98 protein-coding genes and 7 tRNA genes (1 of these 105 running past the window's edge) are annotated in these 115,343 nt (G+C 63.8%); 64 read left to right on the forward strand and 41 right to left on the reverse strand.

Translation table 11 applies throughout. The features are described 5' to 3' along the window. Nucleotides 1-232: 232 nt before the first annotated feature. From rpsJ to HMPREF1316_RS13475, 17 genes are all read right to left on the reverse strand, one after another. Nucleotides 233-541, reverse strand: coding sequence for a 30S ribosomal protein S10 (rpsJ, locus tag HMPREF1316_RS12215; RefSeq protein ID WP_021727426.1), 309 nt, complete (start codon nt 539-541; stop codon nt 233-235). Nucleotides 542-601: 60 nt separating this feature from the next. Next, nucleotides 602-2,698 (reverse strand): elongation factor G, encoded by a 2,097-nt coding sequence (fusA, locus tag HMPREF1316_RS12220; protein WP_021727459.1) that lies wholly within the window; start codon nt 2,696-2,698, stop codon nt 602-604. A 21-nt stretch (nt 2,699-2,719) separates the two neighbouring features. Then, nucleotides 2,720-3,190 carry a 30S ribosomal protein S7 gene (gene rpsG / locus HMPREF1316_RS12225; RefSeq protein ID WP_021727403.1) on the reverse strand — a complete coding sequence of 157 codons (471 nt, stop codon included), beginning with the start codon at nt 3,188-3,190 and terminating at the stop codon, nt 2,720-2,722. A 48-nt stretch (nt 3,191-3,238) separates the two neighbouring features. Next, nucleotides 3,239-3,613: a 30S ribosomal protein S12 gene (gene rpsL, locus HMPREF1316_RS12230; protein WP_021727427.1), complete on the reverse strand. Its 375-nt coding sequence runs from the start codon at nt 3,611-3,613 to the stop codon at nt 3,239-3,241. Between the two features lie 214 nt (nt 3,614-3,827). Further along, complete coding sequence (locus HMPREF1316_RS12235) at nt 3,828-4,181, reverse strand: ArsR/SmtB family transcription factor (RefSeq protein ID WP_021727354.1); 354 nt, start codon at nt 4,179-4,181, stop codon at nt 3,828-3,830. 134 nt (nt 4,182-4,315) lie between these two features. Further along, a complete protein-coding gene (locus HMPREF1316_RS12240) occupies nt 4,316-5,029 on the reverse strand; it encodes a hypothetical protein (protein WP_021727454.1) in 714 nt (237 codons plus the stop codon). Next, nucleotides 5,016-5,912: a phosphoribosylaminoimidazolesuccinocarboxamide synthase gene (locus HMPREF1316_RS12245; RefSeq protein ID WP_021727384.1), complete on the reverse strand. Its 897-nt coding sequence runs from the start codon at nt 5,910-5,912 to the stop codon at nt 5,016-5,018. Before HMPREF1316_RS12245 ends, HMPREF1316_RS12240 begins: the two co-directional genes overlap by 14 nt. 90 nt (nt 5,913-6,002) lie before the next feature. Then, nucleotides 6,003-7,499, reverse strand: coding sequence for a sensor histidine kinase (locus HMPREF1316_RS12250; RefSeq protein WP_040652576.1), 1,497 nt, complete (start codon nt 7,497-7,499; stop codon nt 6,003-6,005). A 16-nt stretch (nt 7,500-7,515) separates the two neighbouring features. Then, nucleotides 7,516-8,235, reverse strand: coding sequence for a response regulator transcription factor (locus tag HMPREF1316_RS12255; protein WP_021727376.1), 720 nt, complete (start codon nt 8,233-8,235; stop codon nt 7,516-7,518). A 92-nt stretch (nt 8,236-8,327) separates the two neighbouring features. Then, complete coding sequence (locus HMPREF1316_RS12260; protein WP_232204540.1) at nt 8,328-9,539, reverse strand: Tat pathway signal protein; 1,212 nt, start codon at nt 9,537-9,539, stop codon at nt 8,328-8,330. Nucleotides 9,540-9,622: 83 nt separating this feature from the next. Continuing rightward, nucleotides 9,623-10,972 carry an adenylosuccinate lyase gene (gene purB / locus HMPREF1316_RS12265; protein ID WP_021727439.1) on the reverse strand — a complete coding sequence of 450 codons (1,350 nt, stop codon included), beginning with the start codon at nt 10,970-10,972 and terminating at the stop codon, nt 9,623-9,625. Nucleotides 10,973-11,047: 75 nt separating this feature from the next. Then, the gene (gene argH, locus HMPREF1316_RS12270; protein WP_021727386.1) at nt 11,048-12,466 is read right to left on the reverse strand and encodes an argininosuccinate lyase; all 1,419 of its coding nucleotides are present in this window, start codon (nt 12,464-12,466) and stop codon (nt 11,048-11,050) included. 133 nt (nt 12,467-12,599) lie between these two features. Beyond that, on the reverse strand, nt 12,600-13,832 hold the full coding sequence (locus tag HMPREF1316_RS12275; RefSeq protein ID WP_021727464.1) for an argininosuccinate synthase: 1,233 nt from the start codon (nt 13,830-13,832) through the stop codon (nt 12,600-12,602). Between the two features lie 408 nt (nt 13,833-14,240). Next, nucleotides 14,241-14,316 (reverse strand) — tRNA-Lys (locus HMPREF1316_RS12280). 38 nt (nt 14,317-14,354) lie between these two features. After that, the gene (locus tag HMPREF1316_RS12285) at nt 14,355-15,635 is read right to left on the reverse strand and encodes an aminopeptidase (protein WP_021727378.1); all 1,281 of its coding nucleotides are present in this window, start codon (nt 15,633-15,635) and stop codon (nt 14,355-14,357) included. Nucleotides 15,636-15,686: 51 nt separating this feature from the next. Further along, nucleotides 15,687-15,761 (reverse strand) — tRNA-Gly (locus HMPREF1316_RS12290). Nucleotides 15,762-16,146: 385 nt separating this feature from the next. Then, nucleotides 16,147-19,134, reverse strand: coding sequence for a M28 family peptidase (locus HMPREF1316_RS13475; RefSeq protein ID WP_021727448.1), 2,988 nt, complete (start codon nt 19,132-19,134; stop codon nt 16,147-16,149). A 186-nt stretch (nt 19,135-19,320) separates the two neighbouring features. Between HMPREF1316_RS13475 and HMPREF1316_RS12300 the strand changes: the two genes are divergently transcribed. Continuing rightward, a complete protein-coding gene (locus HMPREF1316_RS12300) occupies nt 19,321-20,289 on the forward strand; it encodes a helix-turn-helix transcriptional regulator (protein WP_021727425.1) in 969 nt (322 codons plus the stop codon). Further along, nucleotides 20,276-21,214: a helix-turn-helix transcriptional regulator gene (locus HMPREF1316_RS12305; RefSeq protein WP_021727410.1), complete on the forward strand. Its 939-nt coding sequence runs from the start codon at nt 20,276-20,278 to the stop codon at nt 21,212-21,214. Before HMPREF1316_RS12300 ends, HMPREF1316_RS12305 begins: the two co-directional genes overlap by 14 nt. Before the next feature lie 13 nt (nt 21,215-21,227). On the opposite strand, the gene HMPREF1316_RS12310 is transcribed toward HMPREF1316_RS12305, so the two are convergent. Together HMPREF1316_RS12310 and HMPREF1316_RS12315 are read right to left on the reverse strand one after the other, a co-directional pair. After that, complete coding sequence (locus HMPREF1316_RS12310) at nt 21,228-24,152, reverse strand: helicase C-terminal domain-containing protein (RefSeq protein WP_021727469.1); 2,925 nt, start codon at nt 24,150-24,152, stop codon at nt 21,228-21,230. A gap of 19 nt (nt 24,153-24,171) precedes the next feature. Further along, a complete protein-coding gene (locus HMPREF1316_RS12315; RefSeq protein ID WP_021727393.1) occupies nt 24,172-25,146 on the reverse strand; it encodes a D-alanine--D-alanine ligase family protein in 975 nt (324 codons plus the stop codon). A 110-nt stretch (nt 25,147-25,256) separates the two neighbouring features. Between HMPREF1316_RS12315 and rlmN the strand changes: the two genes are divergently transcribed. Next, nucleotides 25,257-26,318 carry a dual-specificity RNA methyltransferase RlmN gene (gene rlmN, locus HMPREF1316_RS12320; protein WP_021727352.1) on the forward strand — a complete coding sequence of 354 codons (1,062 nt, stop codon included), beginning with the start codon at nt 25,257-25,259 and terminating at the stop codon, nt 26,316-26,318. 86 nt (nt 26,319-26,404) lie between these two features. Here the strand turns inward: rlmN and HMPREF1316_RS12325 are convergent, their stop codons facing one another. The 9 genes from HMPREF1316_RS12325 to rpmH form a co-directional block, all read right to left on the reverse strand. After that, entirely contained in the window at nt 26,405-26,647 is a 243-nt protein-coding gene (locus HMPREF1316_RS12325; RefSeq protein WP_021727405.1) for a hypothetical protein, read from the reverse strand. Next, a complete protein-coding gene (locus HMPREF1316_RS12330) occupies nt 26,637-27,512 on the reverse strand; it encodes a ParB/RepB/Spo0J family partition protein (RefSeq protein ID WP_021727440.1) in 876 nt (291 codons plus the stop codon). Before HMPREF1316_RS12330 ends, HMPREF1316_RS12325 begins: the two co-directional genes overlap by 11 nt. Continuing rightward, the gene (locus HMPREF1316_RS12335) at nt 27,505-28,305 is read right to left on the reverse strand and encodes a ParA family protein (protein ID WP_021727358.1); all 801 of its coding nucleotides are present in this window, start codon (nt 28,303-28,305) and stop codon (nt 27,505-27,507) included. The genes HMPREF1316_RS12330 and HMPREF1316_RS12335 overlap by 8 nt, the downstream gene beginning before the upstream one ends. A gap of 108 nt (nt 28,306-28,413) precedes the next feature. Further along, on the reverse strand, nt 28,414-29,136 hold the full coding sequence (rsmG, locus tag HMPREF1316_RS12340; protein ID WP_084620993.1) for a 16S rRNA (guanine(527)-N(7))-methyltransferase RsmG: 723 nt from the start codon (nt 29,134-29,136) through the stop codon (nt 28,414-28,416). A 97-nt stretch (nt 29,137-29,233) separates the two neighbouring features. Next, complete coding sequence (locus HMPREF1316_RS12345; RefSeq protein WP_021727417.1) at nt 29,234-29,836, reverse strand: Jag family protein; 603 nt, start codon at nt 29,834-29,836, stop codon at nt 29,234-29,236. 12 nt (nt 29,837-29,848) lie between these two features. Continuing rightward, a complete protein-coding gene (locus tag HMPREF1316_RS12350; RefSeq protein ID WP_021727475.1) occupies nt 29,849-30,610 on the reverse strand; it encodes a YidC/Oxa1 family membrane protein insertase in 762 nt (253 codons plus the stop codon). Between the two features lie 33 nt (nt 30,611-30,643). Continuing rightward, the gene (yidD, locus tag HMPREF1316_RS12355) at nt 30,644-30,871 is read right to left on the reverse strand and encodes a membrane protein insertion efficiency factor YidD (protein WP_021727362.1); all 228 of its coding nucleotides are present in this window, start codon (nt 30,869-30,871) and stop codon (nt 30,644-30,646) included. Then, on the reverse strand, nt 30,868-31,197 hold the full coding sequence (gene rnpA / locus HMPREF1316_RS12360; protein ID WP_040652580.1) for a ribonuclease P protein component: 330 nt from the start codon (nt 31,195-31,197) through the stop codon (nt 30,868-30,870). The genes yidD and rnpA overlap by 4 nt, the downstream gene beginning before the upstream one ends. A 4-nt stretch (nt 31,198-31,201) precedes the next feature. Further along, a complete protein-coding gene (gene rpmH / locus HMPREF1316_RS12365; protein WP_021727380.1) occupies nt 31,202-31,336 on the reverse strand; it encodes a 50S ribosomal protein L34 in 135 nt (44 codons plus the stop codon). A gap of 452 nt (nt 31,337-31,788) precedes the next feature. Here rpmH and HMPREF1316_RS12370 point away from each other — a divergent pair, with 452 nt between their 5' ends. The 7 genes from HMPREF1316_RS12370 (at nt 31,789) to gyrA (ending at nt 42,447) form a co-directional block, all read left to right on the forward strand. Further along, the gene (locus tag HMPREF1316_RS12370; RefSeq protein ID WP_232204541.1) at nt 31,789-32,604 is read left to right on the forward strand and encodes an ATP-binding protein; all 816 of its coding nucleotides are present in this window, start codon (nt 31,789-31,791) and stop codon (nt 32,602-32,604) included. Nucleotides 32,605-32,740: 136 nt separating this feature from the next. Beyond that, on the forward strand, nt 32,741-34,228 hold the full coding sequence (locus HMPREF1316_RS12375; RefSeq protein WP_021727363.1) for a DnaA ATPase domain-containing protein: 1,488 nt from the start codon (nt 32,741-32,743) through the stop codon (nt 34,226-34,228). Between the two features lie 247 nt (nt 34,229-34,475). Further along, nucleotides 34,476-35,579 (forward strand): DNA polymerase III subunit beta, encoded by a 1,104-nt coding sequence (gene dnaN, locus HMPREF1316_RS12380; protein WP_021727374.1) that lies wholly within the window; start codon nt 34,476-34,478, stop codon nt 35,577-35,579. 23 nt (nt 35,580-35,602) lie between these two features. Beyond that, nucleotides 35,603-36,682 (forward strand): DNA replication/repair protein RecF, encoded by a 1,080-nt coding sequence (gene recF, locus HMPREF1316_RS12385; protein WP_307392409.1) that lies wholly within the window; start codon nt 35,603-35,605, stop codon nt 36,680-36,682. Further along, entirely contained in the window at nt 36,663-37,223 is a 561-nt protein-coding gene (locus HMPREF1316_RS12390) for a hypothetical protein (RefSeq protein WP_021727373.1), read from the forward strand. The genes recF and HMPREF1316_RS12390 overlap by 20 nt, the downstream gene beginning before the upstream one ends. 424 nt (nt 37,224-37,647) lie before the next feature. Beyond that, on the forward strand, nt 37,648-39,642 hold the full coding sequence (gene gyrB, locus HMPREF1316_RS12395) for a DNA topoisomerase (ATP-hydrolyzing) subunit B (protein WP_021727463.1): 1,995 nt from the start codon (nt 37,648-37,650) through the stop codon (nt 39,640-39,642). A 45-nt stretch (nt 39,643-39,687) separates the two neighbouring features. Beyond that, on the forward strand, nt 39,688-42,447 hold the full coding sequence (gene gyrA / locus HMPREF1316_RS12400; protein ID WP_040652615.1) for a DNA gyrase subunit A: 2,760 nt from the start codon (nt 39,688-39,690) through the stop codon (nt 42,445-42,447). Nucleotides 42,448-42,845: 398 nt separating this feature from the next. On the opposite strand, the gene HMPREF1316_RS12405 is transcribed toward gyrA, so the two are convergent. Beyond that, nucleotides 42,846-43,394 (reverse strand): bifunctional nuclease family protein, encoded by a 549-nt coding sequence (locus HMPREF1316_RS12405; protein ID WP_021727449.1) that lies wholly within the window; start codon nt 43,392-43,394, stop codon nt 42,846-42,848. A gap of 133 nt (nt 43,395-43,527) precedes the next feature. Between HMPREF1316_RS12405 and HMPREF1316_RS12410 the strand changes: the two genes are divergently transcribed. From HMPREF1316_RS12410 to HMPREF1316_RS12495, 17 genes are all read left to right on the forward strand, one after another. Beyond that, nucleotides 43,528-43,604: transfer RNA gene (locus HMPREF1316_RS12410), tRNA-Ile, on the forward strand. An 83-nt stretch (nt 43,605-43,687) separates the two neighbouring features. Beyond that, nucleotides 43,688-43,763, forward strand: a tRNA-Ala gene (locus HMPREF1316_RS12415). 129 nt (nt 43,764-43,892) lie between these two features. After that, complete coding sequence (locus HMPREF1316_RS12420) at nt 43,893-44,321, forward strand: hypothetical protein (protein WP_232204542.1); 429 nt, start codon at nt 43,893-43,895, stop codon at nt 44,319-44,321. A gap of 420 nt (nt 44,322-44,741) precedes the next feature. Further along, the gene (gene typA, locus HMPREF1316_RS12425; protein WP_021727377.1) at nt 44,742-46,580 is read left to right on the forward strand and encodes a translational GTPase TypA; all 1,839 of its coding nucleotides are present in this window, start codon (nt 44,742-44,744) and stop codon (nt 46,578-46,580) included. Between the two features lie 83 nt (nt 46,581-46,663). Beyond that, nucleotides 46,664-46,867 carry a helix-turn-helix domain-containing protein gene (locus HMPREF1316_RS12430; protein ID WP_021727412.1) on the forward strand — a complete coding sequence of 68 codons (204 nt, stop codon included), beginning with the start codon at nt 46,664-46,666 and terminating at the stop codon, nt 46,865-46,867. 309 nt (nt 46,868-47,176) lie between these two features. After that, nucleotides 47,177-47,267: transfer RNA gene (locus HMPREF1316_RS12435), tRNA-Ser, on the forward strand. Nucleotides 47,268-47,307: 40 nt separating this feature from the next. Next, a tRNA-Ser gene (locus HMPREF1316_RS12440) sits at nt 47,308-47,398 on the forward strand. A gap of 174 nt (nt 47,399-47,572) precedes the next feature. Continuing rightward, nucleotides 47,573-48,958 (forward strand): DUF4013 domain-containing protein, encoded by a 1,386-nt coding sequence (locus tag HMPREF1316_RS13480; protein WP_051333023.1) that lies wholly within the window; start codon nt 47,573-47,575, stop codon nt 48,956-48,958. 343 nt (nt 48,959-49,301) lie between these two features. Then, nucleotides 49,302-49,595, forward strand: a complete 294-nt coding sequence (gene rpsF / locus HMPREF1316_RS12450; RefSeq protein WP_021727432.1) for a 30S ribosomal protein S6 — start codon at nt 49,302-49,304, stop codon at nt 49,593-49,595. A gap of 45 nt (nt 49,596-49,640) precedes the next feature. After that, nucleotides 49,641-50,123 carry a single-stranded DNA-binding protein gene (locus HMPREF1316_RS12455; protein WP_021727468.1) on the forward strand — a complete coding sequence of 161 codons (483 nt, stop codon included), beginning with the start codon at nt 49,641-49,643 and terminating at the stop codon, nt 50,121-50,123. A 42-nt stretch (nt 50,124-50,165) separates the two neighbouring features. Beyond that, nucleotides 50,166-50,438 carry a 30S ribosomal protein S18 gene (gene rpsR, locus HMPREF1316_RS12460; protein ID WP_021727381.1) on the forward strand — a complete coding sequence of 91 codons (273 nt, stop codon included), beginning with the start codon at nt 50,166-50,168 and terminating at the stop codon, nt 50,436-50,438. 57 nt (nt 50,439-50,495) lie between these two features. Then, entirely contained in the window at nt 50,496-51,059 is a 564-nt protein-coding gene (gene rplI, locus HMPREF1316_RS12465) for a 50S ribosomal protein L9 (protein ID WP_021727445.1), read from the forward strand. A 466-nt stretch (nt 51,060-51,525) separates the two neighbouring features. Continuing rightward, nucleotides 51,526-52,917, forward strand: a complete 1,392-nt coding sequence (dnaB, locus tag HMPREF1316_RS12470; RefSeq protein ID WP_021727370.1) for a replicative DNA helicase — start codon at nt 51,526-51,528, stop codon at nt 52,915-52,917. A 79-nt stretch (nt 52,918-52,996) separates the two neighbouring features. Continuing rightward, on the forward strand, nt 52,997-54,277 hold the full coding sequence (locus HMPREF1316_RS12475) for an adenylosuccinate synthase (protein WP_021727435.1): 1,281 nt from the start codon (nt 52,997-52,999) through the stop codon (nt 54,275-54,277). Nucleotides 54,278-54,570: 293 nt separating this feature from the next. Continuing rightward, nucleotides 54,571-55,875, forward strand: coding sequence for a phosphoribosylamine--glycine ligase (purD, locus tag HMPREF1316_RS12485; RefSeq protein WP_040652587.1), 1,305 nt, complete (start codon nt 54,571-54,573; stop codon nt 55,873-55,875). Nucleotides 55,876-55,888: 13 nt separating this feature from the next. Next, nucleotides 55,889-56,653: an NUDIX domain-containing protein gene (locus HMPREF1316_RS12490; protein ID WP_021727444.1), complete on the forward strand. Its 765-nt coding sequence runs from the start codon at nt 55,889-55,891 to the stop codon at nt 56,651-56,653. A 76-nt stretch (nt 56,654-56,729) separates the two neighbouring features. After that, complete coding sequence (locus HMPREF1316_RS12495; RefSeq protein ID WP_021727450.1) at nt 56,730-57,707, forward strand: hypothetical protein; 978 nt, start codon at nt 56,730-56,732, stop codon at nt 57,705-57,707. A gap of 265 nt (nt 57,708-57,972) precedes the next feature. Here HMPREF1316_RS12495 and HMPREF1316_RS12500 read toward each other — a convergent pair whose 3' ends face one another. After that, nucleotides 57,973-58,845 carry a bifunctional hydroxymethylpyrimidine kinase/phosphomethylpyrimidine kinase gene (locus tag HMPREF1316_RS12500; RefSeq protein WP_021727387.1) on the reverse strand — a complete coding sequence of 291 codons (873 nt, stop codon included), beginning with the start codon at nt 58,843-58,845 and terminating at the stop codon, nt 57,973-57,975. A gap of 433 nt (nt 58,846-59,278) precedes the next feature. On the opposite strand from HMPREF1316_RS12500, the gene purE reads away from it, so the two are divergent. The 14 genes from purE to HMPREF1316_RS12570 all read left to right on the forward strand — a co-directional run bounded on the left by purE (nt 59,279) and on the right by HMPREF1316_RS12570 (nt 76,366). Beyond that, the gene (purE, locus tag HMPREF1316_RS12505) at nt 59,279-59,740 is read left to right on the forward strand and encodes a 5-(carboxyamino)imidazole ribonucleotide mutase (RefSeq protein ID WP_040652589.1); all 462 of its coding nucleotides are present in this window, start codon (nt 59,279-59,281) and stop codon (nt 59,738-59,740) included. Nucleotides 59,741-59,855: 115 nt separating this feature from the next. After that, entirely contained in the window at nt 59,856-60,725 is an 870-nt protein-coding gene (locus HMPREF1316_RS12510) for a class B sortase (RefSeq protein WP_051333024.1), read from the forward strand. 45 nt (nt 60,726-60,770) lie between these two features. Continuing rightward, nucleotides 60,771-61,841 (forward strand): phosphoribosylformylglycinamidine cyclo-ligase, encoded by a 1,071-nt coding sequence (purM, locus tag HMPREF1316_RS12515; protein WP_040652591.1) that lies wholly within the window; start codon nt 60,771-60,773, stop codon nt 61,839-61,841. Then, on the forward strand, nt 61,838-62,500 hold the full coding sequence (purN, locus tag HMPREF1316_RS12520; protein WP_021727388.1) for a phosphoribosylglycinamide formyltransferase: 663 nt from the start codon (nt 61,838-61,840) through the stop codon (nt 62,498-62,500). The genes purM and purN overlap by 4 nt, the downstream gene beginning before the upstream one ends. 422 nt (nt 62,501-62,922) lie before the next feature. After that, nucleotides 62,923-63,876 (forward strand): lactate/malate family dehydrogenase, encoded by a 954-nt coding sequence (locus HMPREF1316_RS12525; RefSeq protein WP_021727434.1) that lies wholly within the window; start codon nt 62,923-62,925, stop codon nt 63,874-63,876. Nucleotides 63,877-64,153: 277 nt separating this feature from the next. Further along, entirely contained in the window at nt 64,154-65,626 is a 1,473-nt protein-coding gene (locus HMPREF1316_RS12530; RefSeq protein WP_021727351.1) for a radical SAM protein, read from the forward strand. Nucleotides 65,627-65,881: 255 nt separating this feature from the next. Beyond that, on the forward strand, nt 65,882-67,957 hold the full coding sequence (locus HMPREF1316_RS12535; RefSeq protein WP_021727353.1) for an elongation factor G: 2,076 nt from the start codon (nt 65,882-65,884) through the stop codon (nt 67,955-67,957). Nucleotides 67,958-68,245: 288 nt separating this feature from the next. Next, on the forward strand, nt 68,246-68,917 hold the full coding sequence (gene hypB, locus HMPREF1316_RS12540; protein WP_021727414.1) for a hydrogenase nickel incorporation protein HypB: 672 nt from the start codon (nt 68,246-68,248) through the stop codon (nt 68,915-68,917). Nucleotides 68,918-68,920: 3 nt separating this feature from the next. Further along, nucleotides 68,921-71,827: an FAD-dependent oxidoreductase gene (locus HMPREF1316_RS12545; protein ID WP_021727453.1), complete on the forward strand. Its 2,907-nt coding sequence runs from the start codon at nt 68,921-68,923 to the stop codon at nt 71,825-71,827. Then, nucleotides 71,828-72,172 carry a hydrogenase maturation nickel metallochaperone HypA gene (locus HMPREF1316_RS12550; protein ID WP_021727446.1) on the forward strand — a complete coding sequence of 115 codons (345 nt, stop codon included), beginning with the start codon at nt 71,828-71,830 and terminating at the stop codon, nt 72,170-72,172. 150 nt (nt 72,173-72,322) lie between these two features. Beyond that, entirely contained in the window at nt 72,323-73,672 is a 1,350-nt protein-coding gene (locus HMPREF1316_RS12555) for a hemolysin family protein (RefSeq protein WP_021727409.1), read from the forward strand. A gap of 75 nt (nt 73,673-73,747) precedes the next feature. Beyond that, a complete protein-coding gene (locus HMPREF1316_RS13485; protein ID WP_021727355.1) occupies nt 73,748-75,109 on the forward strand; it encodes a hypothetical protein in 1,362 nt (453 codons plus the stop codon). 70 nt (nt 75,110-75,179) lie between these two features. Continuing rightward, nucleotides 75,180-75,629, forward strand: a complete 450-nt coding sequence (locus tag HMPREF1316_RS12565) for a YtxH domain-containing protein (RefSeq protein ID WP_021727399.1) — start codon at nt 75,180-75,182, stop codon at nt 75,627-75,629. Nucleotides 75,630-75,649: 20 nt separating this feature from the next. After that, nucleotides 75,650-76,366 carry a PRC-barrel domain-containing protein gene (locus HMPREF1316_RS12570; protein WP_021727350.1) on the forward strand — a complete coding sequence of 239 codons (717 nt, stop codon included), beginning with the start codon at nt 75,650-75,652 and terminating at the stop codon, nt 76,364-76,366. On the opposite strand, the gene HMPREF1316_RS12575 is transcribed toward HMPREF1316_RS12570, so the two are convergent. The 6 genes from HMPREF1316_RS12575 to HMPREF1316_RS12600 form a co-directional block, all read right to left on the reverse strand. Next, nucleotides 76,335-77,987, reverse strand: a complete 1,653-nt coding sequence (locus HMPREF1316_RS12575; RefSeq protein ID WP_021727442.1) for an ATP-binding cassette domain-containing protein — start codon at nt 77,985-77,987, stop codon at nt 76,335-76,337. The genes HMPREF1316_RS12570 and HMPREF1316_RS12575 overlap by 32 nt on opposite strands. 292 nt (nt 77,988-78,279) lie before the next feature. Beyond that, nucleotides 78,280-79,197 (reverse strand): helix-turn-helix domain-containing protein, encoded by a 918-nt coding sequence (locus HMPREF1316_RS12580; protein WP_021727408.1) that lies wholly within the window; start codon nt 79,195-79,197, stop codon nt 78,280-78,282. A gap of 34 nt (nt 79,198-79,231) precedes the next feature. Next, a complete protein-coding gene (locus HMPREF1316_RS12585) occupies nt 79,232-80,467 on the reverse strand; it encodes an Nramp family divalent metal transporter (protein ID WP_021727436.1) in 1,236 nt (411 codons plus the stop codon). 1 nt (nt 80,468) lies between these two features. Beyond that, complete coding sequence (locus tag HMPREF1316_RS12590) at nt 80,469-82,307, reverse strand: magnesium transporter MgtE N-terminal domain-containing protein (RefSeq protein WP_021727366.1); 1,839 nt, start codon at nt 82,305-82,307, stop codon at nt 80,469-80,471. 424 nt (nt 82,308-82,731) lie between these two features. Continuing rightward, the gene (locus HMPREF1316_RS12595) at nt 82,732-83,283 is read right to left on the reverse strand and encodes a LemA family protein (RefSeq protein ID WP_021727429.1); all 552 of its coding nucleotides are present in this window, start codon (nt 83,281-83,283) and stop codon (nt 82,732-82,734) included. A 100-nt stretch (nt 83,284-83,383) separates the two neighbouring features. Further along, nucleotides 83,384-83,473 (reverse strand) — tRNA-Ser (locus HMPREF1316_RS12600). Between the two features lie 62 nt (nt 83,474-83,535). Between HMPREF1316_RS12600 and HMPREF1316_RS12605 the strand changes: the two genes are divergently transcribed. Beyond that, nucleotides 83,536-84,096, forward strand: a complete 561-nt coding sequence (locus tag HMPREF1316_RS12605; RefSeq protein ID WP_021727361.1) for a nucleoside deaminase — start codon at nt 83,536-83,538, stop codon at nt 84,094-84,096. 212 nt (nt 84,097-84,308) lie between these two features. Continuing rightward, complete coding sequence (locus HMPREF1316_RS12610) at nt 84,309-85,394, forward strand: IS110 family RNA-guided transposase (protein ID WP_021727452.1); 1,086 nt, start codon at nt 84,309-84,311, stop codon at nt 85,392-85,394. Between the two features lie 304 nt (nt 85,395-85,698). Here HMPREF1316_RS12610 and HMPREF1316_RS12615 read toward each other — a convergent pair whose 3' ends face one another. After that, on the reverse strand, nt 85,699-86,793 hold the full coding sequence (locus HMPREF1316_RS12615) for a glycerol dehydrogenase (RefSeq protein WP_021727471.1): 1,095 nt from the start codon (nt 86,791-86,793) through the stop codon (nt 85,699-85,701). Between the two features lie 514 nt (nt 86,794-87,307). Between HMPREF1316_RS12615 and HMPREF1316_RS12620 the strand changes: the two genes are divergently transcribed. The 8 genes from HMPREF1316_RS12620 to HMPREF1316_RS12655 all read left to right on the forward strand — a co-directional run bounded on the left by HMPREF1316_RS12620 (nt 87,308) and on the right by HMPREF1316_RS12655 (nt 98,048). Next, a complete protein-coding gene (locus tag HMPREF1316_RS12620; RefSeq protein ID WP_040652598.1) occupies nt 87,308-89,167 on the forward strand; it encodes a carbon starvation CstA family protein in 1,860 nt (619 codons plus the stop codon). Between the two features lie 472 nt (nt 89,168-89,639). Continuing rightward, nucleotides 89,640-91,643, forward strand: a complete 2,004-nt coding sequence (locus HMPREF1316_RS12625) for an oxidoreductase (RefSeq protein WP_021727474.1) — start codon at nt 89,640-89,642, stop codon at nt 91,641-91,643. A 192-nt stretch (nt 91,644-91,835) separates the two neighbouring features. Further along, nucleotides 91,836-92,822: a thiamine pyrophosphate-dependent dehydrogenase E1 component subunit alpha gene (locus HMPREF1316_RS12630; RefSeq protein WP_021727411.1), complete on the forward strand. Its 987-nt coding sequence runs from the start codon at nt 91,836-91,838 to the stop codon at nt 92,820-92,822. Beyond that, nucleotides 92,822-93,793 (forward strand): alpha-ketoacid dehydrogenase subunit beta, encoded by a 972-nt coding sequence (locus HMPREF1316_RS12635; RefSeq protein WP_021727347.1) that lies wholly within the window; start codon nt 92,822-92,824, stop codon nt 93,791-93,793. The genes HMPREF1316_RS12630 and HMPREF1316_RS12635 overlap by 1 nt, the downstream gene beginning before the upstream one ends. A gap of 90 nt (nt 93,794-93,883) precedes the next feature. Continuing rightward, complete coding sequence (locus HMPREF1316_RS12640; RefSeq protein ID WP_040652651.1) at nt 93,884-94,903, forward strand: ATP-NAD kinase family protein; 1,020 nt, start codon at nt 93,884-93,886, stop codon at nt 94,901-94,903. A 19-nt stretch (nt 94,904-94,922) separates the two neighbouring features. Continuing rightward, a complete protein-coding gene (locus tag HMPREF1316_RS12645; protein ID WP_021727356.1) occupies nt 94,923-96,263 on the forward strand; it encodes a 2-oxo acid dehydrogenase subunit E2 in 1,341 nt (446 codons plus the stop codon). A gap of 12 nt (nt 96,264-96,275) precedes the next feature. After that, on the forward strand, nt 96,276-97,718 hold the full coding sequence (lpdA, locus tag HMPREF1316_RS12650; protein ID WP_021727385.1) for a dihydrolipoyl dehydrogenase: 1,443 nt from the start codon (nt 96,276-96,278) through the stop codon (nt 97,716-97,718). A gap of 30 nt (nt 97,719-97,748) precedes the next feature. Then, a complete protein-coding gene (locus HMPREF1316_RS12655; RefSeq protein ID WP_021727466.1) occupies nt 97,749-98,048 on the forward strand; it encodes a DUF6506 family protein in 300 nt (99 codons plus the stop codon). 533 nt (nt 98,049-98,581) lie between these two features. Here HMPREF1316_RS12655 and HMPREF1316_RS12660 read toward each other — a convergent pair. After that, nucleotides 98,582-99,586: a lipoate--protein ligase gene (locus HMPREF1316_RS12660; protein ID WP_021727455.1), complete on the reverse strand. Its 1,005-nt coding sequence runs from the start codon at nt 99,584-99,586 to the stop codon at nt 98,582-98,584. A gap of 152 nt (nt 99,587-99,738) precedes the next feature. Further along, entirely contained in the window at nt 99,739-100,785 is a 1,047-nt protein-coding gene (locus HMPREF1316_RS12665; protein WP_021727413.1) for a substrate-binding domain-containing protein, read from the reverse strand. Nucleotides 100,786-100,953: 168 nt separating this feature from the next. Between HMPREF1316_RS12665 and HMPREF1316_RS12670 the strand changes: the two genes are divergently transcribed. The 9 genes from HMPREF1316_RS12670 (at nt 100,954) to HMPREF1316_RS12710 (ending at nt 110,189) form a co-directional block, all read left to right on the forward strand. Then, the gene (locus tag HMPREF1316_RS12670) at nt 100,954-102,369 is read left to right on the forward strand and encodes an L-fucose/L-arabinose isomerase family protein (RefSeq protein WP_021727400.1); all 1,416 of its coding nucleotides are present in this window, start codon (nt 100,954-100,956) and stop codon (nt 102,367-102,369) included. 1 nt (nt 102,370) lies between these two features. Next, on the forward strand, nt 102,371-103,210 hold the full coding sequence (locus HMPREF1316_RS12675) for a transketolase (protein WP_021727457.1): 840 nt from the start codon (nt 102,371-102,373) through the stop codon (nt 103,208-103,210). Further along, on the forward strand, nt 103,203-104,147 hold the full coding sequence (locus tag HMPREF1316_RS12680; protein ID WP_021727382.1) for a transketolase family protein: 945 nt from the start codon (nt 103,203-103,205) through the stop codon (nt 104,145-104,147). Before HMPREF1316_RS12675 ends, HMPREF1316_RS12680 begins: the two co-directional genes overlap by 8 nt. Before the next feature lie 78 nt (nt 104,148-104,225). Continuing rightward, entirely contained in the window at nt 104,226-105,254 is a 1,029-nt protein-coding gene (locus tag HMPREF1316_RS12685; protein WP_040652659.1) for a D-ribose ABC transporter substrate-binding protein, read from the forward strand. Nucleotides 105,255-105,388: 134 nt separating this feature from the next. Beyond that, nucleotides 105,389-106,069: a DUF2291 domain-containing protein gene (locus HMPREF1316_RS12690; protein ID WP_021727368.1), complete on the forward strand. Its 681-nt coding sequence runs from the start codon at nt 105,389-105,391 to the stop codon at nt 106,067-106,069. 35 nt (nt 106,070-106,104) lie between these two features. Beyond that, entirely contained in the window at nt 106,105-107,661 is a 1,557-nt protein-coding gene (locus HMPREF1316_RS12695; protein WP_021727443.1) for a sugar ABC transporter ATP-binding protein, read from the forward strand. Between the two features lie 2 nt (nt 107,662-107,663). After that, a complete protein-coding gene (locus tag HMPREF1316_RS12700; protein WP_021727364.1) occupies nt 107,664-108,761 on the forward strand; it encodes an ABC transporter permease in 1,098 nt (365 codons plus the stop codon). Nucleotides 108,762-108,863: 102 nt separating this feature from the next. After that, on the forward strand, nt 108,864-109,259 hold the full coding sequence (gene rbsD, locus HMPREF1316_RS12705; protein WP_021727433.1) for a D-ribose pyranase: 396 nt from the start codon (nt 108,864-108,866) through the stop codon (nt 109,257-109,259). Nucleotides 109,260-109,298: 39 nt separating this feature from the next. Continuing rightward, the gene (locus tag HMPREF1316_RS12710; protein ID WP_040652599.1) at nt 109,299-110,189 is read left to right on the forward strand and encodes a ribokinase; all 891 of its coding nucleotides are present in this window, start codon (nt 109,299-109,301) and stop codon (nt 110,187-110,189) included. Here the strand turns inward: HMPREF1316_RS12710 and HMPREF1316_RS12715 are convergent. Continuing rightward, nucleotides 110,186-110,875: a hypothetical protein gene (locus tag HMPREF1316_RS12715; protein ID WP_021727394.1), complete on the reverse strand. Its 690-nt coding sequence runs from the start codon at nt 110,873-110,875 to the stop codon at nt 110,186-110,188. The genes HMPREF1316_RS12710 and HMPREF1316_RS12715 overlap by 4 nt on opposite strands. Nucleotides 110,876-111,032: 157 nt before the next feature. Here HMPREF1316_RS12715 and HMPREF1316_RS12720 point away from each other — a divergent pair, with 157 nt between their 5' ends. Next, nucleotides 111,033-112,511 carry an FGGY-family carbohydrate kinase gene (locus tag HMPREF1316_RS12720; RefSeq protein ID WP_021727360.1) on the forward strand — a complete coding sequence of 493 codons (1,479 nt, stop codon included), beginning with the start codon at nt 111,033-111,035 and terminating at the stop codon, nt 112,509-112,511. A 206-nt stretch (nt 112,512-112,717) separates the two neighbouring features. Here HMPREF1316_RS12720 and HMPREF1316_RS12725 read toward each other — a convergent pair whose 3' ends face one another. Next, nucleotides 112,718-113,050: a PTS lactose/cellobiose transporter subunit IIA gene (locus HMPREF1316_RS12725; RefSeq protein WP_021727428.1), complete on the reverse strand. Its 333-nt coding sequence runs from the start codon at nt 113,048-113,050 to the stop codon at nt 112,718-112,720. A 369-nt stretch (nt 113,051-113,419) separates the two neighbouring features. Between HMPREF1316_RS12725 and HMPREF1316_RS12730 the strand changes: the two genes are divergently transcribed. The 3 genes in view from HMPREF1316_RS12730 to HMPREF1316_RS12740 are tightly spaced (at most 54 nt apart) and all read left to right on the forward strand, a layout consistent with a single transcriptional unit that may run on beyond the window. Continuing rightward, nucleotides 113,420-114,265 (forward strand): MurR/RpiR family transcriptional regulator, encoded by an 846-nt coding sequence (locus HMPREF1316_RS12730; RefSeq protein ID WP_021727437.1) that lies wholly within the window; start codon nt 113,420-113,422, stop codon nt 114,263-114,265. A gap of 45 nt (nt 114,266-114,310) precedes the next feature. Further along, on the forward strand, nt 114,311-114,613 hold the full coding sequence (locus tag HMPREF1316_RS12735) for a PTS sugar transporter subunit IIB (protein ID WP_021727379.1): 303 nt from the start codon (nt 114,311-114,313) through the stop codon (nt 114,611-114,613). 54 nt (nt 114,614-114,667) lie between these two features. Further along, on the forward strand, nt 114,668-115,343 hold the 5' portion of the coding sequence (locus HMPREF1316_RS12740; RefSeq protein ID WP_021727407.1) for a PTS sugar transporter subunit IIC. Its footprint extends 623 nt past the window's final position; the window shows 676 of its 1,299 coding nt (coding positions 1-676); it begins with the start codon at nt 114,668-114,670; its stop codon lies beyond the right edge, outside the window.

Genomic DNA, 115,343 nt, shown 5'->3' on the forward strand with positions numbered 1-115,343 from the left:
TCTAGCATCTCTGGCGCACGCCCACCGCCGACAACGCCCCGTATCGCAAAGACTCTGGCATGGCGCCACCCTAGGGAAATAGCCCCGCGGCGGCGAGGACTCTAGCAAAGTTCACGGCGCTGAGTCTATGTCAGGCTACGAGACTTCGTGCCAGCCCGAACGCACAGAGATAGGCACCCGGCGGCAGAAGCCAACCGGGTGCCTCCCCTCTCGCCCTGTACGTCGGGAGAGCCTAGAGCTTGATCTCGATGTCCACGCCCGCAGGCAAATCGAGACGCATCAGCGAGTCAACCGTGGTCGAGCTGGGATCGAGGATGTCGATGAGGCGCTTGTGGGTGCGCATCTCGAACTCCTCGCGCGAGTCCTTGTCCTTGTGGGGCGAGCGGATGACCGTGTAGAGGTTGCGCTCGGTGGGCAGGGGGATGGGGCCAGACACGCGGGCACCCGTCTTCTGCGCGGTGTCGACGATGAGCCTCGAGGACTGGTCGACGACCTCGTGATCGTAGCCCTTGAGGCGGATCCTGATCTTCTGGCTGGACACGATACTTACCTCCATCATGAGCGAGCTCGAACGGGAGCTGGGCGCTCGTTGCGTGGTTACTTACGAAGCGTTTCCGCCGTTCTTGGACACGATCTCCTCGCGGATGTTCTTGGGAACGGGCTCGTACGAGTCGAACTGCATGGTGTAGCTCGCGCGGCCCTGCGTCTGGGAGCGCAGGTCGGTGGCGTAGCCAAACATCTCGCCCAAAGGCACCTTGGCACGGATGACCTTGGTGTTGGTGCGATCCTCCATGCCCTCGATCTTGCCGCGCCGGCCGGAGAGGTTGCCCATGACATCGCCCATGTACTGCTCGGGCGTCTCGACCTCCACCTGCTCGATGGGCTCGAGGAGCACGGGGTTGGACTGCTGTAGGGCGTTCTTGATGGCCATGGAGCCGGCAACCTGGAAGGCCTGTTCGGAGGAGTCGACCTCGTGGTAGGAACCATCGACCAGGGTCACCTTGATGTCCTGGACGGGATAGCCGGCGATGACGCCTGACTCGAGCGCACCCTGGATGCCCTTGTCCACCGAGGGGATGTACTCCTTGGGGATGGAACCACCCACCGTGGCATTCACGAACTCGTAGCCAAAGCCGGGCTCCATGGGTTCCACGTCGATGATGGCATCACCGTACTGGCCGCGACCACCGGACTGACGGACGAACTTGCCCTGCACGTGCTGCACGGCATGACCGGCGGTCTCGCGGTAGGCGACCTGGGGCTTGCCCACGTTGCACTCGACCTTGAACTCGCGGCGCAGACGGTCGACGATGATCTCCAGGTGCAGCTCACCCATGCCGGCGATGATGGTCTGACCGGTCTCGTGGTCGGTGTGCACGCGGAAGGTGGGATCCTCCTCGGCGAGCTTGGCGAGGCCCACGGACATCTTGTCCTGTTCGGCCTTGCTCTTGGGCTCCACAGCCACGTCGATGACGGGGTCGGCAAAGTCGATGGACTCGAGTACGATGGGGTGCTTCTCGTCGCAGAGGGTGTCGCCGGTCGAGGTGTTCTTGAGGCCCACGCAGGCGACGATGTCGCCGGCGGAGCAGTTCTCGCGGTCGACGCGGTCGTTGGCGTTCATCTCGAGAATGCGACCCAGACGCTCGCGGTTGTCCTTGAGGGAGTTGTAGACGTAGCTGCCCGCATCCGCCTGACCGGAGTATACGCGGATGTAGGTGAGCTTGCCCACGAAGGGGTCAGTCATGATCTTGAAGGCCAGGGCACTGAAGGGCTCCTTGGGATCGGAATGACGCACCTCGGTCTCACCCTTGGGGTTGGTGCCGTCGATCTCCTTGACGTCCAGCGGGCTGGGAAGGTAGTCGATGACGGCATCGAGCAGCTCCTGGATGCCCTTGTTCTTGTAGGCGGAGCCCACGAAGACGGGATTGAGCTCGTTGGCAAGCACACCGGTGCGGATGGCGCCCTTGAGCAGATCCACGGGAACCTCCTCGTCCATGAGCACCTTCTCCATGAGTTCGTCGGAGTAGTTTGAGGCGGCGTCGAGCAGCTCCTCGCGCTTCTGCTGGGCAATCTCGGCGAACTCGTCGGGAATCCCTTCCATGGGCTCGGGGTAGATCATGCCCTTCTCATCTTCCTTGAAGTCCCACGCGGTCATGGTGACGAGGTCGATGAGGCCCCAGAAGTTGGACTCGGAACCCATGGGAACCTGGGTGGCCACGGCTACGGCACCGAGGCGGTCCTTCATGGTGTCGATGGCATGCCAGAAGTCCGCACCAACGCGATCGAACTTATTGATGAAGGCGATGCGCGGCACGTCATAGTTGGCAGCTTGACGCCAGACGGTCTCGGACTGGGGCTGGACGCCCGCAACGGCATCGAAGACGGCAACGGCGCCGTCGAGGACGCGCAGGGAACGCTCGACCTCGGCCGTGAAGTCCACGTGGCCCGGGGTGTCGATGATCTGGATGACGTGATCCTTCCAGAAGCAGGTGGTTGCGGCGGAGGTGATGGTCACGCCACGCTCCTGCTCCTGAACCATCCAGTCCATGGTGGCGGCACCGTCGTGGACCTCACCTATCTTGTGGGTCTTGCCGGTGTAGTAGAGGATGCGCTCCGTCGTGGTGGTCTTGCCGGCGTCGATGTGCGCCATGATGCCGATGTTTCGGAGGTCCTCGAGCTTGTACTTAGCCTTTGCCATGTGTTGTCTGCTCCCCCGTGCCTAGAACCGATAGTGCGAGAACGCGCGGTTGGCCTCGGCCATCTTGAAGAGGTCCTCGCGGCGCTTGACGGAGGCGCCCACACCGTTGGCGGCATCCATGATCTCGTTGGCGAGGCGCCCGGCCATGGTCTTCTCCTTGCGGTCACGCGAGAAGTTGACGATCCAGCGGATGGCGAGCGTGGTGGCACGACGGGAGTTGACCTCCATGGGCACCTGGTAGGTGGCGCCGCCCACGCGCTTGGGCTTGACCTCGAGGGTGGGGCGCACGTTGTCCATGGCCTTCTTGAAGACGGACAGGGGATCCTGCTCGGTCTTCTGCTGCACGAGGTCGAAGGCGCCATAGACGATGCGCTCTGCGGTGGCCTTCTTGCCATCGAGCAGGACCTTGTTGATGAGCTGGGTCACGAGACGGTTGTTGTAGATGGCGTCGGGAGTGACCTCACGACGGATTGCTGCTGCACGACGCGGCATGTTGCATCTCCTCAGAACTGGTTGCGAATTCAGACGGAACGCTTGTGGCTACTCCTTGGGGCGCTTTGCGCCATAGCGGGAGCGAGCCTTCCTGCGATCCTGAACCGCCGCGCAGTCGTAGGCACCGCGGACGATCTTGTAGCGGACGCCGGGGAGGTCGCGCACGCGGCCACCACGGATGAGCACGATGGAGTGCTCCTGAAGGTTGTGGCCCTCGCCGGGAATGTAGGCGGTGACCTCGATGCCGTTCACCAGGCGCACGCGGGCGACCTTGCGCAGTGCCGAGTTGGGCTTCTTGGGCGTGGTGGTGAAGACGCGGGTGCAGACGCCACGCTTCTGCGGATTGTGCTGCAGGGCAGCGTTCTTGGACTTGGCCTTGTGGGACACGCGGCCCTGGCGGACGAGCTGGTTGATGGTAGGCAAAGCTGTTCTCCTTCATGAGGGCTTACGGTGGGTGGTGCGCGAGCACCTATGCATCAGAGGGGGCGCAGCACCGTCTCCTCGGATCTTCAGCGCGACGAATGACTTTACTCGCGCTCTGTGCTGTTGTCAAAAGACCACGGCTCCGGGTGTATCCCTATTCCGGGCAGATTACATGCTTTGCACACAGCTGGCACCCCGGCTCGCGGCGGGTGGCCTACGGCAGCTCCGACGCATCCTCGGCACCGGCGTCCTCGGCGGCATGGGCGAGCCCGATGCACATGAGGTCGGTCACGTGCTCGTCGGAGAGCGAGTAGATCATGCGCTGGCCATCGCGGCGCGCAGACACCAGGCCACGGTCACGCAGGAGCCTGAGCTGATGCGATATGGCCGACTGCGAGACGCCGCACACCTCCTGGAGCTCCGAGACCCCTCGCTCCCCCTGCAGGAGCACGCCGATGATCTGGAAGCGCGTGGAGTCGGAGAGCGCGTCGAAGATCTGCGTGGCACTATAGACCACGTCGTCGTTGTCGAGCAGCTCGCCTATCCCGTCTGCATCGATCCCCCGCATGGGGCTCCCTGCCCTCTCCCGAAAGGGGCGCATGCCCCATGGCCAGCCTGCCTGCACCTACCTCAGTGTAGCGCCCCAGGCACAGGCGGGGCCCTCGTCAACGGGGTCGCGCCGCGGTGTGCGCACGAGGGCGGCTATCTGCTCTGCTCGTGCCGCGTGGATCGCCTGGCGCGGCGCGCCTCCTTGGCCTTGGCCCTCTCGGATGCCCGGGTGGCACGCTCGCGATCGTCGGACTCAATGATCTGCTGAAGCTTCTTGGGTGTCATGCTTGCCGCCAGCTCGCTCGCCGCGTTTCGGATGGGGCGTACCTTGCGCCAGTCATAGACGAAGCCGCCGATGATGGCACCGTAGGACAGCACCAGGCAGACGATGGCAAGGAAGCCCGCCACGGTGCTGTAGTCAAGGTTGCCGCCAGGGAATGCGCTGAGGGCGGTGGAGACAAGAATCAAGGCCATGCCCACGCCCATCGTGATCCACCACACCCGTTGGTCCCTGCGGTACTCCGGATTGCGCCGCATCAGCACCCGGGCGGCCTGCGCCACCCGATCATCCTGCTCACGCCGCGCACGGCGCGCGTTCTTGCGCTCCTCCCTGCTCATCTCGGCGTGACTCTTGCCGCTGGCCGCCTGCCTGCCCGAGCGCACCGAGCTCGCGCTGACCACACGCACACCCCGTGCCGCCTCGCGGGCGGGCTTGGCGCGGGCGACCGAGCGCCGGGCAAAGCCGCGGGGTTCCTCCGCCTCGTCCGCGTCGGACGTGTCCTTGGGGGCGCCCTTCTTGGGAAGGCCCAGGCCTCCTGCCCCGGCCGCCTCCCTGCGGGCGCCTTCGATGGTCTCACGCAGTGACATTGGACTCCTTCATGGGCTTGAATGCGGTACCGGTGATCCTCTGGAACGCCTCCTCGTAGCGGCCGGTCGTTCCCGTGATGACCTCGGCGGGCAGGTGGGGTGGCTCGCCCGTCATGCCCCAGTTGGCCCTGAGCCAGTCTCGCACATACTGCTTGTCGTAGCTGGGCTGCACCCTGCCGGGCTCGTAGCCCTCCGCCGGCCAGAAGCGGCTGGAGTCGGGCGTGAGGCACTCGTCGATGAGGGTGAGCTGGCCATCGATATAGCCAAACTCGAACTTGGTGTCGGCGATGATCATCCCGCGGCTCGCGGCATAGTCTGCCGCGGCGCGATAGAGCTTGAGCGACGCGGAGCGCAGCCGCTGGGCCACCTCGTCACCAACAAGCTCGGCACAGCGATCAAACGAGATGTTCTCGTCGTGGTCGCCCAGCTCTGCCTTGGTGGACGGTGTGAAGAGGGGCTCTGGCAGCCTGGAGGCCTCCATGAGGCCGGCAGGGAGCTTGATGCCGCAGACGGTGCCGTCCTGGTCATACGTCTTCTTGCCCGAGCCGGTAAGGTAGCCACGCACGATGCACTCGATGGGGATGGTCTGGGCCTTCCGCACCAGCATGGAGCGACCCATGAGGTAGCTGGCATAGCGCTGATACCCTGCGGGGTAGTCCGCCACGTCCATGGAGATGAGATGGTTGGGCATGAGGTTGGCGAACCTATCGAACCAGAAGCGCGAGATGCGCGTGAGCACCTCTCCCTTGTGGGGAATCTCGTCCGGCAGGACGAGGTCGAACGCGCTGATGCGGTCGCTTGCCACCATGAGCAGGTTCTCCCCGCAGTCGTAGAGGTCACGCACCTTACCATGGGAATCGGGACGAAGCTCCATAGCCGCCATGCTTTGGCCTCCTTTGGGTGTCGTCACAAGGATGGGCGTCCTTGATTGTAGCGCGTCGCCTCCCGCGCGTGACCACGCGTGGGCACATGGCTATCTAAGCGATTCCTTGTGGACAAGCGGTATGCGAATCGTAAACGTGGTTCCCTTGCCCAGCTCGGACTCCACGTCGATGGCGCCATTATGGCGGCCGACGATCTCCTTGGTGAGGGCCAACCCCACACCCAGCCCGCCAGAGACGCGCTCACGGCTGGCGTCAGAGCGCCAGAACCGAGAGAACACGCGGGAGACATCCTCCTTGGCGATGCCCATGCCCGTGTCCTGCACGGAGAGCAGGGCCATGCCACCGCGCCCACGCCCAACGCTCACAAGCACCTGCCCGCCCTCTGGCGTGTAGCGCAGGGCGTTTGACATGAGGTTGGTGAGCGCCTCACGGATGAGGTCGGGACTGACCTCCGCAACGAGCCGATGGTCGTGTGTGCGGTCGTCGAAGTTAAGCCGCAGACCCTGGTCGGCGAAGAGCTGCTGCTGCACGGAGACCAGACTCTTGACGAGCGTGACCAGGTCCGTCCGTTCGACCTTGAGCTCCGTGGAGCCATTCTCCAGGCGCGAGAGGTGCAGCATGGCATCAACCAGGCGAGAGAGGCGGCGGACCTCCTTGTCGACGGTCTCGAGGTGCTCGCTGTCGGTGGGCAGCACGCCATCCTGCATGGCCTCCACCGTGGCAATCATGGCCATGAGGGGCGTGCGCAGCTCGTGGGCCACATCGCTGGTGAGCCGGTGCTCGAACTTGATGTCCCGCTCCAGTTCGGATGCCATGCCGTCGAAGGTCTCACCCAGGCGGCCGACCTCATCGTCCCCCTTGAGGCCCGTACGCGCCGTGAGGTCGCCGTTCCTGATCTGCATGGCGGTGTAGGTGATCTTGCGTATGGGCCTCAGCAACCTGCGGGAGGCAAAGTAGCCAATGACGGTGGCGGCTATGACGCTGATGATGCCCGCCTCGATGATCGCCTGGTACGAGACCATCTTGAGGTCGTTGTCACTCTCAGCCAGCAGGAAGCCCGACCCCAGGGACCACATGCGCACCGTTCCCACGACGGTGCCACCCGCGTCAACGATGGGGGCATCGACCACCTTCGAGGCGTCTGTCTGGGAGAGGCTGGGAATCAGGCGGTCGGGGTGGCGGTCGGAGCCATCATAGATGACCTCCCCGGCAGAGGAGAGCACCTGAACGCTCGCATCGTCACTGCTGTCATCGAGGGCCGCCGCGCGGGCGGACACGTCATCAGACCAGCCGCCGGCATCCTCATAGCAGCGCGCAATCTCGATCGCACCCCGGTCTGCCATCTGCTGCAGCCTCTGGTGCGAGTAGCTCTCGAAGCGTCTCTCCCAGACCACGGCAAGAACCAGGGCGAACACAAGCGTGGTGGCAATCGCCGTAAGCACGAAGAACAGCACCGAGCGTCCGCTGAAGGTCTTCCCCGGTCCAGCGGGACGCGAGTGACGCTGCATGGTGCTATAGCGGGACTCCCCCGAAGGGGGCTCGCCGTTGTTCCCGGGGAAGCTCGTGTGTTCCCGTTCCGTTGCCATGGCTACCTATTGGCGTCTACGCATCCTGAGCATCAGGCTTCTGCGCCGCCTCGAAGCGATAGCCAACCCCATGCACGGTGTAGAGCCATTTGGGGTTGCGCGGGTCATCGCCAAGCTTGGCACGAAGGTTCTTCACGTGGGAGTCGATGGTGCGCTCGTAGCCCTCGAAGTCGTAGCCAAGCACCTTCTCCACCAGCTCCATGCGGGTATAGACGCGCCCTGGATAGCGGGCCAGGGTCGTGAGGAGCTTGAACTCGGAGGCCGTGAGGTCGATCTCGGAGCCATTCACCAGCACCTTGTGGCCAGAGATGTCTATGACCAGATCGCCAAAGTCCAGGACCTCCAGCTGGGGCTCCGCCTCGGCGTGGGCGCGGCGCAGCAGCGCGCGCACGCGGGCGACGAGCTCGCGCGGAGAGAACGGCTTGATGAGATAGTCATCGGCGCCCAGCTCAAGGCCAATGATGCGATCCTCCACCTCACCCTTTGCGGTGAGCATGATGATGGGCACGTTCGAGGTCTCGCGCACGGCGCGACAGACCCTCTCACCCGAGAGCTTGGGGAGCATGAGGTCGAGAATGATGAGGTCGAACGTGTGCTTCTCGAACTCCTCGATGGCGCTTTGCCCATCGCCAACCCCGCGGACGATATAGCCCTCCCGCTCGAGATATGCTGCAACGGCATCGCGAATGGTCTTCTCATCCTCGACAACGAGGATCTTCTTTTCTTCCGTAGCCATAGGGCCTCCTCTGTCTAGCTGAACGCCCACCTGTACACAAACTCTCTGCATTTCCTCCATATTAGCGCAGGGAGGATTGGAATGCACGGACTTTAGAGCGCGAACGCACGCACGCTGACCGATTCGGGATAGCCCGTGTCCTGCGTCTTGACGGTCGCATAGGTGACGAAGGTATCACACGTCCCGGCGCGCACGGGGTACTCGCCATAGTCAAGCGCCCTGTTCGCCGCAGGAAGCGTGGCATAGGTGCGCGCATCGGTATCGATCACAAAATAGGACGCGTTGGCACGGACGATATAGACGCTGCCCTTCCCCGCGACGGGCGCGGACGGCTCGCGGGAGAGCGCCACGAAGGGTCCCTCCCCATGACCGATGTAGGTTCCCATCTGCCCAAGCAGTCCGCCGGACGAGTAGTTGGCCTCGATGGAGAACGCAAAGTCGTCTCCCATGCGCACGGCACTGAAGGGCTTGACTTCCGAGGGAAGCACGAGCTGGTCGATCTGAGAGCCCATGCCATCGGAAAGGCCGTAGGCCGTGATGCCGTAGTATGTGCCGGCGTCCGCGTTCACGCGCGGGGTGAGGGTGACGATGCCATCGGACACGGTCGGAGCGGTGCCAAAGCGCCCGGGGGAATCGACAGCCGTCGTGGCGGAGGAGTCACCCACCGTCCAGAGGTAGCAGTAGGAGTGTTCGGAGCGCCTGCTCCCGGAGTTGGAGGGCATGACCTGCCAGATGACCATCTTGCCCGAGACCACGAAGGACGCGGGATCCCAGTCGGCGCCCGCAGACCAGAGCGACGTGGGGTCGCCCGCGAGCTTGCCACTCGAAAGCGCCGTCGCATAGAGAGCCCAGTCATGCGTGAGCAGGTTGAGCTCGACCCAGGCATAGACCGAGTCGGAGCAGCCCACGTCGTAGATGACCACGTTGCCCTTGTCGTCGGCGACCGGTTCGGTCACCAGCTCGGAGATTGCCCCCGACGAGATCGAGAACGTCGACGCCTTCACCATGGGGGCAGCGGACGATCCGGCCGTCGTCGCGGCAACGAGCGATCCCTCGCTGGGCTTAAGGACGTTACCCACGGCGATGGTCCAGGAGCCCGTCTCCTTGAGGGAGAGCTCGGCGGAGGAGTAGTTGCTTTCGTTGGTGCTGGGATCTATGACGTAGTCGGCAGAGCCCCCATCCACCACCGTAGGACGGGTGGAGCCATCATCTTTGTGCTTGCAGCCCGCAAGCACGCCGATGGAGGCCACGGCAATGCCCGTCGCCACGCCAGCGCGGAAGAGCCCGCGTCGTGTCGTGGTCAAGAACCCCTGTGTCCGTCTGCCCATCTGTCGCCCACCACCCCCGGGCTGTCCCTCGTGGAGGCGCCCAGTATACTCGCATGCCGCTACTCGTCGAAGCTCAGCCGTTCGAGGCGGTCGAACACCACGTCGACACGCGCCAGGAAGCTCCTGGGGTCAAAGATGCGGTCGAGCTGCTCTGCCGTGAGCGTGCAGAGGGGGTCTGCCGCAAGCTTTTCGCGAAACGAGGTACCCGAGACGCATTGCTGCACCTCTCGCCAGGTGTCCATGGCGTTCCTCTGCACGATCTGGTAGGCGTCCTCACGCGTGATGCCCGTGTCCACGAGCGCCAGCAGCACCTTGGAGGAGTAGATGAGGCCCCGCGTCCTGTCGAGGTTGGCCAGCATCCGTTCCCGATAGAGCACGAGGCCATCGACGACACGGATGAGGCACTGGAGCATGTGGTCGAGCGCGATGAGGCTGTCGGCCTGCGCGACGCGCTCGGCGGAGCTGTGGCTGATGTCGCGCTCGTGCCACAGGGCCACGTTGTCGAAGGCCACCTGCGCGTTGGCCTTCACCACGCGTGAGAGGCCACAGACCTTCTCCATGGTGATGGGGTTGCGCTTGTGGGGCATGGCGCTGGAGCCCTTCTGGCCCTTCCTGAACGGCTCCTCCACCTCGAGGGTGTCCGTCCTCTGGAGGTTGCGCAGCTCGGTGGCGATGCGCTCGCAGGTGGCAGCCATCGTCGCCAGCACGCCCGCCAGGTAGGCGTGATGGTCGCGACTGATGACCTGTGTGGAGAGCGGGTCAAAGTCCAGTCCCAGGTGCCCGCAGACGTAGGCCTCCACGCGGGGGTCGATGCTGGAGTAGGTTCCCACGGCGCCGCTGATGGCGCCCACGGCGACGCCCCTGCGAGCGTCGAGCAGGCGGTCGAGGTCACGGCGCAGCTCCCAGGCCCAGGAGCCAAACTTCATGCCAAAGGTCATGGGCTCGGCGTGGATGCCATGCGTGCGCCCCACGCAGGGCGTGTCGCGCTCCTCGAAGGCGCGGCGTTTGCAGAGGGCACCCAGCGCGCGCACGTCCTCGATGATGAGGTCGCAGGCCTGCGTCAGCTGGTAGCACAGCGCCGTGTCGCCCAGGTCGGAGCTGGTCATGCCATAGTGAATCCAGCGGCTGGGCTTGGGATCCCCCTCGGGGACGTCCTTGTCCACATAGGCGCCCATGTTGGTGAGGAAGGCGATGACGTCATGATTGGTGACGGCCTCGATCTCGTCCACCTCGGCCCTGTCGAAGGCCGCGTGGTCGCGGATCCACTTGGCCTCCTTTTTGGTGATGCCACTCTCCCCCAGCTCGGCATGCGCCTCGCAGGCGAGCACTTCGATCTCCTGCCAGATGGCATACTTGTTCTCAAGCGAGAAGATGCGCCCCATCTCGGGACGGGTGTAGCGGTCGATCATGCGAGTCCTCTCATCACGGACGGCGGCGCGTCCCTTCCATGATACAGCTGGAGAAGGCACGCGCCCCTTTCTCGTCTAACGCGCGGATTCCCCTGGGGAGGGTCCCGCAACCTGTCGCTCGTCGCGCTCGAGCACCGACGAGGCCTCGTCCAGCTGTTCGACCACCGCATCGTGGCCGGTGCCGCCGTAGGTGTCGCGCGCGTTGGCGATGCCTGCAGGATCGAGGTCATGAGTGATGTCGTCATCGAAGAGGGGGCTCGCCGCGCGGAACTCATCGGCCGTGAGATCCTCCAGATCCTTGTGATGCTTCTCGCAGTACAGCACGAGCTTGCCCACCACCTCATGCGCCTCACGGAAGGGCATGCCCCTCTTTGTCAGGTAGTCGGCCACGTCGGTGGCCGCGGTGAAGCCACGGCCCGCCTGGGCGAGCATCGCGTTGGCATGCACGGTCATGGTCTTGAGCATGCCCGCCACGATCGCCATGCAGTCGTGCAGGGTCCAAGCCGCATCTGTGGGGCCCTCCTTGCATTCCTGCAGGTCCTTGTTGTAGGCAAGCGGCAGGCCCTTCATCGTGGTCAGAAGCGCCATGAGGTCGCCGTAGACGCGTCCCGTCTTGCCGCGCGCGAGCTCGGCAAAGTCGGGGTTCTTCTTCTGTGGCATGATGCTCGAGCCGGTGGAGTAGGCGTCCGAGAGCGTGACGAAGCCAAACTCCGTGCTGCTCCACAGCACGATCTCCTCGCAGAGGCGCGAGAGGTGCATCATGGACACGCCGCAGGCATACTCGAGGTCGAGCAGGTAGTCACGGTCGCTCACCGCGTCCATGGAGTTGGGGATGGCGTGATCGAACCCGAGGAGTTCCGTGGTGAGCTGTCGGTCGAGCGGGTAGGTGGTGCCGGCAAGCGCCGCCGAGCCCAGGGGGTTGGCATCGGCCGCGCGCAGGGCGGCGGAAAGCCGCGTGAAGTCCCGTGTGAACATCCAGAAGTACGCCAGCATGTGGTGGGAGAACAGCACGGGTTGCGCATGCTGCAGGTGCGTGTAGCCCGGCATGACCACGTCCAGGTTGTCCTTGGCGACGCCCAGCAGCACCCGCCGCAGTCCCAGGTTGCCCTCGAGCAGCTCTCGGCAGAGGTCCTTCGCATACAGGCGCAGGTCCGTGGCAACCTGGTCGTTGCGCGAGCGTCCCGTGTGCAGGCGCGCGCCGGGCGTGCCGATGGCTGCCGTGAGCTTGGACTCCACGGCCATGTGGATGTCCTCGTCGTTCACGTCGTAGGCAAAGCCGCCGGCAGCCATCTGATCTGCTATGTCCGCAAGGCCCGCATCGATGGCCGCCTGATCCTCGGGCGAGATGATGCCCTGCGCGGCCAGCATCTTCGCGTGGGCACGAGAGGCGCGGATGTCCTGTTGCACCATGACCTTGTCGGCCTCGAGCGAGGCGCCAAACTCCTGCGTGAACTCGTCCACGCCCTGCTCGAACCTGCCGCCCCACAGTGCCATGAGCCCTCCTTCATGTGCCAGAGCATCCGTCGCCGCATCCCAGTGTACACAACGGCCCCGCTCCCCTGAGAGAAGTGGGACCGCAGCCGTCACCCATACGCCATGCGTCATGGGCAATCCGGCCGAGAGACCCCTATGCCCCCTGCAGGCCCGAGCCGGGACCCTGGACGCGAGACCAGGTCTTGGACTGCAGGCCGTGGATGGTGATGAAGCCCTTGGAGGCGGAGTGGTCGAAGCTGTCACCCTCGTCATAGGTGGCCAGGTTGTAGTCGTAGAGGCTGTAGTCGCTGTGCAGGCCATCCACGAAGAGGCCACCCTTGCAGAGCTTGATGCGAACCTCGCCGGTGACGTACTTCTGCGTGTAGGCGTTGTACGCGTCTATGGCCTCACGGTTCTGCGAGAACCAGAGGCCGCGATACACGGTGGATGCCCACTCCACGTCGAGCTTGGCCTTCTGCTTCAGGGTCTCGGCGTCGAGGCACAGGGTCTCGAGCGACTGATGGGCCTGGATGAGAAGGAGCGCGGCGGGACACTCGTAGCACTCCCGGCTCTTGATGCCCACAACACGATCCTCGATCATGTCGATGCGGCCGAAGCCGTTGCGCCCGGCAATCTCGTTGGCCTTGATGATGCAGTCGAGAAGCGGCATCTTCTCGCCATCAATCGAGACGGGCAGGCCGCCCTCAAAGCCGATGATGACGGTCTCGGGGTCGGCGGGGCAATCCTCGGGGTTCTTGGTCATCGTCCAGATGTCCGAAGGCGGCTCGTTCCAGGTATCCTCGAGCACGCCACACTCGATTGCACGACCCCACAGGTTGTCATCGATGGAGTAGGGCTTCTTGTGGGTGGTGGGCACGGGCACGCCGTGGGCCTCGGCCCATGCCATCTCGGAGTCGCGCGTGGCGAGATCCCACTCGCGCACGGGCGCGATGATGTTCAGCGTGGGGTCGAGGGCGTGGATGGAGGCATCGAAACGCACCTGGTCGTTGCCCTTGCCGGTGCAGCCATGAGCAACGTGCTTGGCGCCATACTGGTGCGCGATGTCCACGAGGTGCTTCGAGATGATGGGGCGAGAAAGTGCGGAGAGCAGTGGGTAGATGCCCTCGTACTTGCCGTTTGCCCAGATGGCCTTGGAGATGATGGCCTCGGCGTACTCCTCGCGCATGTCCACGGCCTCGGAGGCAATGGCACCCATGTCGAGGGCCTTCTGCTTGATCCAGCTGAGGTCCTTCTCGTCCTGACCAACGTTGCCGCAGATGGCAATGACGTCCATGCCCTTCTCGACCTGCAGCCACTTCACGATGACAGACGTGTCCAGACCGCCGGAATATGCGAGGACGACCTTCTCCCTGGTGCTTTCTGACATGATGCTTCTCCCTATTCTCCGCTCGCATCCGCCACCTGCGGACATCGAGACGTATTGGCTGGTTGGTGGTGCCCCTCTGGTCGCTGCGGGCGCCGGCAATAAAAAGCACCCGGCGAGCCGGGTGCCGTTCAGTTCAAAGACACGTCATGAGCCGAGCTCATGGGAACCGAAGCTACACGCACGGGCGTCGCAGCGAGACTCGTCGATCATGGCGTCGGAGGGAGCGTGTGGCCCACTCGATGGTCATGGCTTCCTCCCTCTGTCTCGTGCGCTGCGCGCGGCGGCTTCTGCGGAGTACTGTAGGCAACCCATGGATGCCCACGGGCACGAACGCGATCCCTTAGCCATATGGAAACAAACGGCGATGACGGGGCCGGGGAAAGACGCCTCCCCGGCCCCGTGCGCTTCTGGTGGGTCGTGAGGGCCTCGAACCCTCGACCTTGGGATTAAAAGTCCCCTGCTCTGCCAGCTGAGCTAACGACCCGTGGCGCTGATTCTACCACGCGGGCGCTCGCGGCCGCGCTAGTCCGTCTCCCAGGCCCACTGACCGTTGACGAAGACGGGGACCGCCTCACCGCCTTCGGTGTAGCCCGTGATGTCCATGTCATCGGTACCGATCATGAAGTCGACGTGCATATGCGACTGATTGACGCCGTGCACGAGCAGCTCGTCCGGGCTCATGTCAAAGCCGCCCTCCACACACTCGGGAAAGCCCATGCCCAAGGCCAGATGGCAGCTGGCGTTCTCGTCGTAGAGCGTGTCAAAGAACAGTCTGCCGTTGCGGCGGATGGGCGTGTTCTTTGAGATGAGGGCGCACTCGCCCAGGCGGGTGGCGTTCTCGTCAGTCGTGAGGATGTGCTCCAGGACGTCCTTGCCACGCCGTGCCTCACATTCCACGACGCTGCCGTGCTCGAACCTCAGCCAGAAGTCGTCCACGATGGTGCCGTCGTGGACGAGGGGCAGCGCGGAGTGCACGATGCCGTCGGCCCGCATGCGATCGGGTGATGTGAACACCTCCTCGGTGGGGATGTTGGGAAAGAACACCGTTCCGTCCTGCGTGCGGGCGGCGCCGCCCTCCCAGACGTGCGCCTGGGGGAGCCCAACCGTCAGGCTGGTCCCGTTCGAGGCGACGTACCGCAGGCGGTCGAAGCGCTGGGCGTTGAGGAAGCGCTTCGTCTTCTCGAACGTGGCGTTGTGCGTCTCCCAGGCGCTCTGGGGGTCCTCGCCATCTGCGCGTGCGACGTTGAGGATGGCCATCCAGAGGTGGTAGACGGCCACCTCGTCGGGTTGTCCCTCGAAGACCTTGCGCGCCCAGGCGACCACGGGTACGCCTGCAATGCACCAGGCGTTATGTCCGAAGTCCATGCCCTCACGAAACGACCGGCAGTCACGGTTGCGAGCGAGCATGGCGGCGGCTGGCTTGGCAGGGTCTATCCCATCGAGGGCCGATGGGTCGCTCCCCTCCAGAAAGAGAAAGGACGCACCCGACTCGGAGAGCGAGTTGAGCTGTTCGCGCCTCCAGCTTGGCGTGCTCCTGAAGTACTCGATGTCCACGTTCTCGTACTCAAGCCGCTTGAGGGCATCATCGTCCCAGATGACCGTCACATGTCCCACACCGGCCCCGTAGGCCGCCGCGACGACGATGCGCGCGAAGTCCGCACCTTCCACCGGGGCAAAGACGACAAGCTCCTGCCCGGGTCGTACGGCCGCCCCCTTGCGCACCAGCAGCTCGGCATACCCTTCAATTTCCGGCTGCAGGCCCTCCAGGGCATGAAGGCACTCGTCCGGAGTCATGTCGCTCATACGGCTCCCCTCAAAAAGCATGGGCCCCAGAGGGACCCATGATGTGAGCTATGGAGCGGGCAACGGGACTCGAACCCGCGAATGATGGCTTGGGAAGCCATTGCCTTACCACTTGGCGATGCCCGCGTGTGTGAGGATTCTATCACAGGCATCGGGACCGCGTTGCCCACGTTTGGGCGCCTTCGAACCGTATGGGAAACTTCGCCTCCCCTGCCTGCGTCGGTGCGCACGGACGACGAGATGACGCCCCATCCCGCAGACTCGTGCAGGCCCAGGCAAGGGCTGCGCAAGATCGGGCCGCTATGCTCTCCCCAGCTCGGAAGGGGGCACGCCATGAGAGACGAGAGGGGCCCCACGCCCAACGAGGCGTGGGGTCGCAGGTCGCAGGCCAACGTGCCTCCCACCACGCGCCTCATGGGCGGGGACATCCCGCACGGTTCATGCCCCAGTGGGATAGGCCATGCCGGCAGACGCGCGCTCGGCCTCTGCGCATGGCCCCCTCCCCACATCCCTATGAGCGACGGATCAGTTCGGCCACCAGCTCGGTGACGTCCACCACCTGCGCCGCATCGACGTTGGCGGCGGTATCGTCGGCGGAATGAGCGTTGGCAGGGGTGCCGGCCTCGCTCATGCCCATGACGGTCATCGCGCGCATGGACGACTGGAGGGCGCTGTACGCGTCCGTCTCAGCCCAGTCATGACGCCTCTTGGCCAGGCTTATGTGCAGGTCGGACGCAATGGTGCTCAGCAGGCGCACCATGCGACGGTCGGCACGACGAGGCACCGACGCGCCTTCGGAGGTGAGCAGAGTCAGGTCGCCGGCACCGATGCATTCCAGGTTGACGATGAAGGCACCGCGCGCCTGCTTGCGGTACTCGGCCAGGAACTCCCTCATGCCGGCATGGTTGAGCTCGGAGGCACCCGTTGCCACAAACCACACGTCATGTGCGATCAGCTCGTCATCACCCATGCCAAGCACGGCCTCGCGCTCGCGTTCCTGATCGGGCTCGTCGGCGGCGTTCCGCTCGACCACACGAAGGTCGGAACGGGTCGTCGCACCACCCTTCCAGTGGCTGGGATGATCGGCGTCGTGACTGGGGCGCGTATCGTTCCTCAGCTTCCTCTCTCGAGCTCGCGGGGTCGGCTCCGTAGAGTCAAGATCCTCCCCCTCGGCTCCCTCGGACGCCGCAAGCGGGTCGCTTGGGGCCTGGGCGGGATCGGGGAGGTCAAAGAGCACGGCACGACGGGCGGTCGAGGAGACCTGGGGCGCATACTCGGCCTTGCCCCAGTTGGGATCCTCGACGCCCTCGGGGCGCGATGTGCGCTCGGCGGGACCGGACGGTTCGTCGTCCTGGACATGAAGACCACTGGTATCAAGGTCACCGATGGTGCCAAGGTCCTCGTGCGGAGCGTCCATCGCGGCAGTGTCCGAGACGGGGCCCCCTCCGGAGGGTGCGTCCTCGGACGAGCCCGCACCCTCCCGCTCGGTGGCGTCGTCGGGTGCCCCATCATCCTCCAGCAGCTCGAGCACGGCGATGTCAGCGTCATCAAGAGGCTCGTCGTCCTGGGGCTGACGCCGATCGAGCCCCGCGAAGAACGCGCGGATCCGCCGGCCTATGCTCGGCGCATGCTCCCCCTCGTCCTCAAGCGCCTCATATTCGGGAACAGGGACGCTCTCGAGAAGCTCATGGGTTCTCTCCCGGCGGGCCTGGGCATGTGCATGTGGCTCCCCGGACAGGCCATCGTCCCCATATCCCTCCTGCACCTCAGGCACATGGGGGCGTCCTTCGCCCGCACGCTCCTCGGCGGCGCGGCGCGTGTACCCGTTGTCCAGGAAGGATGGTGCATAGCCGGTATGGTGCGCCGGCTCCTCGACCCCCACGCCCTCTTCCGGCTGCGGCTCCTCCTGCTCCGGCTCGGGCTCAAGGAAGTCCTTTACGGAGAAGTCAGGAATTTCGGGGACCTCCGGCAATGTCGAAAGATCAAGGTCAGGAACGGGCGGCAGGTCGTAGACGATCTCGCAATCCTTGGGAAGGATGTTGAGGCGCTCGATGAACGCCGCACCACGTCGCACCGACTGGGACGCGGTGAGGTCAAGCTTATGGATGGGGGGGATGGATGGCGCTGAGACCTGCGTGGGCCCACCCTCTGCCGGTGGCTCTGGCTCGGCGGTGCCGATGGGCTCGGACGCGCTCACCATGGGAGCCTCGGAGGACGTGGGCTCTTCGGGTTCCGTGGGCTCTTCGTGCTCGGGCACCTCGGGCTCGGCCTGCTCGTCTTCGGGCCCGGGCATCTCCTCGGGCGCAGCGGCCTCCTCGGGCGCTGGTGCTGTCTCGTCCATGGTCTCCGCGACCGCAGGCTCGATCTCCTCAAGAGGCGTCAGGATGGCAGGCGCCCCCTCGCCCTTCGTCGCGTCATCCGGCTTGGGCGTGTCGGGAGCCTCGTCATCGATCCCCTCATGGGTCGTTGCCTCGCGAATGCGCCTAAGCATGCCCGTCGCACCCTCGCGCACCTTTCCGAACATGGTGGGTAGGCCTTCCGCGCCCTCGTGCGACACCTTGCGCCCATCCACCCAGTCGGCATCAATCTGGATGGTGCCGGGCGAGTAGACGTGAGTCGCATCCCCCTCCGTCTCGGTGCCTGCTTCAGGTGGGGCGGCGTTCCCATCCTCGGTCGAGGAAGCTTGGCCCTCCTCGCCCCCCGTATCATCCCGCACAGTGGGTGAGGCAATGGCCGCATGGGGATGTGCCTGCGCCCATCGTTGTGCCTCGTCGGTGCCGGGGCGAATCTTGTCCAGGACCCCGAGCATGGCAGCAACGGCGGCCTTGTTGTCGTTGGCACCCTCCGTACAGGGCGCAAAGCGCTCGTACACGTCATTGACGCCAATGGCCAGAAGCGGCAGGGACGCCACGATGCCAATGATCCAGAACACGTGGCGCGCCGGTGCGGGAAGGAAGCCCATCACCTGGAAGAGACAGCACGTCGCAACCATGAACACGCACCAGAAGGCAGAGCGCTTGAGCGCGGGCAGATAGCGGACGAGCGTCCGCCGCCACAGCAGGCCCTCGTTGGGTGTGTCGTAGTGGGCGACGATCACGATCGGTCGGTTGCCCTTGACCACCAGGGGTCCCGAGGCGCGATGCACACCGATGACGTTCTGGCTGCGTGCCTTGGGTCCCAGATTGGCTAGGATGTCATAGCCACCAAAGCGCAGGGCAAGCAGGATGATGCCCACGAGCACGATGACCCTGCCGATGGCGCCCGCGGCCGAGCCCAGCACGCCACCGAGGACGATGCCCACGAACAGCAGGAGATAGACGATGCTGTGCGCAAGGTCCCCTGCCACGGGCATGTCAAATTCCTGAAGCGTGGTGTCAAGTCCGTGCTCGTCCATCAGCTCCTTCACCAGGTGGGCGGCGTCAAGCTCCTCCTGGCTGTTGGCAGGTGCGATGTCAACCTGGTCATTGAGGTAGTTGAGATAGTTGCGCGTCGATGCCATGCTCTTTGTTCCTTTGCCCTAGACTGCAGGTTGGTAGAGCGGTCTGACCGTGAATTATACGTCTATCGCAACAACTTTGCCGCGCGGCCACTATCCTTACGCCCTAGGCGGACGCGAGACCCCGCGCGAGGCATGGTCGGGCGCGATAGTGACCTCGCACGCCATTGGAAGAGCTTGGGGGCGCATATGACAGCATCTGGTGACGCAGGCACCTCCAAGACGTACCTCACGGCCCAACGGCTCGCAGGCCTCGTGCTGGAGTTCTCCAACAGCAGGACTCCCCTCTCCTCCACAATGCTGCACGAAGCCTACTATCCGGACACGCGGTCGAAGAGCTTTCAGAGGGCCTTTGAGCGAGACCGCCAGAGGCTTGAGACGATGGGCTTCGTTGTGTGCGAGGTGGGCAGGGATGCGAACGGCGTGTCCCTTTGGCAGGTCGACCGCAGCCAAAGCCTGGTGGAGGGGGTCGCCCTCTCCGAACGGGACGCGCTCGTCGTGGACGTGGTGTGCCGTTCTCTCGCAAGCGATGAAGAGTTTCCCTATGCGACCGAGCTTGGGAGTGCGCTGCGCAAGATCGATCGCTACTTTGCCGAGGATGCCGTGGCATATCCCGCCGTTCGCGTACACAACGAGACGGCACGGACGCTGGTCTCCTGCCTCTCGAGACGTCAGACGGTGCGTGCGGTCTACACGGACGCCGGGGGGATGACCACTACGCGCGACCTCGAGCTGTTGGGAAGCTTCACCCTGCGCGACCATGCCTATTTCGTGGCCCGCACACGGCAGCGGCCCAACCACAGACCCCGCATCTATCGCCTCGACCGCTTCACGCAGGTACAGGGAATCGGAAGTCCGGCGGCATACGACATTCCCATGGACTTTGACGCACGGGACTGGTGCCTGCTGCCCTTCCAGCTGGGTGCCACCTGTGCGGAGGCAACGTTCCGACTTCCCGAGGCCCCCGATCCTAGCCTCGCCGCGCGACTCTCGTCCAAAGGGACGTTCCTTTCGGACGGCAGGTGGCAGACGAACGTGGCAGACATCCAGTGTGCGGCGCGGTGGGCCATCGCCACCGGTCTCGTGCCCACGGCGCCACAGGGGCTTGTGACCGCGTATGACCATGTGCTCGAGGAGGCGTCCCGTGTGTGCCCATAGACGGGGCAGGAGAAGGGGGACGGACGTCACCGCCGAACTGCTCGCCCTTCTCTCGGCACTCGATGGGAAGGGGAGCGTCATCGATGCGGAGGGCATCGTGAGGCGCCTGGGCTGCACGCGCGAGCATGCCCGGGAGCTGCTCGAGAGTCTTCTTGCCCTGAGGGATTCGGACGGGATCGGGCTTCCCCTGCTGGTGGATGACCAGGAGGGAAGGGCCGATTCCCTGGACATGGCCTTTGGTGGTGGCGTACGGGGATATGCGCTCACGCTGACCCCCCTGGAGACACAGGCGATCATCGCCGCGCTGAGGACGATGGGCGTTGGGGAGGAGGGCCTCCTTGCCCGTCTTGAGCGGGCAAGGAGGCCCTCGCGAACGTCCACGCACGAGCTCCTTGCGCTGCTCGGTAGGGAGCTCGCCTCATCCAGCACCCTTGCCATCTGTGCCGAGGCAATCGCCGAGATGCGCGAGCTCTCGTTTGCCTACCACAAGCCCCAAGGGGAGCCTGAGCTTCGCCACGTGTGGCCCGAGGAGCTTCGCCCGCAGGACGGCCTTTGGTACCTTGACGCCTATGACATCGACCGTGCCGGGACACGCATGTTCCGCCTCGACCGCATGAGCGAGGCACAGGTAGGGAGGCACATCTACGGATCGGCCCCCGAAGGCGACGACGTCACCACATCGATGACGGTCACGCTGCATTTTGCCCCCGGCGCACCACTGCGGGAGCTCGATTGGCCTCGGCTCGAGATTCGTGCCGTAGAGGAAGCCTCGGGCGTCGTGACGGCAACCATACCCTACTTTGGGGGCGATTGGCTCGTGAGGCACCTTGCCGCCTGCGGCGACACCGTGACCATCGATGACCAGCAGCTTGCTCGGCGGGTACGGGCCTATGCCACGACGCAGAGGCAGGCTATGAGCCGCTAGGCCATCAGCGTTGTCAACGTTCGCGCGAGGAGCGCCACAGCCTGATGAGGCGGCCCACGTTGTCACACTCCACCTGCATTGCGTCGGGATTGGGAAGCGAGCTTGTGAACTGCCTGCCATAGCGCTTGCTCACCAGACGGGAGTCCGCCAGCACGAGGACGCCTGTGTCGGTGACGCTTCGTATGAGGCGGCCCGACGCCTGCTTGACGGAGATGACGGCCTCGGGCAGCGAATGGCGCCACCATGAGCGATCCTCGCGCAGCTCGCGCTCCCTCACCAGCGGATCCTGGGGACTGGCAAACGGCAGCTTGGGAATGACGACGCAACGCAGCGTGTCTCCCCCGGCATCAAACCCCTCCCAGAACGAGCGCAGGGCAAAGAGCGAGGTCGACGTGTGAGCCATGAACTGCTCCCGCAGGCGGCGTGGGGATGCGCCTCGGTTCTGGCACAGCAGGTCGATGCCCTCCCGCGCAAGGCGCGCCTGAAGCGCGCCGTACAGGCGCTCCATGTCCCTACGATTAGTGAAGAGCGTGAGGGTGGAGCCGCCCATCGCAACGTGTACGTCAAAGAGCAGCCCCTCGAGGCGCTCCAGGTAGTGCGCGTCGTTGGGCTGCGGCATGTCACGCGCGATCACCACCGACATGTGGTCCCCGAAGTCAAAGCTCGACCCTAGGCGCACGTCCCCATGCTCGCTCGCAGGAAGCCGGTCGAGTCCCACGGCATGGTCGAAGTGGGCGAAGCTCTCCCCCACCGCCATGGTCGCAGAGGTGAAGACCACGCTTTCCATCTCAGGCAGCCAGCGTTCGGCAAGGTCGGCACCGATGTCAAGCTTCTCCGCAACCAGACGCTCGACGCCCACGGCGCGCCTCGCACGGCTCAGCTCGGCAGAGTACACGTAGCTCTCGTCCGTGCCCTCCATGATGAGCCGCATGGTATCCAGCAGCTCCGTCGAGAAGCGTCCTACCTCGCCGAGGTCGGTCGCAAGCTTGGCCGAGCTGCCCCCAATGGCCTCCTGCGCCTCGCCAATGTCCTTCGCGAGCTCACAGAGCCGCTGTTCGGCGGCCTTGAACGCCTCATACAGGACCCGCCACTCACCACTCTTGCGAACCGCGCCATCGACCCACAGAGTGAGCGTCTCATAGCCCCCACCCGTGACGAGACCGGAAAGATCATGTAGGTGGAGGAAGAATTCGCCCATGGAGACGGACGCGCGCGCCGCGCAGGAGGAGGTCTTCGTCAGAAGTCGTAGAAGGAGAGCGGAGCCCTCCAACGATGATGCCTCCCCCATAAGCGTGTGGATGATGCCGGCCCTCGTGGTCCCCAGCGTCTCGAAGCCCCTGCGAACCGCCTCCCCCGAAACCTCACGCGCCCACTGGCGGCGGGCCTCCTGCTCGAAGCCGTGGGCCTCGTCCACCACCCAATGGCGTATGGGTGGCAGGATTTTGCCCTCCATGTCCACGTTGCACAGGAGCAGGGCATGGTTCGTCACGACGACATCGCATGCCGCGGCGCGCCGCCGCGCCGCATGCACGAAGCACTCCTTGGGAAAGAAGGGGCACATGGCGCGCAGGCACTCGGTGGCCCTCACCGTGAGCATGGAGCGCGGCACGTTGCGCCAGCGGATCCCCAGGGCATCGAGATCCCCATGGACCATCTGGCAGGCATAGGCATAGCTCACCGCCAACGCCGTGAGCATGTCGGATCGCACGGTCCTCATCGAACGCCCGCCATCGCAGGCGGCCTGCGTGGGAAGGTCCAGGGCAGTCGCGAGCTCCAGCCGGTGCAGGCAGAGATAGTGCTCGTAGCCCTTGAGACCTGCAAAGCTCACGCCTCCCGGCAGGGCGCGGTCAAGTGCGGGCAGCTCTTGGGTGACAAGCTGGTCCGCCAGGGCGTTCGTCTTCGTCGCGACGCCCACGGTCACGTTGTTGCGCTTGGCAAGCAACGCCTCGGGAAGGAGGTAGGCCATGGACTTGCCAACCCCCGTCCCCGCCTCGATCGCACGATGGGTGGAGGTTCCCAGGGCCCTGGCGACCTCCTGTGCCATGTAGAGCTGGTCGGGGCGCTGCTCGTAGCGTTCATACAGGGAGGAGACCACGCCGCCAGGCTTGAATGCCGTTTCTACCTCCTCCGGGGCCGGAGCCGTGGGCGGCGAGGCGGCGTCGGCGGCGTCGCGCTTGGGCCCACGGCCTCCCGATGCCTCCATCCCAAGCCTGAGGCGCATGTCACGGAGGGAGAAGGGCTCGGTGGAACCCATGTTCGCGATGTGAGAGAACACGGGACGATAGGGCCAGTCGACCTCAGGATGCATGCCCGCCAGAAGGGACAGAAGCCCCGAGGGCAGGTCAGAGAGACCAAGCAGGATGATGCGCCACATGCCACAGAGGGCGTCCACGTCATCCATGGCACGGTGTGTGACACCGTCACAACCAAATGCCATGGCCATGTCGGAAAGTCGATGCGTCCTCAGGCAGGGCAGTGCAATGCGCGAGAGCGCCAGGGAATCAATCCACAGATCGCTCACGGAGGAGCCACCGGCGGCCTTCTGGATGAACGTGCGGTCGAACGTGGCATTGTGCGCGATCACAGGCATGCCGCCCACAAAGTCGGACAGGCCAGCGACCGCCTCGCGCGGTGTGGGAGCATCGGCCACGTCCACGTCACGGATGTTCGTGAGGCGCGCAATCTCCGGGGGTATGGGCTGCCCCGGGTTCACGAAGGTGTGATAGCGCCCCATCACGGCGCGCCCCTCCAGCCGTGCGGCGGCGATCTCGATAAGCTCGCAGTCCCTGAACGAGAGTCCCGTGGTCTCGGTGTCGAGCACGATGACACCGTCCTCCAAGGGTCCAAAGTCCACCACCTCCGCACGCGCGGAAAGGCCGAGATAGGCATTCCTCGTGCTCGCGGGAATGTCGGGAAGGAGAAGGTCCTCTAGCTGCATGCCGTGCTTCGCCCCATGCCTATCGTGGCGTCCGTGCGTCGCACTCGTCCAGCGCGTCCTGGACGAACCGCTTGCAGAGCTCGGGGAAGCCGATGCCCGCGCGGGCCGCCGCGTCCGGCAGGAGGCTCCGCTCCGTCATGCCAGGAACCATGTTCGTCTCGAGCATGACCGGCGTTCCGTCGTCCTTGACGATGAGGTCCGTCCGTGAGACGCCCCGGCAACCGAGCGCCTTGTGGGCGGCGATGCCCATCTCCTCGGCACGACGATAGACATCCTCGGGCAGGCGCGCGGGAATCACATGATGCAGTGCGCCCGCCTCGTACTTGACCGTGACGTCGTAGAAGTCCGCATCGAAGACGATCTCCACGATGGGCAGGGCATAGGGCTTGGCGGTCCCCACAACCGGCACCGTGATCTCGATGCCCTCGATGCATTCCTCGATGAGCACGTCATCCCCCCCGGCCCCTGCCCTATCCACGGCATCCTGGAGCTGGCGGGCGGCCGTCACGCGACTCACGCCAAAGCTGGAGCCGTTGGAGGCAGGCTTGACGAACATGGGGTAGCCGAGCGTGTCCTCAAGGGTGCTGACGTCCTTCGGGGTAAGCACGGCGTCATGCGCGACCGTCATGCCCCGAGGAAGCGTGATGCCTGCCGCGGAGCACACCGTCTTGGCAACGGACTTGTCGGTCGCCACGGCCGAGGCAAGCACGCCCGAGAACGTGTAGGGAAGGTGCAGTATCTCGAGAAGGCCCTGGATGCAGCCATCCTCCCCATAGTGGCCGTGCATGGCGACGAACGCCACGTCGTAGCCGCCGTTGGCAAGCGTGGTGACAAAGCCGTCATCCGCCACGTTCAGAACCTCCACCTGGGTAAAACCGACCTCATGCAGGGCCCTCTCGACATTTCTGCCCGATTCCATCGAGATGGGGGCCTCATCGGACCAGCCGCCGGCAAGGATGGCGACCTTGTTCTGCGTTAGCTCGGGCTTTGCCATGGTGGCTCCTTATTGCTCAGGTGAGGTACGCTAGACTCTCATCGACGAGCACTCGTCGACTTTGAGGATACTCCACCTCACCGGTGAACAGCGAGCAAGGACTGACGGACATGCAAGACGCCAACAGAGCCTCCCGCGAGCGTACGGACCTCCATGCCCTGACCCATGGCCAGCTCGTGGAGCTCCTCGCAAAACTTGGACAACCAGGCTTTCGGGCCAGGCAGATCGAGGACTGGGTGTGGAACAAGAACACCTCGTCGCTGGATGACATGACCAATCTCCCCAAGGGACTGAGGGCCGAGCTGGCACGCCGTGTCACCCTTGACTCCGTCACCGAGGTCGCGCGTCAGGTCTCGCAGGACGGTAGCCATAAGTACCTGCTACGCCTTGAGGATGGCACCACCGTGGAGTGCGTGGGCATGCCATCGGCGGGCAAGCTTGCCGTCTGTGCCTCCAGTCAGGCTGGCTGTGGCATGGGGTGCGCCTTCTGTGCGACGGGGACTGCCGGCCTCACCCGCTCCCTCACAGCTGGGGAGATCTACGAGCAGGTCATGCATGTACGCGACGACTTTGGCCGCCGTGTGACGAGCGTGGTGCTCATGGGACAGGGCGAGCCCTTCACCAACTACGATGCAACGCTCGCGGCGCTCAGAAGGCTCAATTCCCCCGATGGCACAGGCATTGGCGCGCGCCACCTGACGGTTTCCACGTGCGGCATCATCCCCATGATCAGGCGCTTTGCCAACGAGCCAGAGCAGTTCACCCTCGCCGTCTCGCTTCACTCCGCCGTGCAGCGCACACGCGACCTGCTCATGCCAGGCGTCAAGAAGTACTCCCTCATGCACCTCTATGACATCATGGGCGAATACGTCGACAAGACGGGGCGGCGACCGACCTACGAGTATGCGCTCATCAAGGGTGTCAACGACACGGAGGATGAGATTGGCGCGCTGTGCGACTTCTGCCGCGGCAATCTCGCACACGTCAACCTCATCAGGCTCAATGACGTCAGGGGCTCGAAGTTCCGACCGTCCTCGGATGCGAAGACGCAAGAGTTCGTGCGCCGCCTTGTGAGCGTCGGTGTCGAAGCCACCATCCGGGCCTCGCGTGGCTCTGACATAGATGCGGCCTGCGGACAGCTCAGGCAGAACGCTGGTCGCATGTTGAGGTAGCCGCCCATTGCGTCCAGAGAGAGGGAGGGGGGCGGTGACGAACAAGTGTTCGTCACCGCCCCCCTTAGAGTCGCATGCACTGGCAACTAGAATCCTACACTCTCCCATTCCTGCCTGAGTTCCTCGCGGTTACGGGCGAGCACCTCGTCCTCATCTGCATACGAGCGGCGTATACCCAGTGCGTCGGACACCCTCCCATAGCCATCCACAACCGTCATGACCGCACTCCTCAGGTTCTCACGGGCATCGTCGGTAAGCAGGAGTCGATAGGCTGCCACTGCCGTCCCCACAAGCACGCCTGTGAGGATAAGTCTCCCTTTACTCCTCATCGGGATCCTCCATCCTCGCCTTAAGGAGTCTGGCAACCAGCTCCGCCAGTTGATCCTCGTCGGAGAATTCGATTTCGATCTTGTTCTTGTTGCGCACGTGCTTTACCCGAACATTCGTATCAAGCGCGAGACGAAGCTGCCGTGCAGCACGTCTGAATGAGCCGGGAGTAGGTTCACGTACGGGTTTAGGCGTCTTCGTGCCAGAAAATAGTGGGGCAAGACGTTCTGTCTGTCGGACGGTCAGCCCATCGTGGAGAACCCTCTGGGCAAGTTTCTCTCTCTGCTCGTCACCTGCCACGGCAAGGATCGCACGTGCATGACCGGCAGTAAGGACTCCCTCCGCCATCATATCCTGCACGGTCTGAGGCAGGTCAAGCAGTCTCAGTGTGTTGGCTATGGCCGATCGTGACTTGGAGAGCACATGACCAAGCTGCTCTTGTGTAAACCCATTGTCCCTGATGAGCTTCTCATACCCCTGAGCCTCCTCGATGGGATTCAAATCGGTGCGCTGCAGGTTTTCGATAAGTGCGATCTGGAACACTTCACTGTCGGAGATATCGCGCACTACGGCTGGTATTTCCTTCAATCCAGCCAACTTTGCCGCTTGATAACGGCGCTCGCCCGCAACGATCTCATAGCCCGTTCCAGACTTGCGAAGCAGAATGGGCTGAATGACACCATTCTGTTGGATGGAGTCAGAAAGCTCATGGAGCTTTTCCTCATCAAAGTTCTTGCGCGGCTGGTTCTTGTTGGGTTTGATCTTGTCCAATGCGATGGACGTGTCAGGGGCAACGGCCGCTATCTCGGCGTCCGCTCCTCCCATGAGTGACTCTAACCCCTTGCCGAGTCCCCCTTTTCTAGCCACGGCGCATCACTTCCTTTGCGAGCTTGGAGTATGCAACGGCACCCTTGTTGATACGTGAGTAGAGGTTGATGGGGACGCCGTGTGATGGCGCCTCTGAAAGCTTGACGCTTCGTGGAATGACGGTCTTAAACACCCTGTTCCCAAAGTAGTTTCGTACCTCCTCCACGACTTGCTTTGAGAGTGTCGTTCTGCCGTCATACATCGTCATCAGAACGCCAAACACATCGAGGTCCGGATTGAGGTTGCCACGGACCATCTTCATGGACTCCAGAAGCTTCGTCACACCTTCCAGCGCATAGAACTCACACTGTATCGGAATCAGGAGTGAATCGGATGCAACAAGAGCGTCCACCGTCAAAAGGCCGAGGGATGGCGGACAGTCTATGAAGACGTAATCAAAGTCGTCTCGGATAGGATCCAGTATTCCTTTGAGGATTGTTTCACGTGAAACCTTACTTACAAGCTCGATCTCTGCGCCAGCGAGCTGGATCGTCGCAGGAATCATATACACATAGTTTTGGCATGTCGGAATGATGAGATTCTCGATTTCATAGTCATGGAGGAGGGCATCATAGACATCCGCATCAAGTCCCTCTTTGTCTATTCCGTAACCGCTTGTCGTATTGCCCTGTGGATCAAAGTCGAGAACGAGAACCTTCTTCCTATTCTCACCCAGATATGCCGAGAGGTTCACGGCCGTCGTTGACTTACCGACACCTCCCTTTTGATTGATGATTGAAATGACATGGGCCGGACGATCTGGATAGCCCCGTTTTACTTCCTTGTAGTCCACAGATGCCCCCTCGAATTAGAATGATCTACCTATGCATTCGATCAAGCTGCTCCCATCATACAGGAGATGTACCTCATGAGACGACAGGAGGAAGGTATGTGACCGTTCCTATAAGGGCATATGCTTTGCCATGCCAGCCTGTCGTGGAAGCCTTACCGTTGCTGCACCAGTCTTCTTATAGCTCAGAATCTCTCGATGCCCCATGTCCAGAGGTAGTTCGAAGGTTTCACGTAAAACATGATGAAAACCACAGAGTGGGGCAACTTGCTTGGCATGACGGAGCTCTGTGTCAGGAACGTGTGCCTTCGAGCAGACAAGCAGCCCATCGCGTTTCAGAAGTGGTGAGGCATACTCGAGGAGGACTGAGATCTCTGCGACGGCCCGTGCGGTGACCACGTCAAAACACAGAGGATTACTGCGTGCAAGGTCTTCAGCGCGAATAGTCTCGACGCTCACCCTATGTCTGAGTCCCAGCTCCTCTACGAATTCACGTACTGCCCTAGACTTCTTTCCAACGGAATCTATGAGAAGCCCCCGCCAGGCACCCATGACGACCAAGGGTATTCCCGGAAAGCCCGCTCCGGTTCCCACATCGACGAACTGGGCATGGTCGTTACTGGATATGGTCTGAGGAATACCCTTCATGAAGAGCAGGGAGTCAAGGATGTGCTTTACGATCCCCTCACTGATCGAATCGATCCGCGTGAGGTTGAGAACCCCATTCTTCTCAATCACAAGGTTTAGATGTCGGAGCACGAGCTCTGCTTGGTCGAGTGACAACGGGACATCATATGAGACGGACATACGCAGAAGTTCCTCGAGACTATTCATCGTCACCTCAGACAGAAATTTATGACTCAACCATTCTTGACAAAAAGGAGGAGAGACAGCGTCTCTCCTCAGAGTACCAGCAGTTGATCTGATTGGACTAGCTGCGCATATATGTCACAATCACACGGCGCTGCGGTTCTTTGCCCTCAGAGTGCGTGGAGACGTTCCCATCGTCAACGAGAGCAAGGTGAACGATACGGCGCTCATAGGCGTTCATGGGAGCCATGCACACGTCTTGTTGCAGCTTGCAGGCGCGATTGGCGGCGGTCTTGGCCAAGGATACCAGCTTGTCCTTGCGTCTTGTCTTATATCCTTCGATGTCGACTATGATGGGGTAGTGGAAGTGAAGGCGATTGCTCAGGTAGGAACTCACGATCATCTGCAAGGCATCAAGCGTCCGCCCATGCCGCCCTATGAGTACGGCAAGATCTCCACCGCTGATGTCCAGGATGAGCTCGCCATCGTCTCCGTCATACTCATCGACGGAGACGTTCTCCTCACCAAAGTAGGAGAGCAGCGACCGCAGGTAGCTCACGGCAAGGTCGGCAATGGCATCGACGTCCACGTCCGTCAGACCCTGATCTCCTTCGTACCGTGACTTGATCTCGGCGAAGGAGTCATCGGATGAGGAAGTGACATCATCTTGGACATCCACATCATAAGACTCAGTCTCAGAATCGAACATATGTTCGTTATTCATATGAGCCTCCTTTTACTTGGACTTCTTCTTAGGGCGAGGCTTATGCTCCTTGCGCACGACCTCAACTTGCGCGCCCTGCGCTTCGAGCTTGGCCTCGGTCTCTGCCTTGACCTTGTCCATCACACGCTGGGTGACGACCTTCTGCTGAATGACCTGCCACACGGCAGACGTGTCATAGTACAACAGGACGGCTGCAGGGACGCCCCAGCCGAACCACAACATCATGACAGCCATGACGATACCCATGAGAAGCGACTGGCTCCGCTGCTCGTTAGGGGTGTTCTTGAGGTTCATCACCATGGGGATGAGCGTCAGCACGCCGAAGGCCACATCAAAGAGGATGTACACCCAGGCGCCCACGAGTCCGACCGAACCGACCATGTCGGACACCGACACTGAGATGGAGGGCATGATCCCCAGGAAGTGGGCGTCGGTGGGAACGTTGCGGGCAACCGTGAACAGCGCGAAGAAGATCGGCACCTGCAAGATGACCGGCAGGCACCCACCAAGAGGATTGAACTTGTTCTCGGAATAGAACTTCTGCATCTCCTCGTTCATGCGCGCCGGGTCATCGGCATACTTGTCCTGAATCTCCTTCATCTTTGGCTGGAGGGCCTGCATGCGAGCGGATGACGCAGTTGAGCGCGTCATGAGCGGCGTCAGAAGCACACGGATGATGAAGGTGAGCACGATGACGGCAAGGCCCCAGTCATTCGTGAAGCCTGCGAGGCCAGCCAGGATGCTGGTGAGCAGATTGACAAACCAATCCCACATGGTTCCTCCGGTTAGGTAGGTGACCTTTGATCATTAGGGTACGGGATCGTACCCGCCATGATGAAACGGATGGCAGCGCAAGATCCGCTTGAGGGCGAGCCAGCAGCCCATACGCACACCATGGCGCTCAAGCGCCTCGAGCGCATACTCGGAGCAGGTGGGCTCGTAGATACAATGGGATTTGAACAGGGGAGAGATCGTATCCTGATAGAGTCTCACACCCCGTACGAGCGCCGCCTGGACGACACCATCCCTGCTCACGAGCGAACACCAGCCTTCTCGACGAGAGACCGAAGCGCGGACGCAACTTCCTGTGGGGTGCAGTCATGCGTGTCACGCGTCGCAAAGAGAATGACATCCGCTCCCTTCATGGGAAGGCCACTCTGTCGAGCGGCCTCGCGGAGCACCCTCTTGCACCTGTTCCGGAACACCGCCGTGCCCAGTCTCTTTGGAGCAACAAAGGCGACCTTCCCCCAGTCGCCTTTGTCACCTGAACGCACTGTCATGCGCACGAGTCTATGGCTCATGCGCCGTCCGTTTGAGAAGACCCTCTCAAATTCACTTCTGGATTTGATGGTCCCCGTCATGAGACTAGACGGTCAGCTGCTTGCGGCCCTTGGCGCGACGACGCGAGAGGACGGCGCGGCCGGCCTTGGATGCCATGCGGGCACGGAAGCCATGGGTCTTGGCACGCTTCCTCTTGTTGGGCTGATAGGTACGCTTCATGTGTAACCCCTCCTGGGACGGTGTCGTCAAAAATGGTGCCAACAAGCCATAAGATTGTAGAGGCGCCCCGTGGGATGTGTCAACTAAAGGACAGCTAGGTCACACAATTCATCCGTGACCGTCGGCCATCGAGCACAAGGGGCGCGCCATCCTCATTCACCATCCCGCCGATGGCATGAATGAATACGGGGATGGCTGCGCCCGGACGACCCGGGTAATGGTAGAATCATTCATCCCATTCCTCGAATCGGCATGGAGTTATGAACGATGTTTCACCAGTGTTGAAAACATTCATCCATATCTATTCATGAACGAATGTTTTCATCAATGATGAAAGAGTGGCGAGGGGATGCTTCGGCGTGACAAGAGACTTCTATCCATTCGTAGAGGAGCATCCGGCCTCTCCCGCCACCCCCGACCCTCCCTCGCTTCATGTCGACTACCCAGCTCGTGTGGCTGTGTATGATGATGCCGCGACCGCGCCACGCGTGGTGATCATCGGGCCAAAGGGCGTTCGCGACTATCTCGAGGAGATAACGGCAACCGTCTCGCGCCTTGCCAAGGAACAGGGGGGCAGCATCCCCTTCATGGTCATCCGCGAGGTCGTCGAGAACTTCATTCACTCATACTTCCAACAGCCGACCATCAGCATCCTCGAGGATGGCAACACCATTCGCTTCAGCGACCAGGGACCAGGGATCCAAGAGAAGGAGCGGGCGCTCGAATATGGGACGACCTCCGCCACAGAGGAGATGAGGCAGTACATCCGCGGCGTGGGGTCGGGCCTGCCCTATGTCCATCAGTACATGCAGGACAAGGGCGGCTCGCTCACGATCGAGGACAACATAGCCGGCGGAGCAGTGGTGACAATCTGCGCGAAGGCCCCAACCGTATCAGGAGGTGGGAGGGCGCAGGCCCTTGGCCAGCCGCCCACCCGGACCGCACAGCAGGCTGCGACCACGGGACAGCAGGTCGCCTGGCAGCCACGGGCACAGGATGCGGCGACTTCCCGGCAGGCACAGCCACGACCCCTCTCCCCGGCTCCCGCACCGATCGAGCTGAGCGCCCGCGGCCGCACGATCCTCAGCTGGCTGACCACGCATGAGAGCGTTGGTCCCACGGACCTCGCGAGAACCTATGCGGGATCACAGCCAACCTGGTCGCGGGAGCTCCAGCGCCTGGAGGAGATGGGGCTCGTCGCCAAGCGCACGGGCCAGCAGAAGCGCTTCCTCACCGCCTCGGGACGGGCCATCCTCAACCTCCCCTAGGCCACCACACGACAAGCCAAGGGCACAAACTCAGGACGCCGCAACCCTCGATCGAGTTTTCATCATATACTGGTGCCCCAGTTTTCAACATGTGTGAGACGGGCGTCACGCAACGAGGCGGGCAGATAGGGAGTACATGGCCAAGGAAGACGGACAACTGCTCTGGGCGGATGCCCTCACCCTCATCGAGGCAACGAACATGCAGCCAGCGACCATTGCGATGCTCAAGAGCTGCGAGGTGGAGGACTTCAGTGGTGACACCCTCACCATCTCCACGGGGCTCGGGTTCGCGCGCATGCGCATCCAACGCGAGAGCGACACGATCGAGCGCCTGCTCGAAGAGGCGGCGTTCCAACCCGTCCACCTTGTCGTGGAGCTGACGGCGCGCGCACGGGAGCCCAAGGCAAGCATCTCGAACGAGATAACCCAGGCCGAGGCACAGCACCTCCAGACATCAGCTGTCACCGCCACATCCGGCGCCGCCGCAGCGACGCCCATGGCACCCAACCTCTCCACGCTGCTCGATGACCCCGCCGCCGTACGCGAGAGCAAGCTCACGTTCGAGCGCTTTGTGGCCGGAGAGGAGAACATGCTTGCCTTCGAGGCGGCAAAGCAGGTGGCCAACGGTGAGAACAAGGGGTACAACCCCCTCTTCATCTTCGGTAAGAGCGGCCTCGGCAAGACGCACCTCCTGAGGGCCATCCAAAACTACATCGTCCTCAACGACTCGAGCAGGGCCTGCTCCTACCGCACCGCCGCGGAGTTCGTGGAGGACTACCGCATAGCCTGGAACGACAAGGAGACCTCGGCCCGAAGCGCGCTCTCCACCAACTACCAGAGCGTGGACGTGCTCATCATCGATGACGTGCAAAACATGAGCACCGCGGCGGGATCGATTCGCTTCTTCTTCGAGACGTTCAACGCCCTCATGGCACGTGGCAAGCAGATAGTCCTCGCCGCCGACCGTTCGCCCCTCCAGCTGGGGATGGGGGAGAGCAAGTTCGACGAGCGCGAGACGAGCCGCATGGACTCAGGGGTGACCGTAAGCATCCAGGTACCCGACTATGAGCTCAAGCTCAACCTCATCAACACCTTCTATGAGCGCATGAGGCAGGATGCCGAGTGCGAGCATATCGGGGGCATGTCCGGAACCATCTCCAAGGAGATGCGACGGCTCATGGCCGAGCGCGCGGGAACCAACATCCGCACCATGGAGGGGTTCGTGCAGACCTGCATCATCAATGCCACGCGCCTGGGCGAGAAGGGGCAGGACCTTGGCAGGGATGACATCATAAGAATCGCCGCCGCAAAATGGCCCAGTGCCCAGCGCACCATCTCCATCGAGCAGATCCAGAAGGCAGTGGAGAGCTACTATGATGTGTCCCACGATGACCTCGTTGGCGCCAAGCGCAACAAGGAGGTTGTCGAGCCGCGACACGTATGCATCTGGCTCGTGCGCGAGCTGACGGACAACACCCTCGCCGACATCGGCAAGCGCTTTGGCGGAAGGAGCCACGCCACCGTGAAGCACAGCATCAAGTGGGTCGAGACGACGCGCAAGGAGGACCGGATCTTCCTCGATCACCTCGAGAGCATCAAGGACAGCATCATCGCCAAGAGCTAAATGGAGACAAGTTGGTGCAGTCCGTGTCGAAACGCGTTCATAACCGGCCTCTCGATGTAGAAGGAGTTTTCGACACGGGAGGCCGTGTTGGCTATGGTGAGGGGACGATGAACGACGAGAGGGGAATAACGCAGCGCTGACCAGCACATCCCCTCGGTTATTCACATTTCGACAGACCTTATTAGTACTACTATCCTTATATATAGATAGCTACTATTAGATATGGGATCACGATGGAAGGCACCTCATGAAGTTCTCCGTCAGTCAGTCGTCACTCGAGCAGGCCCTCTCCATCGTCGGCAAGGGCATGGCGTCGAACTCGACGCTCCCCATCCTCTCTGGCATCTACCTCAAGGTACGGCAGGGTACCCTCACCCTCGAGGCGACCGACCTCACCATCTCCATCCGTCACGAGACACCGGCAAACGTGGAGGAGGAGGGAGAGGTGGTCGTTTCGGGCAAGATCCTCGCCAACATCGTCAAGACGCTCTCCAACGCGGCCGTCACGTTCAGAGATGAGGGGAGCCTGCTGACCATCACCTGCGAGAAGTCGACCTTCCGTCTCAACACCCTCGAGTCCTCGGATTTCCCGGAGTTTCCCCAGTATTCGCTCGAGCGCTCCATCGAGCTGCCAAGCGATCTGCTTACCAGGATGGTCGATAAGGTCTATCGGGTCACGTCGAGGGACAGCTCGCGACCGGTGCTGGGGGGCGTGCTCCTCTCCGTCGTGGACAACACCATCCGTCTGGTGGCTACCGATTCCTACCGCCTGGCCATCTGTGACTCCAACACCGAGACGAGCACCTCAGAGGAGGAGTTCGTCACTCTCGTGGCCGGCACCACCCTGCATGAGGTGCTCACGATGCCCTCCCTGGAGGGGCGCATCCTCATTGGGACGACACAGAGCCAGGTCGTGTTCTCGTTTGGCACCACGACCTATGTGGCACGCAGGATCGAGGGCACCTTCCCCAACTACAAGCAGCTCCTTCCCTCCTCATGCAACACGTCGGTGACCATTGACGTGGAGGGTTTCTCCGCCGCGCTCAAGCGCGTGTCCGTCATCGCGCTGGCAAACCCATCCGTCCGCTTTGACATCGATGCCGATGGCAAGGTCATGAAGCTCTCGGCCTCCTCGCCCGACCAGGGTGAGTCGACCGAGCTTTTGCCCGTGGAGGTGACCGGAGAGAGCGTCGCCATCGCCCTCAACTACCACTATGTCTTTGACTGCGTCAATGCGGCATCCAATGAGAGGCAGATCACGCTTGAGCTTCAGAGCACCATGCAACCAGGCATCTTCAAATCGTACGGGAGGATCAACTACCTGTATCTGCTCATGCCCGTGAGGATGTAGCCTTGGGTCTTGCTGCCTCCACATTGACCCTTGATGATTGGAGGAACTTCGGGCACCTGGAGCTCGCTGTCTCCCCAGGCATGACCATCCTCCATGGCCAGAATGCCGTAGGCAAGACCAATGTCGTCGAGGCGCTGCAGCTGCTTACGGCAGGCAGCTCGTTCAGAAGGCCACATGCCGCGGAGTTTGTTCGCGAGGGGGCCACGTCCGCCCGAGCGGCCCTGGCTCTTACGGGAGATGGCCGTGTGGTGGACATGGCGGTGTGCGTGGCGGACGGAAGGAGGCGCTTCGCGCGCAACGGCAAGAAGTGCGCCGCCGCCGACGTCCCCCAGACGCTTATGAGTGTGCTGTTCAACCCTGACGACCTCTCGTTCGTCAAGCGCGGTGCCGCCTGGCGCAGAGACGAGCTGGATGGCTTTGGCCGCCAGGCCAACCGTGGGTATGGTCGCCTGTCGGTCGCCTACCAGCGCGCCATCGAGCAGCGCAACCATCTCCTCAAGGAGGATCGTCCGGACCTCTCCATGCTCGCCGCCTGGGACGCATCCGTGGCCGCTGGCGGTGCGGCGCTCCTGTCAGCCCGTCTGCGGCTGTTCTGCCGTCTGAGGGGCCACCTCGTCGCCGCCTATGGCGAGATTGCCCCGGGCGAGCGACTGACGTGCACCTATAGGTCCTCGCTTGGTGCCGAGGAGGAGCTGGTGGGACTGTCGAGGGATACCCTCGCCGAAAGGCTGGCAGATGCGCTTGAGAGGACGCGTCCAGAATCGCTTCGGCGCCAGCAGACGACGGTCGGCCCCCAGCGTGACGAGCTGGCCTTCCGCATCGACGACCGCGACGTGCGATCCTTTGGAAGCCAGGGGCAACAGCGCTCCATCGTCCTCGCCTGGAAGATGGCGGAGGTCCGCCTGGCCCACGAGATCGTGGGCCAGGCGCCGCTCCTGCTGCTTGATGATGTCATGAGCGAGTTGGATGCTCGACGCAGGGAGACCATGACGCGCTTCGTACAGGGTGGTGTGCAGACGGTGGTGACCACCACCAATCTGGGATACTTTCCACAGGAGCTCCTCACCAAGGCAAGGGTGGTGCATGTTGGCCTATCGCTCTGATACGGATGATACGGAAGAGGCTCTGCGCGAGGTGCTACAGGAGGAGATGCCGTCGCATTCCGTGGAGACCCCTGCGACGCTCATGCAGGGACTGATCTCCCATGACATGTGGTCGAAGATGGGGGAGGCCCAGCGGGCAGGCTGGGCATGGAATGTTGCGAACGGCGAGGTCGAGCGCACACATACCACGGGCGTATACGTGCGCCACGCCGCCAACGCCACACATGGCCTCATCCTCGGGGTGTACGTGGACACCCATGCCCGCCTGAGCGACTTTAGTGCCAACCGGGAGGTCTATCGCATACGCCTGCACGAAGTCGGATTCGATGTGACGGCCATCGAGTTCAAGCTCAACAGACGGCCCTTCCGTCCCCGCAGCCATAGGCGCGAGGACACGGACGGCACGCGCGACGTAAGGAGGGTGGCCCTCTCGCCAGAGGATGAGGAGCGCGTCGAACAGGAGGTGTCGGTGCTCCCTCCCAGGCTGAGAGATGCTGCCCGACATGCCATGACGGCAAGCCTCCAACGGGATGGCTCATAGGCTGGCCGCTCCGATGGGCAGCCTCCGGCCGCGGTTCCGGGGACATCCGTGTCGTGGCATACGCATGCAGGGGACCGGGTCGCCACCCCGATCGCCAGCCTGCCCCACTGGGTGTCGCGGGGGCTGGTGTGTGCGGCATGGCAAGATAGTCACGTGTGCAGACGCTGGTTCGTCCCATACACGGGCACGTGTCGAATGGGCTAAATACAAGCCTCTCAGTGGCTTTGAAAAGATATCTGCCAGTTTTGACAAGAGAATACTTTGTGTCCGGACGTTTTGGCATGGTTTAAGCCGCCCATATGGCTTAAAATCAATAGGTCTGGTCATACCGATGGAATGCAGCCATCCGGACGCGCGGCATGCCTCCCTTGTCCTGGTTCCCTCCGTGGCCAGACCCCTCTGTGTCATCCGAGGAAGGAAACACGTGGCAAGGAACGAGAACAAGTACGGCGGCAACGAGATCAAGGTCCTCGAGGGGCTTGATCCCGTGCGCAAGCGCCCGGGCATGTATGTCGGCACCACCTCTGCCTCTGGCCTGCATCATCTGGTATGGGAGATCGTGGACAACTCCGTGGACGAGGCCATGGCTGGCTTCTGCACGAGAATTAAGGTCACCATCCACATGGATGGCTCCATTACCGTCGAGGACAATGGTCGTGGCATCCCCGTGGAGAAGCACCCCCAGAAGGGGATCCCCACACTGGAGGTGGTCCTGACCATCCTGCACGCCGGTGGCAAGTTCGACAACGCGGCCTACAAGGTCTCCGGAGGCCTGCATGGCGTGGGCATCTCCGTGGTCAATGCCCTCTCCAAACGGCTCGTCGCCACGGTCAAGCGTGATGGCGGCATCTATCAGATGGAGTTCTCGCGCGGCAAGGCCACCAGCAAGATGAAGAGGATAGGCACCTCCAAGGCCACCGGCACCACCGTGACGTTCTGGCCCGACGAGGAGATCTTCGAGACCACCACGTTCAGCTACGATACCCTGCATGACCGCCTGCAGGAGACGGCCTTCCTCAACAAGAACCTCAAGATCGTCCTCACGGACGAACGCGAGCTGACGCCGCGCGTGGACGAGTTCTGCTACTCCGGCGGCATCATCGACTTCGTGAGGTTCCTCAACGAGGGCAGGACCATCCTGCCGGGGTGCTCCAAGCCCATCTACATCGAGGGCACGAGCGACCCCGACGTGCCCGTCGACAAGAAGGGCGAGGTCGAGGTCTCGCTGCAGTGGACCTCCGCGTTCTCCGAGACGGTGATGTCCTTCGCCAACGACATCTACACCGACGAGGGTGGCATGCACCTCGAGGGATTCCGCACGGCCCTCACCAAGACCATCAACGACTACGCCCGCAGCCACAAGCTGCTCAAGGAGAGGGACGCCAACCTCACGGGCGACGACGTGCGCGAGGGCATGACGGCGGTCATCTCGGTCAAGCTGCCCGATCCGCAGTTCGAGGGACAGACCAAGGCCAAGCTGGGCAGCTCCTACATGCGTGGCCTCACGAACAAGATCGTGGCCAACGGGCTATCCGACTACCTCGAGGAGCATCCCAACCAGGCAAAGGAGATCTTCAAGAAGGCCTCCCAGGCTGCCAAGGGACGCCTCGCCGCCCAGAAGGCCCGTCAGGCCACGCGACGCAAGGGCCTTCTCGAGAGCGCGGCCCTGCCGGGCAAGCTGGCCGACTGCTCCGTGCGCGACGCCACGATGACCGAACTCTTCATCGTGGAGGGCGACTCGGCCGGTGGTTCGGCAAAGGATGGCCGCCGCCGTGACATCCAGGCGATCCTGCCCCTGCGCGGCAAGATCCTCAACGTGGAGCGCGTGGGCGATCACCGGGCCTTCAGCTCCGACACCATCCAGGCGCTCATCACGGCCATAGGGACGGGCGTGACCACCGCGAGTGGTGAGGGGGGAGACTTCGACCTCTCCAAGGCCCGCTACCACAAGATCATCATCATGACCGATGCCGACGTCGATGGGGCGCACATCCGCATCCTGCTCATGACCTTCTTCTACAAGTACATGCGCCCCCTCCTTGATGCGGGCTATGTGTACTCGGCCTGCCCACCGATCTTTGGCGTGAAGGTGGGCAAGAGGATCCACTACGTGTACCCTGACAGCAAGACACCCGAGGAGGTGCTGCTCAAACAGGCAATCGACGAGCATGTGCCCATCGATGTGGAGGGTAGGCGACGCAAGTACAGCGTCCAGCGCTATAAGGGCCTGGGGGAGATGGATCCCCAGCAGCTCGCTGACACCACCATGGATCCCAAGGGCCGCATCCTACAGCGCATCTCCATCGAGGATGCCGGAAAGGCGGCGGTCGCCGTCTCTCATCTCATGGGCACTCAGGTGGAATACCGTCGCAACTATATCGAGCGCCATGCCAAGGACGCCCGCTTCCTTGACATCTAACGGGGGGAATGCCACGTGGCAGACGATACCAACAACCAGGGGGGCATGGGTGCCGGTGATGGTACTCGGATGCCTGATGACCTGCGCGAGCTGCTCGACAGGGCGGAGCATGACCAGGAGGGCTCCGACACCCCCATCTATGATCCCGGCGCCGAGGACGAGACGGGTCTCGACGATGGGGATGACGGCGCACTCGAGGTGGGGGAGGACGACCGCGAGCCGTCTGATGAGGCGGACATCCACGGTGGCAGTCTTCAGTTCCGCGAGTTCGGTCACGAGATGGAGCAGTCGTTCATCGAGTACTCCATGTCGGTCATCACAGCGCGCGCCTTGCCCGACGTGCGTGATGGCCTGAAGCCGGTGCACCGCCGCATCCTCTACGCCATGAACGAGGCGGGCATCTTCCCCAACAAGCCGCACAAGAAGTCGGCCTGGACCGTGGGCGAAGTCATCGGCAAGTACCACCCGCACGGCGACTCGGCGGTCTATGACGCCATGGTGCGCCTCGCCCAGTGGTTCTCCATGCGCGTGCCGCTCGTGGACGGCCACGGCAACTTTGGCAACATCGATGGCGACTCGGCGGCCGCCATGCGCTACACCGAGAGCCGCCTGGCACGCCCGGCCATGGAGCTCCTGCGCGACCTCAACAAGGACACGGTGGACTGGCAGCCCAACTACGACGAGTCGCTCCAGGAGCCGGACGTGCTGCCGGCGCGCTTCCCCAACCTGCTGGTCAACGGCTCGCAGGGCATCGCCGTGGGCATGGCCACCAACATCCCACCCCACAACCTGGGCGAGGCCATCGACGCCACGTGCATGATGATCGACAACCCAGAGGTCACGGTCGACGAGCTCATGGGCGTCATGCCGGGACCGGACTTTCCCACGGCCGGCGTCATCATGGGCTCCGAGGGCATCAAGCAGGCCTACGAGACGGGGCGCGGCATCATCACCCTGCGCGCGAAGGCACATGTGGAATCCACCAAGGGTGGGCGCAACAAGCTCGTGTTCACCGAGTTCCCCTATGGTGTCAACAAGGGCAACCTGCAGGAGAAGATAGCCGCGCTCGTCAATGAGAAGCGCATCGAGGGCATTGTCGACATGCGCGACGAGTCCAATCGTAAGGGCCTGCGCCTGGTGATGGAGCTCAAGCAGGGGACCATCCCCGAGGTCGTACTCAACAACCTCTACAAGTACTCGTCGCTGCAGGCGTCCTTCGGCATTATCGACCTCGCTCTCGTGGACGGCGTTCCCAAGCTGCTCTCGCTGTCCGAGATCCTGCGGTGCTACATCGATCACCAGGTCGATGTGGTCACGAGGCGCACCAAGTTCGACCTGGCAAAAGCCAAGGCCCGCGCTCACATCCTCGAGGGCCTGCTCGTCGCGCTCGACCACATCGATGAGGTCATCTCCATCATCCGTTCCAGCCGTACGGATGCGGAGGCCTCGGAGCGGCTCATTGCGCGCTTCTCGTTCACCAAGGAGCAGACGACGGCCATCCTCGAGATGCGCCTGCGCCGGCTCACCGGCCTCGAGCGCGACAAGCTCCAGGACGAGCTGGACGGTCTGCGCCGCGCCATCGCCTACTATGAGGAGCTTCTTGCCGACAAGCAAAAGATCCTGGCCGTCATCAAGTCGGAGATGCTCGAGATCAAGGAGAGGTTCGCCGACAGGCGCCGCACCACCATCTCCGATGCCCCGGTCGTGCTCGACGTCGAGGACCTCATCGCTGAGGAGGACATGGTCATCACCGTGACCCATGCCGGCTACGTGAAGCGCCTGCCCGTAGCGACCTATCGCTCCCAGAAACGCGGTGGCAAGGGCATCCAGGGGCTCTCGCTCAAGGACAACGACTTCGTGAAGGATCTCTTTGTGGCGTCCACCCACGACTACGTGCTGTTCTTTACCAACAGAGGCAAGGTGTATCGCGTGAAGGTGCACGAGCTGCCCATCGGATCGCGCCATGCGCGCGGGTCCGCACTCGTCAACGTGATCCCGCTCGAGGAGGGCGAGCACCCTACGGCGGTCATCACCACGCGCGAGTTCCCCGCGGACGAGTTCCTTATGTTCGCCACCAAGAGCGGCATGGTGAAGAAGACCGCCATGAGCGACTACGACAAGAGCCGTCGCGACGGCATCATCGCGATCAACCTCAAGAGGGATGACGAGCTCGTCAACGTGCGTCGCGTGAGACAGGGGGAGAAGGTCATCCTGTGTTCCACGGCCGGCAAGGCCATTCTGTTCGACGAGTCCGAGATAAGGCCCACCAGCCGCGCCACCTCGGGCGTGCGAGGCATCGCGCTCAAGGACGGAGCCCGCATGCTTGATATGGAGATATCCAACGGCAAGGGTGACCTGCTCGTCATCACCGAGAGGGGCTATGGCAAGCGTACGCCGGTGGCAGAGTATCCCGAGCACAAGCGTGGTGGTCAGGGCGTCGCAACCATCTCCATGACGGCCAAGAAGGGCGACCTTGTTGCGTGCCGCGTGGTTGGCCCGCAGCACGAGCTCATGATCGTCTCGGAGGAGGGCGTGGTCATCCGCGTGAAGACCGCGGACATATCGCGTCTGGGCCGCGCCACACAGGGCGTGAGGATCATGAACCTCTCGCAGGGCGATCTCGTTGGTGCCGTCGCGCGCATGGTGGCCCACAAGAAGAAGGCCGCCAAGGCCGGAAATCCCCTGCAGGGCACGCTGGACCTTGCGTCCGTCGGCGCACGCGAGGCGGATGACGAGGAGCCTGTGGACATCGGCGGCGAGGAGGAGCTGGACGATACGCTCATCGAGGAGGATGCTGAGGAATAGCAGCCCTCACGAGGTACGAGTCGTCTGTGATCCATGTCCGGACAGTGGGTAGCCGCCCGCTCGGCGAGTCGACCATTGTCCCGAGCAGGGCGCGCTCGGGTCCGCGCAGGCCCACGCTGTCGTCCCCGTCGGTCGGGATCTGTTGCGAGGCTTCCATTGCGGTCGCTGTCCCTCTCCGGATCCGTTATCTCGCGACTGCGAACCCTAGGGCGGGGGCCGCTTCCCTGCCTAGACCCGCCCACACCAACGATCCCGGCGTGGTATCCCCTTCTAGATGAGATCAAAGAATTGCAGGTGGAATACCATCCCAATAGCACTAGGTGGAGGCCATCGCACCATAAGGCGCATGCGGCTCACATCGGGCGTCGGTGGGGTGCCCGGGAGCGGTGGGGTAGGGGTTACTTGAAGTCATCGGGGGAGAGATGCTCCACGAAGTCGTGAAAGTCCTTGAGCTCCTGCCGCTTCTCGTCCTGCTCGACCTGGTCAAAGTCCGGCATGGACGCGCGTTCGACGACATGCTCGTCAGCAAAGATGGGCACCCGTGCGCGCACGGCGAGGGCGATGGCGTCGGAGGGGCGCGCATCCACCTCTATGTGACGGCCGGACTCGCAACTTATATTGAGATGTGCATAGAACGTAGTGCCGCGGACATCGATGATCTCGATTGAGTCGATAGAGCCCCCCATATGTCTGATGACATCGAGCATGAGTCCGTGCGTGAGCGGGCGCTCCTGGCCGGACCCATCCACCCCGGCGGAGATGGCTGCGGCCTCGATGGCTCCGATGCGGATGGGCAGCTGCACGCTGGAGTCGTCCTGTGTGGTGCCTCGTGGCCTCAGCACCACAAGTGACCCCACAGGTCCCGTGCCAATCATGATGGTCTGGATGTCCATGCGTACCATGTGCTTCCTCTCTAGGCCCTCGACGATGGGAAGGCCTGTGGTCATGGTACCCTCACGGGAACATCGAAAACAGGAGAGGATCACCAGCTACAGGTTGAGACAAATTGCCTTCTCTTTCTGTTGACCCAGCTTTCTGTTGACCCAGCTCCTCTCGCAGTGTAACATGTCTCCCTGCGTTGGGCCCGTAGCTCAGTTGGTCAGAGCGTCCGGCTGATAACCGGGAGGTCACAAGTTCGAACCTTGTCGGGCCCACCACCCCTTTGATAATAGGTGCCCCAGCGTGTCAGAGTCGCCGCTGGGGCACTTATTGCCTCGAGTTGCCCGTATCGGGCGCACAGGGGGACGTAGCTCAGCTGGGAGAGCGCGGGCTTTGCAAGCCTGAGGTCGAGGGTTCGATCCCCTTCGTCTCCACCACATGGCCGGGCCGGAGCGTCAGCTCCGGCCCTTTTTGTCTCTTGCGGTGGGCGGCTCTCGCGTTACACTCGGCTCAGGGACAATGACGAGGGGACAGATGGGACAGATATGTCAGCCACAGCCAGGCGTATGGATGGAATCTCTCCCGAGTTGGATGAGCTCTCGAGTACGCTGGCAGGTGACGCCCTCGACCTGTTGGCGGAGGGTTCCAGCCTCGATGTGCTCCTTGTGGTGCAGGATGCTGCCGGCATGACCGAATCCTATGTCCTCTCTGGGGACGGCACCGAGGCCTGCCTGAAGGGGGCCCACGACAGGGTGGCAGCCCTCGGCAGGGAAGGTGACTCCGCCGGTATGGGCCCTGCCGTCCGCTATGTCCTTGCCTATGAGGGTGCCGTGGCCGATGAGGCGGGTGCCTATCGGGACGCCCTCATGCTCGAGTTTGGCGAGCGCGGCTACAAGTCCTACTCTGCCTTTGCGCTCTTTGAGGGAAGGGGCACGGGAGATCGGTTCGTGTGGAGTGACCCTGCCCCTGCTGGGGAGCTGGAGCCACTCCTGTAGGGGGTCATAGAGGGGTCATGGTGGGTGGACAGGGCCGGGTCTGTGCCTTCCAGGCGCGTTTTGGCCCCAAGTGCGTGATGGCCTGGGCTCGCTCAGGGCAGAATTGGCATGCCAGCTCCTCTGGAATGACACATATGGCCATATTTTGTTGGAAACAGAACGAACTTGATGCCGAATGGGTCCCAGAGAGGTCGATTGTGGCGCTCCCCATCACGCACTTGGGGCCAAAACGCGCCCATGTGGATCGAAAGGGTACCCCTCTCTGTCCCATTTCCTCCCGCCGGTCGCTCGTACTCCCGGTGTACGAGCAGTTTACGTGGAACATCCCCACAGGAGAGCGTTTCGTGGCCCTCCTGATATACAGTCTGAGGGCTGAACATCGTATCCCTGCGCCAGCAGGGCAAGAGACACAGAGGGTCCATGCTCCAAGAGCACATCCGCAACATAGCCATCATCGCTCACGTTGACCATGGCAAGACCACGCTGGTCGACAAGCTCCTGCGCGCCACGGATGCCTTCCGTGACAACCAGCAGGTGGAGGAGCGTGTGCTTGACTCCAACGACCAGGAGCGCGAGCGCGGGATCACGATTCTCGCCAAGAACATCTCCATCGGGTACCACGGCATCAAGATCAACGTCATCGACACCCCTGGCCATGCCGACTTCGGCGGCGAGGTGGAGCGCGTGCTCAAGATGGCAGACGGCGCCCTGCTGCTCGTGGATGCCGCCGAGGGCCCCATGCCGCAGACGCGCTTCGTGCTGCGCCACGCCATCGATGCTGGTCTCTCCATCATGGTGGTCATCAATAAGATCGATCGCGACGGTGCCAACCCCGAAAAGGCACTCAATGACTGCCTGGATCTCATGATGGATCTGGGTGCCACGGACGGACAGCTCGAGTTTGCCATGGAGCACGTGGTGTATGCCTCCGCGGCCAATGGCTTCGCCCGCCTCGATCCCACCGATGGCAACGAGGACATGTTCCCCCTGCTCGACATGATCGTGGATGCCCTTCCGGCCCCCGACGTGGACGTGGACGGCCCACTTGCCATGCAGTGCGTGACCATCGACCACTCCGACTACGTGGGCCGCATCGGCATCGGTCGCGTGTACTCCGGCACCATCCACGACGGCGACAGGATCCTTGTGGTCAAGAACGATGGCAGCCGTGCGATGGCGCAGGTCAAGCAGCTCTTTACCTTCGACTACCTCGGACGCAAGGAATGCCAGGAGGTCGTTGCCGGCGACATCGGTGCCGTGGTGGGCATCGACGGTACCGACATCGGCGACGTCTACACCGACCCCGACAACCCCGTGGAGCTCGATCCCATCGAGATCGACCCACCCACGATGTCCATCGTCTTCGAGCCCTCCACCTCGCCACTCGTGGGTCGCGAGGGCGACGTCGTGAGCGGCCGCCAGCTCAAGGAGCGCCTCGAGCAGGAGCGCGAGAACAACGTGACCATGCACATCGAGGAGCTTCCCGACAAGACGGGCATGGAGGTCTCCGGCCGTGGCATCCTGCACCTCTCGGTGCTCATGGAGCAGATGCGCCGCGAGGGCTTCGAGTTTCAGGTGGGCAGGCCCCGCGTGCTCTTCAAGAGGGGGGAGGGCGGCGAGCGTCTCGAGCCCATCGAGCAGGCCGTGGTGGAGTGTCCGGGTGAGCACTCCGGTAAGGTCATCGAGCTCTTTGGCAACGTGGGTGGCACCATGTCCAACATGGAGGCCGGTACCGCGCAGACGCACCTCGAGTTCAGAATCCCCACACGCGGCATCATGGGCCTCAAGAACCGCATCCTCAACGTCACGCATGGCGAGGCCGTGTTCTACCACACCTTCCTCGAGTACGGTCCCTTTGCTGGAGAGATCGGCACGCGCCAGAACGGCGCCATGATCTCCATGTCCACCGAGAAGGCCGTGGCCTACGCCCTCGGCACGCTCCAGGAGCGCGGCCAGCTCTTCGTGGGGCCGGGGACCGAGTGCTATGAGGGCATGCTCGTGGGCGAGCGCAGCCGCCCTGGCGACATGGTCGTCAACATCGCCCGCACCAAGAACCTGGGCAACCAGCGCTCCTCGACGGCCGACATCTCCGTACAGCTCACGCCGCCAAGGGCCTTCACACTCGAGGAGGCCCTGGAGTACATCATGGATGACGAGCTGGTTGAGGTGACGCCCAAGAGCATCCGCATGCGCAAGCGCATCCTGAACGAGACCGAGCGTCGCAAGTGGCGCGTGCGGCACGGCATGGTGGACAAGTAGCTGGCCGTTTGGTTTGTCGATGCGGCCGCGGGGTCCTCACCTGCGACTGTGGCGCCTGTGACGATGCGATCGAGGGGTGGGCCATGGATGGACATGACTCGCTAGGAGAGACCATACGGGACCTCCGCAGACAGCAGCACGTCACGCAGGAGCAGCTTGCCGAGGGCATATGCTCGCCCATCACGGTCTCGCGCATCGAGAACGGGCACCAGATGCCCTCCAAGGCCATACTGGACGCCCTGCTCTCACGCCTGCATTCGAGCGTATACCAGCTGTGCAACGTGTAGTACCAAGGTATGACGAGGTGCTGGTGATGGAAGACGGTCGACTCGAGGATCAGAGTCGCTGACAGTGCCCACGGTCACCACGCGAGAACGCCACGACAACGTACCGTCGGCCTATGCGCCGCGCGCGAAGCAACAGCCCCCGAACTGGGGCTTTCCAGGAAGAATGGGATGCTATGCTGCGGAGCCACGGTGGTCGGACGGGCGTACGCTCTCTCGCATGTCGGCAGGTGCCGGCGAGGGGAACAGGTGGAGAGAAAAACGGCTTTCCCTCATTGGTGGACTTACGCTATACTTCGCCTACGGCCTTGTGGAGAGTTGTCCGAGTGGCCGAAGGAGCACGATTGGAAATCGTGTATACGCCTAAAGCGTATCCTGGGTTCAAATCCCAGACTCTCCGCCAGAACTCTCACGGCGTCCCTCGGGACGCCGTCTCACCCTACGGAGGGGTGGCAGAGTGGTCGAATGCGGCGGTCTCGAAAACCGTTTACCCGCCTTGCGGGTACGAGGGTTCGAATCCCTCCCCCTCCGCCATTGTGTGCCAAGTCCGCGGATGCGGGCTTTTTATGTTTCACATAAGGTTGGACTGTCATTCGTTAACTCATTATCAAGTTGTCAATTTCCCATTGATAGGGCAATGGGGTTCGCCGTACCATAGAGCCCATTCTCTGCGCGGAAGGACTGCGCAGATGACGAAGGGAGCTTTTCATGCCACAGAACGTCGGGTATTTCTCCTATGCTTGGGGCCTCCTCAAGCGTGACAAAGGGTGGCCAAAAGTCATTCTTCTGCTTGGTCTGGCGATGCTCGTCCCGGTGGTGGGGTGGCTGGGCGTCGCCGGCTATATCTATGAGTGGGGGCGCCTGACCGCGTGGGGCGTGGACGCCGCGCCGAAGCAGTCGGGAGTTCAGATTGGTGAATGCATCAAGAGTGGCTGGCGCGTCTTTGTCTCTAGGATTGGCTGGGGGGTCGTATGGGGCCTCGTCGCATGGTTCGTAGGACTTGTCCCTGTTCTGGGGAGCATCGTTGTGATCGTCGTCGGCATCTTTGTAGAGACCTTCCTTACGGTCTGTGCCATCCGTGCCGAGATCTATCAGGACTTTACCGCTGGCTATCAGATCAACCGCATCTATGAGATGATCAAACGCGACTTCAAGGGCTTTGCCAAGGTTACCGGCATCAGCCTGCTCATGGGTCTGGTGCTTGGCGTCGTCCTCGCGCTCGTCTCCATGATTGGGTTTGCCGGCACGGGTGCGAGCTTCATAGGGACCGTGGGCAGCACAGGGTCTCACTACAGCACGCAGGCCGTCGCACGCATACTCGGATCGTTCTTCGTGGTGGCCCTGATCGTTGTCATGATCGGGCTGTTCTTCCGCTCTTGGATCGATTGCATCACCACCAATATGGTTGCCCTGTGGATGAGGCAGTTCAATGTTCCCGCGTGGGGTGCCAGTGGTGACCCGCTGCCTTGGTCTCCCACCCTCCCTACGGGCGGCGCCTCTGCCGCCCCACAGGCGACTCCACAGCAGCAGCCCCCGTATGGGTACGGACAGCCCCAGCAGGCGGCTCCACAGCAACAGCCTGCGGGCTATCAGCAGCCCTATGCACAGCCACAGGTTCAGCCCCAGCCGTATCAGCAGCCTGTGGGCTATCAGCCCCAGGCTGCCCCCCAGCAGAGCTGGCAGCCCTACCAGCAGCCCGCACCGCAACCTGTTGCGGTACCCCTGACCCCTCAGCAGGCAGCCATGCCTGACGGTGGGTATCCCGTCGCCGCGCCCCAAGGTGTCCCTGCGGCAACTCCGGTGCCCGCGCCACCCGCTCAGCCCGCGCCCGCCGCGCAGCCCGCTTCGGAGGCGGCTCAGCCCGCGCAGCCCGCGCCCGCCGCTCAGCCCGCTTCGGAGACGGCTCAGGTGGCTCCTGTCTCCCAGCCCGCTTCGGAGGCGGCTCAGCCCGCTCAGCCTGCCGCCCCGCAGGCGGCTTCCACCTCCCCGTCCGCTTCGGAGACGGCTCAGGCGACCCCTGCCCCCCAGCCTGCCGTGCCGCCGTCGCCTGCTCCCGAGCCCTCCGATGACGCGAGTGGAACCCCGCAGCAGTAGGTCTCGTCAGGTAGCGGTCTCAGAGAGAGGTGTCCCACAGGGGCGCCTCTCTCTTCTGTTGACCATATGGAGAGAGGGGATGACGCAAGAGCGCATATCGCTCTCTGCAGGTCACCTACCAGAGCGAAGTGTGGACAGAGCCCACTCTCTGCAGACCTTGGGGACAGTTCTGCCAGACACGAGTCCTACCATTGACCCAGATATGAGAACTGTGTGGTCGAGGTCCGCTGAGGGGAGGACGGATGGGAAGGCCAGGTCCTCTGTGCTACAGTGCACACTTGACCTTTCCTGCCCCGGACGCACCTTCACCAACCGGGGCCGCTAGTCCAGAGGAGGTGACAACATGAAGGCTTATGAGCTGCTGTATTTTGTCGATCCCGCAGCAACCGAGGAGACGCGCGCCGCTGTGATGAGGCGCATCGAGGTCGCCATCACCGAGAACGGTGGCATGGTCGGCGGTGTCGAGGACTGGGGCAAGCGTAAGCTCGCCTTTGAGGTCGATAAGCTCAACGAGGGCGACTACACCCTCATCAACTTCCGCACAGATCCCAGCCAGATTGCCGAGCTCGACCGTATCCTTCGCATCAACGATGCTGTGAAGCGCCACATGGTCGTGCGTCGTACCGACGAGGACTAAGTGCGGGAACGAGCCATACGTCTCACGGATGAGAGGTAGTGAACGATGAGCATCAACAGGGTGAACATCTCGGGCAACCTCACGCGCGACCCCGAGCTGAGGCAGACCACGTCCGGCACCGCCATCCTGCGCTTCGGTGTGGCCGTCAACGACCGCCGCCGCAACCAGAGCGGCGAGTGGGAGGACGTCCCCAACTTCGTGGACTGCGTCGTGTTCGGCAACCGCGCCGAGCCGCTCAGCCGCTTCCTCTCCAAGGGCTCAAAGGTCGCCGTGGAGGGCAAGCTCCGCTACAGCTCCTGGGAGAGGGACGGGCAGCGTCGCAGCAAGCTGGAGGTCGTCGTGGACGAGGTGGAGTTCCTCTCGCCCAGGGGCGCCGGCGCGCAGGGTCCCCAGGGGGGCTACCAACAGTCCAGCCAGCAGCAACCCAGCTACACGGCGCCCGCTCCCGCACCCGCCCCCGCACCGCAGAGCCCTCCCGTCCAGAAGCCCCCCTCTGCGGACGTCTACGACGAGGACATTCCGTTCTAGGATCTTGAGAGGCGACATCGTCGCCGGAGAAAGGTATAAGACATGGCCAAGCAAAGGCAAGTCGAGCAGCGCCAGCCGCGTCGCAAGTACTGCCAGTTCTGCAAGGAGAACGTCGAGTTCATTGACTATAAGGACACCCAGCTCCTTCGCAAGTACATGACCGATCGTGGCAAGATCAAGCCCCGTCGCGTCACGGGCGCCTGCACGCAGCATCAGCACGACATCGCGCTCGCCATCAAGCGCGCCCGTGAGATGGCGCTTCTGCCGTATGCCGCCAGCGTGGTCTCCACGCGTGGCGGCCGCAATCGCGGTTAGGCGTGCACATCATCAGGCAATAGTCGGCACCAAGGCCGACGTCGTTAAGGAGTACCCATGAAAGTCATCCTTCTGGATGAGCTCAGGGGCAAGGGCGGCGAGGGCGACATCGTAGAGGTCGCCCAGGGCTATGCGGAGAACTTCCTGTTCCCCAACAAGATCGCCCAACCCGCCACCCCGGGCAACATCAAGCAGCTCGACCAGCGTCGCAGCGGCATCGAGAAGCGCGAGGAACAGCGCATCGCCACCGCACGTGCGATGCGGGAGAGGCTCAACGGCAAGACCGTGATCGTCGAGGCACGGGTCGGTGAGAACAACCAGCTCTTTGGCTCCGTCACCACCGCCCAGATCGCCGACGTGATCAAGGCGCAGCTGGACGTGGAGGTTGATCGCAAGCGCATTACGCGTACCGCGGCAATAAAGACGGCTGGTAGCCACAGTATCGAGATCAACCTCTACCGTGACATCAATGCGGAGCTTGCGGTGCTGGTTGGCGTGGCCGAGGAGGAGCTTGCCGCAGACGAGCAGGCTGCCGCCGCGACCGCCGTCACCGAGGGCGCGGAGGCCGCCGAGCAGGCTGTCGCCGAGCGCGCCGCCGTCGAGGGGCATGAGGCCGAGTAGCATCGTCCTCCCCCGGCGCGTCATCGGTGGTTTTTGAACAAAGGCGCGCCTCATGTGAGGCTCGCGAGGAGGTACAGCCCAGAGTCGGGCGGGGAAGGCTTCGGACAAACACCTGTTCCGGGGCCTTCCCCTTTTGTTCGAGTGTCGAGTACACCCCATGTACCTGCAAGAACATTAAGCATATTCTTTCATTCAGAATTGTTGCAGGTAAAAACCCTCATGTGCGGGCGGAGACTTCCTGGCAAGCAGGAATGTTGAAAACTGGGCCAGAAGGATATTTTCAAAATTGTTGATAACGTTGAAAAGCCGCGGAATCAAAGCTCAGCGCAGAGCGGTATCAACAAAGCGCAGGTGGAGGCAAATTTGACATTTTTCGCAGCGAGGGTAGCGTATCCCCGGAGTACGGGTTCAGATGAGTTTCACCCGTCCCCATCAGCCCAGACAGAGCCTCTTGGAGTGGGTGAGCATGCCGCAGCGTCGGGAGAGCCAGAACGAATACGACACGTCGCCCCTCGAGCGGGGCGCGTCCATGCCACAGGACAGCGCTGCCGAGGCGTCCGTCCTCTCTGCCATGCTCGTCTCCCCGGAGATCCTGCAGGAGTGCCTGGTGGAGCTGGAGCCAACCGACTTCTATCAGTATGCGCATCGCACGATCTTCCTGGCCATGAACGAGATGTTCGACAAGGGCACGGCCATCGACCCCATCTCGCTGGCGGACCATCTGCGCAGTGCGGCCCAGCTCGACAAGGTGGGTGGTGCCAGCTATCTGCTGGATCTCAACAAGGAGGGTCCGTCCCTCGTCAACTGGCCGCACTATGTGGGCATACTGCATCGCGATGCCACGCTGAGGGACATCATCACGGCATCGGCAAAGATCTCCGCCCTGGCCTTCGATGCGCCGGAGGACACCAAGGAAGTCGTGGACTCTGCGGAGAACCTGCTGCTGGGCGTGACCAACCGCGAGATAAGGAGCGGCTACTCCACTATCGGTGACGTGATGGGGGACCTCTATGACGAGCTGGCGGAGGCGGCACAGAACCCCAACGGCATCATAGGCGTGGAGACGGGATTCTCCACCATCGACGCTCGGCTCCAGGGGCTCCGCGAGGGCCAGATGGTGGTCATCGGCGCCCGTCCTGGCGTGGGCAAGACGTCGTTTGCCCTCAACCTTGCCGTCAATGCGGCGGCAAAGGGCACGAGCGTGGCCTTCTTCTCCCTTGAGATGTCCAAGACGGAGATCGCCCAGAGGCTCCTCTCGTCCTATGCGCGCATCCCACTCACGGCCATTCGTGGCGCGCACATCAAGAGCGACCAGTGGAGCACCGTCTTCCAAGCCACACAGGAGCTCTCGACCCTCGACCTCATGATCGACGACACGCCCGGTACCACCGTGACGGAGATTCGCGCCAAGGCGCGCCGCATGCTCAAGGACAAGCCCAGGAAGCTCATACTCATCGATTACCTGCAGCTGCTCTCGCCCCCGTCGGGGCGGCGCACCGACAGCCGCGCCACCGAGGTCAGCGAGATGAGCCGTGGCATCAAGATCATGGCAAAGGACCTCGTCTGTCCCGTCGTGGCGCTCTCGCAGCTCAACCGCCAGGTCACGGATCGCAAGGGTCAGCGTCCACAGCTCTCTGACCTGCGTGAGTCTGGGTCGATCGAGCAGGATGCCGATATCGTCATCCTGCTCGACCGCTCCATGACCGAGGAGGAGGCCGCGCGCGACGACCGTCCCGACCCCAACGTGACCGACTTCATCATCGCCAAGAACCGCTCCGGCCCGCTTGACATCGTGCCGCTCATGTTCCTCGCGGGTTCCACCAAGTTCGTGGAGGTCGACAGGAACTTCCAGGAGTAGCCGACGAACTGCTCACCGCCTCGCCCGGTGCCTACGCCTATACTGGTGAGGTACCGCACGCTCTTCGAAGGGAATCAGCATGTCCGCATCAGTTCTGGTTGGCGCGCAGTGGGGTGACGAAGGCAAGGGCAAGGTGACCGACCTCATTTCCGGCAGCTTTGATGTGGTGTGTCGCTATGCGGGTGGCGCGAACGCCGGCCATACCGTTATGGCGAACGGTCACAAGCTCGCCCTGCATCAGGTTCCCTCCGGCGTCATGTACAAGGGGACGTACCCCGTGATCGGCAACGGCTGCATCGTCGACCCCGAGATCCTTCTCGGCGAGATCGACACGCTCGAGGCCCAGGGCATCTCCTGTGCGGATCTCAAGATCTCCAGCAACGCGCACATCGTCATGCCCTATCACAAGGACCTCGATGGCGCCCACGAGAAGAGGCTCGGCAAGAACCTCATCGGCACCACCAAGCGCGGCGTCGGCCCCACCTACATGGACAAGATGAACCGCACCGGCCTGCGCGTGCAGGACATGCTTGACGAGAAGATCTTCCGCGAGAAGCTCGAGGCCGCATTGGCCTATACCAACCCCATCCTGGAGAAGGTCTATGGCATGCCTACCTATACCGTGGGGCAGATCTGTGAGACCTACCTGCCATATGCCGAGCGCATCCATCCCTACATCGTCGAGAGCTCCCTCTTCCTGAACGAGCAGCTCGAGGCCGGCAAGAACATCCTCTTCGAGGGCGCGCAGGCCACGATGCTCGACATCGACTTTGGCACCTATCCGTTTGTTACGTCCTCCAACTGCACCGCTGGCGGCGCCGTCACCGGCTCTGGCGTTGGTCCCACCAACATCGACCGCGTGCTGGGCGTCGCCAAGGCGTACCTCACCCGCGTTGGCTCTGGCCCCTTCCCCACGGAGCTCTTCGATGAGGTTGGCGACAGGCTCGGCGAGGCTGGCCACGAGTATGGAGTCACCACGGGTCGCAAGCGCCGCTGCGGCTGGTACGATTCCGTCGTCGTGAACTACGCCGCTCGCGTCAATGGTCTGACCGACCTTGCCATCACCAAGCTTGACGTCCTGGGCTGCCTGGATCAGATCAAGGTCTGCGTCGCCTACGAGTGCGACGGTAGGCTCTACAAGACCGTCCCCGAGCACCAGGGCGTGTTCTACCATGCCAGGCCCGTCTACGAGACACTCCCCGGCTGGAACTGCGACATCTCGGGCGTGCGCAACTTCTACCAGCTCCCGCGCGAGGCCAAGGACTATATCGACTTTCTGGAGCAGCTTGCCGATGTCCGCGTCTCCATCATCACCGTCGGTCCCGACCGCGAGCAGACCATCGACCGCTACTGGAGGTAGGCGCGCGTGACAGGCGCCCCCAACAACAGTGCGACACAGTTCACCATAGTGTGTGACCTTGCCGTCGGAGCGCCACGGGTCATAGCCGCCTTGGAGAAGCTCCTGGACATCAACGAATTCGAGTCGGTGGGTGCAGGCGTGCTGGAGGCGGCGCCTACGTACCCGCATCCAGCGCCTTGTCCGATGAGGCCCGTGGTATCGTGGGCGGCGGGAAGCGTGTGACGCGGGGGCACGAACAGGAAGCCAAGGGATCGGGCGCCCTCTCGGGCGCCCTGGATGCAAGGGGGCAGCATATGGTAACACGTGACAGGGAAGCGGTGGACATCCTCCTTCTGGGGTCCGGGGGGAGGGAACATGCGCTTCTCGCCAAGCTTGCCGAGTCACCCCACGCCGGCAGGCTGTGGGTCGCCCCGGGCAATGGTGGCATGTTCCAGCTCGCCGAACGAGCGGACGTCTCCATGGAGGACGGGAACGCCGTGGCCGCCTTTGCCCGCGAACACGGTATTGGCCTGGTGGTCATCGGCCCCGAGGCGCCGCTCGTCGGTGGCGTGGCCGACGTGGTGCGCGCCGCAGGCATCTCCGTGTTCGGCCCCTCGGCCGAGGCCGCGCGGCTGGAGGGCTCTAAGGAGTTTGCAAAGCAGGTCATGGCACGGGCGGGCGTGCCCACGGCGGCGTACCGCAGCTTTACCGACGAGGCGTCCTGTGCTGCCTATGTGCGTGAGGTCGCCGGTCCCTGCGTGGTCAAGGCGGACGGCCTTGCGGCGGGGAAGGGCGTCATCGTCGCTCAGACCACCGAGGAGGCCCTGGCCGGCGTGCACGAGTGCCTCTCGGGGGCGTTCGGCGACGCGGGCGCCAAGGTCATCGTGGAGGAGCTGCTCGAGGGCCCGGAGTGCTCGCTCCTCGCCCTCACGGACGGCACCACCGTGGTGCCCCTGGCCACCTCGCAGGATCACAAGCGTGCCCTCGACGGAGACCGCGGGCCCAATACGGGTGGCATGGGCGTGTACTCCCCGGTTCCCATCCTGCTGCCCGGTGAGCTGGATCGGATGGTTGCCATCGAGCAGAGGGTCGTCGACCAGCTGCGTGCGGACGGCATCGCCTACAGCGGCTGTCTCTACGGGGGCTTCATGCTCACGAGGGGCGGCCCCAAGGTGCTTGAGTTCAACGCCCGCTTTGGCGACCCAGAGACCCAGGTGGTCCTGCCACGCATGAAGGCGGATCTTGTGGAGTGCTTCCTCGCCTGTGATGAGGGCACCCTGTGTCCCGACATGGTCGCATGGGATGACGACTGGGCCGTCTCCGTGGTACTGACGAGCGCAGGCTATCCCGGTGCGTACGAGAAGGGCAAGCCCATATCGGGAATCGACGAGGCCAATGCCCTTCCCGGCGTGACCGTCTATCATGCGGGTACCGCCCTGTCGTCCGACGGGACCGTGCTCACCAATGGGGGGCGCGTCCTCGATATGACGGCGGTGGCGCCTACCTTCGAGGACGCACGCAACCGTGCCTATGAGGCGTGTGACAAGATCTGGTTCGAGGGGAAGGCCTATCGCCATGACATTGGCATGAAGGCCATCAAGGGCCGTGAGAGGCTGTAGGGGGACGGTTACCATGTCAGACGTCATAACCGCACGTGACGACGAGGGGGATCAACGGGCGCGCCGAGAGCGCGCCACCGACGGTCTCAGGGAGCATGCGTCTGCCTTTGCCTTTGATGGCGATCGCAGCGGGCAGGGACATGGCTCCGGGCTTCCCCAGCGTCGCCATCTGGTGCAGGGCGATGACGATCCGCGCGACCACATGCTTGCCGAGGAGGTCCTCTCGGAGGACGTGTCCTGGGAGGGACGCATCTTCAACGTCGACCGCCTACAGGTGCGCCTGCCCGATGGGCGCACCGCCCTCCGCGATGTCGTGCGCCATCCCGGAGCCGTTGCGGTGGTGGCACTCACGGATGACGGACGGATTTGCCTCGTGCGTCAGTACCGTACGGCGCTGGGTCGCGTGACGGTGGAGATTCCCGCCGGAAAGCTCGACCCCGGCGAGGATCCGCTCGACTGTGCCCGGCGCGAGCTCACCGAGGAGACGGGTATGGTCGCGCAGCACATGGCGTTTCTCACCACCATCGCCACCTCTGCGGGCTTTGCCGATGAGACCATACACATCTATATGGCAACGGGCCTCTCGTTCGTGGGGTCCGATCCCGATACGGACGAGTTCATCAACGTGGACCTCGTCGATCTCACCGAACTGGTCGATGCCGTCCTCGATGGGCGCATCGAGGACGCAAAGACGGTTCTCGGCGCACTTGTCTGCGACGCCATCGCACACCGTCTGAACGTTGATGACGCGGCACCGAACGGAGGAGATTCTCAGTAGGCGAGGGGCATGCGTATACTGGTCAGGGGTCGTGTCTCTGCTGACACGTGCGACATGCGTACAGGGAAGAGGCCTGATGGCAAAGAAACGGGGAGAGATCGCACGCATCCAGCGCAATGCCCTGAGCGCTGAGGAGGCCGAGCGTCTCTTTGGCACGGTCGATGAGACGGGCCACACAAACGAAGAGACGGCTCGGAGCCAGCGTCGCCGCCGCGGCCAGCGTGGTCAGGGCGTCGATATCGACCCGCTCTCGGATGCCGACCCCTCGGGCTCCAATGTCGAGAAGGTCATCACGCGTACGGCCATCACCTTCGTCATCGTGCTCTTCGTCGCCGTCGTTGCGCTCCAGGTGGTGACCACGGTGGTGCGTCATGCGAGCACGGCCAACCTTGCCGAGGACGTCAACATCACCAACGTTGCCACTGCACTCCAGAATGGCGTCGAGTGGGGCAACGGCTTCACGCAGTTCCCCACGGACTACTCCGTGCAGGAGGCGGACGAGAACACGCACCGCATCGAGGTCACCGTCACGGACACCTCGTCCAAGAACGCCCTCGAGGCCTTCTCCGGGGCACAGATCCAGGCCGCTGCGTTCTCGGTGAACGCCTTGCTCAACCCCAACATCAATACCGTGGTGTACCACGTGAACGTCTATGAGGACGAGAACGGCAAGATACAGGACGCGCACCTCCTGGGGCTCGTGCGACCCTCCGGCAGCATGAAGACCCTCATGACCTTCGTGTGGACCAAGACGACCACGGTTGGCGGTGGCGTACGCTTCAACTGCATCATCACGGGGCTTGACGATGCCACGGCGGCTCAGCTGCAGAAGGCGATCACCTCGGACAATACGCCCCAAGGCATCCTCAGCTCCATTCTGGGCAATGATGGCAATGACACCACAACCACCAAGGTCGACGAGGACGATGGCGCTGACCCACGCGCGGACGGCTCGTCCGATGGCTCCTCGGGCACGGATGCCTCTGCCAAGACGTCCACCACGAGCCAGAACCAGGACACCTCGCTTGATGCCAGCCAGCCTGGTGGCAGGTAGCGAGGGTGTGCCCGCACGTCGCGTGCCAAGCGGCGGGCCACGACAGCTGGTATGTCGCGTTGGTAGGTAGGTCACGCTGGTCGGTAGGCTACAACGGTCGTGCGAGGTTTCCGGAGAAAAATCGTCCCGCATGCTGACTCTTGTCTGCACGCGGGACGAAATGATGAAAAAACCTCGCACAACCAGAAAAGAACCTCGCACGACCAAAGCGATGGTCAAGGTGACAGCAAAAGAGCTGCCCAAACGTCGATGGCTGGGAGGCGGCCTATCGCAACAGGTCGGTCACCTCGCCCAGCACGCTCTCGAAGCTCACGCCGCGCTGCTGATAGTGAGGCTGCTCACGCGAGACGACCATGGCGTCGTGAACCAGCGCCCCCGCAAACCCCACGGCGTCCCTCAGGCTCCTTCCACACATGATGGCCGCAAGCAGCCCCGAGGCAAAGAGGTCGCCCGTGCCGTGCAGCAGGAAGGGAAGCCGCTCACCCGAGGTCTTGTCCAGGTCGACGTCCTGGCCAGCCACAAAGTTGCGGATGAGCCCATCGTTGCGCGCGACGCCCTTTATGACCACGACCTTGGCGCCCCTGTCCAGGAGGGCATCCATCATGCGCGTCACGTAGGCGTCGCTCACGTCCTGCCCCTCGTAGGGGATGCGCGTGAGGATGGACGCCTCCGTGAGGTTGGGCGTGAGGACGTCCGCCCCCTCGACGAGCCTGCCCGTGGCCTCGCACATCTCGTCGCTGTAGGTGGAGTACTTCCTGCCGTTGTCCCCCATCACCGGGTCGACCATGCGCAGCGCCGTGGGGTGCTCGCGGTAGAGCCGCTCGATGACGCCCACCTGCTCGGCCGAACCCAGGAATCCTGAGTAGATGGCATCGAGCTCGACGCCCTCCTGATCCCAGGCATCGAGGTAGTCGTCGAGCATGCTGGTCGTGTCGTGCATGTGGAACACGGGGAAGCCGGTATGCGCCGAGAAGAGCGAGGTGGGGATCGGGCAGACGTCGCAGCCCGCCGCGGAGAGCACGGGGATGGCCACCCCCAGCGAGCAGTTGCCGTAGCCGCACAGGTCGTGCACGGCGGCGACGCGGGGAATGTAGGCCCCCGAGCGTTGGTAGAGCGTGAGTTCCTTGGCAGTTGTCATGGTGTTTCCTCTCACATGGACTTATGGACCAATGCTGTGGGGAAGCATAGGCGAATGGCCTGCCGCAAAGCTGTGCAGCAGGGAAAAATCATAAGATGAAAGTTGAGTAGTAAATAAATTGTGCATATATAGCGGTCTTAGCTCTCCATGATCTATGCTAAATCAACGTTATAGATAGGGAGGTGATTGGTGATGTGCATGACCATGAGGACCTAAAGCAGGCGTGAGGGAGTATGTCGGATCAGATTGTGAGAGGCACAACTGGTCGCCATTCCTTTTATGGGAAAGAAGAATAGAATGCTCGTAACGGCAAAGACAGCACGCGTACAGATGGCGGATGATGGACTAATTCTTGGGGTTGGCTCAAGACGGACTGTGGTTCTAGAATCTGATGCGGAATATGCGTATGCACCACACTTTGCTGGGAGGATCCATGGTCGAAGGCGCAGTGGTAGGAATCATCATGGGGTCGAAGTCGGATCTCCCCGCCATGGAGGGCTGCACGAAGCAGCTCGAGGAGTTTGGCGTGCCCTTTGAGCTGGTCATCGCCTCGGCCCATCGTACGCCCGAGAAGGTCCACGAGTGGGCGGCGGGTGCGGCGGACCGCGGCCTCAAGGTCATCATCGCCGCCGCCGGCAAGGCGGCCCACCTGGGTGGCGTCGTTGCCGCCTACACGCCCCTGCCCATCGTGGGCGTCCCCATGAAGACCTCCGACCTGGGTGGCATGGACTCCCTGCTCTCCATGGTGCAGATGCCCTCGGGCGTGCCCGTTGCCTGTGTGGCCATAGGCGGGGCCAGGAACGCGGCCATCTATGCCACGCAGATCCTGGCGACCTCCGATGCCCGCTGTGCCGAGGCCATCGCCTCCTTCAAGAGGCGGATGGCGGAGGCATAGCGTGGCGGACGGGACCGGCAGGCACCTGAGACGCAGCCCCGCGGGGGGAGCCCCGCACGCCTCCCCGCCTGCATCGGCACGTGCAGCCAGGGGGGCGGCGCCTCGTGCCGTTGGCGTGAGGCCCGTGCGCGTGGGTGGTGGCCGTCATGGTCGTGCGAGGCATCGCGGCGGACGCCGCGCCCGTCCCCCCAGGCGCGGCATCCGCCGCACCGTCTCCAACGTCCTCATCGTGGTGGGCGTGGTGCTGCTCCTGGTTGCCGGTGGCCTGTGGGGCTTCGCACAGCTGCGCTACCACGAGGCCAACGTGCAGAACGAGAGGCTCGCCGCCTATGCCACCGTCTACGATGATGCGAGCCAGGCCCCGCAGATAGACTGGGAGGGCCTCAAGGCCATCAACCCCGACGTGGTCGGCTGGCTCTACGTGCCGGGCACCACCATCGACTATCCCGTGTACCAGTCCACGGACAACGAGTACTACCTGCGTCACTCTGCCACGGGCGACTGGCTGGTGTCAGGCCAGGTCTTCATGGACTACCAGAACACCACTCCCGGCATGGTTGACCAGCAGAGCATCATCTACGGGCACCACATGCTCGACGGCACCATGTTCGAGCAGATAGCCGCCATGGACGACCAAGCCACCTTCGATGGCATCGGCACCATCTGGTACGTCACCGAGCAGGGGGCCTGCGAGCTCGAGCCGCTCCTCCTGTACTACACGCGGGCGGACAACCAGGACGTGCGGCGGTTCGGCTTCGACTCCCCGGACGCCTTCCACTCGTATCTGCAGGGGCTCCTGGGCGATGCCGTCACCATGAGCGTGGATGCCAGCCAGGTCATTGCGGGCACCGACCACGTTCTCTCACTGGTAACCTGCAACTACTATCGTGACTACTACCTGCCGGATGGCACCAACGGCCGTACGGTGCTGGTGTGCGTGCCCAAGGCGGAGGCCGCGGCCGCCCGTGCGGCCTCGGGTGGCTAGGTGGACGTCGGACGAACCGGGGCCAAGCCCCAGACGGGAGAGGCGATGAGCGAGTGCGAGCGGCGGCATGTCACGTACGCGGATGCGGGTGTGGACGTCGAGGAGGGCGCGCGTGCCGTCGACGCCATCAGGGACGCCGTGCGCGCCACGAGCCGCCCCGAGGTCATCGGTGGTCTGGGGGGCTTTGGCTCGTGCTTCTCCATGAGGGGATTCAAGGACATGGAGGACCCGATCCTCGTCTCGGGTACCGACGGCGTGGGCACCAAGCTTGCCATTGCCCAGCTGCTCGACCGCCACGAGACGGTGGGCCAGGACCTCGTGGCCATGTGCGTGGACGACGTGGTGCCCGTCGGTGCCGAGCCGCTCTTCTTCCTGGACTACCTTGCCCTCGGCAGGCTCAAGGCCGAGCATGTCGCCACGATCGTCGGTGGCATTGTCGAGGGCTGTCGCCTCGCGGGCTGCGCGCTCGTGGGCGGCGAGATGGCCGAGCATCCTGGCGTGATGGCCACGGACGACTATGACCTCGCCGGCTTCGTGGTGGGCATCGTCGACCGCCCCAGGATGCTTGGTCCCGAGCGGGTCCACGTGGGTGACGTCATCCTGGGCCTGCCCTCGAGCGGCATCCACTCCAACGGCTACTCCCTCGTGCGCAGGGTGGTCATCGAGGGCAGGACCACAGGGCAGCTCGAAGCCTATGACAGCGGGCTGGGGGAGTCCATCGCCGATGCCGTGCTGCGCCCCACCACCATCTATGCCGGTGCGCTCACGCGCACCCTCAAGGCGGATGCGCCCATCCATGCCATGGCCCACATCACGGGCGGCGGCATCACCGAGAACCTCAATCGTGCCCTGCCGACGACGGTGGACGCCGCCGTCGACCGCGGTGGTGCCGCAGGGCCCGCCTGGCAGGTGCCACCCATCATCACGTACTGCGTGCGGGCGGCGGGCCTTACCCTCGACGAGGCCTACAGGACCTTCAACATGGGGGTGGGCATGAGCCTCATCGTCGCCCCCGGTGATGTGGATGCCGTGCACACGGCGCTTGCCGCCGAAGGGCTGGAACCCTTCGTGATGGGGACGTGCGTGGAGGGCTCCGGAAAGGTGGTCTACCGATGAGCATTTGCTTGGGCGTTCTCATCAGCGGTTCCGGCACCAACCTACAGGCCATCATCGACCGCATGGCGGCCGGTACGCTGGACGCCACCATCGAGCTGGTCGTCTCGTCGCGTCCCAGCGCCTATGGCCTCAAGCGTGCCGAGGCCGCAGGCATCCAGACGCTGACCCTCTCCAAGGAGATCTATGCCGATCCCGAGCGGGCGGACGAGGTCATCGCCAGCTCGCTCAGGCGTGCGGGCGTCGACTACGTCATCATGGCCGGCTACATGCGTATGGTTCACGAACCCATCCTGGCCGCGTTTCCCAACAGGGTCATCAACCTGCACCCGGCGCTCCTTCCTAGCTTCAAGGGGGCGCACGCCATCCAGGACGCCTATGACTATGGGGTCAAGGTGACGGGCGTGACCGTGCACGTGGCCGACGGGCGCTACGACTGTGGCCCCATCATCGCGCAGCGCGCGCTGGCGGTGGAGGAGGGCTGGACCGTTGACGAGCTGGAGGAGCACATCCATGCCATCGAGCATGAGCTCTACCCGGACGTCATCCAACTGCTCGCCGAGGGTCGCGTGCGTGTCGACGGTGGCAGGGTGCACGTTGACCCGCCGCTCGCAGAGGGGGCGGCGGGCGACGGCGCGGCGTCTGTCACGGCGACTCTGTGATAGGCCACCATGCGAAGGTGCGCGGAGACACGGGCGTCGACGTTGGGCAGCGTGTGGGCGCGGCCGTCCTCCATGAGGCACTCCTGACAGGCGACGATGCGGTGCGTTCCCCCCTCACAGAATCCCGAGCGAATCCCTCCCTTGGGTCCTGGCGCATAGGGGATGTGCATCCTCTTGATGGGGTGTGATATATGGACGAGGCTCCAGCGACCTGGGAACCATTCCAACGCGCCCAGACGGCTGCCTGGGGCACCGCCGCAGGGCGTCCGCCGTCGTTTTGTGTGGTGCCGTCCGGCACCGTCGCCTGGGGCGATTGACGGGGACTAGAATGACGCAGATACCAATTTGCGCGAGCCACCGCTCCACGTGTCGCGACGCGAGGGAGATCGAGGCCGCGCCCTGCGCTTTGATGGGAGACATGTATGGGCGACATAACCAAGATAGGCGTCATTGGCATGGGTCACGTGGGGGCGCACGTGGCAAACGCGATTCTCTACCAGGGGCTTGCGGCGGAGCTGTACTGTGTCGACTCCCAAGAGGGTAAGGTGTCCTGCGAGGTCAATGATCTGCAGGATGCCATGCCCTTCTACCCGCGCCAGGCGCGCGTCTACAACTGTCATCAGGACTATGAGGCCCTGCTCGACTGTGACGTGGTGGTCAACGCTGCCGGCCACGTCGCCCAGGCTGCCGGCAACCGCGACGGAGAGCTCGTCTGCACCTCGGGTGAGACCAAGGTGTGGGCGCCACACTTTAGGGGGTACGAGGGCGTCATCGTGACCATTGCGAATCCCTGTGACGTCATTGCGACGCTCGTCTGGAAGCTCTCGGGACTCCAGCCCAACCAGATCGTGGGCTCCGGCACCGCGCTCGATTCCGCGCGCTTCCGCCATGCGCTCTGGACCGAGACCGGCTATAACCCCACCTCCATCACCAGCTGGATGATTGGCGAGCATGGATCCAGCCAGTTTGCCGCATGGTCGCACGTGTCGTTTGGCGCCATGCCCCTCTTGGAGCTCGAGCGGGTCGACCCCGAGCGCTTCACCCTCGACAAGGATGCCATCGAGGAGGCCGTGCGCCAGGGTGGCTATGTCACGTATGATGGCAAGGGATGCACGGAGTACTCCATCGCCAACGCAGCCGTCGAGCTGGTCAAGGCGGTCGTGCAGGACTCCAGGCTCATTACGCCCTGCGGGACGCTGCTGCCAGACGAGGGCTATTATGGTGAGCGCGGGCACTTCACCTCCATCCCCGCGGTCGTGGGTGCCGATGGCGTCGAACGGACGCTCAAGATGGAGCTCTCCCACGACGAGCAGGAGAAGTTCCACGTCAGCTGCAGACACATCCAGGAGAACGTCGAGAGGGTCAGATGCTGGTAGCATTCGTCTATGGGCTGCGCTTGAGGTTGTCGAGGCTTCGCAGGGCCTGCGCCAGCGGGCCCTGGGGCACCCTCAGGCGACTGCCAGGCATCAGGGGAGGCGCCTCGAACCATCATGGCGGACGGCTGTTCCGAAAAGGCCCGAAGCGTCGGGTTGTCCATGCAGCAAATGGGGTACACTAGAGCTCGTTTTAAACGTGAGTCAAAACTTTGAACGTCGCAGGAAGTCCAGATGTCGCGACACGAGGGGTTGGCTCAAGGCAAGGGAGGCAAAGCTCATGCAATCGAAGATAGCGCATGCAGCGGAGCGAAAGGCATTTGGTTTTGCCATCGATCAGATCATCAAGAGTGCTTCTGGCAAGAGTCGCGAGCAGAACGTCGAGCATCTCATCGATATGGCCGGCAAGCTCCTCAAGGACACCTCGCCCGGTGCCACCCGCGGCATCCGCAAGGGCCTGTACCCGGGGTCCAAGTGGGAGAGGTACCTCTTTGACATCATCGACACGGCAGATCACAACGTCCTCAGGCAGACCGTGCTCAACGGCGGCTATGAGGGCGCCTTCCGTGGTCTGCGTGCCTGTACCGAGAATGCCGAGAAGTACCAGTGCAACGTGCCGTGGATCATCCTGTTCGATCCCACGAGTGCCTGCAACAAGCACTGTGTCGGCTGCTGGGCGGCCGACTACGGCAACCGTCTCAACCTCACGTATGACGAGATGGACAAGCTCGTGAGCGAGGCCAAGGCGCTCGGCACCCACATGTTCATGCTCACCGGCGGCGAGCCGCTCGTCCGCAAGGCCGATATCCTCAAGCTGGCTGAGAGGCACAACGACTGTCTGTTCAACATCTTCACGAACGCCTCCCTCATCGACCAGGCCTTCTGCGACGAGGTCAAGCGGCTGGGCAACATCATCTTCTCCGTCTCGCTGGAGTCGTATGAGCCCTCCGTCAACGACGGCCGTCGTGGCGACGGGTCCTTCGGTGAGGTCATGAGGGCCTTTGACCTCATGAGGGAGAACGGCCTGCTCTTTGGCACCTCCACGGCATACACGCGCGACAACACCGAGGCCGTCAGCTCCGACGAGTTCTTCGATCTCATCATCGAGAAGGGTGCCCGCTGGGCCTGGTACTTCCACTACATGCCCGTGGGCGAGGGCGCCAACGCCGACCTCATGCCCACCGTCGAGCAGCGCGAGTACATGCTGCACCGTATCCGCGAGGTCCGCGCCATCGAGAGCGGCAAGCCCATCTTTGCCATGGACTTCCAGAACGACGGCGAGTTCGTCGGAGGCTGCATCGCCGGTGGCCGTGTGTACTGTCATGTGAACGCCCGTGGCGATGTGGAGCCCTGCGTGTTCATCCACTACTCCAGCGCCAACATCAAGACGGAGGACAGCTGGCTCGACTGCCTGCGCCAGCCCATCTTCCAGGCATACCGCGAGAACTACCCCTGGAACGACAACATGCTGCAGCCCTGCCCCATGCTGGAGAACCCTGCCATCCTGCCGCGCATCGTCAAGGAGTCAGGCGCCAAGACCAGCGAGTACGTTGCGCCCGAGGCTGCCGAGGACCTCTGCAGGCGCACCCTTCCCTATGCCAGGGAGTGGGCTCCCAGGGCCAAGGAGCTATGGCTTGACGAGCACCCCACGGGCAAGAAGGTCTACGAGGACGAGATGTCCATGATGGGTACCGATCGCAAGGCAAAGATCATCGCCCAGGACGACGCCGAGGAAGAGGCGGTGCTCGACTAGCCTGTCACCCATGTCCACGCGCACGCAGAGGGGCCTTGGCCACAGGGGCAAGGCCCCTTTCGTGACCGCGCCGCATGCCACGCCCACGGTTCGTGTGTCGGCGCTCCCCGATGCCCTCGCGCCAACGGCCACCACCACGGCTACGCTTAGTCTTGGCGTGCGCAGCCGCGTCGCCCGCAAGCGTTACAGGTGCACGGTGACGCCCCATCGCTTCTTTTGGCGCCGTCACCCTGCAGTGCGATCCGAGGAGGGATCATGGCTACAGGCACTGGAAAGGTAAAGAACCTCGCACTCGTGGGCCAAGGTGGCGTGGGCAAGACCATGCTGGCCGAGGCCATGCTGCACCTCACGGGCAAGACGTCCCGTCTGGGCGGTCACGCCGGCACCAAGCCCACGCTTGACTACGATGCCGAGGAGGGCGCTCGCGGCTTCTCCATCTCCACCACCATCGCGCCCGTCGAATACGGGGGCTGCCGCATCAACGTGCTGGATGCCCCGTGCTATCCCGACTTCGTGGGCGATGCCTACGGTGCCCTCGCCGCAGCCGAGACCGCCCTGTTCGTCATCGATGCCGCCGCTGGTCCCGGTGCCATCACCACGCGCCTGTGGTATGCGGCCGAGGATTTCTCGCTGGCGCGTGCCCTCTTCATCAACCGCCTCGACCGACCCGACGCGGATTGGGACACCGCCCTGCTTGCGGCTCAGGAGCGCTATGGCAATCGCCTTGCCGCCGTCACCATCCCCATGGGGTCGGGCGAGGCGTTCTCCGGCGTCGTCGACGTGGTGCACCAGAAGGCCCGCACGCTCAGGGACGGGAAGGTGGAGACGACGAACGTGCCCGCCGAGTATGCGGATGCCGCACGTCAGGCCCATGACCAGCTCGTCGAGCTTGTCGTGGAGGCCGATGACGACCTCATGATGAAGTACCTGGATGGCCAGCCCATTACGCCTGAGGAACTCGAGGGCCTGCTTGCCCAGGCCCTCATGCAGCGCGTGTTCGTGCCCGTGTTCGCCGGTTCCTGCGTGCGTGAGGAGGGCGTCATCTCGCTGCTCGAGGATGTGGCGGAGTGGTTCCCCACGATGGCCGACTATGGCCGCGTGCCGCTCGTGAACGGCGAGGAGCTGGAGATCTCCCCGGATGACGATCGTCCCGTGGCCTTCGTGTTCAAGAGCCTGCAGGATCAGCAGAACGGCAAACTCTCCTTCATCAAGGTGCTGGCAGGTACCATCACCCCTGGAACGGAGCTCACCTGCGCCCGCACGCGCAAGACGGAGCGTCTCGGCCACCTCTATCGGATGACGGGACGCGAGACCGTCGACCTCAAGCAGGTGGCCGCGGGCGACGTCTGCGTGGTGCCCAAGCTCGAGGCGCTCACGGGTGATACGCTCTCGGTGACAGGAAAGGTGGAGGCAGCGGCCTTCCGCTTCCCCAACTCGCTCTACCGCGTGGCCATCGAGCCGGACGAACGCGGCAGCGAGGGCAAGGTCTATGCCTTCCTGGAGAGGAGCGCCGAGGCCGATCCCACGCTCTCCGTGGCCCGTGACGAGGACACCGGTCAGACGGTTGTCTCCGCCATCGGCGAGGCGCAGGTGAGCGTCCTGCTCGATCGCCTGGAGGAGCGGACGGGGACCTCCGCGCACACCGTCAGGCTGCGGATTCCCTATCGTGAGACCATCCGTCGCGTGGCCAGCGCGCAGGGCCGCCACAAGAAGCAGACCGGTGGTGCCGGCCAGTATGGCGACTGCTGGCTGCGTGTGGAGCCCAACCCCGGGGCCGGCTATGAGTTCGTGGACGAGGTCGTGGGCGGCCATGTCCCGCGCAACTTCATCCCGGCCATCGACAAGGGCGTGCAGGAGACCATGGCCGACGGCGTGCTTGCGGGCTATCCCATGATCGATGTCAAGGTCGCCGTGTATGACGGCTCGTACCACCCGGTGGACTCCAACGAGATGGCCTTCAAGACGGCGGCGCGCATCGGCTTCCAGAAGGCCGTGGCACAGGCGGAGCCCGTGCTGCTGGAGCCCATGGCACACCTCTCTATCACCGTGCCCGACAGCTATGCCGGCTCCGTGATGGGCGACGTCTCCGCATCGCGCGGCCGCATCGAGGGCATGAACGCCGCGTCCGACAAGGGTGCCTTGGCGGGATCGACCACCATAGAGGCGACGATCCCCTACGCCGAGGTCACGGACTACGCCACGCGCCTTCGATCGCTCTCGCGCGGTACCGGTGAGTTCACGCTCGAGCTCTCCGGCTACGAGCAGGTGCCGCACGATGTACAGGAGAGGCTGGCGGCCGAGTACGAGCAAAAGCGGGCAGGGGGCAGGTAGACCGACCGAACTGCCTGTTGCGCCTCGAGTGCTCCTGCCCTCACGGCAAGAGACCCCTGTTGTGAGGGCACTATCTCTGGCCGGCTGGAGGCGCCGCGCCGCCGTACAGGCGAAACCCTCCCCAGCGGCATCCGTCTTTCCACGCACGCCTGTTAGGGTATGTTCAGCTGTGAGGGAGACGGCACGGGGTGGGCGCAGGTGCGTCCAAAGGGGATGCGTCCGGTGCCCCACGGTACGGGGTCGTGGGGGGTTGCCCTGCGTGCCAGGAGCGCACGGGAGGGGAAGCGCATGGAAGAAGTCAGGGTAATCGAGCTCAAGGAGAGCGTCTTCGCCGACAATGACGCCGAGGCGGACCGCGTGCGTGAGGACCTCAGGTCTCGCGGGCAGTTCCTCCTCAACGTGATGAGCTCGCCCGGATCCGGCAAGACCGCCACGCTTGCGCGCCTCATCAACCTTCTCAAGGACGACTATCGTATAGGTGTCATGGAGGCCGACATCGACGGTGCCGTGGACACCGACCGCATCATCTCGCAGACGGGCGCCCGCGCCATCCAGCTTCACACGGGCGGCATGTGCCACCTCGACGCCGGCATGACGCGCACGGGCATCGATTCACTTGACGCTACAGGCCTTGACCTTGTCTTTCTTGAAAACGTCGGCAACCTTGTATGCCCCGCCGAGTTCGACACCGGGGCCTCCAAGAATGCCGTGATCCTCTCCGTTCCCGAGGGAGACGACAAGCCGCTCAAGTACCCCCTCATGTTCGAGAGGGCCGACATCGTCCTCCTCAACAAGATCGACGTGCTGCCCTACTTCGACTTCGGCCTCGATGTGTTCGAGGTCCACCTCCGCCAGCGCAACCCCAACTGCCAGCTCATCAAGATTTCAGCCAAGACGGGTGAGGGCATGGACCAGCTTGCCGATTGGGTTCGTCACGAAGTCGACCTCTGGAGGGCGTAGAGGATGCCGGAACAGTTTGAGCAGCCCCGCTCCACCTACCAGAGCGAGGCAGGGCGCAATGCAGCCGTGGCCAAGCTCGGCCGCAAGGTCACTGACGTCGTCAAGCACAAGATCGGTGGCGTGAAGACCGATGACCCAGAGTACTGGGGCCTCAAGGAGGTCCTCACGGATGAGATGGTCGACCTCGCCAACCGCATGAAGCTCCGCCAGTTCTACGACTTTGACGGCATGATGGCCCTCGCTCCCCAGATCGAGCCTGCGCACCTGCAGGAGCTTCTCGACCAGATGAGCGTCGTTGGCATCATCGAGTACGACTACGGTGACCATTACAACGATGACGGCCCCGTCGCAGACGCACCGCGCACCAAGCGCTGGCGCCTGCCGTTCTTCGTGCCGGGCTCGGCCGAGCTCTTCAACTCGAGCAAGGACCGCGTCGACAAGAATCCCGCAGTGGCAAGCTTCTTCGAGCGCATGACCTTCATTCCGCTTGCGGGCGTCACCCAGATGGTCCCGCCCGGCGGCGACGGCATCGGCATGCACGTCATCCCCGTCGAGGAGGCCGTCAACTTCCAGAACGAGGCCATCAAGGTTGAGCGCATCTCCCATTGGCTCAAGAAGTACGAGGGGCACATCGCGGCTGGCATTTGCTCCTGCCGCTACTCGCGCACCAAGCTGGGCGAGGGCTGCGCCGATGACCCTGACGACTGGTGCATTCAGGTGGGCGACATGGCCGACTACACCGTTGAGACGGGCCGCGCCCACTACATCACGACCGATGAGGCGCTCGAGATCCTCAAGCGCGCCGAGGACAACGGCTTTGTCCACCAGATCACCAACATCGACGGGGAGGACAAGATCTTCGACATCTGCAACTGCGACGTGAAGATCTGCAACGCCCTGCGCACGAGCATGCTCTTCAACACGCCCAACCTCTCGCGCAGCTCCTACACCGCCAGGGTGACACCTGAGAACTGCGTTGCCTGTGGCCTGTGCGTGGAGTCCTGCCCCGCAGGCGCCGTGAAGCTTGGCCAGAGGCTCTGCCGTGCCAACGGCGAGCAGCCCAAGTATCCGCGCGCCATCCTTCCCGACGCCATCCGCTGGGGCAAGTACGCCTGGGACGAGAACTACCGCGACACCGCCCGCATGCACAACACCTGGCCCACAGGCTCCGCTCCCTGCAAGGCAGCCTGCCCGGCGCACGTTCCCGTGCAGGCCTATCTCCAGAAGGCCAAGGAGGGCAAGTACCAGGAGGCCGTCGAGCTTATCCGCACGATGAACCCATTCCCCGCCGTGTGCGGCCGCATCTGCAACAAGCGCTGCGAGGACGCCTGCACGCGCGGCACCATCGACGAGCCCGTCTCCATCGATGCGGTCAAGAAGTTCGTGGCCGACTACGACCTCGCGCAGGCGGAGCACGCCGTTCCGGGCCGCGCGGTGCCTTCCCTCCACGGCCGCTTCGACCAGAGGATCGCCATCATCGGTGCCGGTCCCGCAGGCCTCTCCTGCGCTTACTACCTTGCACTTCTCGGTTACTCTCCTGTCGTGTTCGAGAGGCACGAGCAGCCCGGCGGCATGATGATGTACGGGATTCCCTCCTATAAGCTCGAGAAGGACGTGCTTCTCGCCGAGGCCGAGATCATCAAGAGCCTGGGCGTCGAGATCCGCTGCGGTGTCGAGGTGGGCCGCGACATCACGCTCGGCCAGCTGCGCGAGCAGGGCTTCGAGGCCTTCTTCGTGGCCGTTGGCTGCCAGGGCGGCAGGCGTCCCGGCGTCCCCGGTGACACCGCAGAGGGCACCGACGTGGCCGTGCACTACCTTGAGGACTCCATGTCCAAGGGCAACCCTGCGCTGGCAGGCGACGTCGTGGTCGTCGGTGGCGGTAACGTGGCCGTGGACTGTGCCATGAACGCCAAGCGCCGCGGCGCCGGCATCGTCACGATGGTCTCGCTCGAGCAGCGAGACGAGATGCCCGCAACCAACGCCGAGATCGTCGAGACCCTCGAGGACGGCGTCTGCGTCCAGAACGGCTGGGGGCCCAAGGAGGTCCTGACCGATGAGGACGGACGCGTCACGGGCGTCATCTTCAAGCGCTGCACGCAGGTCATCGACCCCAAGACCAAGCGCTTTTCGCCGCTCTATGACGAGGACGAGACCATGGCCGTGGCCTGCGACCAGGTGGTCTTCGCCATCGGCCAGGCCATCGAGTGGGGCGGTCTTCTCGACGGGCGCTCCGTCACCTTCCACCACGGCAACTATCCGCAGGCAGACGCCCTCACCTTCCAGACGGCCGACCCCGACATCCTTGTGGGTGGCGACGCCCTCACGGGCCCCAAGTTTGTGATTGACGCCATTGCCGCCGGTCACTATGCGGCCGAGTCGCTTCACCGTCGCGTACAGGCCGGCGCGAGCATGACCATCGGTCGTGACCGTCACGACTACCTTGAGTTTGACAAGGATGACCTTCTCATCGACTCCTACGACAACGCCGGGCGCCAGGAGGAGGGCATGGACCTCGAGGGTGCCGATCGCTTCCGCGACACGCACCGCACGCTCACGGCCGAGCAGGTGGCTACAGAGACCAGGCGTTGCCTGAACTGCGGCCTCTCGGTTGTCGACCTCAACAAGTGCATCGGCTGCGGCATCTGTACGACACGCTGCAAGTTTGACGCCATCCACATCTACCGTGACCATCCCGAGATGTCCGACATGCGTGCGGCAGAGGACAAGGTGGCTGGGCTTGCTTCCTATGCAATCAAGCGTGCCATAAGGATCGTTGCCAACTCTGGCTCCGAGGAGGCCAAGATCATGCGCGAGAAGCGCCGCGAGTACGATCGCACCCACAGGGAGTTCGAGCGCACGCACCCCTACACAGGCAACGCAAGCGACGAGACGCGCAGGGAGAACGCGTAGATGCACGAGCTAGGCATTGTCGTGCACGTGATCGATATGGTCGAAGAGGCCGCCCGCAAGAACGGCGTGAGCAAGGTGGTGCGCGTTGACCTCGAGGTGGGCGAGGTCAGCACCATCGTACCCAGCTACTTTCGCGACTGCTTCGAGTGGGCGAAGCTCCGCACGGAGCACATGCGCGAGTGCGAGCTCAACATGATCATCGTGGCAGGCATTTCGTACTGCCGAGACTGCAAGAAGACCTACCGAACGACGGAGTACGGGAAGGCCTGTCCTGTCTGCGGAGGCCACAACACCTACCTCGTGACCGGCCGCGACGTGATGGTGAAGGACATCCAGGCAGTGTAGCGACTGCTCCGCGTGCATGTGCGATGCAATCGCCAACAGGCATGGGCGAGCCTCGCTGCCCGCGTCCCCGAAAGACGTCCGTGGGCATACTTTGCTAAAATCGAAAGCCAAGACTTCTGTCTGCCAGTTCAGGAGGTTGCGCACACGCGCATGGACATAGCCCTCTCCATTACGGTCACCGTACTGCTCACCATCGCAAACGGCTACTTCTCGATGTCCGAGATGGCCCTCTCCACGGCACGCAAGGTGCTGCTCGATCACGACGCCGAGGAGGGTGACCGTCGTGCCGCAGCTGCCTCAGCCGTCGTCGAGAATCCCGACCGCTTCCTCGCCGCCATTCAGGTGGGCATCACGCTTTTGGGCTTCTTTAGCTCCGCCTTTGCGGCGACCAGCCTCTCTGCGCCGTTCGGGGCTTGGTTTGCGTCGTTGGGTGTCGACGAGAGCATCGCCACGGGTCTGGCCACGGTCATCATCACGCTCGTCGTCTCGTACTTCTCCATCGTGGTGGGAGAGCTCGTGCCCAAGCGCATGGCCATGGCCGATGCCGAGGGCATGGCCAAGCGTGTGGTGGAGGCCATCAGTGGCTTTTCGCATCTGGTTCGCCCGCTGGTGGCGCTTACGGCCGCCAGCGCAGACGGTCTTGCCTGCCTGCTGCACGTGAAGAGCACGGACGATCGCCAGGACGTCTCCGAGGACGAGATCCGCTACATGGTGACGGACTCCGACGAACTCTCCGACGAGGAGAAGTCCATGATTCACGAGGTCATCGACCTCGGTGACACCAACGCTCGCGAGGTCATGGTGCCGCGCGTGGACGTGACCTTCATGGAGGACGACTCCACGCTGGGCGACGTGCTCGACGTCATGCGTCGCACGGGCTACTCGCGCATCCCCATCTACCATGAGGATCTCGACCGCATCGTGGGCATCGCCCACATCAAGGACCTCATTGGCCCCGTCCTTGACGATCATGCGGCAGGCGAGGACATCCGCACGTACGTGCGCAAGCCCGACTTCGTGCCCGACACCAAGGACATCATCCCTCTGCTCTCCGAGATGCGTGGCGCGCACGACCAGATGGTCATCGTGGTGGACGAATACGGTGGTACGGCCGGTGTCATCACGATTGAGGACATCGTTGAGGAGGTCGTGGGTGAGATCGAGGATGAGTTCGATCCCGACAACAAGTACCTGACACGCCTCTCGGATCGCGAGTGGCTCGTGGACGGACGCTTCTCCATAGACGATGCCATCGAGTTGGGGTGGCCCATCCAGGACTCCGAGGAGTACGAGACCATTGCGGGCTTCGTGTTGGACGTCGCCGACGGCCTGCCCAGGCCCGGCGAGGAGTTCAATGTGGACGGCTATGTATTCCACGTGCAGTCCATGCGCGGCAGACGCGTGTCGCTGCTGCGCGTGACGGCTCCCGAGCAGTCCCTCGAGGCGGGGGACGCCGAGCGGGATGACGGCGCCTCCCCCGAGGAGCAGGGCGACGGTTAGCGCACCAGGCTACGCCTGCGGCGTGGCACTGGTACAATGCAGGGCATGTATACGTTGCAAGGGAAGGTTTGCCCCATGGCGCAGCTCATCGAAATCAAGAGGGTCGAGGTTGGGCTCACCAACCTCAGGGCGCGCGTTCGCCTGAGTGACGACGCACCCCTCATGACCAGCGAGGACCTTGTTGCCACCACGCGCATCTACTATCTCATGCCGCACATCGTCGAGCATGTGTGCCTGGGGGACGCGAACGATACCTTCAAGGACGTGATGGGTGACACCGAGATACCCCACCTGCTCGAGCATATGGTGGTCGAGCTGCTCTCGCAGTCAAGCGAGTCCGGCGAGGTCACCTCGGGTCGCACCTTCCCCGTGGAGGACGACGGGCGCAGCTACGACATCGAGGTCTCCTGCCCCGACGACGTGCTGGTGATGGGCGCGCTGTCCAGTGCCGTGTGGATTGCCAACTGGGCCTATGGTGGCGGTGGCGAGCCCGAGCCCGACGTCGAGGCCATCGTGGCGGGACTCACCAACATGGTGCAGCACATCGGCGAGGTTCATGCCATGACGTACCAGCAGCAGGTCGAGGAGCAGCTGCAGGCCGAGCTCAATGCTGCGTACGAGGAGAGGTACCGCGAGCGCCAGGCGCAGATCGAGGCGCGCGAGGCGGAGATAGCCGCCCGGCGTGCGGAGGTGCGGGCCGAGGCGGAGAGGCTCGCCGAAGAGGAGCGCCAGCGCCGCGAAGAGGAGGAGCGCGCCCGCAAGGAGGCCGAGGAGGCCGCCCGCCGGGCACGGCGGCCCTCATGGGCGGTTGACCTCGAGGCGTACGACCGAGCCCAGAAGGCTCGGCGTCAGGCGGCCGCCGAGGATGGCGCCCCCACCGCCGCCACCCCTGTCCCAGAGGCGGAGGACTCGATGGAGTCCGTGCCTGGGCCCGAGCCCACCGAGGCGCCGGAACCCGCCCGCATCGAGCAGGAGCCAGAGCCTGAGAGGGAGCCCGAACCCGCACCGTCTGCCGGAGAGGAGCCGGAGTCGCAGTCGCCTGCGGCCAGCGACGCCTCCTCCCAGGATGAGAGCGAGAACTTTGCCGCTCAGCTGAGCAGCCTCTTTCGCTCCCAGCCCAAGGTCGAGTCCGTCGTCCCCGACGAGACCGTCGCGTACGCCTGCCCCCACGACGCGGATGTGCCCGAGGAGGAGGCTCCCCCGCAACCTGTCGAGCCGGCGCCTGTGGCGGACATCCCGGGACCCCTCGCGGATGACGACTATGAGTTCCCCGAGCCGGAAGAGGAGCCTGGGGAAGAGGACTACGATGACGAGTACGACTACCCCGAGCCGGATGAGGAACCCATCCAGGACCCCCGCCCGGGGCCGGTGCGTCCGGAGCCCTCCCATTCCTGGGAGGATGACGAGCACATCCCAGGTCCACATAGAGTACGCTAGGCATGGCACGCCGCATGGCGCGGGTTCGTCAGCCGTCCTGGTTGGTTGCCAGGAGCGATAGGAGGATGTCATGAGCACTAAGGAAGCACTTGGTTTTGTGTTGGGTAGCATCTTTGGAGCCGCGGCCGGCGTTGCCGTCGGCCTTCTCGTTGCCCCTCGTACGGGTGCGGAGAGCCGTGCCATGGCAGCGGATGCCGTCAACGATGCCTGGGACAGTGCCGTTGACTCCTATGAGCGCGGCACGCGCATCGTAAGCGAGAAGATCAACAGCGTCCGCCCCGTGGCTGATGCGACCACCGATGAGCTGCGCGCGAAGGTCGACCTGGCACGAGAGCGCATGGATCAGCTGCGCAGCTCGCTCTCTGACGCCGTCAACACCACCACGGAGCAGGTACAGGATGCCGTTAACACCGTGGCGGACAAGGTGAGCGCCGTGGCGGACGAGGCTGGGACCCAGAAGGCCGAGTCGGTCCATGTCGAGATCGTGGATTCGGACCCTGCCGAGGAGGGACAGGAGTAGCCGAGGGTACGGCAACGCACATGGCGCATCTGAGCGACTACATCCGACAGAAGGCCTTTGTCCCCAAGGGCAAGGGTGGCAAGGCCAAGCTCAAGAGGCTTGGCCGCTTGCATATGACGGTGTTCTCACCGAAGGGTGACACGGTGGTGGGATTCCTGATACGGCGTCCCGATGTCATGGGCATGGTCAGGCGACCCGACGTGTTCGTGGCGCTTGACAGCCTTTCCAAGGCGGAGGATGGCTTTCAGGTCTCCGACGAGAGGGGGGCCATTGATGACACCGCCCGCAGGCGCCTGGGCATCGACTGGGATCGCTGCCTCATGTGGGAGGGCATGGATGCCGTCACCGTGGATGGGGGCACGCTTGGCCATGTGAGCGACGCCGAGTTTGACCCTGCCACGGGCAAGGTCTCCCTGTTCTGCGTGGGTGACGGAGGCGTTGCCGAGTCGCTCGTGGGCACCGTGCGCATCCCCGCGGCACAGGTCAGGGGCTATGGCGACGGCATGATGGTGGTCGCCAACAAGGCTCGGGACCACAGGCCGTCGGGAGGGGTCGCCGGCAAGGCGGGCACCGCCTACGCCAAGGCCAAGGCTCAGGGGGCACAGACCGCCAAGAGGGCCGATGATGTGGCCTCACGGGCCGTGGACAAGGGGTCAAAGGCGCTGGGCAGGCAGCTGGGGAAGACGAAGGGCATGTTTGGGTCGTTCATGGACGAGTACAGGAGGGCAAGTCGCTAGGGCCGCACACCTGAAGCCTTCCGCTCTGGAGGGACAGTACGGCGTCGTAGCGTCGTGCGTGTGAGCCGTCCAGATGATGCGTGACCGCGATGACGGTCACCCCCTTGAGCGAGAGCAGCACATCCTCTATCTGAGCGGCGGTCGCCCGATCGAGTGCGGACGTCGCTTCGTCCACGAGGAGCAGTCGCTTGCCATGCAACAAGGCCCGAGCGATGGCCACACGCTGGCGCTCTCCTCCCGAGAGCCTGGAGCCATTCTCCTGTATGGGGGTGTCGAGTCCCTCTAGGAGTGCGGACACCACACCCTCAAGGCCCGCGAGTCGCACGGCCTTGTCCACCCGCCCGTCGGGAAAGCTCGCCCCCAGACAGATGTTCTCGCGCAGTGAGTCGTCAAAGAGAAACACGTTCTGATGGATGAAGGCGGCATCCGGTGCCGTGCCACCCTTGCCGTCAACCAGCACCGTTCCCGAGGATGGGGTGAGCCTGCCCGACAGCAGCCCAAGCATCGTGCTTTTGCCGCAGCCGCTCTGACCGATGATGACATACTTCCTTCCTACCTCAAAGCGCATGGAGCAACCGCTGATGACGGTCCGTTCCCCACTCCCATACGAGAAGCTCACGTTGTCCAGCGCGAGCGACTGCGTGATGCCGCAGCGTACCGCTTGCGGATGTTCGTGCGCCACCTGTTCGAGCTCCCCCATGCCCTCGAGGAGGGGGGAGCAGGCCCTGATCTTTCCCAGTTTGCCCGACAGCTCGGATGCGGGGGCGATGACGCTTCCGGAGAGCTGCGTCACGGCAATGACGCTACCTATGCTTACCAGACCCCATACGGCGAAGACGCCCGTGAGGCCCATGATGGCAAACTGCATGATCGTGCCGGTGGCGCTGGCCATGCCGCTGACGCACGCCATGGTCCTCGCCAACCTCGCCTTGTGCCCTTGCAGCAATCTCGCCTGTCGGTCAATCTTGTCGGTCATGGGGCGCTCCGCGCGAAACGACCACAGCACCTCCCTGCCCTGTGCCGCATCGCGAACGCAACCGTTGTAGGATTTCGTGCCCCTGATGACCAGGCCCTGGGCATGTGATAGGCGCCCGGCGAAGAGCCGGGGAAGCACGGTTGGCAGGGCCATGCCCACCAGGGAGACGCACGCGATGAGAGGGTTGAACCATACGAGGAGGGCGACGCCTATGGCGATCTGGAACAGGGAGTCCACTACGTCAAGCGTGCCCATGAGCCAGTCATGCTCGAGCGTCTCCATGTTCTGCCCGAGTACTGTGAGCTGCTCCGCACTGTCACGGGCACCTGCGCCGGTTCGTGCCATCATGCCCCGCGCACCCGCGCCACGCAGCCCGACCATGACGTCCCTGACGATCGATGCCCTGATCATGCCCGCCGCAAGGCTCATGATGCCCAAACCCAGAGAATAGGCGATGGAGAAGAGGGTGAGGCTCACAACGGGCGAGAGGTCCCCGCTCGCGAGGGAGGCGGAGACCGTATCGATAAGGGCGCTCAACAGCAGCGCCACGCCCATGAACAGGATGGAGAGGATGAGGTCGGCAAGCAGGTAGACGACGAGCTGTGCGGTACGTGCGTAGCTCTTGATCCATGAGATGCCCAGCATGATAGGTCTCTTTCCTCCAAGGTGATGCTCCATGTCGAGGGTGGGCCGATGATTGGCAGCATAAGGTTGCTGCCAATCATCGGTGCCTGTGGCATCAGTTCCCGACGATGATGACCAAACCCGCGTGCACGCGCTGCCTCACGTGTCCCTTCGTCTGACTGCTCATGTGCCCACCTCCTTCTTGTGTCGGTGAGCACATCATGGCAGGCGGGCTGACGACACTCCATAACGAAGTGTGTACGTTTCAGCCTACGCAAGATGTTATGTGGTGGTGGGGCCCGAAACCCTGGTCTCAGCTCCCCTGGTGTCGCATCCACGCGCGTATGGCATGCGCGTAGTCATGCATCTCGCAGAGGTCGAGGTACGCGGCGACCGTCCTCAGCGTCGATGCCGCCTCTGTCGTGTCGCCGGCACGAAACTCCAGCCGGGCAGTCCCGGCAAGGATGAACGGCATGAGGCCCAGCTCATCCTCCTTGATGCTTGTGTCCCTTGCCAGATCAAGATAGGTGCGCGCCTCCTTCGCCTGTCCGAGCTCCTCAAGGATGTTCGCCAGGTTGACCATGAGGGAGAGGCACAGGACGAGCTGCCTGCCCTCAAGACCTCCCTGGCGCCTGAGGGCGGCGAGCGTCCTCTCCCCAAGGCGGATGGCGTCCATGGGGCGCCCCGCACCGTGCAGGGCCACGACCATGAGCGACAGCAGCTCTGCCTCTCTCGACGAGAGCAACCTGACTTCCAGGTCATGCACGTCTATGTCTGGCTGGGAGAGCCTGAGCCCCTGCTCCAGCAGTTCAAGTGCCCTCATGCAGTCCTCTGGGGAGTCCTGCGACCTGATGAGTGCCGCGGCCTCGAGCTCGAGCACCCTTTGTCGCTCCCCAGGCGACCCCGTCTCCCGTGCCGACGAGCGCAGGTCGCTCAGCAGGACCCTTCCCCTGTCCGCGTCAAGGTGATTGATGGCGTTCCATGTCGCCTGGCTGAGCCGATCGAAGGCCTGCCGTTTCGCGCTTCCCGCGCTGCTCTCGAAGAGCTGGTAGCCATCCAGCCCCAAACGGTCCATGAGCGCATCAAGCAGTGCCTTGGAGGGCCGCTGCCTGCCACTCTCTATGCGCGAAATGGAGACGGGGGAGCAGATCCCCTCCGCAAGCTGTTCCTGCGTGAGACCATGCTCCTTGCGGAGTCTCCGGACCAGGCTGCCAAGCTCATGTTGGCTCATGGTGCAAGCCTCCCGCCATGCCTCAGGTGCAAGGTTAGAATCCCATCGCCTGGAAGGCGAACATCAGCACCGTGAGGATGACGACCGCCACGATGGTAAACCAGGTGAGTGCGTTCCATATGCGCCCGTTGGCGTGACGCCCCATGATGTGGTGGTCGCTGGCGATGAACACCATGCAGAGCAGCAGAACGGGGAGCAACACGCCATTGATGACCTGCGAGACCATCATGATGCCAAAGAGGCTGGCACCAGGGATCAGCACGACGGCCGCGCTGGCGACAGTGATGGCCGCAATGGTGCCGTGGTAGACGGGCGCGTCCCTCCATCCGCTGCCCGCACCGCGCTCCCAGCCAAAGGCCTCGCAGACGGCGCCGGCGGTGATGCCGGGCATGACGCAGGCCGCCAGGAACGATGCCCCAACGAGCCCTGCGGCGAAGAGGGCGGAGCTGTACTCACCAGCCAAGGGCACGAGCGCCTGGGCGGCATCGGCCGCATCGTTCACCTGCACGCCCGCGGGGTAGAGCACCGCACCCGTGGTGAGGATGATGAACCAGGTGATGAGCTCGGCAGCGATCACGCCGGTGACGTTGTCGGCGCGCTGGCCGGGGATGTCGGTCTCGTCCAGGTTCTTCTCCACCACGTTGCTCGCGACCATGAAGATCATGTAGGGCGAGATGGTGGTGCCGGCATTTGCCACGAGCAGGGAGATGTAACTGGGGTTCGTGGATATCTGTGGCACGAGGGTGTCATGCAGTGCGTCACCCCAATCGGGACCACATATGACGCCGGCGATGACATACGTCACGAACACGCAGCTGATGGTCAACAGGATCCGCTCTATGCGGTGGTACGAGCCACTCATGGAGAGCAGCCAGGTGGCAATGGCCGCCACGGGAACCGACACCACCACGGGCACGCCGAAGAGCGCCATGCCGCTGGCGATGCCGGCAAACTCCGAGAGCGTGACGGCGAAGTTGGACACGATGAGCGCAAGCATGGCCACGGCCGAGATGCGGACGCCAAAGCGCTCCCGGATGAGCGAGGCGAAGCCCTTGCCCGTGGCGCACCCCATGCGGGCGGCCGTCTCCTGTACCACCACGAGCAGCACGCCCATCACGGGAACGGTCCAGAGCATACCAAAGCCAAACTGCGCTCCGGCCGTCGAGTAGGTTGCGACGCCACCCGCGTCATTGCCCGCGAGTGCGGTGAGCAGGCCGGGTCCCATGGCGGCCAGGATGGCGAGCGCGCCGGTCCTCCTCTTCGTGGCCATGCTATGCGCCCATGCCGTTCATGAGGGCGGACACGATGCCAACGAACGCCAGCACGGCTATCGCCATGGCGATAGCCTGTAGCGCGAGACCGGAGGTCTCGCGGCCACGACTCTCCCTGCGTCGCAGCACGATGAGGTAGAGGGGGCAAAGCACAAACGAGAGCAGGACGCTCGCGGCCGCCGCTGTGAAGCCGTAGGCTCCCACGCGTGCCACCCGACTGAATGGGCCTGCAAAGAACGTGCCGAAGATGCCCGTGGAGACGAGGGCGATGAAGGCCGCAAAGAGCAGCCCCAACCCGATGCCCTTGACCGTAAAGCCTGCGACGGAGGGCGAGTCCTCGTCATCGGGGTCATTCTCGATGAAGAAGTTGGTGACGAAGGTGGCGGAGTCGAGGGCCGCCACGATGGCAGCGGGCATGGCAAAGCCCAGAGCCATGACCTCGCCGCGCATGCCCGTCCCCAGGAGTGCGGCAAGCAGGGAGAAGCCGATCATCCAGAACAGGAACCACAGTTCGTTGCGGCAGAGCCAGAGGATGTCATGGGATCCCTTGCTTCCGTCACTGTCGCCATGTCCCGCGCCGGCGATCTGCAGGTCCTCCTCATGTTCCTCCTCCAGGACGTCGAGCGCGTCGTCCACGGTGACGATGCCCAGCAGACGATGGGCATCGTCCACAACGGGCATGGCCAGCAGGTTGTACTTGGCGATGTCCTTGGCCACGTCCTCCTGGTCGTCGTCGGGCCCGGCGGTCACCAGCTCATCGTGGGCGATGGACGAGAGTTGCAGGTCCCCGTCATGCGAGATGAGGTTCCTCAGGCTCACCACGCCGGAGAGGTGGTCCTCGTCGTCCTTGAGGTAGATGTAGTTGACGGCCTCGAAGTCCTCGTCAAGGCTGCGTATGGCGGCAACGGCATCCGCCACCGTTGCCTGCTCGGGGAGCGAGACGGCCTCGGAGGTCATGATGCGGCCCGCCGTGTTCTCCCGATAGCCCAGCAGCTGGTTGATGGCCTTGCGCTCCTTGACACCCATCAGGCGCAGGAGCTTCTCGGCCTTGTCGTAGTCAAGCTCGCTCACGAGCTCCGCGGCGTCATCGGGGTCCATCTCGGAGAGCAGGCGCGAGGCGGCGTCCTCGTTCATGTCGTCCATGAGCTCCGCCGCCATGGAGTCATCGGCGAGCTCGGCGATGGCGTCGGCCGCCTGCTCCTCATCGAGCTGGGCAAACACCTGGCCACGCAGGCGCGGGTCAAGCTTCTCGATGATGTCGGCGATGTCAGCGGGATGCAGCTCGTCGAGCGTCTTGTGCGACACGGAGAGCTTCACGTTGGAGAGGTCACGGTCGATGAGGTCCATGTAGTTCCATGCGATGATGCGTTCGGGAATGGCCCTGCCGAGGGACCTGGCGAGGCGGAGCACGAGACGCTCCAGTGCGGGTGAGAGGGAGCGCAGCAGGCCGCGGATGCCCACCTCGGCACCAAGGAGACGCAGCTGGTTGGCGTTGGTGTCCGAGAGCTTGAGGTCGTTCACGCGCACCACGCGCGCGCCGCGCGTGTCCACGATCTGCTTGTTGAGCAGGTCGCGGGCCACAAGCACCTCGTCGGGTTGCAGATAGCTGAAGCGAATGTCCGTGGAGACCACCTTGAGGTGAATCTCGCTCTCGTCAAAGGAGTCGACGTACTTGCGCCAGCTGATCATGAACGGCGTGCGACCCGGACCCTCGACGGCAAGGGAGGTGATGCGGGGGAAGACCTCACCCGTGGCGATGCCCAGGTCATTGACTCTGCCGATGCGCTCGCCCTTGGCGTCGAGCACCGGGTTTCCTACGAGCTGTGAAAGGTAGATCATGCAGGCTCCTTTGTGGGCCGGGCGCGTGTCATGGGCATGGCGCGCCGCATTCACCGGGCGTACCCCGCGGTGAGGCCGACAAAGGAAGGCGCGTCACCGCGGGGTCATCGACTGTGAGGTCGGGGTTTCATCGATGACCTTTCTCCTTGGCTGCAGGGGGAGGTGACGTAGCCTTTCAGGCATGCGCCATGCCCCAACGGAAGATTGTACACGTCGGGAGGGCATATGCCCCACGCGCCGCCCGACCGGCATGAGTCGTTCGCAAATTATCATGTCCTTGCCGAGGATGCATCACAAACAACAAGAGCACTAGCTGCGGCGATGCAATGTGAGAGCCATGCGCATATGCGAACGACTCCCACGACGAGCGCGGAGGAATGCGAACGACTCGAAGAGCAGGGGTGCAGAGGGACGCTGCCGCAGGCTAGAACTTCACCTGGGGAGCCTGGCGCGCTGCCGTGTCGACAACCTCGAAGCCCTGACGCGTCTTGAACCTGCTGCCCGCGACGATGTTGCCAGGGAACGTCTCGATGGCGTTGTTGTAGGTGAGCACGCAGTCATTGAAGCTCTGGCGCGCATATACGATGCGATTCTCGGTATCGGTGAGGTCGGCCTGGAGCTGCTGGAAGTTTGTGTTGGCCTTGAGCTCGGGGTAGGCCTCGGCCACGGCAAAAAGCGACTTGAGCGTGTCAGTGAGCACGTTGGAGGCCTGCATCTTCGCCTCGGGCGTGGTGGCGTTGGCGACGGCTGCACGAGCCTGCGTGACGGCCTCGAGCGTGCCGGACTCGTGCGCGGCGTATCCCTTGACCGTCTCAACGAGGTTGGGAATGAGGTCGTTGCGGCGCTGGAGCTGTGCGTCTATCGTCTGCCAGGCGTTGTCGCAACGATTGTCCTTTGTGACGATGCCGTTATAGAGCGAGACGAACCACACTGCGAGCACAATGATGACAACGACGATGATGCCAAGGATGGGCATAGTCAGTTCCTCCATTCGTCTGCCTGACCACTGCGGGCAGCCCTTCGATTTGCTGTAGTATACCCGCTTGTGGAGAAATGCCACCTGGGCGGAGGCCCAATGGCGGAGGGGGAGGGATTCGAACCCTCGGAACGGGTTACCGCTCGACGGTTTTCAAGACCGTTGCAATCGACCACTCTGCCACCCCTCCGCGTGATGGAGCAGATATATCCTACAACATGTGATCTTTTTGTCATGCGAGAGGGAGACGGTGTGATTCGGGCAAGTGATGACGAGAGGTTCATGCGCCTTGCACTGCGCGAGGCCCGGCTGGCGGCACAGGAGGGGGAAGTTCCTGTTGGGGCCGTGGTGGTCTATGACGCCACACGCGATCCGGCGAGCTCCCTTTACATCGATTCAGAGAGGTCACGGATGGAACGCGAGGACGCACCGGCGCCCCGGGTCATCTCCAGTGCGCATAACCGCCGCGAGCTCGATGAGGATCCTGCGGCGCATGCCGAGTTCCTTGCCATGGAGCTTGCCTCCTGCGAGCTTGGGCACTGGCGGCTTTCGGGCTGTACGGTCTACGTGACGCTGGAACCCTGTCTCATGTGTGCGGGTCTTATGGTGAACGCGCGAGTCGACGGCTGCGTGTATGGCGCGAGCGACCCCAAGGGCGGTGCGGTTGGGTCGCTCTTTGACGTGAGCGCGGACGAGCGCCTCGATCACAACTTTCCCGTGCGGGCGGGTGTGCTCGAGGAGGAATGCTCCCACCTGCTGAAGGACTTCTTCCGCGACCGTCGACGGGGACACCGTCGGCATGCCTCGGCGTAGCTCCTATCGAGCAGAGGCGTTGAGCGAGAGGGGGGCGGCGCGCATGGCTGGGGCGCGTCGCCCCCGCAGCGTCGGCGTCCTTCCGATGGGCCTAGACGATATGTAGAGCGATCGGGACCTCGCTCTGTGAAGCAGTGGCCCTCATGGGGCGTCGTGGGTTAGGCTCGATCCTGTAGGAATCCGGCTTGCCACATTCACAGGAGGTCCCGACCATGATGTACTCTACCAGCATCGGCCTTGACGTGCACGCCCGCTCCATCAGCGCCGCCGCCTTCGTCTTCGAGACGGGCGAGGTCTCCCAGCGCACGTTCGGCTACGACCCGCAGGGCGTCGCCGCGTGGGCCCGCTCGCTGCCGCAACCAGCGGGCTGCCTCTACGAGAGCGGCCCGACGGGCTTCGACCTGCAGAGGAGGCTCCTGGCTCTGGGACTTCCCTGCCACGTGGGCGCCGTCACCAGGATGCTGAGGCCGTCCGGCGAGCGGGTGAAGACCGACAGGAGGGACGCCCTGTTCCTCTCGAGGCTGCTGGCTGTGGGCGAGTTCGTCGAGTGTGAGCCCCCGACGCCCGCCATGGAGGCCGCCCGCGACCTCTCCCGCGCCCGCGAGGACGCCCGGGAGGCGCTGATGAGGGCGCGCCACCAGCTCTCGAAGTTCCTGCTCAGGAAGGGGCACGTGTGGCCGAGGGGCAGGTCCACGTGGACCAGGGCGCACAGGGAATGGCTGCGCTCGATAGAGCTGGCCGACCCCTGCGAGCGGCTCGTCCTCGAGGAGTACGTCGCGCAGGTCAGAGAGTGCGAGGAGCGGCGTGAGCGTCTCGACGCGGCCATCGCCGAGAGGTCGCGCGCCGACGACCTCGCCGGTGTCACCTCGAGGCTTTGCGCCCTGCGCGGTGTCTCCACCGTCACCGCCTTCGGCATCGCCGTCGAGATAGGCGGCTTCTCGCGCTTCGCCACGCCGAGGGCACTCATGTCCTTCGTGGGTCTCGTGCCCTCCGAGTCCTCCTCCGGGGAGACGGTCTCGAGAGGCAGGATCACCAAGACTGGCAACTCCCACGTCAGGAGGCTGCTCGTCGAGGCCGCCTGGCACCACGCGCGACCGCTGTCGCCGGCCTCGGAGGCCGACGCCGCGGCCTCGTCCGGCCTCTCAGCCGGAGCCGCGGGCATCGCGTCGCGGGCGAACAGGCGGCTGCACCACAGATGCCTCGACCTCAGGGCGAGGGGGAAGGGCGCCAACGTGACCAACGTCGCCGTGGCGCGCGAGCTGGCGGGCTTCTGCTGGGCGCTCGCGCTCGCGGGGTGACGGCACCGTAGCAACCACACTCCCGCACGCGCCGGTGCGGCCGAGGCGCGTGGGGCACCCCGCGATGCGACTATGCGCAGCGAGGCGAGCCGCCTCGCCACGCGCGACCCTAGACAGGCGGAGCTCCCCAGCCGAAGCATCGGAATGCGTTAGCCAACACGCGGATATCAGACTTGCAGCCGTGCGTCGAACCAGACACGCCCTGGGCGCCGCCGCACGGGAGGTGGCCATAGAAGGAGCAGGGCCGGCCCCCGAGAAATCGGAGGCTGGCCCTGCCTGCCCTCTTGACAAACCTATCTACATATCAGTCGCCCAGCGCCTTCTTGCCCATGGAGTCGGCTGCAACTATGGATGCGTAGAGCTCGTCGGGTGTGACGTCGCCAGCGAGGTTGTGGATGGTCTCGCCCGGCACGCAGGCGTTCCTGGCAATGGTGTGCACCTGGTCATCGGAGCTGATGCCCAGCTGCTCGAGTGTGACGGGAAGGCCAACCTCCAGGCAGAAGTCCTGGACGTCATCGAACTCGTCTTGCGGAGCCCCCTCGAGCACCAGTTGGACCAGGGTACCAAAGGCGACACAGCACCCATGCGGAGCGCTGTGGCCGCCAAGCGCCGTAAGGCCGTTGTAGAACGAGTGCGCAGCCGCACAGTTGACGTTGTCGGCACCGACACCAGAAAGGTAGACGTTTGCCTCCACGATGGCATCCAGGGCAGGCGTGACCACGTTGTTCTCGCAGGCGACGATTGCCTGGGAGCCATAGTCACGGAGCGTCTCGTAGCAAAGCTTCGCCAGGGCCATGCCGGCACGTGTGATGCCGGTTCCCTCCAGGCTGGGCGATTCGGTGCGGAGGGAGGAGCGTCCCTCGAAGTAGGTGCCGAGGGCATCCCCCATGCCAGCGATCAGGAACCTGACGGGCGCGTTGGCAATGACCTGGCTGTCCACCATAACGGCATCGGGGTTGGTGGGATAGAAGAGGTATTTGTCAAAGCTGCCGTCATCGTTGTAGATGACCGAAAGGCCCGTGCAGGGCGCGTCTGTGGCTGCGACGGTGGGTATGGCGACGATGTGCGTGCCCGTGTAGTGGGCGGTCGCCTTGGCCGTGTCGATCGCGGAGCCTCCTCCTGCCGCCACGACGGTGTCAATCTCGTGCTCCTCGACCAGCTCCCGCATCCTTGCGATTTCGCCCTTGCTTGAGACGCCGCCGAAGATCTCCCACTGGCGAACGTCATCGGAGTCCGCAAAGCTCTCCTCGATCTGATCATGGCACGCCTTGTAGCCACTTTTCGAGCACACAAAGAGCCATCGGCTGCCCATGTAGCCCATCTCATCCTTGAACCTGAGAAGGGCTCCCTTTCCCTGGACGTACTTGAGGGGTTCGCGCATCGCTCGTAGCAGCTTCATGACAGCTCCTCTCATGGAGTCACCGCTTCTCATGGCGGTGAAAGACACTGCAGAGTATATGTGGGTGCCGTGAGGGCACGGCCGCTCAAGCCGCGACTATTCGCCGGATGTTGTGCAAGCTGGCCTGGAAGGCAGGGAAGTCCGGCCGCCGTGTCTCCGGTATGCCCCAGAGGATGGCGCGTTCGGGGTCTGGCGACGTCCCCACATGTTTGGGCCGTGCGCTTGTGTCATGTGCTGCCTTAGCGAGGGCCCGGCCGAGCGGGTCGTTCGTCCATGAGGTGGCTGCGGCCGTAGATGGTGGGCTTTTCCGTCCTGTGTGCGGACGGTTTCGGAGACGTTTCCCTTTGCCCCGGAAAAGCCTGTGAGTGATACCACAGCCTTACGGGTATCAGGCCCCAAGTATGGTGTGCCGCGCTATCGGCAGGGGATAGACCTGCCCGGGATGCGCGACGTCCAGATGGCAGAGGGAGTGTGCCCTGCATGCAGGGCGCTTCCGTGCGGAGAGGTAGTGGCAATGAATGGATTGACCGTCATCGTCATCGCGGCGGTGGTCTTGGTCATCGGCTATGGGGCGTATGGCCGTTGGCTCGCAAGGACCTGGGGCATCGACGAGGGTGCGCTGACGCCCGCCATGCGCATGGAGGATGGCAGGGACTACGCGCCAGCATCGCGCTTCTCCGTGTTCGCGCACCAGTTCTCGTCGATCTGTGGTGCTGGCCCCGTCACGGGGACCATCGTGGCCATGATGTTCGGTTGGCTGCCCGTGCTGCTGTGGGTGCTCGTCGGCGGCGTCTTCTTTGGCGCCGTGCACGACTTTGGCGCCCTCTACGCCTCGATCAAGAACAACGGCAAGTCGCTGGGCCAGCTCATCGAGAAGTACATCGGGAGGACGGGCCGCCGCCTCTTCCTCCTGTTCAGCTTCCTGTTCTGCTGTATCGTCGTCGCCGCGTTCACGGCCATGGTCGCGGGCACGTTCGCCTCGACCTTCGATGCCAGCGGGGCCGTTGACGTCACCAAGTCGTATGCGGCGGGATGCGCGGGGACGATCTCGATCCTGTTCACGTTCGTGGCCATCGGCTTTGGCTGGGTCTGTCGCACCTTCGACCTCAGGGGCGTGGCCAAGTATGCCCTTGCCATCGCCCTCATCGCCGTGATGTTCGTGCTGGGCATGCTCTTCCCCCTCTACCTCAACCTGATGGGGTGGACGGCCGTCGTGGCCATCTACCTGGTCTTCGCATGTGCGATGCCCATCCAGGTGCTCAAGCAGCCACGTGACGTGCTCACGGCGATCATGATGGTCGCCATGATCGTCTGTGCCGTGCTGGGCATCGTCGTCATGGGCCTCGACGGTCAGGCGACGATGACCGCTCCCATGATTGCCTCGTCCGAGCAGCTCGGCGCGCTTGCCGCCAAGGGCAACTACCTGTTCCCGCTGCTCTTCGTCTCCGTCGCCTGCGGCGCCCTTTCCGGCTTCCACAGCCTCGTGAGCTCGGGTACCTCGTCCAAGCAGCTCTCCAACGAGCGGGACGCCCTGCCTGTGGGGTATGGCGCCATGGTGCTCGAGAGCTTTGTGGGCACGCTTGCCGTCGTCGTGGCAGCTATCATGTTTGGGGACATGAACACCGTCGGCACCGGCGCCCTCAATGCGGGCGTTGCCAGTACCCCGTTTCAGATCTTTGCCGCCGGTGTGGCGCGCGGCATGCAGAGCTTTGGCGTCAACGGCACCTTTGCGACCGTGTTCATGACCATGAACGTCTCGGCGTTGGCGCTCACCTCGCTGGACGCCGTGGCACGCATAGGCCGCACGTCATTCCAGGAGTTCTTCTTCAAGACCAACGACGTTCAGGCCGAGAAGGCCATCGAGAAGAGCGCCGGCCAGAGGCTCGTGACCAACACATGGTTTGCCACCATCATCACCCTGGTCATCGGTGTGGGGATGTCGCTGGGCGGCTATCTCAACATCTGGCCGCTCTTTGGCGCCTCGAACCAGCTGCTTGGCGGCATGACCATGATCACGCTCGCCGTGTTCTGCAGGTGCACGGGGCGCAAGGGGTTCATGCTGTACGCGCCCGTCGCGTTCCTGCTCTGCTGCACGTTCACGTCACTGACCATGAGCGCCATCAACTGCCTCAACGCGGTCGTCGCCAACGCCACGCCGGCCGTGCTCGCCACGAGTGGGCTGCAGCTCGTCTTTGCGGTGCTGCTCATGGTTCTGGGGCTCATCGTCGCCTACAACTGCCTCAAGGAGCTCTTCCGGGCCAAGGCGGGATCCAAGCCTGACGAGGAGCCCGAATGGACGGAGCTCGGCCGCGCGCATGTGACCGAGGTCAGGGCCAAGACCACTACGGGTGACGCAGAGGCCACGGCCGTATAGGGGGAGCGGCTCTCTGCCGGGCCCCGGGAGGGGGTGGACCGGCAGGCTGCCATCACCTCGCAGGACATGACAGCCCACGCGGGGCATGGGTCGCCGCTTGCACGGGCGCGTCCCCTGCCCCGCGTGGGCCGTCCGTCACCGAGGCTGGGACGAGTGCCGCTGGCCGACAATTTGCAGCAATTTAAACGATTTGTCTCTCCGCGAGGAGTGGCTCTCGATATCCTTAGCCTGGATGTATGTCTGCTGCCCCCGCATCGACCCCTGTCGAGTGGTGTGCGGCTCTGGAGGTGGTGACTGCTGCCAGCGCCCTCTACGAACCTTGAAGACTAGAAAACGTTGAGCATAGCCGATGCGATGCGCGGTCGTGAATCACCGGATCTCTGGGACAGGCGTGCCAAAGGACGGGGGATGGCCGTGGCGATGGGGTTGCCTGCGACACCGCGAGAGGGTCTTGGGTGAGGAGAGGGTTCCCATGGCAGAGCGAACAAGGATGTTCACAAGCATCAGAATCGGAAACGTCGAGGTGAAGAACCGCCTGGCGCTGGCGCCGATGGGTGCCTTCGGGCTGGTGGACAGGTACGGTTGCTATAACCAGCGGGCGATCGACTACTATGTCGAGCGGGCGAAGGGCGGCACGGGCCTGCTGATCTCGTCGGTGACGAAGGTCGAGAACACGGTTGACTCGATGATAGACGGCTTCCTGCCCTGCACGGACATCGACCCCGCCCGCTTCGTGCTCACGGCCTCCGAGATGACCGAGCGCGTCCATGCCTATGGCTCCAAGATGTTCCTGCAGCTCTCCATGGGCTTCGGCCGCGTCCTGGCCCCCGCGCTCGCGAAGAAGCCACCCGTCTCCGCATCCGCGGTGCCCAACTTCTGGGACCCCTCGGTCACGTGTCGCGCCATGACTATCAAGGAGATCGAGTTCGTCATACGCAAGTTTGGCGAGGCGGCTGCCATAGCCAAGCGGGCCGGCTTCGATGGCGTCGAGATCCATGCGGTTCACGAGGGATACCTGCTTGACCAGTTCACGACCGCCTTCACCAACCACCGCACGGACAAGTTTGGTGGGGACCTGAGGGGCCGCACGACCCTGCCCGTCGCCATCGTCAAGGAGGTCAAGGGCACGGTGGGAAAGGACTTCCCCGTCGTCCTGCGCTTCTCGATCAAGAGCTGCGTGAAGGGCTTCAATTCGGGAGGCCTCGAGGGCGAGGACTACCAGGAGTTCGGGCGCGACGCCGACGAGGGCTACACCATCGCCCCCTGGTTCGAGGAGGCGGGTTATGACGCCTTCGACGCCGACGAGGGCTCCTACGATGCCTGGTACTTTGCCCATCCCCCCGTCTACCAGCGGCATGGCCTGTATCTCGACCATACGAAGAGGCTCAAGGAGGTCGTCTCCGCCCCGGTCATCGTTGCGGGCAAGAACGACATCCCCGAGCTCGCGGAGAGCGCGCTCGCGGAGCGGAAGGCCGACATGATCGTGCTGGGTCGAGCGCTCCTGGCGGATCCCTCCTGGCCCCAGAAGGTGCTCTCGGGCAAGGAGGACCAGATCAGGCCCTGCATTGGCTGCCATGTGGGCTGCATGGGGCGTGGATTCGAGGGCAAGCACCTCTCGTGTGCCGTCAACCCCGCGTGTGGTCGCGAGCGGCTGTATCGGATCGAGAGGATTGCGGAGCCCAGGAAGGCGCTCGTCGTCGGTGGTGGCGTGGCGGGCATGGAGGCCGCCCGCGTCCTGAGTCTGCGGGGCTTCGAGGTGTCGCTGTACGAGGCCACCGACAGGCTGGGAGGAAACATCCTGCCCGGCTCGGTACCCGACTTCAAGGCCGATGATCGCCGCCTGATCGCCTACTACGAGCGCCAGATGGAGGTCCGGAAGGTCGACGTCCACATGGGCGCGCGACTCACGGCTGATCAGGTCGGGGACATGGATGTCGACGTCGTCATCCTGGCCACCGGCTCCACCATATGCACGCTGGACGTGCCCTGCAGCCATCCCGAGCGTATGGTCGATGCCGTGTCGGTCCTCGAGGGCGCGCCGGTCGGCCAGAGGGTCACCATGATCGGCGGAGGGCTCGTCGGCTGCGAGACCGCCCTGTGGCTTGCGCAGCAGGGCAAGGAGGTCACCGTCGTCGAGATGCTGTCGGCGCTCCTCTCTGCGGGAAGGCCCGTCCCCTTCATGAACAAGGACATGCTCCTGACGATGATGAGGCGCGAGGGCATCAGGGAGATCACGAACACCTCCCTGCTGGAGGTCACCGACGAGGGGGCCGTCCTCGTAGACAACCACTTCAGGACCTCGACCGTCCCCTGCGACACCGTGGTGACCTGCACGGGGTTCAAGGCCAACGACCAGCTGTTCAAGGAGCTGTACGGCAAGGTCGAGCACCTCTACAACGTGGGGGACAGCCAGGTGGCGGCGGATGTGATGACGGCGGTCTGGCAGGCCAACGAGGTCGCCCTCAACGTTTCGTGACGTGATGTGACGGCGCCGCCGGCGAGGGGAGGCGCCCGACGTCGCCGTCGTGGCAGGGGCCTGCGAGGGGCGTGGTGGCCCACGCCCCTTGGGGCCATGGCTTCATCGAAGATGGGAGACTCGTATGACGGTATCGATGCATCGGTCGTGACGGACAGGGCCCAATTTCGCTGACAAGGGAGGCGCGTCCCTATGAAGGTGCCTACTAACGAAGACATGAAGGGCATGTACGAGACCCTCGTGAGGATTCGCACGTTCGAGAGCAGGGCGGTGGACCTGTTCGCGGAGGGACAGATTCCGGGCTTTCTTCACTCCTATCTCGGAGAGGAGGCGATTGCCACCGGCGTGTGCGCGAACCTGGAGAGGACGGACTTCATCACGAGCACGCACAGGGGCCATGGCCACATCATCGCCAAGGGCGGCGACACCAGATACATGATGGCCGAGCTGTATGGCCGCACGACCGGCTACTGCAAGGGCAAGGGCGGCTCCATGCACATTGCGGACAGGGACCTGGGGATCCTGGGCGCCAATGGCATCGTGGGAGCCGGACAGGACATCGCCGTGGGGGCGGGCCTCTCCATCGCGTACCGGGGGACCAACCAGGTGACCGCCTGCTTCTTCGGTGATGGCTCCACGAACCAGGGAACCTTCAATGAGGCCCTCAACATGGCGTCCATCTGGAAGCTTCCCATCGTCTTCGTCTGCGAGAACAACCAGTTTGGCATTTCCATGAGCCAGTCCAGGCACCAGGCTATCAAGGACATCGCGGATCGCGCCGTGTCCTACGGGTTCCCCGGCATCGCGGTCGATGGCAATGACGTCATGGCCGTCTATGAGGTGGCGCGAGAGGCGGTCAATCGCGCCCGGCAGGGGCAGGGGCCAACGCTCGTCGAGTGCAAGACCTGGAGGTGGCGTGGCCACTTCGAGGGCGACCCGAGCGTCTACAAGGATCCGGTGGAGCAGGAAGCCTGGATGGAGAAGGAGCCCGTCAGGCGCTACCGTACGTTCCTCGAGGAGAACGAGGTCATGACCGCGGACGAGATGGATGCGGTCGACAAGCGGATTGACGACGAGATCGATGCCGCGGTCGCGTACGCGCAGGAGAGCCCGCTGCCGCAGCCGGAGGACGTCGTCAAGGACGTCTATACCGATATCGTAGAGGAGGTGCGTCACTGATGAAGACCATGAAGGCTATGGAGGCCCTCCGCGAGGGCATGTGCATCCGCATGAGAGAGGACGAGAACGTCCTTTTGCTCGGCGAGGATGTCGGCGCGTTCGGCGGATGCTTTGGCGTATCCGCGGGCATGCTTGACGAGTTTGGGCCCGAGAGGGTTCGTGACACGCCCATCTCCGAGGGTGCCATCATCGGCGCGGCGACGGGCTCGGCGGCGACGGGGCTGCGCCCCATCGCTGAGATCATGTTCTCTGACTTCCTCACGGTTGCCATGGACCAGGTGGTGAACAACGCCGCGTTCATGCACTACATGTTTGGTGGCAAGATCGAGCTCCCGATGGTCGTTCGGACCGTCAATGGCGCCGGCGCGCAGGGGGCGGCGCAGCACTCGAAGTCGATGGAGGCATGGGTCACGCACATCCCGGGCCTGAAGGTGGTGTTTCCCTCCACGCCGCAGGACTGCCTGGGCCTGATGCTCGCGTCCATAGATGACGACAACCCCGTCATCTTCTTCGAGCACAAGATGGCATACGGCCGTGCGGGGGAGGTGGCCTCAAGAGATCCGATCCCCCTGGGCAAGGGCGACATCAAGCGGGAGGGTGACGACCTGACGATCATCGCCTACGGCAACCAGCTGTTCGTGGCGCTGGATGCGGCCGAGGCGCTGGCCAAGGAGGGCATCTCCGCGGAGGTCGTGGATCCTCGCACGCTGTACCCCCTCGACAAGGACCTGATCGCCCAATCGGTCGAGAAGACGGGCAACGTCATCGTGACGTCCGAGGAGTTCAAGCGGGGAAGCTATGCCGGTGAGATATCCGCGTTCGTCTCAGAGGAGCTCTTTGACGACCTCAACTCATCCGTAAGGCGCGTCTGCGCGCTCGACACCCCCGTTCCCTTCGCTCCGATCCTGGAGCAGACCTTCCTCCCGAAGGCCGAGGACATCGTCGCGGCCGCACGGGAGCAGCTGGGATAGGGGGCCGGAGGGCTCGCCCGGTGGCCTGTGACGGGGCGCCGGACGGGCCCCTCCCCGATGGGGGGAGATGCCTGAGAAGGAGGTCGGATGATGCCAAGCCTGGGAATCATTGCAAACCCCGCTTCTGGCAAGGACATCCGCAGGCTGGTGTCCTATGCGACGATCATCGACAACCAGGAGAAGGTGAACATCGTCAAGCGCCTGGTGCTGGCCGCCCAGTCCCTCGGGGTGGACGAGGTGCTCTTCATGCCGGACAGCTATCACTTCGGCGAGGTGGCGATGGGCGAGCTGACGGCAGACCGTACGCTGAGGGCCTCGTACGAGGTCATGGACCTTCCGATCTTCGCGACCCAGGAGGACACCATCCGGGCGGCCGCCGAGATGGAGCGGCGCCATGTGGGCTGCATCGTCGTCCTGGGTGGCGATGGGACGAGCCGGGCGGTCGCGAAGTCGGTCCGCGACACGCCCATCCTTCCGCTGTCCACCGGTACGAACAACACCTACCAGGAGATGATCGAGGGGACGGTCGCAGGCATGGCTGCCGGCATCATCGCGGGCATGGAGGACCCGTCCCCCCACTGCATCCGGGACAAGAGGATCGAGGTCCGCATCAATGGCAGGTTCCGCGACATCGCCCTGATCGATGCCGCCATATCGGATGACCTCTGGGTGGGCGCACGGGCGATCTGGAACGCGGATGACATAGGGACGGTGATCGTCACCCGCTGCAGTCCTGCGAGCATCGGCTTCTCGGCGGCCGCCGGCTGTCACTGCGTGATCCTTCCGACGGATGACCAGGGCCTTGCGCTGGAGCTTGCCGGCGGCAGCCATGCCGCGCGCAGGGGAGGCGGGCGGCGGTACCGGGCGCCCATCGCGGCGGGCGTGTTGAACGAGATAGAGGTCCTTGACTCCAGGGAGCTCGAGCTCGATGAGCCCTATCGCATCGAAGCCGAGTCAGACGGCATGCTCGCCGTGGACGGGGAGCGGGAGGTCCGCATCGCGAAGGGCGACGTGCTGGACTTCAGCATCACGCGCAACGGCCCGCTGCGCGTTCTGGTTCGCGAGACGCTTGACCAGGCGGTCGACGACAACCTGTTCGAGCTCCGCTAGTCGAGAGGAGGCGTGCGTCATGGCTGAGAAGGTGCTGATGCCCAAGCTGGGGATGACCATGACGGAAGGTACCGTCGAGGAGTGGAGGGTGAAGGAGGGCGATGCGGTCGAGAAGGGCCAGGCTATAGTCTCGGTGGCGACCGACAAGCTGACGAACGATGTGGAGGCGCCGTGCGAGGGGGTGGTCTTGCGGATACTCGCCGCGGAGGGCGCGTCGGTCCCGGTGTCAGCCACCCTCGCCTACCTCGGCGCACCCGGTGAGGCCATCCCCGAGGAGGGGGCCGCCGATAGGACCGTCGCCCAGGCCGCGCCCGCGGGACCTGCGGACGAGGTCACCGCGGTGCCGAGGGGGTCCTCCAACAGGGACGTGAGGGCCGCGCCGGTTGCGCGGAAGCTGGCGAAGGAGCATGGCGTTGACCTGTCGCTCGTGGAGGGAACGGGGCCCAACGGGCGCATCAGGAGGGAGGACGTCGAGGCCTTCCTCGCGGCACAGTCCCAGGGTGAGGCGCAGGCTCCCCTTCGCGTGAGTCCAACCGCGCGGAAGCTCGCGGAGGATACGGGCGTTGACGTGAGCCAGCTGGACGTCGGCGGGCGCCGCATCATGAAGGACGACGTCCTGGGCGCAGCCGGTGGGTCCGTGCGGGCCGACGTGGCGGCCGAGCCGGAGGGCGATGACTATCCGCCGATGAGGGTCAGCTCCATGCGACGCAGCATCGCCAGGAACATGACGGCGTCCTGGCACACCTCGCCACGCGTCACCTACACGCACCCGGTCGACTGCACGGCGCTCAAGGCCCTGCGCACCACCTTGCGGGAGCCCTTCGAGGCAGAGGGGCTCAAGATAACGTACAACCACATCATCATGAAGGTCGCGGCCCAGGCCCTGATGGAGTTTCCGGACATCAATGCGAGCTTTGACAGCGAGCAGCTGACGCGGCATGCCCACGCGAACGTCGGGCTTGCCGTCGCCAAGGGGGATGGCCTGATCGTCCCCAACGTGAAATGGGTGGAGGCCAAGGCGCTGAGGGAGGTCTCCCGCGAGACGGAGGGCCTGATAGCAGCCGTCCGGGACGGCAGCATCGGCATGGATGACGTCATGGGTGGGACGTTCTCCATCACGAACCTGGGACGGTATGGCGTCACGGGCTTCTCGCCCATCATCAATCAGCCTGAGCTGGCGATCCTGGGTGTCTGCGCCATCGTCGACACCCCGGTCGTGCGCGACGGCCGCGTGGTCATCCGTCCGATGATGAACCTCTGCCTGGCTGCCGACCACAGGGTCGTGGACGGCGTCATGGCCGCCGGGTTCCTACGGCGCGTCGCACAGCTCGTGGAGAATCCCTACCTGCTGCTGGCGTAAGGGGGCAAGAGCATGGACAGGACAGGAGCATCACGGGCAGCCACCTCCGGAAGCAGGACGGTCATCGTGATAGGGGGCGGGCCGGGAGGGTATGTTGCGGCAATCCGTGCCGCACAGCTCGGGGCCGCCGTCACCCTGATCGAGCGGGAGCACATTGGCGGCACCTGCCTCAACATCGGCTGCATACCGACCAAGTGCCTCCTCCACAGCGCGGAGCTGCTCTGTGAGATCCGGGACTGGGGGGCGGAGGTCGGCGTCGACGTGGATGGTGCGCGGGTCAACGTCCCCCAGCTCATGGCCCACAAGGACAGCGTGGTCAACCAGCTCACCTCCGGTGTGGCTGGGCTCCTGCGCCTCCACGGCGTCAAGGTGATCGAGGGCGAGGCGAGGTTCACCGGACGACGGGAGATCGAGCTGACCAGGCGGAATGGGTCAGGGGAGACGATGGGTGCCGATGACCTCATCGTCGCCTCGGGCTCCGTCAACGCGGTGCCCCCCATCCCGGGCCTGAGGGAGGTGCCCGCCTGCATCGACTCGACGGGGGCCCTGGGACTCACGCGCCTGCCCGAGTCGATGGTCGTGATTGGTGGCGGGGTGATCGGCGTGGAGCTGGCCTGCGCCTATGCGGCATTTGGAACGCGGGTCGATATCGTCGAGGCGCTTGACCACGTGCTCCCGATGCTCGACGGCGACCTCACCAAGATCGGCATCGCACACATGAGGCGGATGGGCATCAAGCTCCACCTGTCCTGTCCCGTCCAGAGGGTGGAGGAGCGCGCCGGAGGGGCGACGGTCGTCTGCAGGGACAAGGATGCGGGCCAAGAGGTCTCCTTCGAGGCCGAGAAGGTCCTCGTGGCGGTCGGACGCGCGCCCAACACGGCCTCCCTCGACCTCGCGGCCGGCGGCATCGACAACGAGCGGGGCGCCATCCGCGTCAACGACCACATGCAGACCAACGTCAGGGGCGTGTATGCCATCGGGGACTGCGTGTGTGGGCATGCGCGGCTGGCCCATACGGCGATGGTCATGGGGGAGGTCGCCGCAGAGACCATCATGGGCCCGGAGGCACGGTACGACGAATCGACAAACCCCACCTGTGTCTACATGGAGCCGGAGGCGGCGTCGGTCGGCCTGACGGAGGAGCAGTGCCAGGAGCGGGACATCGCCTATCGGACCGCGAGGTTCTCCCTGGCGGGCAATGGCAAGGCGCTGATCGAGAACGGTGGCGAAGGCCTGGTCAAGATCATCGCGGAGCCACGATACGACCAGATTCTGGGCATGCACATCATAGGGCCGCGAGCAACCGACCTCATCAGCGAGGGGGCCCTGGCGATTCGCCTGGAGGCAACGGTGGACGAGCTGGTGAGCACGATTCACGCGCACCCCACGATCTCCGAGGCCGTGAGGGAGGCGTCCCTCAGCTACTTCGGCCGCGCGATCCACGCCAAGAGCTGAGGGCCATACCAACGAGAAGGAGGTACTGGCATGAAGAGGGCCGCATTCATCTTCCTGGCACCCCAGACGGACCCGTCCGTGCATCGGGGCACCGTGAAGACGCCCACGATGGACCTGGATGCGATTGCCGTGCCCACCTACGCGGAGGCGGCACGGGTCGCGAAGGACCTCGTGGACCAGGGGCTCGGCATCATAGAGCTCTGCGGAGGGTTTGGCATCCGTGGCACGTACGTCGTCAAGCAGGCGGTCGGCGACAGGGCCAGGATCGGTGTCGTGCGCTTCGACGGGCATCCGGGACTGGATGACCGGTCGGGGGACGAGCTGTTCTGATATGTAGATAGAGCTGTCAAGAGGCAAGGCGGTCCCAGCCCGAGGTTCTTCGGGTTGGGGCCGTCTCCTATTGCCCGCCCCGCCGTGCTCCGCGCTGGTACGACGGACCATGGTCGGGGCCTCCTGTGGACGTGGCAGGCCGGACGACTCCTACGACCGAGCCTAGCCCACGATGCCCCATGAGGGCTACCGCTTCATGGAGCGAGGTCCCGACCGCTCCATATATCGTCTAGGGGCCAACGTTAACGCTACTTGACATAAGGTGAGTGGGGCGGATGTCGTGGCGTCGGCGTCCGCCCTCCCTACTCGGGGGTGTCGCCCAAAGTGCACACGCAACGCGTTTCGCCCAGCGTTTGCCCAGTTGGCGTTTTCGAATATACGTTGCGTGTGCACTTTAGGCGGGGCACTTCAAGTATCACGATGCACGTCACCGTGATAACGCCTCCGCGTTTGTCGTTCCCGCGTCCCCCTAGCGCCCCAGCGTGCCGTCAGGCGCGAGCAGCGACGGCGCGCAGGCGGGCTTGGTGGCCTCCCTACGAGGGAAAGACCGTCGACAGGACCTCCTCCATCGTGATGCCGCCAAACAGGGCACCGATCGCCTGCCGCTCCAAGACCTCGCGGACGGCATCCCTCCGATAGGGGCAGCCGACGAGTTCGTCCGTCAGCGTCCCAAGGGGCACCAGGGAGAGGAAGTCACCGAAGAACCGGATGTCGGCGATCCTCTCCCGCGTGATGGACGCCCGCACCTCCAGCTCGCCGCCGCTCCACCAACGCCTGTTGCGCAGGTCATAGGCCGGGGAGCGTCCAAAGACCCATTCCCAGCTGTCGTACTTCTCCGCCTTCAGGCGACGGACCAGGTCCAGCTCCCCATCGTCCAGCTCGTCGGGCACGAGGCCGTCCCCCGCCAGGGCCTCCTTCAGGTAGGCCCAGAATTCGGGGAGGGTCATGTCGCAGCCCCTCCGCGCCAGGCACTCACGGATGATGCCGATTCGGCCCCGGACGGACTGGGCGCGCTTTGCGCGAAACTTCTGGGGATTCACCCGCAGGGCACCGGCGATGAGGGACGGATCCGAATCGAAGAGGAGCGTCCCGTGATGAAGGACCCTCCCCCCAGCCAGCCGCTGCGCCGTCCCCGACACCTTCCTCCCGTCGACGACGATGTCGTTGCGACCGGAGGCGCTTGCGTCGAGACCCAGCCCACGCAGGGCCTCGACGATGGGCAGGGTGAAGCGCTCCAGCATCAGGTGGCTCGAGTCCCCCGCGTCGGCCATGAACGAGTAGTTGAGGTTTCCGAGGTCATGGTAGACCGCACCGCCACCCGTCGTGCGGCGGGCGACCCTGATGCCGTGCTCGCGGACGAAGCGTTGGTCGATCTCCGCCTCCGCGTTCTGGTTCTGCCCGAGGACGATGGTGTTGTCGTTCTGCCAGAGCATCAGGTAGGTGGCATCGCGGCGGCTCAGGAGGACGTGTTCCTCAAACGCCAGATTGAAGTCTGGGTCCACGGATCCCGTCTCGAGGTAGTGGATGATGCCGGTCATGGCAGCTCCCCTCTCCTGGTCGTTGCATCTCCCTTCGGGCCCACAGGCGTGAGCCGCCGAGGTATGGCCGGGCGCTTCGCGAGACGCCCGCACGTGGGCGGGCACCCGTTCCCCGCAGGCCCGCACCGTGGTGGGAAGGGGCCTTGGCATGGCTAGTCCACCTTCTGCAGGCGCGCCACGCTCAGGCGCTCCACAAGTCTGAGGTTCATCGAGATGCGTACCGTGTTGCCGTCGGTCTTGCCCTTGATGATGTTCGAGAGGCGCTGCACCGCCGTCGCCCCCATGCATTCCTTCGGAACCCCCATCGTCGTGAGGGGCGGATTGAAGAAGCTGCTGGTATAGATGTTGTCAAACCCCATGACCGATACGTCTTCGGGCACGCGGATGCCATGGTCCTGGAGGGCGCGGATGCAGCCCGATGCGATGAGGTCGTTATCGGCGAAGAACGCCGTGGGCAGCTTGGGGCTGGCGTCAAGGTAGGCAAGCATATCCATGCAGGCGGCATCCATCGTCGAGCCCACGCGCACGATGGTGTTCTGGGTGGGATCCGAGGAGCGCCCTATGTCTCCCATGGCGGAGAGGAAGCCCTGCTGGCGCTCGAGGAAGTTACGGATGTCCACCTTCGAATGGAGGTAGCCGATGTCGGTGTGTCCCATGCCATGAAGGTACCGCACGGCCTCCCAGGCACCACGGCTGTTGTCGATGACGACGGAGTCGAGGTTCTTGGTGGGAAACCAGCTGTCCAAAAGGACGATGGGCACGCCAAGGCGTTCGAACTGCGATACCTCGCGTGCGCGCATCTCGGTCGCGAGCAGCAGTATGCCTGCGCACTTGATGGATCGCAGCGCCTTGAGCTGCTCCGAGGCATGCTCATGCTCATAGAAGTATGAGATGGAGAGGCGGTGGTAGCCGTTGCGGTACGTGGCATCCGAGGCGCCCTTGATGAGGGCCTCGAAGAAGGGCGTCTCCCGCACCACCTTTCCGTGTCGCTTGTAGATGATGAACAGGAGGGTGCTCGTCTTGCGATGAGCTCCTCCCGACACGCGCTCGAGCCCCATCTCCTTCGCGACCCGGAGGACGCGCTCGCGTGTCTGTGCCCCGACGCCTGGCTTGTTTCTCAGCACGAGCGAGACGGTCGCAGGGGAGACGCCTGCCTCGCGTGCCACATCCCGCGATGTCACCCTTGCCGTGCTGGACATGCGCTCCCCCTCGTCGAGATACGGCGGCCGACCTCCCGGCGGCACCCATAGTTTAGTACTAAATATTTAGTAAATGTTTTTCATTCATTTATCAATCGTTCAAAGAGCATACCGTGAGTGTGGGCACACGACATCGTGCCGATTCAATCGAAGGGGTCAGGGAGAGGCATGGACACCATTCGCATCGGATATGCACCTACCCGCAGGAGCATCTTCTCCGCTCCGGACGCCAGACGGTATCGCACGATCATCGCGGACAGGCTGACCGAGCTGAACGTTGAGTTCGTGGACATCGACGACATCAACGACGAGGGGCTCCTCTTCGACGAGGACGACCGCATCAGGGTGCTGGGGAAGTTCCGCACCGCCGGGGTTGACGGCCTGTTCCTCCCGCACTGCAACTTCGGTACCGAGTTCATCTGCGCGCGCCTTGCCAAGGACCTCGGAAGGCCCGTCCTCCTGTGGGGCCCGCTTGACGAGCGGCCCGAGCCCAACGGCGTGCGCCTGCGCGACACCCAGTGCGGCCTCTTCGCCACGGGCAAGGTGCTCCGCCGCTTCCAGGTGCCCTTCACCTACCTGACCAACTGCCGGGTGGACGACCCGGTGTTCGAACGTGGCCTGCGCGACTTCATGGCCGTCTGCAACGTGGTGAGGGCCTTCCGGGCCGCCCGCATCCTGCAGATGGGTCCCAGGCCCTACGAGTTCTACTCCACCATGTGCAACGAGGGCGAGCTGCTGGAACGGTTCAACATCGAGTGCGTGCCCGTGCCCCTCGGTGAGCTCACGCGTGGCGTGCGGCAGGCCACAGGCGAGGTCACGGGTGACGGCAGCTCCGACGTCGAGGCCCAGCTCGCGTGGATGGAAGAGCACTTCGACCGCGACTGCAGCAGCGAACAGGCCCAAACCGTGGCCGGCATGGCCGTCGCCATCCGTCGCCTCCTCAGGAGCTACCACTGCACGGCCGGTTGCATCCAGTGCTGGAACGAGCTCCAGCACGAGCTGGGCGTCATGCCCTGTGCGGCCAACTCCATCCTCAACGAGGAGGGCACGCCCATCACCTGCGAGACCGATGTGCACGGTGCCATCACCAGCCTGATGGTCGAGGCTGCCGACATGGGCCGCAAGCGCTCCTTCTTCGCCGACTGGACCATCCGTCACCCCGACGAGCCCAATGGCGAGCTCCTGCAGCACTGTGGGCCGTGGCCCTGCAGCGTCGCTAAGGAGAGGCCAAAGATCACCGTTCCCCTGGCGTTCGATCACAACGGCGCCCTCACGGCCGAGGCCAGGCACGGCAACCTCACGCTGGCGCGCTTCGATGGCGACAACGGCGCATACTCCCTGCTGCTGGGGCATGCCGAGGGCATCGACGGCCCCAAGGGCATGGGCACCTACCTGTGGGTGAGGGTGGACGACATCAAGCGCCTCGAGGCCAAGATCGTCGAGGGACCCTACATCCACCACTGCGTGGGTATCCATGACGATGTCGTGCCGGTGCTGTACGAGGCCTGCAAGTACCTGGGCATCACGCCCGACCTGTACGACCCGATCGAGGAAGACGTCAAGGCATACCTGAGGGGTGAGTAGGGTGGCGGACATTGCCGAGCTGGAGCGCCTGCGCTGGGAGCTGCGCCAGGACTGCGTGGACATCATCATGGCGGGTGGCGGCGGCCACATCGGCGGTGACATGTCCATCATGGACGCGCTGCTGGTGCTCTACGCCAATCACCTCAACGTCACGCCCGAGACTGCGGGCGACCCCAACCGCGATCGCTTCATCCTCTCCAAGGGCCATGCGATGGAGGCCTACTATGCGGTCCTCTGCAACCGTGGCTTCCTCGACCTCGCGGACGTCAAGGCCCGCTTCTCCACGTTCGGCTCGCCCTATATCGGTCACCCCAACAACAAGCTGCCGGGCATCGAGATGAACTCCGGATCGCTGGGCCATGGACTGCCGGTTGCCGTGGGCATGGCGCTTGCCGCCCGGATGGACGGCCGCCCCTATCGCACGTACGTGTTCCTTGGTGACGGCGAGCTGGCCGAGGGCTCCGTGTGGGAGGGGGCCATGAGCGGCGGCAGCTATGCCCTCGACAACCTGTGTGCCCTGGTCGATCGCAACCGTCTGCAGATCTCTGGCCCCACGGAGGACGTCATGCGGCAGGACCCCCAACAGGAGCGTTGGGCCGCCTTCGGGTGGAATGTGATCTCCATCCCCGGCAACGACCTCGCCGCCCTCGACGCCGCCTTCACCCTGGCCCAGAAGGCCAAGGGCAGGCCGACCGTCATCATCGCGAACACCACCAAGGGCTACGGGAGCCCCGTGATGGAGGACAAGGCCAACTGGCACCACAAGCTGCCCAGCGCCGAGGAGTATGCCCACATATCAGCTGATTTCAAGGCCCGAAGGGAGGCTGAGCGTCATGCCTAGCACCGTGCCCAACCGCAAGGCAATCTGTGACGTGCTCATGAGGCACGCAGCCACCGATAGGGACGTTGTGGTGCTCTGCTCCGATTCCCGCGGGTCGGCCTCGCTCACGCCCTTCTTCGAGCGGTATCCGGAGCAGGCCATCGAGGTTGGCATTGCCGAGCAGGACCTCGTGGGCATCGCCGCGGGCCTCGCCGCGTGCGGCAAGAAGCCCTATGCCGCCAGCCCCGCCTCCTTCGTGAGCACGCGCTCCTACGAGCAGGTCAAGGTCGACTGCGCCTACTCCGACACCAACGTCAAGCTCATCGGCATCTCGGGGGGCGTGAGCTATGGCGCCCTGGGCATGAGCCACCACTCCGCCCAGGACATCGCCGCCATGAGCGCCATCCCCAACATGCGCGTGTACCTCCCGAGCGACCGCTTCCAGACGACCCGGCTCTTCGAGGCGCTGCTCGAGGACGAGAGGCCCGCCTACATCCGCGTGGGCCGCAATCCCGTCGAGGACGTCTACACCGAGGACTCCTGCCCCTTCCAGATGGATCGGGCCACGGTGGTTCGCGAGGGCACCGATGCGCTGCTGGTGGCCTGCGGCGAGATGGTCCGGCCTGCAGTCGTGGCGGCCGACCTCTTGGCCGCCGATGGCGTGAGCGCCACCGTGCTCGACATGTACTGCGTCAAGCCGCTCGACCGCGAGGCCATTGTCACGTATACGCGGGATGCCAAGGTGGTCGTGGGCGTGGAGGAGCATGCGCCCTTCGGTGGCCTGGGCTCGATGGTGGCTCAGGTGGTGGGCGAAGAGTGCCCGAGGCCCTGCGTCACGATGGCGCTTCCCGACGCACCGGTCATCACGGGCAGCTCACGGGAGGTCTTCGCGCAGTACGACCTGGATGCGCATGGAATCGCCACGCGCGTGCGGGAGCTTCTCGCCAAGGGGGGCTAGTGCCTGGCACCCAGGCCCGTGGTGGGATGTGGGGCAGGGATGGCCTGCCTGTACAACGAGTTCAGGAGAGGGGCAATCATGAAAGACGTTTCGAGGCGCGACTTCTGTAGGGTATCCGGTGTCATGGGCGCAGGCCTCGGCCTTGCCGCGCTGCTTACCGCGTGTGGGGGTGGCTCGTCGGACGCCTCCAAGCCCGCAAGCTCCGGCTCCGGTGGCGAGCGGGAGGTGCTGAAGGGAGGCGGCTCCGACATCATCTATGTCATCACGCCCTCCGTCTCCAACCCCGCCTTCAAGGCCGAGGCCGACGGTGCCACCGACGAGGCGCAGAAGCTGGGCTATGAGGTCAAGGCAAACTCCCACGACGACGACCTCAACAAGCAGTCCGAGCTCTTCGACTCCGCCATCGCCGACAAGGCGGCCGCCATCATCTGTGACAACGCCGGTGCCGATGCGACGGTCGCAGCCGTCCAGAAGGCGGCGGAGGCGGGCATCCCCACCTTCCTGATCGACCGCGAGATCTCCTCGACGGGCGACGCCATCGCCCAGATCATCGCCGACAACAACCAGGGCGCCTCGGACGTGGCCCAGGCCTTCGTGGACGCCATGGGCGAGAAGGGCAACTACATCGAGCTCAAGGGCAAGGACTCCGACACCAACGCCCACGTGCGCTCCGACGCGTTCCACGCCGTCATCGACCAGTATCCGGACATGAAGATGCTCGATGCCCAGACGGCCAACTGGGAGAAGGACGAAGCCTACAACAAGATGGAGGCCCTCATCCAGACCTATGGCAGCGACATCAACGGCGTCATATCCGGCAACGACACCATGGTCCAGGGCGTCTGCGCGGCCCTCGACTCCGCGGGCATGAGCATCCCCGTCGTCGGCGTCGATGGGTCCGACGAGGTGCGTGACCTCATCAAGCAGGGCAAGGCCACGGCCACCGCGCTCCAGCAGTTCGATGTCATCGCCCGCACCGCCGTCCAGGAGGCTGACACCTACCTCAAGGAGGGCGCGACGGGCAAGGATGAGAAGCAGCTCATCCCCTGCATCGTCATCACCAAGGACAATGCCGGCAAGCTCGATGGCTTCGTCTACACGGAGTAGCACGGCGCTCGCAGCATCTCTCAGGCAGGTGAACGGTGGGGCATGGGTTCTGTCCGTGGTCCCACCGCTGCGGAACCGCGCACGGCGGCCTACCCTTGCGGCGCGGCTTGTCAGCGGCAGGAGGAGGAGAGAAGATGAGAAGGAGCATGCTCCCGGTCGTGGTGAGCGCATCGCTGGTGGGGTCGCTCGTCCTGTTTGGATGTACGGTGGTGCCCATTGGCCAGGAGGGCACGTACACGGGCGAGTCCACCTTTGATGCCGCGAGAGACATCGACACCCTGTGGAGCGAGAACGTGCAGTCCGAGATTGGCGGCAACGCACGGGACCTCAACGGGCTGCTGGGCGCGAGCAGCCTGGTCGCCGATGACACGGCAAGCCAGTTCGCAGGCAAGAGCCTCTCCACCTCCTCGAGCGCAGCCGGCAATGTCGTGGTCTATGCGGTCAAGGGGGCCGGCACCGTCACCAATGTCGTCGCGAAGGCAGCCGATTCGGGGGCATCCTCCAAGGGCTACATCACCATCGCGCTCGAAGGCTACGATGGGCCCACCGAGGTCGACATCAACGTCGGCCCCGTCATATCGGACACGTCGTTGCGTGACTACCTCAGCAGCATCAACCTCAACGATTACAGGGACACGACCGAGTGGTCACAGGTCTCCAAGGGCCTCAACGACAAGGCTCAGTCCGAGGTCATCGACCCTGCCGACATAGCCACCATCAAGGGCAGGAGGGTCACCTTCGTGGGCGCCTTCACGGCCAACTCGGCGACGATGAGCAAGATCACCATCACGCCCATCGAGATGGTAGTCGAGTAGGGGTTTGCGGACGCTTGGGAAGGAAGTGCGTACGTATGGCAGGCTATGGCTGTCCGGACGATGTGTTCCTGCACGCCGATCGGATCTCAAAGGTGTACCCCGGTACCAAGGCGCTCGACAACGTCTCGTTCGACCTGCTCAAAGGTAAGGTCAATGTCCTGATCGGCGAGAACGGGGCGGGTAAGTCCACCCTCATGAAGATGATAGCCGGCATCGAGCAGCCGTCATCGGGCACCCTGTACATTGGCGATGCCGAGGTGAGCTTCAAGGACACGACCGAGGCCCGCAGGCACGGCATCGGCATCATCCACCAGGAGCTCAGCCTCTTCCCCAATCTCAACGTGTACCAGAACATCTTCATGAACAGGGAGCACAAGCGGGGCTTCAGCCTTGATGACGCCTACCACATGAACGCGTCCAAGAAGGTCCTTGACCTCCTGGAGCATCCCATGGACCCCACCACCAGGGTCGGCAGCCTCCGCGTCGGCCAGCAGCAGATGATAGAGATCGCCCGGGAACTCGTTGATGACGACCTCCAGGTGCTCATCATGGACGAGCCCACCTCGTCGTTGTCGCAACAGGAGGTGCAGGTCCTCTTCAAGATCATGCGCGAGCTTACGGCCAGCGGCCTCTCCATCGTCTACATCTCCCATCGTCTCGAGGAGATCATGGAGATCGGCGATCACGTCACCATCCTGCGCGACGGCAGGTACGTGGACGACGCTGACGTCAAGGACATCAGCATCAGCTGGATCGTCCAGAAGATGACCGGTGGCGAGAAGCAGTACCCCAAGCGTGATCGCGTCGTCGATTGGGACGCACAGCCCAAGATCCTCGAGGTCAGCGACCTCTGCCTGCCCAAGCCCGGCGGGGGGTACCTCGTCGACCACGTGAGCTTCGACCTCAGGAAGGGCGAGGTGCTGGGCATCTACGGTCTTTTGGGCGCCGGACGCACCGAGGTGTTCGAGTGCATCATGGGCCTGCGTCCCGAGCACACGGGAACGGTCAGGCTCAACGGCAGGCCCATCACCATCGGCAGCGTCTCGCAGATGATCGATGCGGGCATCTCGCTCATCCCGGAGGATCGCCAGGGTGGTGGCCTGGTCCAGACCTTGGACATCGAGAAGAACGTGTCCCTTGCGGCACTCAAGCGCTACCGGAAGGGGCCGCTCATCGACTCCGTCACGGAGGACAGGAGGGTCGACGAGGAGATCCGGGACATCCACATCAAGGTCGCCGACAAGCACCTGCCGATCCTGTCGCTCTCTGGCGGCAACCAGCAGAAGGTCGTCATCGCCAAGGGGCTGCTCACCGAGCCACAGATCCTGCTCATGGACGAGCCGTCCCGCGGCATCGACATCGGGGCCAAGACCGAGGTCTACGAGATCATTGACAAGTACGCCAGGCGGGGGCTCTCGATAATCGTCATCTCCTCCGAGCTCGAGGAGATCATAGCCATCTCCGACCGCATCCTCGTCCTCTCGAACGGCAGGCTCACGGGTGAGTTCGCGGGGGGCCACATCGACAAGGATGCGTTGGCGCTCGCTTCCTACAAGGGACATCACGCTGTGAAGGCAGAGAAGGAGAACTAGACATGGCAGCTGAAACCAAGAAGGCCTCGGGGGGCACCAACAACCTGGTGATGGTGCTGCTGAACGGCCGAACCCTCATCGTGCTGGTCATCCTCATGATCTTCTTCAGCCTTGCCACCCCAAACTTCTTCACGGCAGGGTCGCTTCTCTCCGTGGCCAAACACGTGGCACTCTATGGCATCCTCGCCATTGGCATGACGTTCGTCATCATCACGGGGGGCATCGACCTCTCGGTGGGCGCGGTGGTCGGTCTCGCCGGCATGGTCTCGGCGGGCTTCGTACAGGAGGGCCTGACCCTCACCTTTGCGGGCGTGACGATCTACTTCAGCGTGCCTGTCGTGGTGCTCCTCACCCTGCTCATGGGTGTCGTGCTGGGGATGCTGAACGGCCTCGTCATCACGAAGCTGGGCGTCGCCCCCTTCATCGCCACGCTGGGCACCATGTACGTCTGGCGGGGCTTCGCCAACATCCGCTCCAATGGGGCGACGTTCTCCAGCATCTCGGGGCATGTCGGGCTCGGCAACACGGGATACGGCTTCTTCGCATCGAGCGTCCTGGGCATCCCCATGGGCGTCATCATCTTTGCGATCTTTGCCGTCATTGCGGGCATCGTGCTCAGGAAGACGGCCTTTGGCTGGCACGTGCTGGCAATCGGTGGCAACCAGAACGCGGCGCGCCTTTCGGGCATCAAGGTTGACCGCAACCTCATCATCGTCTATGCCATCTCGGGCTTCTGCGCCGCCATGGTCGGCATCATCACCACCTCGCAGCTCATGGGCGCCAACCCCTCTACCGGCACCTCTTGGGAGATGAATGCCATCGCGGCGTCCGTCCTGGGTGGCACCTCCATGGCGGGTGGCGTGGGTACCATCCTTGGCACCGTCGAGGGAGCCTTCGTCATCGGCGTCATCAACGATGGCATGGCCATGTGTGGCGTCACGGAGTTCTGGCAGCAGGTCATACGTGGTATCGTCATCATCATTGCCGTGGTGATTGACCAGGTGCAGCGCAACCTTCAGGCGCGCATGGCCCTGCAGGTGCGCGACGAGGGCAGGGGTGATGTGGGTGGTGACGGGGCCGCCGGGGCTGCGGCGGAATAGCAGCCCGGAACCATGCCGGCGTGCCCAGGGGCATGCGAATGCCGAGCGATGCATGGTCCGCATGTGACCTCGTGGCACGTCACGAGTTGGAGGAGGAACAGCATGAAGAAGAGGGGCATACTCAACGTCCAGCTTGCCGGGCTGTTGGCCGGCCTGGGGCACAAGGACAGCTACATGATTGCCGATGCCGGCATGCCCATACCCAGGGGCGTGGAGGTCGTCGATCTGGCCGTGACAGGTGGCGTCCCCACCTTTCGCCAGGTCATGGATGCCGTCCTGGACGAGTGCGCCGTCGAGCGCTACACCTTGGCCGAGGAGATACGGCAGGCCAACCCGGAGCTCCACCGCTACATCGAGGGTGCGCTGGCGGGCGTCGAGCACGACTACCTTCCCCACGACGAGCTCAAGCGGGTGGAGGCGTCCTGCAAGTTCGTGATACGCACGGGGGAGTTCTCGCCGTACCCCAACATCCTGCTCACTGCGGCCTGCGCGTTCTAGCCTCCGGGCCATCGCGTGCCGGACAAGACGGGAGGCATCATGAGGATTCTCGACTTTGGATCCCTCAACATAGACTACGTCTATGGCGTCGACCACATAGTCGCGCCGGGGGAGACGCTCGCCTCGACACAGCGCAGCGTCTTCCCCGGCGGCAAGGGGCTCAACCAGGCCGTGGCGCTTGCCCGCGCGGGCGCGCGGGTATGGCAGGCGGGGATGGTGGGGCCCGAGGGGGGCCTGCTGCTGGACGTCTGCAGGGACGCAGGCGTCGACACGCACCTCGTCGCCCGCAGCGACGTTGCCACGGGGTATACGGTCATACAGGTGGATGCGAAGGGGCAGAACTGCATCCTGCTCTATGGGGGCGCCAATCGGCAGGTGGACGAGGGCTACGTGGATCAGGTGCTCGCGCAGTTCTCGGCGGGGGACTACCTCGTCCTCCAGAACGAGATCTCGTGCCTCGCCTACCTTGTGGATCGCGCGGGCGCCTTGGGCATGAAGGTCATCCTGAACCCCTCGCCGTACGATGACGCGCTGCGCACTGTCGACCTGGGCAAGGTGTCACTGTTCATCCTCAACGAGATCGAGGGGGCACAGATCTCGGGTGGCTCGACGGATCCGGCCGATGTGCTTGGGCGACTGGGGGAGCAGTACCCCCAGGCCGAGGTGGTCCTCACCCTCGGCGCCAGGGGATCGGTGTATCAGTGTGGCGGGCATCGCTATGAACAGGGCATCTTCGAGGTTGAGGTCATCGACACCACCGCTGCGGGGGATACGTTCACGGGTTACTTCGTGTGGGCGCGAAGCGTTGGCAAGCCCGTGCAGGAGGCCCTGGCGCTGGCTGCCAAGGCGTCTGCGATGGCGGTGTCGCAGCAGGGGGCGGCGCCGTCCATTCCCACGATGGAGCAGGTCCGGGCAAGCCCGCTGGGCTAGCGCCTGTGCCTGTGGGGCAGCCTCGACGGCCTGGGGTTGTTGATGCGCTCCGCCTTGGCGTTGGCGATCCGTTGTCGGGAGGTGCGAAACCCCTCTGCGGCCTCGGGATGCTCGGCGGCAGCCCTGAAGCAGAGCACCAGGTAGACAAGGGCAAGCGCGAAGTTGAGGACGGAGAGGTACAGGGCGCCTCCCTCAAGGGAGAAGACGGCCGTGCTACCCGGGACCGTCATGAGCACGATGTCGAGGAAGGTGAAGAGAAGGGGAACGAACGCCCAGCCATGGGACACGCGGGGGAGCCGGTCCGCGTCGACGCCCGCACGGATGCCCTCGACGGCGGTTGCCAGAAACGCCACCAGGCGCACGAGGGACATGAGGGTGTCCGACTGACGGTAGCCAAAGAGGCTCCAGGCTCCAGTGCCTGCAGCAAGGTACGCGAACGACCATGCGATCAACAGGGTCGAGGCGGCGATCAGCACGTTTTGGAAGCGGGAGCGCGCCGTGTGAAGGAGCACAACGAGCCTGTGGAACGACGAGTGGATGCTGGCTGACGAGCGCAGGCCGTGACCAGTGGCCAGGGGCGAGGAGGGAGGCTCAACGCTATCGCCCGTTGCCATGATCCGCTCCCGCTCGAGCGCCCTCATGGCGCGCAGCCTCCGTCGATGCGTGCGTTTGCTCTGTCGTGACATGGGGCTCCCTTGGGCGTGGGTCGTGACGTCCTGCGTGTCGGGCGCCGGAGCGGTTGGTTCGATTCTAGGCAATTGTGGCACCACCGGGATGACGAACACGCCCGGACAGGCATGCGCCATGCCGTGTGACAGGGAAGGGACAAGGGAGGAAAGCCCCATGGCCTCGTACGTTCTTGGCATCGACCAGAGCACGCAGGGAACCAAGTCGCTGCTCTTTGATGGGAAGGGGTCGCTCGTGGCCCGCGCCGACCGGCCTCACCGACAGATCGTGAGCGACCGAGCTTGGATCGAGCACGATGCGGAGGAGATCTACGCCAACGTGCTCGCCACTGTGGCCGACGTCGTAGCACGGGCCGCCATCGACAAGGGCGACATCCGTGGCGTGGGCATCTCCAACCAGCGCGAGACGTCGCTCGTGTGGGATGTCGGTGGCGCGCCGCTTGCACGCGCCATCGTCTGGCAGGACGCCCGTGCCGAGGACGTGTGCGAACGGCTGCGTCGTCAGGGCATGGCCGAGCTCGTGCGCGTGCAGACGGGCATAGAGCTCTCGCCCTACTTCCCGGCCGCCAAACTCGCGTGGCTCATGAAGAACGTGCCCGCCGTCTCCCATGCGTTGGCCAGGGGGGAGCTGCGCCTGGGCACCGTGGACACCTACCTCCTGTATCGCCTGACGGGAGGGGCCGCCTACAGGACGGACTACTCCAACGCCTCGCGCACCGAGCTCTTCGACATCTCCCATCTGGCGTGGAGCGAGGAGCTGTGCGATGCCTTCGGTGTGCCCGCCTCCGTGCTGGCGGAGGTCTGTGACTCCGACGCCGCCTTCGGCATGACCGACTTCGAGGGCTACCTCGATGCGCCCATTCCCATCCATGGCATCCTGGGCGACTCGCACGGCGCCCTGTTCGCCCAGGGGTGCGTGAGGGCGGGCATGGTCAAGGCCACCTATGGCACGGGCTCGTCCGTCATGATGAACGTGGGCGAGAGCCCCGTGCGCTCGGGGAGTGGGCTCGTCTCGTCCCTGGCCTGGAAGCTGAACGGTACGGTCAGCTACGTGCTCGAGGGCAACGTCAACTACGCCGGTGCCGTCATCACCTGGCTCAAGGACGACCTGGGGCTCATTCGATCCGCCGATGAGACGGAGGCACTGGCCCGGGCGGCCGCCGAGGGCGACCGTTCCTATCTGGTGCCGGCCTTTACGGGCCTGGGTGCCCCCTACTGGGACAGCGATGCCACGGGCGCGCTCGTGGGCATGACGCGCACCACGCACAGGGCGGAGGTGGTTCGTGCCGCCCTCGACTGCATCGCCTACCAGATCACGGACGTCCTCAAGGCCATGGAGGCGGACGCCGGCCTGCGGATAGGCGAGCTTCGCGTGGATGGAGGTCCCACCCACAACGGGTACCTCATGCAGTTCCAGAGCGACATGGCGCGCCGCCCCGTTGCCGTCTCTCCTACCGAGGAGCTCTCGGGCATGGGGGCGGCGTATGCGGCTGGCTGTGGTATGGGGGTCTACGATGCGGCCACGCTCTTTCGGGGCGTCGAGCGCAGACGCTACGTGCCTCTGCGGGACGAGGGATGGGCACAGGGGCGCTATGCGGGCTGGCGGCATGCGGTGTCGAAGGCGCTCTCGGACTGACGGATCGTGCCCCCAGGGTCGGTGTTGTCGCTCGCTCACGTCATGCGCCTTGGGGTCGCTCGCGCCATCGGCCTCGGAGTCCTCGGCTCCCTCCTGAGTCCTCACGAAGGCATGCTCCCCGCTGGCGATGAGATCCACCACCAGGCCAGGCGAGACGCCAAAGGTGGGTGGGCATTCCACCGCATCGAGCAGGCCGAGCCTCCCGCTCATGCCGTCTCCTTCCGGTCCTCTGCGCGGAGCCGATAGAGCTCCATCAGCTCCTGGATGAGCTCGAGGGCCAGGATCGAGGTCATGAGGTGGTCCTGCGAGTGCACGAGGAGGATGTCGAGGGTCATGCTCTCTCCGCGCGCGGCGCGTGTGATGAGGCTCGTCTGGATGTTGTGGGCCTTGTCCAGAGCGGACTGCGCCTCACCGAGCAGAGAGGAGGCTACCTCGAAGTCCCCCTCCTTGGCGCTACCGAGGGCCTCGTACGCCTTACTCCGGGCCTCTCCCGACATCGCGATGATCTCGAACGATGTCTGGACGCTCTCCTCGTCCATGCAAACCCCCTTCGGTTGCGGCTCCCTGTGCTGAGACGAGGATACGCATCGCCCCCACGGCGGACAAACGCCACCTAACAGGTGGACAGGGGGTGGCGCGCACTTCGCTCCCAGGTGCCTGTCCTCGCGAGTGAGAGAGAAAGGCCACAGATGGATGCAGGTGCTCAGTGGGCACATGGAGCCTTCTTTCCCGAGTGCCCGCCTGGTGGGTGCCCTGCGGTCTGACACGTTTTGCGGTCTCCCGGTCCCGCTCGCCGACAAGGGTGTGCCGTCCGAATGTCTTCCGTTCCAAAATTGAAATTAAATACCTGAAATTAAGAATTGTCGTGACGCAATAATTCCATATAGGTACAACAGTAGGGACAAGCCATGGATGGACGTGACGTCATGGTCCTTTTAAAAGAGAATAGAGATAGAGCAACGACCTCGGAGCGCAACGCCATCGACTACATCCTCGCACATACGGAGGATGTGATGGGCATGAGCATCCATCAGCTTGCGGACGCCTCGTTCGTCTCCCCGTCCACCATCTCGCGCCTCTGCCGGCACCTGGGTCTTGGCGGCTATCGGCAGTTCCAGAGCTCGCTCGTCTTCGAGCTGGCGAGGCGGCGAGACAGTGAGCGTACGTCCATTGGGGACATCAGTCCCAAGGATTCGGTACGGCAGAGCATCTTCAAGGTGACCAGGAAGAACATCGAGTCCCTGACCATCACGGAGAAGCTCAATGACCCCGACACCATCGAGTCGTGCGTGGCCCTCATGGGGCAGGCGTGCAGCATCAGCCTGTTTGGCCTGGGCTCCTCCCTGCTGAGCGCCCGGGACCTGTACTACAAGCTCATCCGTGCCAACGTGCGCTGCAACGTCTGTGACGACTGGCACGCCCAGCTCGTGTGCGCCACGAACATGGGGTCTGAGGACCTTGCGATTGCATTCAGCTACTCGGGGCTCACGCACGAGGTCATCGAGTGCTCGCGGAGGGCCAAGGGACGCGGCGCGTCCCTCATCGCCATCACGCGGGCCGCTCACGACTCGGAGCTTGTCCGCCTGGCCGACCAGACGCTCTACGTCGCCTCGACGGAGCCCATCTTTCGAAGCTCGGCGAGCGCGTCGCACATCTCGCAGCTGGACATCGTGGACATCCTCTTCGCGGTGTACGTGAGCAGGAACTTCCAGCGTTGCTCTGAGTGGTTTGATCGCAACTACATCGAGAAGTGAGTTGATAGGGCATCCCATGAGGTGGGGGCCAGAGAGGGGCGTGTCATGGAGTACAGGATTCTGCTCGTGTGTTCCGGCGGGATGTCGACGTCGGTGCTCATGGACAAGATGCAGAGGTACGCGACGGAGCATGACGTCGTGATCAAGGTGGATGCCTGCGGAACGAGCAACTATGCCGACGAGGCAGCGGATTACGACATCATCCTCCTGGGCCCCCAGGTCGCCTATCGCAAGGCGCAGATCGCGGGGACCGTGGACGTCCCGGTCGTGCCGATCGCACCACGGGACTATGCGTTCGGCAACGTCGAGAACATCCTCACGCAGGTGGACCAGGTCCTTGAGGGGTAGCCACTGCGGGGACGGCCATCGCATTCGCACGCTCACCCACAACAAGGAGGGGATATGGACGCGTTTCAAAAGTTCCTAGAGGACAAGCTGGGGCCAGCCATGAGCAAGTTCGGGTCGAACAGGTACCTGCTTGCCGTCCGCGATGGCGTCATCGCCGCCCTGCCGCTCATCATCGTCGGGTCGTTCTTTCTCATCATCGCCAACCCGCCGCTGCCCCAGAGCTGGGGGCTCTACCAGTTCCTCACGGCTAACGCCGCCACGATACTGCTTCCCTACCGCGTGACCATGTACATCATGTCGCTCTATGCGGTCTTTGGCATGGGCAACAGCCTTGCCAGGTCCTACGACCTTGATGGCCTCTCGGGTGGTGTGATGTCCGTCATGGCCTTCCTGCTCACCATCAAGCCCGTCAACGTGAGCGCGGACGCCAACGCGGGGATCGCCGGCTTCGTGCTCCCCATGTCGTCTCTGGGCAGTGCCGGCCTCTTCGTGGGCATCATCGTCACCTTCATCGCCATCAACATCTTCCGCCTCACCCAGAGCTCCCGGTTCCACATCACCATGCCCGAGCAGGTGCCTCCCTCGGTCTCCCGCTCCTTCGAGGCGCTCACGCCCACGCTGCTGGTGATGCTGCTCATCGGTTCCATCACGTACTTCCTGGGCTTCAACTGGAGCGGGGCCATCACGGCCATCGTCACGCCCCTCGTCACCGCCACCGACACGCTGCCCG

Origin of the sequence: Olsenella profusa F0195, assembly GCF_000468755.1 — a bacterium.
GTDB classification, from domain to species: Bacteria; Actinomycetota; Coriobacteriia; order Coriobacteriales; family Atopobiaceae; genus Olsenella_F; species Olsenella_F profusa.

Bases quoted from the DNA above. Each gene is read 5' to 3' on its own strand.
- fusA (WP_021727459.1), bottom strand. From the start codon at position 2,698: ATGGCAAAGGCTAAGTACAAGCTCGAGGACCTCCGAAACATCGGCATC.
- rpsG (WP_021727403.1), bottom strand. From the start codon at position 3,190: ATGCCGCGTCGTGCAGCAGCAATCCGTCGTGAGGTCACTCCCGACGCC.
- HMPREF1316_RS12235 (WP_021727354.1), bottom strand. From the start codon at position 4,181: ATGCGGGGGATCGATGCAGACGGGATAGGCGAGCTGCTCGACAACGAC.
- HMPREF1316_RS12240 (WP_021727454.1), bottom strand. From the start codon at position 5,029: ATGTCACTGCGTGAGACCATCGAAGGCGCCCGCAGGGAGGCGGCCGGG.
- HMPREF1316_RS12245 (WP_021727384.1), bottom strand. From the start codon at position 5,912: ATGGCGGCTATGGAGCTTCGTCCCGATTCCCATGGTAAGGTGCGTGAC.
- HMPREF1316_RS12250 (WP_040652576.1), bottom strand. From the start codon at position 7,499: ATGGCAACGGAACGGGAACACACGAGCTTCCCCGGGAACAACGGCGAG.
- HMPREF1316_RS12255 (WP_021727376.1), bottom strand. From the start codon at position 8,235: ATGGCTACGGAAGAAAAGAAGATCCTCGTTGTCGAGGATGAGAAGACC.
- purB (WP_021727439.1), bottom strand. From the start codon at position 10,972: ATGATCGACCGCTACACCCGTCCCGAGATGGGGCGCATCTTCTCGCTT.
- argH (WP_021727386.1), bottom strand. From the start codon at position 12,466: ATGGCACTGTGGGGCGGCAGGTTCGAGCAGGGCGTGGACGAGTTCACG.
- HMPREF1316_RS12275 (WP_021727464.1), bottom strand. From the start codon at position 13,832: ATGTCAGAAAGCACCAGGGAGAAGGTCGTCCTCGCATATTCCGGCGGT.
- HMPREF1316_RS12285 (WP_021727378.1), bottom strand. From the start codon at position 15,635: ATGAGCGACATGACTCCGGACGAGTGCCTTCATGCCCTGGAGGGCCTG.
- HMPREF1316_RS13475 (WP_021727448.1), bottom strand. From the start codon at position 19,134: ATGGCATCGACGCGCAACTATCTCAACTACCTCAATGACCAGGTTGAC.
- HMPREF1316_RS12300 (WP_021727425.1), top strand. From the start codon at position 19,321: ATGACAGCATCTGGTGACGCAGGCACCTCCAAGACGTACCTCACGGCC.
- HMPREF1316_RS12310 (WP_021727469.1), bottom strand. From the start codon at position 24,152: ATGCAGCTAGAGGACCTTCTCCTTCCCGACATTCCCGCGAGCACGAGG.
- HMPREF1316_RS12315 (WP_021727393.1), bottom strand. From the start codon at position 25,146: ATGGCAAAGCCCGAGCTAACGCAGAACAAGGTCGCCATCCTTGCCGGC.
- rlmN (WP_021727352.1), top strand. From the start codon at position 25,257: ATGCAAGACGCCAACAGAGCCTCCCGCGAGCGTACGGACCTCCATGCC.
- HMPREF1316_RS12325 (WP_021727405.1), bottom strand. From the start codon at position 26,647: ATGAGGAGTAAAGGGAGACTTATCCTCACAGGCGTGCTTGTGGGGACG.
- rsmG (WP_084620993.1), bottom strand. From the start codon at position 29,136: ATGAATAGTCTCGAGGAACTTCTGCGTATGTCCGTCTCATATGATGTC.
- HMPREF1316_RS12345 (WP_021727417.1), bottom strand. From the start codon at position 29,836: ATGAATAACGAACATATGTTCGATTCTGAGACTGAGTCTTATGATGTG.
- HMPREF1316_RS12350 (WP_021727475.1), bottom strand. From the start codon at position 30,610: ATGTGGGATTGGTTTGTCAATCTGCTCACCAGCATCCTGGCTGGCCTC.
- rnpA (WP_040652580.1), bottom strand. From the start codon at position 31,197: ATGACGGGGACCATCAAATCCAGAAGTGAATTTGAGAGGGTCTTCTCA.
- rpmH (WP_021727380.1), bottom strand. From the start codon at position 31,336: ATGAAGCGTACCTATCAGCCCAACAAGAGGAAGCGTGCCAAGACCCAT.
- HMPREF1316_RS12375 (WP_021727363.1), top strand. From the start codon at position 32,741: ATGGCCAAGGAAGACGGACAACTGCTCTGGGCGGATGCCCTCACCCTC.
- dnaN (WP_021727374.1), top strand. From the start codon at position 34,476: ATGAAGTTCTCCGTCAGTCAGTCGTCACTCGAGCAGGCCCTCTCCATC.
- HMPREF1316_RS12390 (WP_021727373.1), top strand. From the start codon at position 36,663: ATGTTGGCCTATCGCTCTGATACGGATGATACGGAAGAGGCTCTGCGC.
- gyrA (WP_040652615.1), top strand. From the start codon at position 39,688: ATGGGTGCCGGTGATGGTACTCGGATGCCTGATGACCTGCGCGAGCTG.
- HMPREF1316_RS12405 (WP_021727449.1), bottom strand. From the start codon at position 43,394: ATGACCACAGGCCTTCCCATCGTCGAGGGCCTAGAGAGGAAGCACATG.
- HMPREF1316_RS12420 (WP_232204542.1), top strand. From the start codon at position 43,893: ATGGATGGAATCTCTCCCGAGTTGGATGAGCTCTCGAGTACGCTGGCA.
- typA (WP_021727377.1), top strand. From the start codon at position 44,742: ATGCTCCAAGAGCACATCCGCAACATAGCCATCATCGCTCACGTTGAC.
- HMPREF1316_RS12430 (WP_021727412.1), top strand. From the start codon at position 46,664: ATGGATGGACATGACTCGCTAGGAGAGACCATACGGGACCTCCGCAGA.
- HMPREF1316_RS13480 (WP_051333023.1), top strand. From the start codon at position 47,573: ATGCCACAGAACGTCGGGTATTTCTCCTATGCTTGGGGCCTCCTCAAG.
- rpsF (WP_021727432.1), top strand. From the start codon at position 49,302: ATGAAGGCTTATGAGCTGCTGTATTTTGTCGATCCCGCAGCAACCGAG.
- HMPREF1316_RS12455 (WP_021727468.1), top strand. From the start codon at position 49,641: ATGAGCATCAACAGGGTGAACATCTCGGGCAACCTCACGCGCGACCCC.
- rpsR (WP_021727381.1), top strand. From the start codon at position 50,166: ATGGCCAAGCAAAGGCAAGTCGAGCAGCGCCAGCCGCGTCGCAAGTAC.
- rplI (WP_021727445.1), top strand. From the start codon at position 50,496: ATGAAAGTCATCCTTCTGGATGAGCTCAGGGGCAAGGGCGGCGAGGGC.
- dnaB (WP_021727370.1), top strand. From the start codon at position 51,526: ATGCCGCAGCGTCGGGAGAGCCAGAACGAATACGACACGTCGCCCCTC.
- HMPREF1316_RS12475 (WP_021727435.1), top strand. From the start codon at position 52,997: ATGTCCGCATCAGTTCTGGTTGGCGCGCAGTGGGGTGACGAAGGCAAG.
- purD (WP_040652587.1), top strand. From the start codon at position 54,571: ATGGTAACACGTGACAGGGAAGCGGTGGACATCCTCCTTCTGGGGTCC.
- HMPREF1316_RS12490 (WP_021727444.1), top strand. From the start codon at position 55,889: ATGTCAGACGTCATAACCGCACGTGACGACGAGGGGGATCAACGGGCG.
- HMPREF1316_RS12495 (WP_021727450.1), top strand. From the start codon at position 56,730: ATGGCAAAGAAACGGGGAGAGATCGCACGCATCCAGCGCAATGCCCTG.
- HMPREF1316_RS12500 (WP_021727387.1), bottom strand. From the start codon at position 58,845: ATGACAACTGCCAAGGAACTCACGCTCTACCAACGCTCGGGGGCCTAC.
- purE (WP_040652589.1), top strand. From the start codon at position 59,279: ATGGTCGAAGGCGCAGTGGTAGGAATCATCATGGGGTCGAAGTCGGAT.
- purM (WP_040652591.1), top strand. From the start codon at position 60,771: ATGAGCGAGTGCGAGCGGCGGCATGTCACGTACGCGGATGCGGGTGTG.
- purN (WP_021727388.1), top strand. From the start codon at position 61,838: ATGAGCATTTGCTTGGGCGTTCTCATCAGCGGTTCCGGCACCAACCTA.
- HMPREF1316_RS12525 (WP_021727434.1), top strand. From the start codon at position 62,923: ATGGGCGACATAACCAAGATAGGCGTCATTGGCATGGGTCACGTGGGG.
- HMPREF1316_RS12530 (WP_021727351.1), top strand. From the start codon at position 64,154: ATGCAATCGAAGATAGCGCATGCAGCGGAGCGAAAGGCATTTGGTTTT.
- HMPREF1316_RS12535 (WP_021727353.1), top strand. From the start codon at position 65,882: ATGGCTACAGGCACTGGAAAGGTAAAGAACCTCGCACTCGTGGGCCAA.
- hypB (WP_021727414.1), top strand. From the start codon at position 68,246: ATGGAAGAAGTCAGGGTAATCGAGCTCAAGGAGAGCGTCTTCGCCGAC.
- HMPREF1316_RS12545 (WP_021727453.1), top strand. From the start codon at position 68,921: ATGCCGGAACAGTTTGAGCAGCCCCGCTCCACCTACCAGAGCGAGGCA.
- HMPREF1316_RS12550 (WP_021727446.1), top strand. From the start codon at position 71,828: ATGCACGAGCTAGGCATTGTCGTGCACGTGATCGATATGGTCGAAGAG.
- HMPREF1316_RS12555 (WP_021727409.1), top strand. From the start codon at position 72,323: ATGGACATAGCCCTCTCCATTACGGTCACCGTACTGCTCACCATCGCA.
- HMPREF1316_RS13485 (WP_021727355.1), top strand. From the start codon at position 73,748: ATGGCGCAGCTCATCGAAATCAAGAGGGTCGAGGTTGGGCTCACCAAC.
- HMPREF1316_RS12565 (WP_021727399.1), top strand. From the start codon at position 75,180: ATGAGCACTAAGGAAGCACTTGGTTTTGTGTTGGGTAGCATCTTTGGA.
- HMPREF1316_RS12570 (WP_021727350.1), top strand. From the start codon at position 75,650: ATGGCGCATCTGAGCGACTACATCCGACAGAAGGCCTTTGTCCCCAAG.
- HMPREF1316_RS12575 (WP_021727442.1), bottom strand. From the start codon at position 77,987: ATGCTGGGCATCTCATGGATCAAGAGCTACGCACGTACCGCACAGCTC.
- HMPREF1316_RS12580 (WP_021727408.1), bottom strand. From the start codon at position 79,197: ATGAGCCAACATGAGCTTGGCAGCCTGGTCCGGAGACTCCGCAAGGAG.
- HMPREF1316_RS12585 (WP_021727436.1), bottom strand. From the start codon at position 80,467: ATGGCCACGAAGAGGAGGACCGGCGCGCTCGCCATCCTGGCCGCCATG.
- HMPREF1316_RS12590 (WP_021727366.1), bottom strand. From the start codon at position 82,307: ATGATCTACCTTTCACAGCTCGTAGGAAACCCGGTGCTCGACGCCAAG.
- HMPREF1316_RS12595 (WP_021727429.1), bottom strand. From the start codon at position 83,283: ATGCCCATCCTTGGCATCATCGTCGTTGTCATCATTGTGCTCGCAGTG.
- HMPREF1316_RS12610 (WP_021727452.1), top strand. From the start codon at position 84,309: ATGATGTACTCTACCAGCATCGGCCTTGACGTGCACGCCCGCTCCATC.
- HMPREF1316_RS12615 (WP_021727471.1), bottom strand. From the start codon at position 86,793: ATGAAGCTGCTACGAGCGATGCGCGAACCCCTCAAGTACGTCCAGGGA.
- HMPREF1316_RS12620 (WP_040652598.1), top strand. From the start codon at position 87,308: ATGAATGGATTGACCGTCATCGTCATCGCGGCGGTGGTCTTGGTCATC.
- HMPREF1316_RS12625 (WP_021727474.1), top strand. From the start codon at position 89,640: ATGGCAGAGCGAACAAGGATGTTCACAAGCATCAGAATCGGAAACGTC.
- HMPREF1316_RS12630 (WP_021727411.1), top strand. From the start codon at position 91,836: ATGAAGGTGCCTACTAACGAAGACATGAAGGGCATGTACGAGACCCTC.
- HMPREF1316_RS12635 (WP_021727347.1), top strand. From the start codon at position 92,822: ATGAAGACCATGAAGGCTATGGAGGCCCTCCGCGAGGGCATGTGCATC.
- HMPREF1316_RS12640 (WP_040652651.1), top strand. From the start codon at position 93,884: ATGCCAAGCCTGGGAATCATTGCAAACCCCGCTTCTGGCAAGGACATC.
- HMPREF1316_RS12645 (WP_021727356.1), top strand. From the start codon at position 94,923: ATGGCTGAGAAGGTGCTGATGCCCAAGCTGGGGATGACCATGACGGAA.
- lpdA (WP_021727385.1), top strand. From the start codon at position 96,276: ATGGACAGGACAGGAGCATCACGGGCAGCCACCTCCGGAAGCAGGACG.
- HMPREF1316_RS12655 (WP_021727466.1), top strand. From the start codon at position 97,749: ATGAAGAGGGCCGCATTCATCTTCCTGGCACCCCAGACGGACCCGTCC.
- HMPREF1316_RS12660 (WP_021727455.1), bottom strand. From the start codon at position 99,586: ATGACCGGCATCATCCACTACCTCGAGACGGGATCCGTGGACCCAGAC.
- HMPREF1316_RS12665 (WP_021727413.1), bottom strand. From the start codon at position 100,785: ATGTCCAGCACGGCAAGGGTGACATCGCGGGATGTGGCACGCGAGGCA.
- HMPREF1316_RS12670 (WP_021727400.1), top strand. From the start codon at position 100,954: ATGGACACCATTCGCATCGGATATGCACCTACCCGCAGGAGCATCTTC.
- HMPREF1316_RS12680 (WP_021727382.1), top strand. From the start codon at position 103,203: ATGCCTAGCACCGTGCCCAACCGCAAGGCAATCTGTGACGTGCTCATG.
- HMPREF1316_RS12685 (WP_040652659.1), top strand. From the start codon at position 104,226: ATGAAAGACGTTTCGAGGCGCGACTTCTGTAGGGTATCCGGTGTCATG.
- HMPREF1316_RS12690 (WP_021727368.1), top strand. From the start codon at position 105,389: ATGAGAAGGAGCATGCTCCCGGTCGTGGTGAGCGCATCGCTGGTGGGG.
- HMPREF1316_RS12695 (WP_021727443.1), top strand. From the start codon at position 106,105: ATGGCAGGCTATGGCTGTCCGGACGATGTGTTCCTGCACGCCGATCGG.
- HMPREF1316_RS12700 (WP_021727364.1), top strand. From the start codon at position 107,664: ATGGCAGCTGAAACCAAGAAGGCCTCGGGGGGCACCAACAACCTGGTG.
- rbsD (WP_021727433.1), top strand. From the start codon at position 108,864: ATGAAGAAGAGGGGCATACTCAACGTCCAGCTTGCCGGGCTGTTGGCC.
- HMPREF1316_RS12710 (WP_040652599.1), top strand. From the start codon at position 109,299: ATGAGGATTCTCGACTTTGGATCCCTCAACATAGACTACGTCTATGGC.
- HMPREF1316_RS12715 (WP_021727394.1), bottom strand. From the start codon at position 110,875: ATGTCACGACAGAGCAAACGCACGCATCGACGGAGGCTGCGCGCCATG.
- HMPREF1316_RS12720 (WP_021727360.1), top strand. From the start codon at position 111,033: ATGGCCTCGTACGTTCTTGGCATCGACCAGAGCACGCAGGGAACCAAG.
- HMPREF1316_RS12725 (WP_021727428.1), bottom strand. From the start codon at position 113,050: ATGGACGAGGAGAGCGTCCAGACATCGTTCGAGATCATCGCGATGTCG.
- HMPREF1316_RS12730 (WP_021727437.1), top strand. From the start codon at position 113,420: ATGGATGGACGTGACGTCATGGTCCTTTTAAAAGAGAATAGAGATAGA.
- HMPREF1316_RS12735 (WP_021727379.1), top strand. From the start codon at position 114,311: ATGGAGTACAGGATTCTGCTCGTGTGTTCCGGCGGGATGTCGACGTCG.